117 protein-coding genes (1 of these 117 cut by a window edge) are annotated in these 111922 nt (G+C 69.0%); 61 read left to right on the top strand and 56 right to left on the bottom strand.

What is annotated here, in order from left to right; all coding sequences use genetic code 11:
• A protein-coding gene (locus BST38_RS07030; RefSeq protein WP_083142552.1) for a cation-translocating P-type ATPase crosses the window boundary here: on the bottom strand, positions 1 to 2435 show its 5' portion. It extends 442 nt beyond the left edge of the window; the window shows 2435 of its 2877 coding nt (coding positions 1-2435); the start codon lies at positions 2433 to 2435; its stop codon lies off the left edge, out of view.
• A 76-nt stretch (positions 2436 to 2511) separates the two neighbouring features.
• Here BST38_RS07030 and BST38_RS07025 point away from each other — a divergent pair, with 76 nt between their 5' ends.
• Together BST38_RS07025 and BST38_RS07020 are read left to right on the top strand one after the other, a co-directional pair.
• Positions 2512 to 2865, top strand: a complete 354-nt coding sequence (locus BST38_RS07025; RefSeq protein WP_083142551.1) for a YidH family protein — start codon at positions 2512 to 2514, stop codon at positions 2863 to 2865.
• Position 2866: 1 nt separating this feature from the next.
• Positions 2867 to 3208: a DUF202 domain-containing protein gene (locus tag BST38_RS07020; protein ID WP_083142550.1), complete on the top strand. Its 342-nt coding sequence runs from the start codon at positions 2867 to 2869 to the stop codon at positions 3206 to 3208.
• Here the strand turns inward: BST38_RS07020 and BST38_RS07015 are convergent.
• From BST38_RS07015 to BST38_RS06995, 5 genes are all read right to left on the bottom strand, one after another.
• Positions 3201 to 4559 (bottom strand): MBL fold metallo-hydrolase, encoded by a 1359-nt coding sequence (locus BST38_RS07015; protein WP_083142549.1) that lies wholly within the window; start codon positions 4557 to 4559, stop codon positions 3201 to 3203. The two genes, BST38_RS07020 and BST38_RS07015, sit on opposite strands and share 8 nt — an antisense overlap.
• Positions 4556 to 4951 carry a DUF302 domain-containing protein gene (locus BST38_RS07010; RefSeq protein WP_083142548.1) on the bottom strand — a complete coding sequence of 132 codons (396 nt, stop codon included), beginning with the start codon at positions 4949 to 4951 and terminating at the stop codon, positions 4556 to 4558. The genes BST38_RS07015 and BST38_RS07010 overlap by 4 nt, the downstream gene beginning before the upstream one ends.
• A gap of 43 nt (positions 4952 to 4994) precedes the next feature.
• Positions 4995 to 5264 (bottom strand): metal-sensitive transcriptional regulator, encoded by a 270-nt coding sequence (locus BST38_RS07005; protein WP_083142547.1) that lies wholly within the window; start codon positions 5262 to 5264, stop codon positions 4995 to 4997.
• Between the two features lie 62 nt (positions 5265 to 5326).
• Positions 5327 to 6199, bottom strand: coding sequence for a sulfite exporter TauE/SafE family protein (locus tag BST38_RS07000; RefSeq protein WP_083142546.1), 873 nt, complete (start codon positions 6197 to 6199; stop codon positions 5327 to 5329).
• Positions 6196 to 6765, bottom strand: coding sequence for a rhodanese-like domain-containing protein (locus tag BST38_RS06995; protein ID WP_181791971.1), 570 nt, complete (start codon positions 6763 to 6765; stop codon positions 6196 to 6198). Before BST38_RS06995 ends, BST38_RS07000 begins: the two co-directional genes overlap by 4 nt.
• 197 nt (positions 6766 to 6962) lie before the next feature.
• On the opposite strand from BST38_RS06995, the gene BST38_RS06990 reads away from it, so the two are divergent.
• From BST38_RS06990 to BST38_RS06970, 5 genes are read left to right on the top strand one after another with little or no spacing between them, the layout of a single operon-like run.
• Positions 6963 to 8342 (top strand): MBL fold metallo-hydrolase, encoded by a 1380-nt coding sequence (locus BST38_RS06990; protein ID WP_083142544.1) that lies wholly within the window; start codon positions 6963 to 6965, stop codon positions 8340 to 8342.
• A gap of 23 nt (positions 8343 to 8365) precedes the next feature.
• Positions 8366 to 9562: an NAD(P)/FAD-dependent oxidoreductase gene (locus BST38_RS06985; RefSeq protein WP_083142543.1), complete on the top strand. Its 1197-nt coding sequence runs from the start codon at positions 8366 to 8368 to the stop codon at positions 9560 to 9562.
• 1 nt (position 9563) lies between these two features.
• A complete protein-coding gene (trxA, locus tag BST38_RS06980) occupies positions 9564 to 9929 on the top strand; it encodes a thioredoxin (protein WP_083142542.1) in 366 nt (121 codons plus the stop codon).
• Positions 9930 to 9955: 26 nt separating this feature from the next.
• The gene (locus BST38_RS06975) at positions 9956 to 10459 is read left to right on the top strand and encodes a DUF309 domain-containing protein (RefSeq protein ID WP_083142541.1); all 504 of its coding nucleotides are present in this window, start codon (positions 9956 to 9958) and stop codon (positions 10457 to 10459) included.
• Positions 10460 to 10488: 29 nt separating this feature from the next.
• Positions 10489 to 12090 carry an FMN-binding glutamate synthase family protein gene (locus BST38_RS06970; RefSeq protein ID WP_083142540.1) on the top strand — a complete coding sequence of 534 codons (1602 nt, stop codon included), beginning with the start codon at positions 10489 to 10491 and terminating at the stop codon, positions 12088 to 12090.
• A 3-nt stretch (positions 12091 to 12093) separates the two neighbouring features.
• Here the strand turns inward: BST38_RS06970 and BST38_RS06965 are convergent, their stop codons facing one another.
• Positions 12094 to 12711, bottom strand: a complete 618-nt coding sequence (locus BST38_RS06965; RefSeq protein WP_083142539.1) for a TetR/AcrR family transcriptional regulator — start codon at positions 12709 to 12711, stop codon at positions 12094 to 12096.
• 126 nt (positions 12712 to 12837) lie between these two features.
• On the opposite strand from BST38_RS06965, the gene BST38_RS06960 reads away from it, so the two are divergent.
• From BST38_RS06960 to BST38_RS06950, 3 genes are read left to right on the top strand one after another with little or no spacing between them, the layout of a single operon-like run.
• Positions 12838 to 14109: a cytochrome P450 gene (locus tag BST38_RS06960; protein ID WP_083142758.1), complete on the top strand. Its 1272-nt coding sequence runs from the start codon at positions 12838 to 12840 to the stop codon at positions 14107 to 14109.
• Complete coding sequence (locus tag BST38_RS06955; protein WP_083142538.1) at positions 14109 to 14324, top strand: ferredoxin; 216 nt, start codon at positions 14109 to 14111, stop codon at positions 14322 to 14324. The genes BST38_RS06960 and BST38_RS06955 overlap by 1 nt, the downstream gene beginning before the upstream one ends.
• Entirely contained in the window at positions 14314 to 15168 is an 855-nt protein-coding gene (locus BST38_RS06950; RefSeq protein ID WP_083142537.1) for an SDR family NAD(P)-dependent oxidoreductase, read from the top strand. The genes BST38_RS06955 and BST38_RS06950 overlap by 11 nt, the downstream gene beginning before the upstream one ends.
• A 3-nt stretch (positions 15169 to 15171) precedes the next feature.
• Here the strand turns inward: BST38_RS06950 and BST38_RS06945 are convergent, their stop codons facing one another.
• Positions 15172 to 15861: a TetR/AcrR family transcriptional regulator gene (locus BST38_RS06945; RefSeq protein ID WP_083142536.1), complete on the bottom strand. Its 690-nt coding sequence runs from the start codon at positions 15859 to 15861 to the stop codon at positions 15172 to 15174.
• Positions 15862 to 16005: 144 nt separating this feature from the next.
• On the opposite strand from BST38_RS06945, the gene BST38_RS06940 reads away from it, so the two are divergent.
• Complete coding sequence (locus BST38_RS06940) at positions 16006 to 16431, top strand: MmpS family transport accessory protein (RefSeq protein ID WP_083142535.1); 426 nt, start codon at positions 16006 to 16008, stop codon at positions 16429 to 16431.
• Positions 16428 to 19334, top strand: a complete 2907-nt coding sequence (locus BST38_RS06935; RefSeq protein WP_083142534.1) for an MMPL/RND family transporter — start codon at positions 16428 to 16430, stop codon at positions 19332 to 19334. Before BST38_RS06940 ends, BST38_RS06935 begins: the two co-directional genes overlap by 4 nt.
• On the opposite strand, the gene BST38_RS06930 is transcribed toward BST38_RS06935, so the two are convergent.
• The 4 genes from BST38_RS06930 to BST38_RS06915 form a co-directional block, all read right to left on the bottom strand.
• Positions 19331 to 20779, bottom strand: a complete 1449-nt coding sequence (locus BST38_RS06930; protein ID WP_083142533.1) for a CotH kinase family protein — start codon at positions 20777 to 20779, stop codon at positions 19331 to 19333. The two genes, BST38_RS06935 and BST38_RS06930, sit on opposite strands and share 4 nt — an antisense overlap.
• Positions 20779 to 21456, bottom strand: coding sequence for a DUF4956 domain-containing protein (locus BST38_RS06925; RefSeq protein WP_083142532.1), 678 nt, complete (start codon positions 21454 to 21456; stop codon positions 20779 to 20781). The genes BST38_RS06930 and BST38_RS06925 overlap by 1 nt, the downstream gene beginning before the upstream one ends.
• A gap of 49 nt (positions 21457 to 21505) precedes the next feature.
• On the bottom strand, positions 21506 to 22381 hold the full coding sequence (locus tag BST38_RS06920) for a polyphosphate polymerase domain-containing protein (protein WP_083142531.1): 876 nt from the start codon (positions 22379 to 22381) through the stop codon (positions 21506 to 21508).
• Between the two features lie 147 nt (positions 22382 to 22528).
• Positions 22529 to 24376: an FAD-binding oxidoreductase gene (locus BST38_RS06915; protein ID WP_083142757.1), complete on the bottom strand. Its 1848-nt coding sequence runs from the start codon at positions 24374 to 24376 to the stop codon at positions 22529 to 22531.
• Between the two features lie 163 nt (positions 24377 to 24539).
• Here BST38_RS06915 and BST38_RS06910 point away from each other — a divergent pair, with 163 nt between their 5' ends.
• Together BST38_RS06910 and BST38_RS06905 are read left to right on the top strand one after the other, a co-directional pair.
• Positions 24540 to 24740, top strand: a complete 201-nt coding sequence (locus BST38_RS06910) for a zinc-ribbon domain-containing protein (RefSeq protein WP_083142756.1) — start codon at positions 24540 to 24542, stop codon at positions 24738 to 24740.
• Positions 24741 to 24787: 47 nt separating this feature from the next.
• Complete coding sequence (locus BST38_RS06905; RefSeq protein ID WP_083142530.1) at positions 24788 to 25438, top strand: biliverdin-producing heme oxygenase; 651 nt, start codon at positions 24788 to 24790, stop codon at positions 25436 to 25438.
• Here the strand turns inward: BST38_RS06905 and BST38_RS06900 are convergent.
• Together BST38_RS06900 and BST38_RS06895 are read right to left on the bottom strand one after the other, a co-directional pair.
• Positions 25426 to 26064: a trimeric intracellular cation channel family protein gene (locus BST38_RS06900; protein WP_083142529.1), complete on the bottom strand. Its 639-nt coding sequence runs from the start codon at positions 26062 to 26064 to the stop codon at positions 25426 to 25428. The genes BST38_RS06905 and BST38_RS06900 overlap by 13 nt on opposite strands.
• Positions 26065 to 26076: 12 nt before the next feature.
• Positions 26077 to 26871 (bottom strand): TspO-related membrane protein, encoded by a 795-nt coding sequence (locus BST38_RS06895; protein ID WP_083142755.1) that lies wholly within the window; start codon positions 26869 to 26871, stop codon positions 26077 to 26079.
• A 107-nt stretch (positions 26872 to 26978) separates the two neighbouring features.
• On the opposite strand from BST38_RS06895, the gene BST38_RS06890 reads away from it, so the two are divergent.
• The gene (locus BST38_RS06890; RefSeq protein ID WP_083142754.1) at positions 26979 to 28166 is read left to right on the top strand and encodes a cytochrome P450; all 1188 of its coding nucleotides are present in this window, start codon (positions 26979 to 26981) and stop codon (positions 28164 to 28166) included.
• 12 nt (positions 28167 to 28178) lie between these two features.
• Here the strand turns inward: BST38_RS06890 and BST38_RS06885 are convergent, their stop codons facing one another.
• Entirely contained in the window at positions 28179 to 29213 is a 1035-nt protein-coding gene (locus BST38_RS06885) for a fused (3R)-hydroxyacyl-ACP dehydratase subunits HadA/HadB (RefSeq protein ID WP_083142528.1), read from the bottom strand.
• A 56-nt stretch (positions 29214 to 29269) separates the two neighbouring features.
• On the opposite strand from BST38_RS06885, the gene BST38_RS06880 reads away from it, so the two are divergent.
• Positions 29270 to 30922: an ABC-F family ATP-binding cassette domain-containing protein gene (locus tag BST38_RS06880; protein WP_083142527.1), complete on the top strand. Its 1653-nt coding sequence runs from the start codon at positions 29270 to 29272 to the stop codon at positions 30920 to 30922.
• On the opposite strand, the gene malQ is transcribed toward BST38_RS06880, so the two are convergent.
• From malQ to BST38_RS06865, 3 genes are all read right to left on the bottom strand, one after another.
• Positions 30903 to 32888: a 4-alpha-glucanotransferase gene (gene malQ, locus BST38_RS06875; protein WP_165761563.1), complete on the bottom strand. Its 1986-nt coding sequence runs from the start codon at positions 32886 to 32888 to the stop codon at positions 30903 to 30905. The genes BST38_RS06880 and malQ overlap by 20 nt on opposite strands.
• A 28-nt stretch (positions 32889 to 32916) precedes the next feature.
• Entirely contained in the window at positions 32917 to 33348 is a 432-nt protein-coding gene (locus BST38_RS06870; RefSeq protein WP_083142526.1) for a nitroreductase family deazaflavin-dependent oxidoreductase, read from the bottom strand.
• Between the two features lie 61 nt (positions 33349 to 33409).
• Positions 33410 to 33832 (bottom strand): hypothetical protein, encoded by a 423-nt coding sequence (locus BST38_RS06865; protein ID WP_237160689.1) that lies wholly within the window; start codon positions 33830 to 33832, stop codon positions 33410 to 33412.
• A 286-nt stretch (positions 33833 to 34118) separates the two neighbouring features.
• Between BST38_RS06865 and BST38_RS06860 the strand changes: the two genes are divergently transcribed.
• The 8 genes from BST38_RS06860 to BST38_RS06825 are packed head-to-tail and all read left to right on the top strand — an operon-like array spanning position 34119 to position 45916.
• The gene (locus BST38_RS06860) at positions 34119 to 36713 is read left to right on the top strand and encodes a two-component system response regulator (protein WP_083142524.1); all 2595 of its coding nucleotides are present in this window, start codon (positions 34119 to 34121) and stop codon (positions 36711 to 36713) included.
• 1 nt (position 36714) lies between these two features.
• Positions 36715 to 40230: a response regulator gene (locus BST38_RS06855; protein WP_083142523.1), complete on the top strand. Its 3516-nt coding sequence runs from the start codon at positions 36715 to 36717 to the stop codon at positions 40228 to 40230.
• A 5-nt stretch (positions 40231 to 40235) separates the two neighbouring features.
• Complete coding sequence (locus BST38_RS06850; RefSeq protein ID WP_237160688.1) at positions 40236 to 41093, top strand: CheR family methyltransferase; 858 nt, start codon at positions 40236 to 40238, stop codon at positions 41091 to 41093.
• Entirely contained in the window at positions 41080 to 41718 is a 639-nt protein-coding gene (locus BST38_RS06845; RefSeq protein WP_083142522.1) for a chemotaxis protein CheB, read from the top strand. Before BST38_RS06850 ends, BST38_RS06845 begins: the two co-directional genes overlap by 14 nt.
• Before the next feature lie 14 nt (positions 41719 to 41732).
• Positions 41733 to 42725 carry a glycoside hydrolase family 6 protein gene (locus BST38_RS06840; RefSeq protein ID WP_083142751.1) on the top strand — a complete coding sequence of 331 codons (993 nt, stop codon included), beginning with the start codon at positions 41733 to 41735 and terminating at the stop codon, positions 42723 to 42725.
• 26 nt (positions 42726 to 42751) lie between these two features.
• On the top strand, positions 42752 to 44257 hold the full coding sequence (locus BST38_RS06835) for a phospholipase D-like domain-containing protein (RefSeq protein WP_083142521.1): 1506 nt from the start codon (positions 42752 to 42754) through the stop codon (positions 44255 to 44257).
• A complete protein-coding gene (locus BST38_RS06830) occupies positions 44254 to 45051 on the top strand; it encodes a cyclase family protein (RefSeq protein ID WP_083142520.1) in 798 nt (265 codons plus the stop codon). Before BST38_RS06835 ends, BST38_RS06830 begins: the two co-directional genes overlap by 4 nt.
• A 10-nt stretch (positions 45052 to 45061) precedes the next feature.
• On the top strand, positions 45062 to 45916 hold the full coding sequence (locus BST38_RS06825; RefSeq protein ID WP_083142519.1) for a class I SAM-dependent methyltransferase: 855 nt from the start codon (positions 45062 to 45064) through the stop codon (positions 45914 to 45916).
• Between the two features lie 4 nt (positions 45917 to 45920).
• On the opposite strand, the gene BST38_RS06820 is transcribed toward BST38_RS06825, so the two are convergent.
• On the bottom strand, positions 45921 to 46364 hold the full coding sequence (locus tag BST38_RS06820) for a pyridoxamine 5'-phosphate oxidase family protein (RefSeq protein ID WP_083142518.1): 444 nt from the start codon (positions 46362 to 46364) through the stop codon (positions 45921 to 45923).
• Positions 46365 to 46406: 42 nt separating this feature from the next.
• On the bottom strand, positions 46407 to 47336 hold the full coding sequence (locus tag BST38_RS06815; RefSeq protein ID WP_083142517.1) for a LysR family transcriptional regulator: 930 nt from the start codon (positions 47334 to 47336) through the stop codon (positions 46407 to 46409).
• Positions 47337 to 47434: 98 nt separating this feature from the next.
• Here BST38_RS06815 and BST38_RS29195 point away from each other — a divergent pair, with 98 nt between their 5' ends.
• Together BST38_RS29195 and BST38_RS06810 are read left to right on the top strand one after the other, a co-directional pair.
• Positions 47435 to 47686 (top strand): CBU_0592 family membrane protein, encoded by a 252-nt coding sequence (locus BST38_RS29195; protein WP_420872514.1) that lies wholly within the window; start codon positions 47435 to 47437, stop codon positions 47684 to 47686.
• A gap of 4 nt (positions 47687 to 47690) precedes the next feature.
• Entirely contained in the window at positions 47691 to 48599 is a 909-nt protein-coding gene (locus tag BST38_RS06810; protein ID WP_083142516.1) for an amidohydrolase family protein, read from the top strand.
• Between the two features lie 16 nt (positions 48600 to 48615).
• Here BST38_RS06810 and BST38_RS06805 read toward each other — a convergent pair whose 3' ends face one another.
• Genes BST38_RS06805 through BST38_RS06795 form a run of 3 tightly spaced genes read right to left on the bottom strand, consistent with a single transcriptional unit; the run spans position 48616 to position 51165 of the window.
• Complete coding sequence (locus tag BST38_RS06805; protein WP_083142515.1) at positions 48616 to 49425, bottom strand: ABC transporter permease; 810 nt, start codon at positions 49423 to 49425, stop codon at positions 48616 to 48618.
• A gap of 4 nt (positions 49426 to 49429) precedes the next feature.
• The gene (locus tag BST38_RS06800; protein ID WP_083142514.1) at positions 49430 to 50443 is read right to left on the bottom strand and encodes an aliphatic sulfonate ABC transporter substrate-binding protein; all 1014 of its coding nucleotides are present in this window, start codon (positions 50441 to 50443) and stop codon (positions 49430 to 49432) included.
• Complete coding sequence (locus tag BST38_RS06795) at positions 50440 to 51165, bottom strand: ABC transporter ATP-binding protein (protein ID WP_237160702.1); 726 nt, start codon at positions 51163 to 51165, stop codon at positions 50440 to 50442. Before BST38_RS06795 ends, BST38_RS06800 begins: the two co-directional genes overlap by 4 nt.
• 600 nt (positions 51166 to 51765) lie before the next feature.
• Here BST38_RS06795 and BST38_RS06790 point away from each other — a divergent pair.
• The 4 genes from BST38_RS06790 (at position 51766) to BST38_RS06775 (ending at position 55949) form a co-directional block, all read left to right on the top strand.
• Positions 51766 to 53127, top strand: coding sequence for a uracil-xanthine permease family protein (locus BST38_RS06790; protein WP_083142513.1), 1362 nt, complete (start codon positions 51766 to 51768; stop codon positions 53125 to 53127).
• Between the two features lie 16 nt (positions 53128 to 53143).
• Entirely contained in the window at positions 53144 to 54076 is a 933-nt protein-coding gene (locus BST38_RS06785) for a nitrilase-related carbon-nitrogen hydrolase (protein ID WP_083142512.1), read from the top strand.
• Positions 54073 to 54768 carry a cysteine hydrolase family protein gene (locus BST38_RS06780; RefSeq protein ID WP_083142511.1) on the top strand — a complete coding sequence of 232 codons (696 nt, stop codon included), beginning with the start codon at positions 54073 to 54075 and terminating at the stop codon, positions 54766 to 54768. Before BST38_RS06785 ends, BST38_RS06780 begins: the two co-directional genes overlap by 4 nt.
• Before the next feature lie 158 nt (positions 54769 to 54926).
• Positions 54927 to 55949, top strand: a complete 1023-nt coding sequence (locus BST38_RS06775) for a GlxA family transcriptional regulator (protein WP_083142510.1) — start codon at positions 54927 to 54929, stop codon at positions 55947 to 55949.
• Here BST38_RS06775 and BST38_RS06770 read toward each other — a convergent pair.
• On the bottom strand, positions 55899 to 56870 hold the full coding sequence (locus BST38_RS06770) for a GlxA family transcriptional regulator (protein ID WP_083142749.1): 972 nt from the start codon (positions 56868 to 56870) through the stop codon (positions 55899 to 55901). The two genes, BST38_RS06775 and BST38_RS06770, sit on opposite strands and share 51 nt — an antisense overlap.
• A gap of 238 nt (positions 56871 to 57108) precedes the next feature.
• Between BST38_RS06770 and BST38_RS06765 the strand changes: the two genes are divergently transcribed.
• The 5 genes from BST38_RS06765 to BST38_RS06745 are packed head-to-tail and all read left to right on the top strand — an operon-like array spanning position 57109 to position 59990.
• The gene (locus tag BST38_RS06765; protein WP_083142509.1) at positions 57109 to 57633 is read left to right on the top strand and encodes a DUF1097 domain-containing protein; all 525 of its coding nucleotides are present in this window, start codon (positions 57109 to 57111) and stop codon (positions 57631 to 57633) included.
• Positions 57630 to 58367, top strand: coding sequence for a nitrile hydratase subunit beta (nthB, locus tag BST38_RS06760; protein WP_083142508.1), 738 nt, complete (start codon positions 57630 to 57632; stop codon positions 58365 to 58367). The genes BST38_RS06765 and nthB overlap by 4 nt, the downstream gene beginning before the upstream one ends.
• Positions 58364 to 58984, top strand: coding sequence for a nitrile hydratase subunit alpha (gene nthA / locus BST38_RS06755; RefSeq protein WP_083142507.1), 621 nt, complete (start codon positions 58364 to 58366; stop codon positions 58982 to 58984). The genes nthB and nthA overlap by 4 nt, the downstream gene beginning before the upstream one ends.
• The gene (locus tag BST38_RS06750; RefSeq protein ID WP_083142506.1) at positions 58981 to 59289 is read left to right on the top strand and encodes a nitrile hydratase accessory protein; all 309 of its coding nucleotides are present in this window, start codon (positions 58981 to 58983) and stop codon (positions 59287 to 59289) included. The genes nthA and BST38_RS06750 overlap by 4 nt, the downstream gene beginning before the upstream one ends.
• 23 nt (positions 59290 to 59312) lie before the next feature.
• Positions 59313 to 59990 (top strand): energy-coupling factor ABC transporter permease, encoded by a 678-nt coding sequence (locus BST38_RS06745; RefSeq protein ID WP_083142505.1) that lies wholly within the window; start codon positions 59313 to 59315, stop codon positions 59988 to 59990.
• On the opposite strand, the gene BST38_RS06740 is transcribed toward BST38_RS06745, so the two are convergent.
• On the bottom strand, positions 59936 to 60442 hold the full coding sequence (locus BST38_RS06740; RefSeq protein WP_083142504.1) for a hypothetical protein: 507 nt from the start codon (positions 60440 to 60442) through the stop codon (positions 59936 to 59938). The genes BST38_RS06745 and BST38_RS06740 overlap by 55 nt on opposite strands.
• A gap of 147 nt (positions 60443 to 60589) precedes the next feature.
• On the bottom strand, positions 60590 to 61423 hold the full coding sequence (locus BST38_RS06735; RefSeq protein ID WP_083142503.1) for a formate/nitrite transporter family protein: 834 nt from the start codon (positions 61421 to 61423) through the stop codon (positions 60590 to 60592).
• 46 nt (positions 61424 to 61469) lie between these two features.
• Here BST38_RS06735 and BST38_RS06730 point away from each other — a divergent pair, with 46 nt between their 5' ends.
• Positions 61470 to 62939, top strand: coding sequence for an amidase (locus tag BST38_RS06730; RefSeq protein WP_083142502.1), 1470 nt, complete (start codon positions 61470 to 61472; stop codon positions 62937 to 62939).
• A 14-nt stretch (positions 62940 to 62953) separates the two neighbouring features.
• Complete coding sequence (locus BST38_RS06725; RefSeq protein WP_083142748.1) at positions 62954 to 63784, top strand: LLM class F420-dependent oxidoreductase; 831 nt, start codon at positions 62954 to 62956, stop codon at positions 63782 to 63784.
• 9 nt (positions 63785 to 63793) lie between these two features.
• Here the strand turns inward: BST38_RS06725 and BST38_RS06720 are convergent, their stop codons facing one another.
• The 4 genes from BST38_RS06720 to BST38_RS06710 all read right to left on the bottom strand — a co-directional run bounded on the left by BST38_RS06720 (position 63794) and on the right by BST38_RS06710 (position 68173).
• The gene (locus BST38_RS06720; protein WP_083142501.1) at positions 63794 to 64438 is read right to left on the bottom strand and encodes a vWA domain-containing protein; all 645 of its coding nucleotides are present in this window, start codon (positions 64436 to 64438) and stop codon (positions 63794 to 63796) included.
• 170 nt (positions 64439 to 64608) lie between these two features.
• Positions 64609 to 64749 (bottom strand): hypothetical protein, encoded by a 141-nt coding sequence (locus BST38_RS29335; RefSeq protein ID WP_165761562.1) that lies wholly within the window; start codon positions 64747 to 64749, stop codon positions 64609 to 64611.
• Positions 64750 to 64886: 137 nt separating this feature from the next.
• The gene (locus BST38_RS06715; protein WP_083142500.1) at positions 64887 to 65585 is read right to left on the bottom strand and encodes an SHOCT domain-containing protein; all 699 of its coding nucleotides are present in this window, start codon (positions 65583 to 65585) and stop codon (positions 64887 to 64889) included.
• Positions 65586 to 65626: 41 nt separating this feature from the next.
• A complete protein-coding gene (locus BST38_RS06710; protein WP_083142499.1) occupies positions 65627 to 68173 on the bottom strand; it encodes a DEAD/DEAH box helicase in 2547 nt (848 codons plus the stop codon).
• Positions 68174 to 68227: 54 nt separating this feature from the next.
• On the opposite strand from BST38_RS06710, the gene BST38_RS06705 reads away from it, so the two are divergent.
• Positions 68228 to 69073, top strand: a complete 846-nt coding sequence (locus tag BST38_RS06705; protein WP_083142498.1) for a 1-acyl-sn-glycerol-3-phosphate acyltransferase — start codon at positions 68228 to 68230, stop codon at positions 69071 to 69073.
• Entirely contained in the window at positions 69070 to 69504 is a 435-nt protein-coding gene (locus tag BST38_RS06700) for an SRPBCC family protein (RefSeq protein ID WP_083142497.1), read from the top strand. Before BST38_RS06705 ends, BST38_RS06700 begins: the two co-directional genes overlap by 4 nt.
• A 24-nt stretch (positions 69505 to 69528) precedes the next feature.
• Here BST38_RS06700 and BST38_RS06695 read toward each other — a convergent pair whose 3' ends face one another.
• Both BST38_RS06695 and BST38_RS06690 read right to left on the bottom strand, forming a co-directional pair.
• Positions 69529 to 70368 (bottom strand): acyl-CoA thioesterase, encoded by an 840-nt coding sequence (locus BST38_RS06695; protein ID WP_083142496.1) that lies wholly within the window; start codon positions 70366 to 70368, stop codon positions 69529 to 69531.
• 61 nt (positions 70369 to 70429) lie between these two features.
• Complete coding sequence (locus BST38_RS06690; RefSeq protein WP_083142495.1) at positions 70430 to 71617, bottom strand: metallophosphoesterase; 1188 nt, start codon at positions 71615 to 71617, stop codon at positions 70430 to 70432.
• A gap of 69 nt (positions 71618 to 71686) precedes the next feature.
• Between BST38_RS06690 and BST38_RS06685 the strand changes: the two genes are divergently transcribed.
• From BST38_RS06685 to BST38_RS06670, 4 genes are read left to right on the top strand one after another with little or no spacing between them, the layout of a single operon-like run.
• Complete coding sequence (locus BST38_RS06685; RefSeq protein WP_083142494.1) at positions 71687 to 72523, top strand: SDR family oxidoreductase; 837 nt, start codon at positions 71687 to 71689, stop codon at positions 72521 to 72523.
• Entirely contained in the window at positions 72520 to 73368 is an 849-nt protein-coding gene (locus BST38_RS06680) for an EamA family transporter (protein ID WP_237160687.1), read from the top strand. The genes BST38_RS06685 and BST38_RS06680 overlap by 4 nt, the downstream gene beginning before the upstream one ends.
• Positions 73369 to 73372: 4 nt before the next feature.
• On the top strand, positions 73373 to 74668 hold the full coding sequence (locus BST38_RS06675) for a hydroxyacid-oxoacid transhydrogenase (protein WP_083142492.1): 1296 nt from the start codon (positions 73373 to 73375) through the stop codon (positions 74666 to 74668).
• 13 nt (positions 74669 to 74681) lie between these two features.
• Entirely contained in the window at positions 74682 to 75098 is a 417-nt protein-coding gene (locus tag BST38_RS06670) for an acyl-CoA thioesterase (RefSeq protein WP_110781669.1), read from the top strand.
• Positions 75099 to 75216: 118 nt separating this feature from the next.
• Here BST38_RS06670 and BST38_RS06665 read toward each other — a convergent pair whose 3' ends face one another.
• From BST38_RS06665 to BST38_RS06645, 5 genes are all read right to left on the bottom strand, one after another.
• On the bottom strand, positions 75217 to 75894 hold the full coding sequence (locus tag BST38_RS06665; protein ID WP_083142491.1) for an alpha/beta hydrolase family protein: 678 nt from the start codon (positions 75892 to 75894) through the stop codon (positions 75217 to 75219).
• Entirely contained in the window at positions 75891 to 76901 is a 1011-nt protein-coding gene (locus BST38_RS06660) for an NAD-dependent epimerase/dehydratase family protein (protein WP_083142490.1), read from the bottom strand. The genes BST38_RS06665 and BST38_RS06660 overlap by 4 nt, the downstream gene beginning before the upstream one ends.
• 67 nt (positions 76902 to 76968) lie before the next feature.
• Positions 76969 to 77316 (bottom strand): STAS domain-containing protein, encoded by a 348-nt coding sequence (locus BST38_RS06655; RefSeq protein ID WP_083142489.1) that lies wholly within the window; start codon positions 77314 to 77316, stop codon positions 76969 to 76971.
• Entirely contained in the window at positions 77313 to 78389 is a 1077-nt protein-coding gene (locus BST38_RS06650; RefSeq protein WP_083142488.1) for a cobalamin B12-binding domain-containing protein, read from the bottom strand. Before BST38_RS06650 ends, BST38_RS06655 begins: the two co-directional genes overlap by 4 nt.
• A complete protein-coding gene (locus BST38_RS06645; protein WP_083142487.1) occupies positions 78386 to 79975 on the bottom strand; it encodes a PP2C family protein-serine/threonine phosphatase in 1590 nt (529 codons plus the stop codon). The genes BST38_RS06650 and BST38_RS06645 overlap by 4 nt, the downstream gene beginning before the upstream one ends.
• 203 nt (positions 79976 to 80178) lie before the next feature.
• On the opposite strand from BST38_RS06645, the gene BST38_RS29755 reads away from it, so the two are divergent.
• Positions 80179 to 80307, top strand: coding sequence for a hypothetical protein (locus BST38_RS29755; RefSeq protein WP_272818841.1), 129 nt, complete (start codon positions 80179 to 80181; stop codon positions 80305 to 80307).
• 11 nt (positions 80308 to 80318) lie between these two features.
• Here BST38_RS29755 and BST38_RS06640 read toward each other — a convergent pair whose 3' ends face one another.
• Positions 80319 to 81047, bottom strand: coding sequence for a cutinase family protein (locus tag BST38_RS06640; RefSeq protein WP_083142486.1), 729 nt, complete (start codon positions 81045 to 81047; stop codon positions 80319 to 80321).
• Positions 81048 to 81185: 138 nt separating this feature from the next.
• Here BST38_RS06640 and BST38_RS06635 point away from each other — a divergent pair, with 138 nt between their 5' ends.
• Positions 81186 to 82493: an aspartate aminotransferase family protein gene (locus tag BST38_RS06635; protein WP_083142746.1), complete on the top strand. Its 1308-nt coding sequence runs from the start codon at positions 81186 to 81188 to the stop codon at positions 82491 to 82493.
• Between the two features lie 163 nt (positions 82494 to 82656).
• A complete protein-coding gene (locus BST38_RS06630; protein WP_110781666.1) occupies positions 82657 to 83820 on the top strand; it encodes a glycoside hydrolase 5 family protein in 1164 nt (387 codons plus the stop codon).
• Here BST38_RS06630 and BST38_RS06625 read toward each other — a convergent pair.
• The 3 genes from BST38_RS06625 to BST38_RS06615 all read right to left on the bottom strand — a co-directional run bounded on the left by BST38_RS06625 (position 83817) and on the right by BST38_RS06615 (position 86217).
• Complete coding sequence (locus BST38_RS06625; protein ID WP_237160701.1) at positions 83817 to 85016, bottom strand: MFS transporter; 1200 nt, start codon at positions 85014 to 85016, stop codon at positions 83817 to 83819. The genes BST38_RS06630 and BST38_RS06625 overlap by 4 nt on opposite strands.
• Before the next feature lie 127 nt (positions 85017 to 85143).
• Complete coding sequence (locus BST38_RS06620; RefSeq protein ID WP_083142483.1) at positions 85144 to 85596, bottom strand: hypothetical protein; 453 nt, start codon at positions 85594 to 85596, stop codon at positions 85144 to 85146.
• A gap of 48 nt (positions 85597 to 85644) precedes the next feature.
• Positions 85645 to 86217 (bottom strand): type 1 glutamine amidotransferase domain-containing protein, encoded by a 573-nt coding sequence (locus BST38_RS06615; RefSeq protein ID WP_083142482.1) that lies wholly within the window; start codon positions 86215 to 86217, stop codon positions 85645 to 85647.
• 52 nt (positions 86218 to 86269) lie between these two features.
• On the opposite strand from BST38_RS06615, the gene BST38_RS06610 reads away from it, so the two are divergent.
• Positions 86270 to 86551 (top strand): hypothetical protein, encoded by a 282-nt coding sequence (locus tag BST38_RS06610; protein WP_083142481.1) that lies wholly within the window; start codon positions 86270 to 86272, stop codon positions 86549 to 86551.
• A gap of 112 nt (positions 86552 to 86663) precedes the next feature.
• Complete coding sequence (locus BST38_RS06605) at positions 86664 to 87371, top strand: cutinase family protein (RefSeq protein ID WP_083142480.1); 708 nt, start codon at positions 86664 to 86666, stop codon at positions 87369 to 87371.
• Between the two features lie 9 nt (positions 87372 to 87380).
• On the opposite strand, the gene BST38_RS06600 is transcribed toward BST38_RS06605, so the two are convergent.
• Complete coding sequence (locus BST38_RS06600) at positions 87381 to 87635, bottom strand: metallothionein (RefSeq protein WP_083142479.1); 255 nt, start codon at positions 87633 to 87635, stop codon at positions 87381 to 87383.
• 70 nt (positions 87636 to 87705) lie between these two features.
• Here BST38_RS06600 and BST38_RS06595 point away from each other — a divergent pair, with 70 nt between their 5' ends.
• Positions 87706 to 88398, top strand: a complete 693-nt coding sequence (locus tag BST38_RS06595; RefSeq protein WP_083142478.1) for a HemK2/MTQ2 family protein methyltransferase — start codon at positions 87706 to 87708, stop codon at positions 88396 to 88398.
• A gap of 47 nt (positions 88399 to 88445) precedes the next feature.
• Complete coding sequence (locus BST38_RS06590; RefSeq protein ID WP_420872560.1) at positions 88446 to 88661, top strand: CDGSH iron-sulfur domain-containing protein; 216 nt, start codon at positions 88446 to 88448, stop codon at positions 88659 to 88661.
• Here BST38_RS06590 and BST38_RS06585 read toward each other — a convergent pair.
• The gene (locus BST38_RS06585; protein ID WP_083142476.1) at positions 88638 to 89648 is read right to left on the bottom strand and encodes an iron-containing redox enzyme family protein; all 1011 of its coding nucleotides are present in this window, start codon (positions 89646 to 89648) and stop codon (positions 88638 to 88640) included. The genes BST38_RS06590 and BST38_RS06585 overlap by 24 nt on opposite strands.
• A 228-nt stretch (positions 89649 to 89876) precedes the next feature.
• Here BST38_RS06585 and BST38_RS06580 point away from each other — a divergent pair, with 228 nt between their 5' ends.
• The 3 genes from BST38_RS06580 to BST38_RS06570 all read left to right on the top strand — a co-directional run bounded on the left by BST38_RS06580 (position 89877) and on the right by BST38_RS06570 (position 92156).
• Positions 89877 to 90872, top strand: a complete 996-nt coding sequence (locus BST38_RS06580) for a hypothetical protein (RefSeq protein ID WP_083142475.1) — start codon at positions 89877 to 89879, stop codon at positions 90870 to 90872.
• A gap of 106 nt (positions 90873 to 90978) precedes the next feature.
• Entirely contained in the window at positions 90979 to 91695 is a 717-nt protein-coding gene (locus BST38_RS06575; protein ID WP_083142745.1) for an NUDIX hydrolase, read from the top strand.
• 89 nt (positions 91696 to 91784) lie between these two features.
• Positions 91785 to 92156 (top strand): hypothetical protein, encoded by a 372-nt coding sequence (locus BST38_RS06570; RefSeq protein WP_181791969.1) that lies wholly within the window; start codon positions 91785 to 91787, stop codon positions 92154 to 92156.
• A 2-nt stretch (positions 92157 to 92158) separates the two neighbouring features.
• Here BST38_RS06570 and BST38_RS06565 read toward each other — a convergent pair whose 3' ends face one another.
• From BST38_RS06565 to BST38_RS06545, 5 genes are all read right to left on the bottom strand, one after another.
• Positions 92159 to 93079: a phosphotransferase gene (locus BST38_RS06565; protein WP_083142473.1), complete on the bottom strand. Its 921-nt coding sequence runs from the start codon at positions 93077 to 93079 to the stop codon at positions 92159 to 92161.
• Between the two features lie 27 nt (positions 93080 to 93106).
• Positions 93107 to 94459: an NtaA/DmoA family FMN-dependent monooxygenase gene (locus BST38_RS06560; protein ID WP_083142472.1), complete on the bottom strand. Its 1353-nt coding sequence runs from the start codon at positions 94457 to 94459 to the stop codon at positions 93107 to 93109.
• Positions 94456 to 95553: an LLM class flavin-dependent oxidoreductase gene (locus BST38_RS06555; RefSeq protein WP_110781663.1), complete on the bottom strand. Its 1098-nt coding sequence runs from the start codon at positions 95551 to 95553 to the stop codon at positions 94456 to 94458. The genes BST38_RS06560 and BST38_RS06555 overlap by 4 nt, the downstream gene beginning before the upstream one ends.
• A 96-nt stretch (positions 95554 to 95649) precedes the next feature.
• Positions 95650 to 96825, bottom strand: a complete 1176-nt coding sequence (locus BST38_RS06550) for a mechanosensitive ion channel family protein (protein WP_083142744.1) — start codon at positions 96823 to 96825, stop codon at positions 95650 to 95652.
• 66 nt (positions 96826 to 96891) lie between these two features.
• Positions 96892 to 97491, bottom strand: a complete 600-nt coding sequence (locus BST38_RS06545; RefSeq protein WP_083142470.1) for a TetR/AcrR family transcriptional regulator — start codon at positions 97489 to 97491, stop codon at positions 96892 to 96894.
• 65 nt (positions 97492 to 97556) lie between these two features.
• Here BST38_RS06545 and BST38_RS06540 point away from each other — a divergent pair, with 65 nt between their 5' ends.
• Together BST38_RS06540 and BST38_RS06535 are read left to right on the top strand one after the other, a co-directional pair.
• Positions 97557 to 98465, top strand: coding sequence for an NmrA family NAD(P)-binding protein (locus BST38_RS06540; RefSeq protein ID WP_237160686.1), 909 nt, complete (start codon positions 97557 to 97559; stop codon positions 98463 to 98465).
• Positions 98462 to 98899 (top strand): DUF302 domain-containing protein, encoded by a 438-nt coding sequence (locus BST38_RS06535; RefSeq protein WP_237160685.1) that lies wholly within the window; start codon positions 98462 to 98464, stop codon positions 98897 to 98899. Before BST38_RS06540 ends, BST38_RS06535 begins: the two co-directional genes overlap by 4 nt.
• Here BST38_RS06535 and BST38_RS06530 read toward each other — a convergent pair.
• A complete protein-coding gene (locus BST38_RS06530) occupies positions 98896 to 99543 on the bottom strand; it encodes an MOSC domain-containing protein (protein WP_083142468.1) in 648 nt (215 codons plus the stop codon). The two genes, BST38_RS06535 and BST38_RS06530, sit on opposite strands and share 4 nt — an antisense overlap.
• Before the next feature lie 109 nt (positions 99544 to 99652).
• On the opposite strand from BST38_RS06530, the gene oxc reads away from it, so the two are divergent.
• Together oxc and BST38_RS06520 are read left to right on the top strand one after the other, a co-directional pair.
• Positions 99653 to 101353: an oxalyl-CoA decarboxylase gene (gene oxc, locus BST38_RS06525; protein WP_083142467.1), complete on the top strand. Its 1701-nt coding sequence runs from the start codon at positions 99653 to 99655 to the stop codon at positions 101351 to 101353.
• Entirely contained in the window at positions 101350 to 102738 is a 1389-nt protein-coding gene (locus BST38_RS06520; RefSeq protein ID WP_083142466.1) for an AMP-binding protein, read from the top strand. The genes oxc and BST38_RS06520 overlap by 4 nt, the downstream gene beginning before the upstream one ends.
• Here BST38_RS06520 and BST38_RS06515 read toward each other — a convergent pair.
• Both BST38_RS06515 and BST38_RS06510 read right to left on the bottom strand, forming a co-directional pair.
• The gene (locus BST38_RS06515) at positions 102681 to 103196 is read right to left on the bottom strand and encodes a DUF4333 domain-containing protein (RefSeq protein ID WP_083142465.1); all 516 of its coding nucleotides are present in this window, start codon (positions 103194 to 103196) and stop codon (positions 102681 to 102683) included. The two genes, BST38_RS06520 and BST38_RS06515, sit on opposite strands and share 58 nt — an antisense overlap.
• A gap of 34 nt (positions 103197 to 103230) precedes the next feature.
• Complete coding sequence (locus BST38_RS06510) at positions 103231 to 103620, bottom strand: DUF2237 family protein (protein ID WP_083142464.1); 390 nt, start codon at positions 103618 to 103620, stop codon at positions 103231 to 103233.
• Positions 103621 to 103649: 29 nt separating this feature from the next.
• Between BST38_RS06510 and BST38_RS06505 the strand changes: the two genes are divergently transcribed.
• A complete protein-coding gene (locus tag BST38_RS06505; RefSeq protein ID WP_083142463.1) occupies positions 103650 to 104201 on the top strand; it encodes a DUF1697 domain-containing protein in 552 nt (183 codons plus the stop codon).
• A 1-nt stretch (position 104202) separates the two neighbouring features.
• On the opposite strand, the gene BST38_RS06500 is transcribed toward BST38_RS06505, so the two are convergent.
• Positions 104203 to 105225: a CobW family GTP-binding protein gene (locus BST38_RS06500; protein WP_083142462.1), complete on the bottom strand. Its 1023-nt coding sequence runs from the start codon at positions 105223 to 105225 to the stop codon at positions 104203 to 104205.
• Between the two features lie 110 nt (positions 105226 to 105335).
• Here BST38_RS06500 and BST38_RS06495 point away from each other — a divergent pair, with 110 nt between their 5' ends.
• Positions 105336 to 106970, top strand: a complete 1635-nt coding sequence (locus BST38_RS06495; protein ID WP_083142461.1) for a GGDEF domain-containing protein — start codon at positions 105336 to 105338, stop codon at positions 106968 to 106970.
• On the opposite strand, the gene BST38_RS06490 is transcribed toward BST38_RS06495, so the two are convergent.
• Together BST38_RS06490 and BST38_RS06485 are read right to left on the bottom strand one after the other, a co-directional pair.
• Positions 106936 to 107703, bottom strand: a complete 768-nt coding sequence (locus BST38_RS06490) for an SDR family NAD(P)-dependent oxidoreductase (protein ID WP_083142460.1) — start codon at positions 107701 to 107703, stop codon at positions 106936 to 106938. The genes BST38_RS06495 and BST38_RS06490 overlap by 35 nt on opposite strands.
• Positions 107704 to 107796: 93 nt before the next feature.
• Positions 107797 to 108240 (bottom strand): hypothetical protein, encoded by a 444-nt coding sequence (locus BST38_RS06485; protein ID WP_083142459.1) that lies wholly within the window; start codon positions 108238 to 108240, stop codon positions 107797 to 107799.
• Positions 108241 to 108364: 124 nt separating this feature from the next.
• Here BST38_RS06485 and BST38_RS06480 point away from each other — a divergent pair, with 124 nt between their 5' ends.
• A complete protein-coding gene (locus BST38_RS06480) occupies positions 108365 to 108994 on the top strand; it encodes a hypothetical protein (protein WP_083142458.1) in 630 nt (209 codons plus the stop codon).
• Between the two features lie 2 nt (positions 108995 to 108996).
• Here BST38_RS06480 and BST38_RS06475 read toward each other — a convergent pair whose 3' ends face one another.
• Both BST38_RS06475 and BST38_RS06470 read right to left on the bottom strand, forming a co-directional pair.
• Positions 108997 to 110385, bottom strand: a complete 1389-nt coding sequence (locus BST38_RS06475) for an aspartate aminotransferase family protein (RefSeq protein WP_083142457.1) — start codon at positions 110383 to 110385, stop codon at positions 108997 to 108999.
• A gap of 67 nt (positions 110386 to 110452) precedes the next feature.
• Positions 110453 to 110755, bottom strand: coding sequence for a hypothetical protein (locus BST38_RS06470; protein WP_083142456.1), 303 nt, complete (start codon positions 110753 to 110755; stop codon positions 110453 to 110455).
• A 151-nt stretch (positions 110756 to 110906) separates the two neighbouring features.
• On the opposite strand from BST38_RS06470, the gene BST38_RS06465 reads away from it, so the two are divergent.
• Positions 110907 to 111922 (top strand): DUF222 domain-containing protein (locus BST38_RS06465; RefSeq protein ID WP_133057210.1); only part of this gene is annotated, 1016 nt, incomplete at its 3' end.

Raw genomic sequence — 111922 nt, 5'->3', positions numbered from 1 at the left:
CGCGGCGGGCGCGACATCACATCGTCGATCTCGGGGTCGACACCCATCGCCAGCGCCGGGCCGGAATCGGTGATGAGGTTGATCCACAGGATCTGGGTGGCCAGCAGCGGAACGACGATCGCCTCTCCCGAACCGGCGGCGAGCCCGATGAAGCCGGCGAACAGTACGCCGAAGAAGACGGTGAAGACCTCACCCATGTTCGAGGACAACAGGTAGCGCAGGAACTTCTTGATGTCGTCGAAGATGGCGCGACCCTGCCGGACCGCGGTGACGATGGTGGCGAAGTTGTCGTCGGCCAGGATCATCTTCGCGGCTTCCTTGGTCACCTGCGTCCCGGTGATCCCCATCGCGACGCCGATGTCGGCGGCCTTGAGCGCAGGGGCGTCGTTGACCCCGTCGCCGGTCATCGCCACCACCTCGCCGCGCGCCTGCAGCGCGTCGACGATCTGCAGCTTGTTGCGTGGTGCCACCCGGGCGTAGACCGACGTCGTGGCCACCACCGCTTCGAGCCGATCCGGCGAGAGCGCGTCCAGTTCGGTGCCCGTGACCGCGGTGGCCCCCGGGCCGACGATGCCGAGATCCTCGGCGATGCGCGCAGCGGTGACAGGGTGGTCGCCGGTGATCATGATGACCCGCACGCCCGCCCGGCGGGCTTCGGCGACGGCGACGGCGACCTCGGGCCGCGGCGGGTCGATGATCCCGACGACGCCCAGGTAGACCAGATCCCGTTCGTCGGCAGGGTCGAAATCGGTGGCGTCGAAATCGGTGGCGTCGAAGTCGGTAGCGGGGCGGTCGACCCAGCGATAGGCGACACCGAGAGTGCGGAACGCCTGCCCGGAGAGTTCCTCGACGTCGGCCATCGCCGCCGCACGACGGTCGGTGTCCAGGGGTTGCACCCGGTCTCCGATCTGGACGGCGACGCAGCGCTGCAACAGCACGTCCGGTGCCCCCTTGGACACCACCGCGATGCCCTCCTCGTGGGCAACGAGCGCCGACATCATCTTTCGTTCCGACGTGAACGGGATCTCGGCCCGCCGCGCGAACTGCTGCGTGCGGTCGACGGTGCCGCTCAGTTTGCGGGCGGCCACCAGGAAGGCCGCCTCGGTCGGGTCACCCTGAATCTGCCAGTCGCCGTCGCGGCAGCTCAGCTGAGCATCGTTGGCCAGCGCCCCGGCGGTGAGCACCATGCGGACTTCGCGGGTCAGCGCAGGATCGGTCAGCGGCCGGCCCCCGGCCAGCGCGTCGCCCTCGGGCCGGTAACCGACCCCGGTCAGCTCGACCTCGCCGGAGGAGGTCCGTATGCGCTGGATCGTCATCTCGTTCTTGGTCAGAGTGCCGGTCTTGTCGGACGCGATGACGCTCGCCGAGCCCAGCGTCTCCACCGAGTGCAGCTTCTTCACCACAGCGTGGCGCCGCGCGAGCTGCTGCACGCCGATGGCCAGCACGACCGACAGGATCGCGGGCAGCCCCTCCGGCACGGCCGCCACCGCCAGCGACACCCCCAGCAACAGCACGGTGACCAGATCGCGCACCGACGAGATCTCGTTGACCAGCGAGGTGACGGCCATGACCACCACGGCGATCACGATGACCGCAATGCCCAGCATCTCGCTGACGCCCGCGATCTCCTTCTGCAGCGGACTCGGATCCTCGCGCGTCTCGTCGAGCATCTCCGCGATGGAGCCGACTTCGGTGGCCATCCCGGTAGCCGTGACCACCGCCCGGCCGACACCCTGGACCACCGACGTGCCCCGGTAGACCATGTTGGTGCGATCGCCGAGCGGCACCTCTGCGGTCAGCGCCGCGGCGTTCTTGGTCACCGGTTCGCTCTCCCCGGTCAGGGACGCCTCCGACAGGCGAAGCGCTGCCGCCGACAGCAGCCGGGCGTCGGCGCCGACCGCGTCTCCTTCGTTGAGCACCAGGATGTCGCCGCGGACCAGCTCCGCAGACGGCACCGAGCCGAGTTCCCCGTCCCGAAGCACCGTCGAGGTGGCATCGGTCATCGATTGCAACGCGCTGACCGCGGCCTCGGCGCGGCGCTCCTGCGCGAACCCGAGGATGCCGTTGAGGATCACGATGGCGGAGATGACCAGTGCGTCGACCGGGACACCGTCGGCCCCCTCGGCGACCCACGCCGCCGTCGAGATCGCCACCGCGACCAGCAGCAGATAGATCAGCGGATCCTGGAACTGGCGCAGAATCTTGCGCCACAGCGGCTCGGGGGCCTTGGCCCGCAACTCGTTTCGGCCGTCGCGCTGCAGCCGGGCCGCGGCGTCGGCCGACGTGAGACCTGTCGCTGGGTCGACCGCGAGGCTGCGGGCGACATCGGCGCCGTCCTGCACCGAAGGGGGTACGGCGCCGGCGGACACGTCCACCCGACCGATGATGCTCCCCTGCGGGCGCCTACGCCACGGGATGACGAAATACCCGGACATCTGGGGCGGGCGCCCCTTCGGTCGGCCGGCCCCGACGTAGGCTGACTGCGATGGGCGCTCGAAGGGACGGCGGTCGATGAGCTCGGACGAACAGGACCCGGACTACCGCTTCACCCTGGCCAACGAGCGAACCTTCCTGGCCTGGATCCGCACGGCGCTGGCGTTGATCGCCGGCGGGATCGCCGTCGTGCAGTTCGTGCCGTCGTTCGGGATCCCCGGCGTGCGGCACGGCCTGAGCGTCGCGCTGACCGCCGGGGGTGGAGTGCTCGCCGCCGTCGCCGTCCGGCGCTGGCAGCGTGTGCAGACGGCGATGCGCCGCGGTGCGGAGCTGCCGCCGACCCGCATCCCGCTGCTGCTCGGCGGTGGCATCTTCGTCGTGACCGTGATCGTGCTGGTGATCCTGGTGATCTGGCCACCGGCAGGGCAGTGACATGGTGGTGCCCGAGCCCGCCAAACCCGGGCTGCCCGTCGAACGCACCGTGTTGTCCTGGGAGAGAAGCTCATTGGGCTTCCTCGCCGGCGGTGCGTTGCTCCTGCTGCGCCAGCATGGGCCGCTGGGGCCGGTGCGGGTCGGGCTGGCCGTCGGCGCCGCGGTGCTGGCCCTGTTGGTGCTCGCCCTCGGCTACCGGCGGTCGCGGGCGGTCCGGGCCGGCCGGGACGCCGACGGGCGGCCGGTCGTGACGGAGCCGCACCTCGAGGTGATGCTCATCGGCAGTGCCACAGTGCTTTTCGGGGCGGCGATCGCCGTCACCGTGCTGGTGGCGTTCAGGTGACGAGGCCGAGCTTCTCGGCCTGGTCGAACGAGTCGTCGACGAGCACGACCGTGCGGTCGCCGCGGTCGAGCATCGATGCGGCGATCGACGAGCGGTATCCCGATGCACAGTGCACCCAGACCTCGCCGTCGGGAACCTCGTCGACGCGCCGGCTCAACTCGTGCAGCGGAATGTTGACCGCGCCGGCGATGTGACCGTCGGCGAACTCGCCGCTTTGGCGGACGTCGAGGACGGCCGGCGGCTGCGTGTCCAATACTTCGGCCAGTGCGGTGAAATCGGCGACGCGGTAGGACCGCAACGGCGCACCCGCCGCGAGTTCGTGGATGTTCCCCGCCGCGGAACCGGTCAGGTTGTCGACCCCGATGCGGGCGAGTTCCCGGCGGGCGTCGGCGATCTGGTCGGCATCGTCACCGATGAGGGTCAGCGGCGACCCCCACGAGTACAACCATCCCAGGTAGGTGACGAAGTTGTCCGACAACTCGAAACCGAGTGTGCCGCCGACATGTCCGGCGGCGAACGCGGTACGGGCGCGCAGGTCGACCACCCATTCGCCGGCGTCGATACGTCGCCGGAGTTCGCCGGGATCCACCGGTTCGGGTATCGACAGGTCGATCGGCGCCGGGCCCGCGGTGTTGATGACACCCATGTGCGCGTAGTACGCGGGGTAGTCGCCCAGCCCGGCGATCAGCTCGTCGACGTAGCTCTGCTCGTCCTTGGTCAGCGCCGGATTGGTCTGCCGCTGCTCGGCGATGGTGGACGAGTCCCCGCTGGCCGGGGTGGCCGAGCAGAAGCTGCCGAAACCGTGTGTGGGGTAGACCTCGGTGTCCTCGGGCAACTCGGCGGCCAGCCGGTGCACCGAGTGGAACTGCGCATGGCTGAGCTCCTCGGTGTATTCGTCGCCGAGGAGATCGGTGCGCCCGGTGGTCCCGTGCAACATCGATCCGCCGGTCAAAACCCCGACCACCGAATCGCCGGAGTCGCGCAGCACGTAACTGACGTGGTGATGGGTGTGCCCGGGGGTGTGCATCACCTGCAAGCGCACCGGGCCGGCGTCGACGGTGTCGCCGTCGCTGACCGCGCGGTGGTCGTATCCCAGGTCGTCCCCGGCGGGCACGACGTATTCGGCGCCGATGACCCGGGACAGCTCGAGACCGCCTGTCACGTAGTCGTTGTGGATGTGGGTCTCCAGCACATGGCTGATCCGCACCCCGCGCTGACGCGCCAGCTCCAGCACCCGATCGATGTCGCGCTGCGGGTCGACCACGACGGCGACGCCGTCGGCGCTGACCAGGTAGCTGCGGTCGCCCAGACCGGAGGTCTCGATGATGGAGACGTCGACGGCTGTGCTCACAGTGCCGCGATCGCAGCGCGCAACTTCGCGGCGGCTTCGTCGGCGACTTCCCGCAGACCCGGTTGGTCGGAGACCTGAACCATGATCTGCGGGTCCATCGCGTCGACGATCACCGTGTTCCCGTCGCCGGCGGGATCGGCGCGCACCGCCACGTTGCACGGCAGCAACAGCCCGATCTGGCGGTCAGCGGTGACGGCACGGTGCGCCAGCGGCGGGTTGCACGCGCCGAGGATCAGGTAGTCCTCCATGTCCTCACCGAGTTTCGCCTTCAGCGTGGCCTTCATGTCGATCTCGGTGAGCACACCGAAACCCTTGTCGGCCAACGCCTTCCGGGTGCGTTCCACCGCATCCTGGAATGTGGTGTGCAGCGTGGTGGTCAATGCGTAACCCATGGTGTCCTCCGTTTCGTCGGCGTCGACGCCGGTGGCCCGTCGCTCAGGCGAGCGCCAGGAACAGCTTCTCCAACTCGGCTTCGGTCATCGGCTCCTGGCCGTCCGCGGCGTCTCCGGTCAGGCATTCCCGCAAACCGGTGGCGACAATCTTGAAGCCGGCCCGGTCCAGGGCCCGCGACACCGCGGCCAGCTGGGTGACCACGTCCTTGCAGTCCCGGCCCTGCTCGATCATCGAGATCACTCCCGACAGCTGGCCCTGTGCCCTGCGCAGCCTGTTGAGCACCGCGACGATTGCGTCTTCGTCACCGACCATGGCGCATCTCCTTTCGACAGATGGTGAAGCGATGGTACCGGCGGGGGTATTCCGCGGGGTGCTCATGCCGCTGCCCTGCGGGACGCACCACCGGCGAGACGGCGCAGCGGGCAGTGTGCGTAGCGGGCACATGCCAGGGTCACCAGCGCCGCGGCGGCGGTCACCGCGGCGGCGGCCACACCGACGACCACGTGGATCTCCTGCGCCAGGATCACCGAGGACATCGCCAGCACGAACCAGCCGAACGCCTTACGCAGTGCGTCCGGATTGACCTTCGCGGTCAGCCGGGCACCGATCAGCGCGCCGATGACGGCCGCGGCCGTCACGGCGAGCGCGACGGTCCAGTTGATCTGGACGCTGGACAGATAACCGCCCAGGCCGGCGAAGGACTTCATCGCGATGACGATCAGCGAGGTACCGACCGCGACGGGCATCGGCAATCCGCCGAGCAGTGCCAGAGCGGGCACGACCAGGAAGCCGCCGCCGGCGCCGACCAGGCCGGTGACCAGGCCGACCACCAGCCCCTCCGCGAGGATCTTGGGTACCGGAAGGCGATGCCCCTCCCGGGGCGCCTCGACGGCGCGGCGTCCGCGCAGCATCGCGACCGCGGTCGCGATCATCATCACGGCGAAGCCGATCAGCAGCACGGTCCCGGGGATGAAGCGGGCAAGCAGTCCGCCGGCGTAGGCCCCGGCCATGCCCGCGGCGCCGAAGATCAGGCCGGTGCGCCACTGCACGCGTCCGGCGCGGGCATGCGAGACCGCGCCGACGGCGCTCGTCACCCCGACGACCAGCAGCGAGGTGGCGATGGCCTGCTTGGCGTCCATGCCGCCGACGTAGGCCAGCAGCGGGACTGTCAGGATCGACCCGCCGCCGCCGAGCAGGCCGAGGGCGATGCCGACGAAGACGGCCAGGCCGACGGTGAGGGCGATCACCGTTCCACCAACTGGGCAACGACGTTCTGCGCGTCACACGCGTTGCCGCGGTTGTAGGGCAGCTTGCCCAGCATGGTGCCCATGGCGCAGGTGTTGGACACCGCGGCGAAGGTCAGTCCGCCGCCGATGGCGCCGGCGAGCCACTTGAGCTTGGGCACGGCGATGCTGCCGAGGATGCTGGTCAGCACGATCGAACCGGCTACCAGGCGGACCTGACGCTCGAGGTCCCAGCGCTGCGTCCCGCGGTTGACGGCGAAGCCCTTGGCCTCCCAGGCCGTGATGCCGCCGTCGAGGATGTGCACGTTGCACAGACCGGCCTCGCGCAGCGTGGCCTCGGCCTGGCCGGCGCGCTGGCCGGACTTGCAGACCAGGACGACCTGCTGGTCGAGGTGCTTGATGATCTCGTCGCGGTGCTCGCGAAGGAGGTCCAGGGGCACGTTGTAGGAGCCGGCGATGTGCGCGGTCTCGAACTCGCCGGGCGTTCGGACGTCGATCACCCGCAGGGGGGCGTCGGCGGTCAGCAGTTGGTCGAGGTCGTGGCAGTTGACAGTGGTGGGCGCGCTCATATCGCAGTCCTTTCGGGTGGGAGGCGGTTGTCGGATCGATACCGCCGGGGGTATGTTGGCTTTCATGTTACACATACCCCCGGGGGTACATGCAAGCCGGAATAGTTATACCCCCTAGGGTACTTGACATACCCCGAGGGGTATAGGCACCCTGGGGTCAGGAATTCGACCCGACCACCCGAGACGAAAGGTCTGTCATGAAGTTCACCCAGTACTACCTGGATTGCCTGTCGCACGCGTCCTATCTGATCGCCGACGAAAAGACCCGTCGCGCAGTCGTTGTCGACCCGCAGCGCGACATCGCCGAGTACCTGGCCGATGCCGAGCAGAACGGCTACACCATCGAGCTGGTCATCGAGACGCACTTCCACGCCGACTTCCTGTCCGGCCACCTGGAGCTGGCTGAGGCGACCGGCGCCAAGATCGTCTACTCCTCGGTCGCCGAGACCGAGTTCGAGTCGATGGGCGTCGCCGACGGTGAGCGCTACTCGCTGGGTGAGGTGACGCTGGAGTTCCGCCACACCCCCGGCCACACCCCGGAGTCGATGAGCATCGTGGTCTACGAGCACGCCGGCGACGAGGTGCCCTACGGCGTCCTGACCGGTGACGCGCTGTTCATCGGCGACGTCGGCCGGCCGGACCTGCTGGCCTCGATCGGTTTCACCCGCGAGGAGCTGGCCGAGAAGCTGTACGACTCGCTGCACAACAAGCTGATGACGCTGCCCGATGCGACCCGGGTGTTCCCGGCCCACGGCGCCGGCTCGGCGTGCGGCAAGAACCTGTCCACCGAGCTGTCGTCGACCATCGGCGACCAGAAGGAGACCAACTACGCGCTGCGCGCCCCGGACAAGGCCACCTTCATGGCGCTGGTCACCGAGGGACAGCCGCCCGCACCGGCCTACTTCGTCTACAACGCGGTGCTCAACCGCAAGGAGCGCGAGCTGCTGGCCGAAGCCGAGATGCCGGCCGCGCTGAGCTACGCGCAGCTGCGTGACGCCATGGAGGCCGGCGCGATCCTGGTCGACGGCCGTGGCCCCGAGGAGTTCGCGCTGGGTCACCTGCGCGGCGCCGTCAACATCGGGCTGGAGGGCCGCTACGCCGAGTTCGCCGGCTCGGTGGTGCCCACCGACGTCGACATCGTGCTGTTCACCGAGCCCGGAGCCGAGCTCGAAGCCAAGACGAGGCTGGCCCGCATCGGCTTCGACCGGGTCGTCGGCTACCTGGAGAACCCGTTCGAGGTGATGTTCGACCACTCCGGCGACGTCGAGGTGGCCTCCCGGCTGACGGCGCAGGCGTTCGACGAGCGCGCGGCCGCGCTGCCCGACCTGCAGGTCGTCGACGTGCGCAATCCCGGCGAGGTCGCCGCGGGCATGGTCCCGGGCGCGGTGTCGATCCCGGTGGGGCAGTTGCCGTCCCGGCTGGACGAACTCGACCCGGCCAAGCCGACCGTCGTGTACTGCGCGGGTGGCTACCGGTCCTCGGTGGCGGCAAGCCTGTTGCGGCGCAACGGGTTCATCGACGTCAGTGACATCCTGGGTGGTTACGGCGCCTGGGAATCCGCCCACCAGAACGCCTGAGCGCGAAGAGGAAACCGACTGATATGACAACGAAGCACAAGATCGTCATCGTCGGCGGTGGCACCGCCGGCATCTCGGTGGCCGCGCGCCTGCTGCGCAAGGGGCATTCCGACGTCGCGGTCATCGAACCGTCGGACGTGCACTTCTACCAACCGCTGTGGACCCTGGTCGGCGGTGGCCAGGCGAAAGCCTCGACCACCGCCCGCCCGGAGGCCTCGGTCATGCCCAAGGGCGCGACCTGGATCAAGAAGGCCGCGGCGTCGGTCGATCCGGACAGCAACACGGTCACCTGCACCGACGGGACGGACTACGGGTACGACGCTCTCGTGGTCTGCCCCGGGATCCAGCTGGACTGGGACCGCACCGAAGGGCTCTCCGAGGCGCTCGGCAAGGACGGGGTGTCGTCGAACTACCGGTTCGATCTGGCGCCGAAGACCTGGCAGTTCATCCGTGGGTTACGTTCGGGCACAGCGGTCTTCGGCATGCCGTCGGGTCCGATCAAGTGTGCCGGTGCGCCGCAGAAGATCGCCTACCTGGCTGCGGACTACTGGCGCTCCCAGGGTGTGCTCGACGACATCGACGTGCATCTGGTGGTTCCGACACCGAGGTTGTTCGGAATCCCGGCGATCGCCGACAGTCTCGACGCGATCGCGGCGGACTACGGCATCACCGTGCACACGAACTCCGAGGTGACCTCTGTCGACGCCGCGGCACACAAGGTGGGTGTCACCTCCGGCGCCGAGGGAGTGGCGGAGTCCATGCTGGCCTACGACGTGCTTCACATGGCGCCGCGGCAGTCGGCGCCCGACTGGATCAAGAGGAGTCCGCTGTCGACCGGCGACGCAGGAGGATACGTCGAGATCGACAAGCACACGATGCAGCATGTGCGGTATCCCAACGTGTTCAGCCTCGGCGACGCCGGGTCCTCGCCGAACTCCAAGACCGGTGCCGCGATCCGCAAGCAGGCACCCGTCGTGGTCGAGAACATCGAGGCACACCTGGCCGGCCGGCCCCTGACCGCCTCCTACGACGGCTACGGTTCGTGCCCGATCGTCACGTCCTCACACGACATGCTGCTCGCGGAGTTCGACTACGACCTCACCATCACGCCGTCGTTCCCGCTGCTCGATCCGGTCAAGCCGCACCGTGCCTACTGGTATCTCAAGAAGCACGGGCTGCCGTTCATGTACTGGAACCTGATGCTGAAAGGACTTGCCTGACATGCCCACAATGAATCTGTCCACCGCGGACTTCGAATCCACCATCACCGGCAACGAGATCGTGCTGATCGACTTCTGGGCGTCCTGGTGTGGTCCGTGCCGCGCCTTCGGACCGGTCTACGACCGCTCCTCGCAAGCACATCCGGACGTGGTGCACGCCAAGGTCGACACCGAGCGGGAACGTGATCTGGCTGCCGCGCTCGAGATCACGTCGATTCCGACGGTGATGGCCTTCCGCGACGGTGTGCTCGTCTACCGGCAGGCCGGTGCGATGCATCCGGCCGCTCTGGAGGACCTGATCGGCCGCATCAAAGCCCTCGACATGGAGGACGTGCGGCGGCAGGTCGCTGCCCGGAAGGCGGGATAGCACCGCCGAGCGGGCACCATGGACCCATGGTTGAACGTGCCCGCGACGAGACCGGCCGACCCCGAAACTCGCGTCCCCGCGACGCGCTGGGTCGGCCGCTGCCGCCGGGCAGCGCCGGGGTGCCCCGCATCCCGGACGACCTCGCGCTGAGTCCGACCGAGTTCCTGGAATACGCACAGGAACTGCTGGATGCCGAGCGGGCGTTCCACGCCCACGAGGTGCTCGAGGCCGCCTGGAAGGGCCGGCCCGCGCAGGAGCGCCCGCTCTGGCAGGGCCTGGCCCAACTCGCCGTCGGCATCACCCACATCCAGCGCGGCAACCCCGCCGGAGCGTCAGTACTGCTTCGCCGGGGTGCCGAGCGACTGCGCGAGGCCGGGGATCCGGTGCCGTATCGGGTGGACACCGCCGGACTGATCGCCTGGGCGACCGGTCTGGCCGACTCACTCGGTGCCCCCGGCGGGATCTCCGCCGACCGGTTGCGCCCGGCCCTGACCCGGCGCGGGCACGGTGAAAGTGATTGGCCCGCTTGATACCGCGCACAGTGTGGCAGTGTGGCGGTATGAAGAAGCGGACGTTCGCCGCGCTGGCTCCGGCCGCGGCGGTGGCCGGCATCGCGCTGCAGGACCTGTTGCAGAAAGAGCACGCGCTGCGCCGGAACTTCCCGGTCCTCGCGCGGGCGAGATACCTGCTGGAGGCCATCGGTCCGGAGCTGCGCCAGTACATCATCACCAGCAACGACGCCGAGCGGCCGTTCAGCCGCGATCAGCGCCGCTGGGTGTACACGTCGGCGAAGAAGGAGAACAACTACTTCGCGTTCGGCACCGACAACGACATCGAGAACAACAGCTACCCGATCATCAAGCACGCGACGTTCTCCGACGTCGCCGCCGCGTCGCCGATCCACGGCGGCGATCTGGAGGTGCCGGGCGCCAAGATCCTCGGCGGCCCGCGCGGCCGCAGGCACGCGTTCCGGCCCGCGTCGGTGGTCAACGTGTCGGCGATGTCGTTCGGCTCGCTGAGCCCGCAGGCGATCGAGGCCATCAACAAGGGCGCCAAGATCGCGAACTTCTGGCACAACACCGGCGAGGGCGGGCTGTCCGATCACCATCGCTGCGGGGGTGATCTGGTGTTCCAGATCGGCACCGGCTACTTCGGCTGCCGCGACGAGCACGGCCGATTCGACCTGGACCGGCTCGTCGATGTCGTCGGCTCGGCCCCGGTGCGCGCGATCGAGATCAAGTTGAGCCAGGGTGCCAAACCCGGTCTGGGCGGCCATCTCCCGGGTGCGAAGGTGAACGCCGAGATCGCCCGAATCCGCGGAGTGCAGCAGGGCAAGGACGTGGTCAGTCCGTCGCGGCACACCGCGTTCCGTGACGTCGACGAGATGCTCGACATCGTCGAGAAAATCGCGGACGCCACCGGGCTGCCGGTCGGGATCAAGTCCGCGGTAGGAGAGATGGGCTTCTGGGAGACGCTGGCCGACCGGATGGCCGACGGGCAGCGCGGCGTCGACTTCGTCACGATCGACGGCGGCGAGGGTGGCACCGGTGCCGCCCCGCTGGTGTTCGAAGACAACGTGTCGTTCCCGTTCCGGACCGGCTTTGCGCAGGTGTACGGGTTGTTCGCCCAGCGTGAGCTGACCGACCGGATCACGTGGATCGGGGCGGGCAAACTCGGTCTGCCCGCCAACGCGATCGTCGCGTTCGCGCTCGGGGTCGACCTGATCAACGTCGCCCGCGAGGCGATGCTGGCCATCGGGTGCATCCAGGCGCAGAAATGCCACACCGACCACTGCCCGACCGGCGTCGCCACCCAGAATCCCTGGCTGGCACGAGGTCTGGATCCCGAACAGAAGTCGCACCGGATGGCCAACTACGTCCTGACGCTGCGGCGCGACCTGGTGAAGGTCTCGGAGGCGGCCGGCGTGCGCCACCCGGCGCTGCTGGGGCCCGAGCACGTGGAGATCCTCGACGGCGATCGAGGGCACCGGCCGCTGGCCGAGGTCTACGGCTACCAGCCGGGCTGGGGTATCCCCGGCGCGCACATCGTCGCCGACATCAACGAATGCATGCGCTGCTACGACAACATGCCGGGCACCTTCGAGGTGGTCGAGCACGCACCGGTGAAAGTCGCGACGGAGCCGAATCAGGCGACGGAGTAGCGCTCAGCCACCACCGTGCGGGGCGCGCAGTCCGAGCGTGCGCCGGCCGGCGGCGATCAGCTCATCGCGCAGCGCCGCCTCGTCGAAGTCGCCCCCGCCGTCGCTATTGCCGTCGTCGTTGTAGTCGCCTTTGTAGTCCACGCCCGCCGCCGATGCGATGCCCGACATCACGACCGCGGCCTTGACCTGGCCGCCCAGGCCCGGCTCCACATCGGCGAACAGTCGCAGCTGGCGGGCCACGATATCGGCCCACTCCTGGCGGGTGCGCAGCAGCGCGACGACGCCGGGATCACCGGTGAGCAGCGCGACGACCTCCCGGTGCGACGCTGCCAACGTCGCGTACCCGACGAGCAGGTGATCGGCGCGGGCGCGGGCGCCGCGGCGGGACTCCGCTGCCTCGACCAGTGCTTCCACCTCGGCGATGAGCGGTTCCATCACCGCGCTCAACAGCTCGTCGCGGGTCCGGAAGTGGTGATAGATGGCGGATTTCGTCAGGCCGAGCTCGTCGGAGATCATCTGCAGCGACGTCCCGGCGACGCTGTGGCGCTGGAACAGCTCGATGGCGACGTCGATCAGGCGTTGCCGGGTGGGTCCACCCGGCTGCGGCGAGGTCCTGCTCACACGGACATCCTCTCTGTCGACTCGCTGACATTGCCCACTTTAGCTGACCAGTCGTACAGGAAACTGCTGTACGTTTGGTCAGTAAGTGACTGTACGACTGGTCAGCCAGCAGGCTAAGGAGTGCGCGTGACGACCCTGGAAGCCCTCGACTTCTTCCACGGCGAGGAGATGATCGCGGACCCGTACCCGGTGCTGCGCCGGATGCGGGAGATCAGCCCCGTGCTGCGCGAACCTGTCCACGACGTCCTGGTGGTCACCGGTTACGACGAGGTGCTGACCGTCGTGGGGGATCCGGAGACGTTCTCGTCGTGCACCTCGACGACGGGATTCATGGCCGGTTTCCCGGTCCCGCTGGAGGGCCGCGACGACGCGGAGGTCCGCGCGCTGATCGAGGCGCACCGCGACTCGCTGCCGTTCAGCGACCAGCTTCCGTCGTTCGACCCGCCCAAGCACACCGCGCACAGGTCTTTGCTGTCGCGTCTGATCACGCCGAAGCGCCTGAAGGAGAACGAGGAGTTCATGTGGCGCCTGGCCGATCGGGTCCTCGACCCGTATCTGGCCGGTGGCGGTGGGGAATTCATCCGCGCCGTGGCCACGCCGTTCGCGCTGCTGGTGATCGCCGATCTGCTCGGTGTGCCCGAGGACGACCATGCCGAGCTCGCCGCGGAACTGACCGGTGACGTCGCGCTGGGCAGCGCCGATGGCCAGACCGCCATGGCGCACTCCCCGCTGGAGTATCTCTACGCGCGGTTCGCCGAGTACATCGCGCAGCGCCGTGAGGCGCCGCGCGGCGACGTGATGACCGAGATGGCGCTCGCCACGTTCCCGGACGGTTCCACACCGGAGGTCATCGATGTCGTCCGCGTCGCGGCGAATCTGTTCTCCGCGGGACAGGAGACGACCGTGCGGCTGCTGTCATCGGGACTGAAGCTGCTGGCCGAGAACTCCGGACTGCAGGAGCGGATGCGCCGCACCCCGGGCGACATCCCGAACTTCGTCGAAGAGACACTGCGGTTCGAAAGCCCTATCAAGGGCGACTTCCGGCTCGCGCGGGCGACCACCACCGTCGGCGGAGTCGACGTGCCCGCAGGCGCCACCCTGATGGTCCACTTCGGCGCCGCCAACCGCGATCCCCGGATCTTCGAGAACCCCGACACCTTCGATCCCGACAGGGCCAATGCCCGGCGCCACATCGGATTCGGGCGTGGCGTGCACAGCTGCATCGGCGCGCCGCTGGCCCGTGCCGAGGGCCGGGTCCTGATCCAGCGACTGCTCGAGCGCACCACCGAGATCGCGATCGACGACGCGGCGCACGGGCCCCGCCAGGAACGGCGCTTCGACTACGTGCCCACCTACATCCTGCGCGGGCTCACCGAACTGCACGTGGCGGTGCGCTGATGAGAGTCACGCTCGACGACGACATCTGCCGTGGCCACGGAGTATGCGCCGCGATCTGCCCGACGGTGTTCACCATCGCCGACGGCGGCTACGCCGAGGTGACGATCGCCGACGTACCAGCCGATCTGGCGACATCGGTCCGGGATGCGGCCGACAACTGCCCCGAACATGCCATCCACATCACCGACGTTTCCGAGGAGAACCATGTCCACTGACTTCGACCGCAAGGACCGCAGGGCGTTCGACCTGACCGGCAAGGTCGTCGTCGTGGTCGGCGCCGGCCAGAGTCCCGGGCCGGGTATGGGCAACGGGCGCGCCATCTCCCTGCTCGCGGCCCGTCACGGCGCCGAAGTGGTTGCGGTGGACCTGAATCCGGCGGCGGTGAAGGAGACCGTCGAGATGATTCTCGCCGAGGGCGGCCGCGCCTACGCCGTCGAAGCCGACGTCGCCGACAAGGACGACTGCCGACGGATCTTCGACACCGCGATGCAGACCAGCGGCCGCGTCGACGGCATGGTCTACAGCGTCGCGACCAATCCGCCGTTCGACTTCGAGACCAACTCGATGACCGTGGAGAACTTCAACCGCGGTATCAACGTCAATATGCTGGGCTGCTACCACTGCAATCTCTTTGCCGCGCAGTGCATGGAACGCAACGACGGCGACACCGCCGGCAGCATCGTCAATATCTCGTCGATCGCCAGCGTCAAGAACGAACTGGGCCTCAACATCGGCATCATGCCTTACGCGCTGGGCAAGTGCGGGGTCAACCAGATCACCGAACTGACCGCGGTGCAGTTCGCCGAGGCCGGCATCCGGGCCAACACGCTGATGCTCGGGCCCATCAACTCCGTGCTGGCCAACCGGGATTCGCAGTCGCTGTTCGGGATGGACGCCGAGGAGGCGGCCGAAAAGCACAAGGACGTGGTCAAGCTCAAGATGGGCCGCGGCACCGTGTGGGAATCGGCTTATGCCGCACTGTATCTGCTCTCCGACGAGTCCCGGTTCATGACCGGACAGCAGATCCGCCTCGACGGTGGCGCCACCCTGGTGCGCTGACCCTTACGGAGCGGGCCGGGCCCTGCCGTCGCCGGGCCCGGCGGGTTCCCAGGTGTCCATCGCGCGTTCCAGTCCGTCGCTGTCGAGGGCTTCCACCGGCAACCGGTCCTGGTCGTCGCGGCGGCGGATGCCGTCGAGCAGCAGTGCGACGTAGCGGCGCCACAGCGTGGGGTCCACATTCCTGGTGAACTCACTGACGGTTCCGGACAGCAGCCCGAACAGCGGCATATCGGTGGGGGACAGGTCGCGGCGCACGTGACCGTCGGCCTGCGCGCGTTCGACGAGCTGCCCGAGCAGAGGCTTCAACCGGTCCCGCGCCGCGCACACCCGCTCGCCGCCATAGGCCTTGCTGAACGCGATCTCACGCATCCCGCGGTCGGTCGCCGTCAGCTCGCACATCCGCTCCATGAACCACGAGAACCCCTCCCACGAATCCGGGAAGCGCAGCGCCTCTTCGGCGTAGTCGGCGAGTTGGTGCATGGCGTCGTCGAACAGCGCCTCGAGCAGGTCCTCCTTGCTGGCGAACCTGCGGTAGATGGTGCCGACGCCCACGCCTGCGTGGTGGGCGATGTCGTTGAGGTGGGGTTCGAGACCGCGGGTCGCGAACAGGTCGCGGGCCGCGGCCAGGATGCGCTGCCGGTTGCGCTCGGCGTCCTTGCGCAACGGGCGCTCGATCGCGGCCGGGGATTCCACGTGGCCAAGTCTAGCCAAGCGATTCAGCAAGCGGATCAACTCTATCCATTCGGATTGAATCTATCCACTTAATTCGTTAGGTTGTCGGACGAGAATTTTTCGGCCGCGCCCGGAGGCCGTTCCCGACGCCGAAAGGCCACGTTCATGACCAAGGTGTTGCGGCGGTTCTGGCTGCCCGTCGTGATTGTCTGCGCGATCGCCGCGGGGGCCTTCACGGTCAGCAACCTGCGCCTGGTGTTCGGCTCCAACCCGGTGGTCGTCACCCCGGTCGGGGCGGGGATCGCCGAGGACACCGACCCGAAGGTCGTGGTCTACGAGGTGTTCGGTACCGGCGGCACCGCCGTCATCAACTACCTGGACCTCGACGGCAAACCGCAGCGCGCGGTCGACACCGGCCTGCCCTGGTCGATCACGCTGACCACCACGGCGGCCGCGGCCAACGTCAACATGCTCGCGCAGGGCGACGGCGACAGCATCACCTGCCGGATCACGGTCGACGGCGAGGTCAAGGACGAAAGGACCGCAACCGGTATGAATGCCGAGACCTACTGCCTGGTGAAGTCCGCATGAGCGCCACCGTCGACGAGGACCGCGACGAGGACCGCGACGCGGCGCCCACCAACCCGATCCCGAAGCCGCGGCACCGCGCCGAGGAGCGCCGACCGCTGGTGCCGCGGTTCCTGCGGGCCTTTGCGATCCCGATCATCCTGGCCTGGGTCGCCATCATCGCCGTGCTCAACACCGTGGTGCCGCAGCTCGACGAGGTCGGCAAGATGCGCGCGGTCTCGATGAGCCCCGCCGACGCCCCGTCGAAGATCGCGACCAAACGCGTCGGCGAGGTGTTCGGCGAGTACACCACGTCGAGTTCGGTGATGATAGTGCTGGAGGGCGACGAGCCGCTGGGCACCGAGGCGCACGCGTTCTACGACGACATGGTCGCCCGGCTGGCGGCCGACACCGAGCACGTCGAGCATGTCCAGGACTTCTGGGGTGACTCGCTGACCACCACCGGCGCGCAGAGCGTCGACAACAAGGCCGCCTACGTGCAGGTCTACATCGCCGGCGAGCAGGGCGAGGCGCTGGCCAACGAGTCCGTGCAAAGAGTGCGCGAAATAGCCTCGGACGCAGACGCTCCCGACGGTCTGCACGTATACGTGACGGGCCCGTCGGCGCTGAGCGCCGATCAGACCGCCGTCGGCGACGCCAGCATGAAGATGATCGAGGCGGTCACCTTCGCCGTGATCATCATCATGCTGCTGATCGTCTACCGGTCGGTGGTGACGACGGGCATCGTGATGGTGCTGGTGGTCGCCGGGCTGCTGTCCTCGCGCGGCATCGTCGCCGTGCTGGGATACCACCACGTCTTCGGCCTGACCACGTTCGCGATCAACATGCTGGTCACCCTCGCCATCGCCGCGGCGACCGACTACGCGATCTTCCTGATCGGCCGCTACCACGAGGCCCGACGTAAGGGTAAGGACCGCGAAAGCGCCTACTACGACATGTTTCACGGCACCGCGCATGTGGTGTTGGCGTCAGGCCTGACCATCGCCGGCGCCGCGTGCTGCCTGTACTTCACCCGGTTGCCGTACTTCCAGACCATGGGACTGCCGCTGGCCGTCGGCATGGTGATGGTGATCGCGTCGGCGCTGACACTCGGCCCGGCGCTGATCTCGGTGTGCACCCGGTTCGGCAACGTGCTGGAGCCGAAACAGACGGGCCAGTCCCGGCTGTGGCACAAGGTCGGTACCACCACCGTGCGCTGGCCGGGCGCGATCCTGGTGTGCGCCATCGTCGCCGCGCTGGTCGGCCTGCTGGCGCTGCCCGGCTACCACACCACCTACAACGACCGGATCTACCTGCCCGACAGTGTCCCGGCGAACGTCGGATACGCGGCATCGGACCGGCATTTCACGCAGGCCAAGATGAATCCGGACCTGCTGCTGATCGAGACCGACCACGACCTGCGCAACCCGGCCGACTTCCTGGTGATCGACAAGATCGCCAAAGCCCTTGTCCGCGTGCACGGTATCGCCCAGGTGCAGACCATCACCCGCCCGGACGGCAAGCCGATCGAGCACTCGACGATCCCGTACACGATCGGCCAGAGCGGCACGCTGCAGATCATGAGCAACGACTACACCCAGAACAATCTGGAGAACATGCTCGCCCAGGCCGACGATCTGCAGGTCAGCATCGACGCGATGACCGAGATGATGAGCATTCAGCAGGATCTGGCCGCGGTGTCGGCGTCGATGGCCGACAAGATGGCCAATACGTCCGACGACATGTCCGAGGTGCGTGATCATCTGGCGGACTTCGACGACATGATGCGTCCGATCCGCAACTACCTGTACTGGGAACCGCACTGCTTCAACATCCCGATCTGCTGGTCGCTGCGGTCGGTGTTCGACGCGCTCGACGGCCTGAACACCATGTCCGACGACTTCCAGGAACTGGTACCGGAAATGCGCCGGATGGCCGAGCTGATGCCGAAGATGGTCGCGGTGATGCCGGCCCAGATCGACTCGATGAAGCACCAGAAGCAGATCCTGTTGAACCAGTACGCGTCTCAGAAAGCGCAGCAGGACCTCGCGATGTCGCTGCAGGAGGACATGACCGCGATGGGCGATGCGTTCGACGCGGCGCTCAACGACGACTCGTTCTACCTGCCGCCGGAGGCGTTCACCAACGCCGACTTCCTCGACGGCATGGACAACTTCATCTCCCCGGACGGCAAGGCGGTCCGTTTCACGATCACCCATCAGGGCGATCCGCTGACCCCCGAGGGCATTTCGCGGATCGAGCCGCTCAAGGTCGCCGCCGCCGACGCGATCAAGGGCACCCCGTGGGAGGGCTCGGCGATCTATCTGGGCGGCAGCGCGGCGACCTACGCCGACCTGCAGCAGGGTGCGGACTACGACCTGCTGATCGTCGCGGTCGCCGCGCTGATCCTGATCTTCATCATCATGATGGTGCTCACCCGGGCCGTCGCCGCGGCCGCCGTGATCGTCGGCACCGTGGTGCTGAGCCTGGCCGCGTCGTTCGGTCTGTCGGTTCTGTTGTGGCAGCACATCGTCGGCATCCCGCTGCACTGGATGGTGCTGCCGATGTCGGTGATCGTGTTGCTCGCCGTCGGCGCGGACTACAACCTGCTGCTGGTCTCCCGGATGAAGGAGGAGGTGCACGCCGGCATCAACACCGGAATCCTGCGTTCGATGGTCGGGACCGGTTCGGTGGTGACCGCCGCGGGTCTGGTGTTCGCGTTCACGATGATGTCGATGGCGGTGAGCAAGCTGGTCATCATCGGTCAGGTGGGCACCACGATCGGCCTCGGTCTGCTGTTCGACACGCTGGTGGTGCGCTCGCTGATGACCCCGTCGATCGCGTCGCTGCTGGGCCGCTGGTTCTGGTGGCCGCAGCGGGTCCGGCCGCGCCCGGTGCCCAGCCCGTGGCCGCAGCGGATCGGCTAGCCAGCGCGGAGTTCGTCGAGCGCGGCGGTGCGCTGGTCGATCCAGGTGTGCATCGAGGCGACCTTTTCCGCGAGGTCGGCTGTGCTGAGCCCGTCGGTGACCGGCACGGTGGCGGCGATCTCGTCGAGCAGCGCGTGCGCGCGCCCATCGGCGTACATCTGGTCGTAGAGCTGCCAATACGCGTCGTGATAGAGCGCGGTGAACCTCTGCGACGCCAGGAAGCGATCCCGGAGCGGGTTGCCGATCTTGGGGCCCTTGCTGCCGAACATGCCGGTCGGCGGTGCGGGCATCCCCGACGGGGGCGGGGGCAGCCGCACGGCGTCGTCGGGCCCGATGGTGGCCTCGCCGGTCATCGCGAGGTTCAGATCCCACGAGATCACGGACAGTTTCCGGGTTTTCAGGTCATACCAGAGGTAGTAGTTCTGGCCGGGGCCCGCCATGTCGTCGGCGTTGACCAACAGATTCTGGGTGGCGACGTAGCGTGCGAACGAGTCGACGTCCACCCAGTCGGCCAGGTGTGCGTCGAACTCCTCGGTGTCGGCGCGGTCGAGCCACTGCAGGAAGTTGATCACCGGCGCCAGAGTGCCGTTGTCGGAAGAGTTGAGCTGCTTGAACTTCTCGGCGTATACGGACTGGTCGGTGCCGGCGAACTCCAGGGCCGAACTGGCGTCGGCCTTGTACAGATAGCCGTCCGAGTCGAACAGGCTCTGCGCGTATCCCTCGTCGGGATGCTCGAGAAGAAGCCGTGTGGTGGTCTGCCCGTTGATCGTGTACGTCGCATATCCGTACCGCTGGGTGGGCTGGCCCGTGGCCGCCGTCAGCGACAGCGCCAGAGCTTCGTTGAGCACCGGGGTGCCCGGCCGCACCGACAGTTCCGTCATGCCCTGATAGCCGCGCCCGTCGGCGTTCTCGTCGAAACTGATCAACAACGGCAGGCTGGTGGGGTCGTCGGCGTCGGCTGCGCCGACCCCGCCCATGAACTGACTGAACGACGCAGCGCCGGGCCCGGGCGCATCGGGCTTGCCGGGCGGAAAGCCACCGCGCAGCGCCATCAGGGTGGAGTTGCCCTTCAGCCGCACCGCCGCGTCGGGGATGGCCGTACCGTCGATGACGAGGTCGGCGTTCACCCACTTCTTGGCGCCGTCCTTCTCGTACGCCGAGATCATGTCCGCGTACTCGGCGGGTGAGATGTCGATCGAGACCGTATGCGCGACAGTCGTGTCGAACAGGTCGACGGTGCCGGCGATGTCCTCGGTGATCGCCGAGGTCACCACCGAGATGTCGCCGGTGATGTACGGCCGGATCATGGTCTGACCGAACGCTGCCGACAAACCCACCGCGACGGCGGCCAGCACCGTGAGCAGCTTCCAGTGCTGGCGCAACCGGATCGGAACACGGTGTGCCAGACGCCGTTTCGGCGGCGGCGCTGCGGCCGGGGTGGCCATCAGATGTCGGTCTGGTCGTACCCGGTCAGCACCGTGACCCGCTGTCCGGAGTTCACCGCGCTGAGGGCCGAGATCAGCTCGCCGGCCTTGCGGCCCTTCTTGAGCCGCGCGGTGTAGTACAGCTCGGTCAGTGCCCCGGATCGGGCGGATTCGGTGGACACCAGCTCGAACTCGCTGCAGTGCGCGATCAGGACGTCCTCGACACGGGCGGTGTACTCCGGCTCCGGCGGCACCTGCACCTTGACCACCTGGCGCTGCACGTCGAGCTTGAACCAGTTGAAGCGGTACATGATCACCAGCACCAGGCAGATCACCACGGTCGCGGCGACGGCCAGCACGTAGAAACGGGTGCCGGTCGTCATCCCGATCGCCATGGCCAGGAAGATGAAACCGACGTCACGCGTCTCCTTGATGGCGTTGCGGAACCGGATCACCGACAGGGCGCCGACCAGGGCGAACGCACGCGCGATATTCGAGCCGACCACGAGCATGATCACCGAGATCACCATGCAGACCATCACGAGGGTCTGCACGTAGGACTGGCTGTAGGAGACGTTCTTGTGGGTGTATCGGTAGACCCAGCCGATAATCGCCGCCAGCACGAATGACAGTGCCAGCGAGGCGATCACGTCGAACACGGTGAAGGTGCCGCTGAGGTCTTGCAGATTGATGGTCATTCTCGATCTTTCGCAGGTATCGCGTGAGCGGGGTGAATCAGGAGGGAACTCAGGGGAGAACGGCGACGGGCTCGTGGTCGGCGAGTTCGGGGGCGCCGTAGCGGGAACGCGGCGCGAGGCCGAACGCCTGAACCGACTGGCAGTACTTGGAGATCCGGACCACCGACATATCGCTGCGCGCCGTGAGATCGGTGACCCAGTACGGCACCCGCTCGTTGGCCTTGATCTCCACGATCGCCAGGTGCGGCGGGATGATGAACCGATTCTGGGCGCCGGACGCGAATCCGAAGTCGCGGTCACGGCCGTGCACCTTGTGGTCGATCGTCACGCGCAGGCCAAGGTCGGCATCCCGGCCGACGAACGCCTCCCGCAGGTAGCCGGTGGTGACGATCGGGCGCAGATCCAGATTGCCGACCAGCGTGGTGACCTCCTCGACGAACGGGCGCTCTGCCGGTGCGTGGGCAACCGGCTCTCGGTGGTCGAGCCACCGGCGAGCGGCGCCGTACGGCATGGCCAACCGGCGTTTCTGCGTGACCCGGTTCACGCGCTGCTTGATCTCGACCTGAACCGCCGTGGCGTCGGTGCACTCGGACGCGTTGCCGTACAGACGCATCCGCAGCTTGCGGCGGAAGCGTAGGCCCTCGATCTTCTCCCAGTAGAAACGCAGATCGGGGGTGTCGTAGTACAGCGACGTCACCGGATAACCGCCGTGCGGCGAATACGGATCCGAGTCCATGTGGCCCGCGAGCTCGTCGCGCAGCGCCGGTACCTTCGCCTCGTCGAGCAGGTATTTGATCTCGTAGCGGTTGAACGCGTGGAGGCGGCTCGCGGTCTGCTGGTACCCCGTGGGCTGGGTGGGAATGTCTTCGGGTTCGTCGTACGCGGTATCCGCGGGGCTGCGCCGGAACCTGTCGAAAACGCCCATGTGGAGACCCGTCCCCCTTTCGTCACCGCCGCTGATCGTTACCCAAGCTAAGCACTTGAAGCTATGCGCCGGCTGTGAGAGGTATGTGCATGTGACAGGTGTCCCATCGAGGACAAGCTATGGCGGAGGACGCATTTCGCATCACCGTCAAGGTGTGACGGTGATCTTGAAGATGAGTGTGGTCAGCGGGCCGTAGGCGCCGTGGGCGCCGATGTAGAGGCGTTTGGTGTCGTAGCCGGCGACGTCCTTCATGGTTTCGGCGCCGAAGCGGGCGGGGGTGGCGGTCCCGGTGACGGTGACCTCGGCGCCCAGCAGGGCATGGCGGATCCCGGCCCGCTCGTCACCGGCGGCGGTGGCGACGACTTCGCCGATGGTGCGGTGCTGTCCGGTGGTGGGGACCGCGGCACAGGTGACGCCGTGGTCGGCCAGGTGCTGGTTGAGGTCGGCGACGGTGGCGTCGGCACCCACGACCAGGCTGAGGTTGCCGAGGTTGACCGCGATGTCGGTGCGGGTGCCGGTGGTCAGCGCGGCATCGGGATCGGGGTGCGGCCCGCCGGTGAGCGCGGCCTGCACGGCGGCGCCGAACACGCTGGTGTCGGGCTCCTCCGGAGACGGCTCGGGCAGCATCACTCCGGGGTTGAGGATCCCGGCCGGGTCGAACGCCGCTTTGATGGCCCGTTGCGCGGCGATCTCGACCGGGGTGAAGCGCTGGGTCATGAACGCGATCTTCTCGGTGCCGACACCGTGTTCGCCGGTGATGGTGCCGCCCAGGGCCAGGGCGGCGGCGATGATCTCGTTGTTGGCCGCCTCCAGAGACGAGGCGGCCAGCGGGTTGGCTTTGTCGTAGAACGTCGTCGGGTGCAGATCCCCGTCGCCGGCATGCCCGCACACCGCGATGAACAACAACCCGTCGGCGTGCCGGGCCGCGGTGGCCTGGATGGCTTCCTGCATCTCGGGAATCCGGTCCCGCGGGACGGTGACGTCACCGATGAAGAAGCCCTTCCCGCTTTGCACCACCGAATCCGGGGCGTGCAGCCGGCCGTACCAGAGCGCCGCGCGGTCCTGCTCGTCCTCGGCGATGCGGACCTCGGTGGCGCGGGCGCGCAGCACCCGTTCCACGATGGCCTGGTCGCGGGCGACCTCCTCGGCGGTGCCGTCGACGTCGATCAGCACGATCGAGTCCGCGTCCAGCGGATAGCCGGTGTCGTAGAACTGTTGCAGGCCGGCGATTCCGGCCCGGTCGAGCCACTCCACGGCGGCGGGCACCACCCCGGTGGCGATGATCTCGGCGATGGTGTCGGCCGCGCAGCGGGCCGTCCCGAACGCGCCCATCAGGCTGTGCGTGACCTGTGCGATCGGGCGCAGCGCGACGGTGGCCGCGGTGATCACGCCGAGCGTGCCCTCCGAGCCGATCAGCACGCCCAGCAGGTCCGGGCCGTCGTCGTCGGCGCGCAATGTGACGGTGTCGCCGTTGGGCAGGGCCACGTCGACGGACAGGATGTGGTTGTAGGTCACGCCGTACTTCAGTGCGTGCGGGCCGCCGGCGTTCTCGATGATGTTGCCGCCCACGGTGGCCAGATGCGCGGAGACCGGATCCGGGGAGAAACACAAGCCGTACGGCGCCAACGCGTCCTGCAACACCGAGTTCACCACCCCGGGCTCGACACGGGCGCGTCGGTGCTCGGGATCGATGTCGAGAATCCGATTCAGCCCCGACAGATCCAGCAGCACCCGGCTGGCCGACGGCATCATCCCCCCCGAGCAGTTCGACGCCCCACCACGCGGCACCACCGCCACCCCGAACTGCGACGCCAACGCCAGAATCGGGGCCACATCGCCACCGGAGTGCGGACGCACCATCAGCTCCGCGACCCCACCCACACCCCAGAAATCATGGCCTCGGTCGGTGAGAACCGCAGTGTCGGTGACGATCTCGGCGTGCTCGGCGACCGCTGCCGCGAACCGCTCGGTGACGGGGGCGATGTGGGAAGTCATGTCGACCACTCCTTCGGGGATGGCGAGGTATCGTGCGGGATATCTGTTGTGAAGTACCTTCGCGTCCCCGGCGGTCGATGTCTGCGGTGCTGCCCACCAACACGGGGGACCGCTACCTGGCGAACGGCATGGGTGCCAGCCGGAACTCTCTAGTGTGGAAGAGGTGTTGCTCTTCTTCGGTTACGGCACCAAGCAGAAGTACCTCGGCGCGGGCCAGGTCAGGACCTGCCCCCGGTGTCACAACACCACGCAGTGGAACCGGATGCGGGAGTTCAAACAGCTGAGCGTGTTCTTCGTTCCGGTCGCACGGTGGGGCCGCCGGCAGTTCGAGGTGTGCGGGATCTGCGGCACCGCCGTCGCCTAGGAGCGCTCGGGCTGACGCCATTGAGCACCGTTGGCTAGGCTTGCGCCATGCGACCCAGTACCGCCGAAGCTCTGCGGCCGCTGTCCGTCGCGATCCGGGAAGGCTCCGCGGCCGAGCACGAAGCCGCCGAGCAATCGCCGTTCGTGACCGAGTTGCTCGCCGGCCGCGTCGATGCGCGCGGCTACACCGCATACCTGCTTCGGCTGCGGGTGATCTACCAGGCTCTCGAAGACGCGATCCGGACGCATCGTGACGATCCGCTGGTCGCCGCGGTCTACGATCCGCGACTGGAGCGCGTGCCGGCTATCGACGCGGACCTGCGCCACTGGGCGCCCGGCACCGACCACCATGTCGATTCACCTGCCGCGCAACGCTATCGGGAGCGGATCGGCGAATCATGTTGGGGCGGTGCGCTGGTCGCCCACCACTACACCCGCTACCTCGGGGACCTGTCCGGCGGCCAGGCGATGGGCCGGATCCTGGATCGCGAGTTCGAGCTCGCGGGTGCGGGTCTGGCGTTCTACCGTTTCCCGGTGCGCGTCAAGCCGTACAAGGACGATTACCGCGACCGGCTTGACCGGATCGGTCTGAACGCCGGTGAGACCGAACGCGTGGTGGCCGAGGTGAAGACGGCCTTCGCGCTGAATCAGGCGGTATTCGACGAACTGGCCGCGGCGCTGCCGGATTACCGGCGCTGATCCCTGCTGCCCGGAGGTTCGGGGGCGTTGAGGTTGAAGTGCACGCCGACCATCCGGATCACGAAGCAGGCCGATGCGGCCACCAGTGCGGCGGACAGACCGTAGATGCCGATCCCCATCGCCGCGACGGTCAGCGTCGCAGCCACCAGCGCGGGTATCGCATAGAGCTCACTGCGCAGGACGGTCGGAACCTGCCCGATCATCAGGTCGCGGATGGTGCCGCCGCCGACCGCGGTGATCACGCCGAGCAGCACCGCAGGCCCGACCCCGAGGCCGTACTCGACCGCCTTACCCGCGCCCATCACCGCGAACACGCTGAGCCCGACCGCGTCGAGCACCGTGATCGGCATCTCCAGGCGGTGCAGCTTGCGGCTCAACGCGAACGCGATCAACCCGCCGCCGAGAGCGAGTGCGAAGTAGTACCAGAGCTGAAACGTCGCAGGCGGGACCGCACCGATCAGGACGTCGCGGATCACGCCGCCGCCGAGTGCCGTCATCATGCCGAGGGTGACCACCCCGACCACGTCCAACCGGGTGGCGCGCACGGCCGTCAGAGCGCCGTTCAGCCCGAACACGAACGTGCCGATCAGATCGAGCGCGAGCAGCAGCGGAGGTTGGGCACTCACCCGTCGTGCCTATCACGTCTGTGCTGCGGGCCGGGACCGTGCGGCCAGAACCGCCGTCACGGCGAGTGCGGCGGCCCCGCCGAGCGACGCGACCAGGACCGGGGTGGTGTCGTGCAGCCGGACCGCGATGCCGATCAGCGCCCAGATGAGCACCAGCAGATAGGCGATGTCGCCGTGCCGCAGCCCCATCGTCACGCCCAGACCGGCGGCCACGAGCACCATGATCACACCCCAGGCCGGTTCACTCAGGCCGAAGCCCGACCAGCCCGCGTCGTCGAGGGTGATCGTCGCGTTGGCGATGGTGGCCACCGAGATCCAGCCCAGATACACCCGGAACGGGATGTGCACCGACCACCGTTCCAGCGCCGAGGTCGCCGGCCGGGCGGCCTGGATCCGGTAGATGACGATCAGCGCACCCAGCAGCACGGCCATCAGGACCATGCTCAGCGGGAAGAGGTTGTGGTGCCAGGCCAGCAGCCACGTGCAGTTCGCCGCCGCGGTGAGCAGATACCAGGGTGCGATCGCGCGGGCGGCGCCGCTGTCGGCCCGGCGCCGGGCCAGGGCCAGGCCCACGTACACGGTGTAGGCGAACAGCCCGAGGTAGATGACGCTCCAGATCGAGAACACATATCCGGCCGGGACGAAGAACACCTCGAAGCGCCGGGTCACCTCGCCGGTGGTCTGCCCGTTGATCGGCAGGCCGTTGGCCAGATAGTTGACCACCAGCGTGGCCGCGGTGGCGAGGCTGACGGCAGCCGACAGCAGGAACGTTGACGTCGGACGGCTCTCGACGGTGGGTTCGGCCATGACCTGCTGCATGCCCGCTCTGGGCGCGCGTGAACCGCGCCAGCCGATTGCTATACGAATGTACAGCGGCTCGGCTATGCTGCCGACACCGAGCCGGAGGTGTGAAGGTGAGCGAGCTGTACTACGACCCCTGGGACGTCGAGATCGACCTCGACCCGTACCCGACGTACCGGCGCCTGCGCGACGAAGCCCCGGTGTATTTCAATGAGCGGCACAACTTCTGGGGCATCAGCCGCTACCCCGATGTCGACGCGGCGCTCAAGGACACCGCGCGGCTGAGCTCGGCCAAGGGCGACATCCTTGAGGTGGTGCTGACCGATCCGGTGATCCCGCCCGGCGTCTTCATCAACGAGGACCCACCGGTGCACACCATTCACCGGGCCATCGTCGCGCGGGCCTTCACACCGAAGCGGATGCGCGCGATCGAGGACAAGGTGCGGGCCTTCTGCGTGGCCTGCCTGGATCCGCTGGTCGGCGCGGACCGGTTCGACTTCGTGCGGGACCTCGGCGCCGAACTGCCGATGAAGACCATCGGGATGTTGGCCGGCATCCCGGACTCGGAACAGCCCGCGGTACGCGCGCATGCCAACGAGGTACTGCGCAACGAAGCGGGCAAGCCGATGGAGATCGACAAGGACCGCTACTTCACCGGCGAGATGTTCGGCGAGTACATCGCCTGGCGCGAGAAGAACCCGTCCGACGACCTCATCACCGAACTGCTCGCGGTCGAATTCGAGGACGAGACCGGAACCACCCGCAAGCTGACCAAACAGGAGCTGACCATCTTCCTGGCGGTGGTCGCCGGCGCAGGCGTGGAGACCACCGGACGGTTGTTCGGCTGGATGGGCAAGGTGCTGGCCGAACACCCCGACCAGCGCGCCGAACTCGTCACCGACCGGTCGCTGATCCCCGGTGCGATCGAGGAACTGCTGCGCTTCGAGCCGCCCGGTCCGCACGTCGCACGCTACGTCGCGACCGACGACGTGACGTTTCAGGACCGCGTCATCCCGGCCGGCAGCGCGCTGCTGATGATGCTGGCCTCAGCGAACCGGGACGAACGGCACTTCGACAACCCGGACGAGTTCGACATCCGGCGCAAGCCCGGCGGTCACCTGACCTTCGGGCGCGGCGCGCACTTCTGCGTCGGCGCACCGCTGGCCCGGTTGGAGGGCCGCATCGCGCTGGACGAGGTGCTGACCCGATTCCCGAAGTGGGACATCGACATCGCCGGCGCGCTGCGGTCGCGGACCGCGACCGTCCGCGGCTGGGACGCGATGCCCGCCGTGCTGGGCTGACGCCGGCCGAGGTCAGCGGAAGCGCATGTTCACGGTGGCGAGGCCGAAGATCTTCCTGCCCGCCGACTTCGCGCCCACCAGCAGGACGCCACTGCGCGTCTCGGGATCGAGTGACTTCACCTTGCCGGTGTACTCGATGTCGGCACCCTCTTTGGCCGACACGATCGCCGGCTGGGACAGCCGGATGGTGTAGCGGGTCACCGCACCCGGGTCGCCCGACCATGAGGAGACGAATCCGGCGCCGAGCCCCATCGTCAGCATCCCGTGCGCGATCACGTCCGGCAGCCCGGCCAGTTTCGCGATCTCCTCGTCCCAGTGGATCGGGTTCGCGTCGCCGGCGACGCCCGCGTAGTTGACCAGGTCGCCACGCGACAGCCGGGTGTGATGGGTGGGTAGCGGGTCGCCGACCGCGACGTCCTCGAACGACGCCGTCCCCGGGGTGCGGGTCAGCCCGCCGTCGGAGATGCGGATCTCACCCTCGGGGCGCTCTTCCTTGCTGTAGAGCGCGTCGGAGCCGCCGATGTCGAGGATGTTCATGTCGTGCATCATCGCGTTCTGCACTGCGACCTTGACCCCGGCGTCGATGTCCTCGGCGGTCACGCCGACCACAGTGGTGTGCAGGGTGTGCACCCGCTCACCCGAGGAGATGTCGGTGAACGTGTTGGTCACGGTGATGAAGTCACGCCCCGCCGTGCGGCGCACCGAGGTGAGCTCGACGTCGATCACCAGCTCGTCACCGGCCACGATCGGCCGGTGCTGCTCGAAGACCTCCTCGGTCTGCAGGTACGTGTCGTAGCCGACGACGATCTCCTCGAACATCCGCCGGTTGCACTGCATGCCGGGAGCGGAAGTGAAGGTCAGAGGCGCGATCACATCGCTGTAGCCGAGCGCCTCGGCCGCGGCGACATCCCAGTGCGCGGGGTGGTAGTCCTGCACCGCGCGGGCGTATTCCCGCAGCTTCTCGCGGCCGACGAGGTAGGTGCCGGCCATCTGGTAGTAGTGGCCGACGCGGGCCTCGAGCGGCGACGATTCTGCTGGTGCGGTCACCGAAGCACACTAACGCGCGCGCCGGAGGCCGGACACCACGGTGCGACGATGGGGGCATGACAGCAACGCTCGTCGCGAAGGACGTCGCAGGCGGGTACGCCCACCGCACCCTGTTCGCCGGTGTCGACCTGACGGTCGCCCCCGGCGATGTCGTCGGTGTCGTCGGGGCGAACGGCGCAGGCAAGAGCACCCTGCTGCGCATTCTCGCCGGCGACCTCGAGCCGCTTGAGGGCACGGTCAGTGTGGCCCCGGCCGACGCGTTCGTCGGGTGGTTGCCGCAGGAACACGAGCGGGTGCCCGGCGAGACGGTCGCCGCGTACATCGCGCGGCGCAGCGGATGCGCGGCGGCCACCCGGGCGATGGACGCCGCCGCGGCCGCGCTCGCCGAATCCGAACAGGGCGCGGACGACTATTCGGTGGCCCTCGATCACTGGCTGGCCACCGGCGCGGCCGATCTGGACGAGCGGATGCCTGCGGTCCTGGCCGACCTCGGGCTCGACACGGACACGGTGCGGCCGGACTCGACGATGATGACCGCCTTGTCCGGCGGGCAGGCCGCACGGGTCGGGCTGGCCGCGCTGATGCTCTCGCGCTTCGACCTGGTGCTTCTCGACGAGCCCACCAACGACCTCGACCTCGACGGGCTGGACCGGCTCGAGCGCCTCATCGGCGAGCTGCGCAGCGGGGTGGTGCTGGTCAGCCACGATCGAGAGTTCCTGGCGCGCACCGTGACCCGGGTGCTGGAACTGGACCTGGCCCAGCACACCACGACGGTCTACGGCGGCGGGTACGAAAGCTACCTCGAAGAGCGCGCCGTCAACCGCAGGCACCGGCGCGAGCAGTACGAGGAATTCGCCGAGAAGAAGGCCGATCTGGTGAATCGGGCGCGGGTTCAGCGCGAGTGGTCCAGCCACGGGGTGCGCAACGCGATCCGCAAGGCGCCCGACAACGACAAGATCCGCCGCCGCGCCGCGACCGAGTCCAGTGAGAAGCAGGCGCAGAAGGTGCGCCAGATGGAGAGCCGGATCGCGCGGTTGGAGGAAGTCGAGGAGCCGCGCAAGGAATGGCAGCTGCAGTTCACCATCGGCGCCGCGCCGAGGTCGAGCTCGGTGGTCGCGACGCTGGACAACGCGGTGGTACGGCAGCGCGGCTTCGTTCTCGGCCCGGTCACGCTGCAGGTCGATGCCGGTGAGCGGATCGGCATCACCGGACCCAACGGCGCGGGGAAGTCGACGCTGCTGCGGCTGCTGCTGGGCAGGCAGGCGCCCGATGACGGACGGGCGAGTCTGGGTGCCAGCGTCGAGATCGGCGAGATCGACCAGGCCCGAGCGGAATTCGCCGGGCCGCAGCGGCTCGTCGACGCATTCGAACAGCGGGTTCCGTCCTGGAGCACCGCCGAGGTGCGCACCCTGCTGGCCAAGTTCGGGCTCGGCTCCGACCACGTCGAACGCGCCGTCGACGACCTCTCACCCGGAGAACGCACCCGCGCCGGGATGGCGCTGCTTCAGGCGCGCGGCACCAACGTGCTGGTCCTCGACGAGCCCACCAACCATCTCGATCTGCCGGCCATCGAGCAACTCGAGCAGGCGCTGGAAAGCTACGACGGCGCCCTGCTGCTGGTGTCCCACGACCGGCGGATGCTGCAGAACGTCCGGCTGGACCGCCGCTGGCGGGTGGACGGCGGCCGGGTCAGCGAAACAACGCCGTGATCTCGGCGACCCGCGGGTCGGCCTTGAGCTCTTCGAGGCTCGACGGCAGCGGGAGCCGCCAGTTCGGGTATTCGTCCACCGTGCCGGGAAGATTCGGCTGCCGCGGCTCGGCGAGGACGTCATAGGGCGAGATCAACTTGAGCCGGCTCGCGGTGGTGGCCAGCAGCCGGTGCATCGCGGTGATGACCGCGGCGTCGTCCACCGGGGTGCCGTCGTCGGGCAGCAGACCCTCGGACCGCAACAGCTGCAGCCACTCACCGTGCTCCTTGTCGGCGTTGGCCTGCTCGGCGGGCACATCGTCGAGCAGGCCGAGATCGGCGCGGACCAGGACGTGCTCACTGCGCAGAAACCCTGCCGCCGTGGGCAGATCGTGGGTCGACAGGCTCGCCGCGGCCCGCTCCGGCCAGCGCCGGGGGGTGAGCAACGGTTCGCCGGGGTCGTCCAGATCGCGAGTGAACCAGGCCACCGCGCACCCGAGCATCTCGTTGTCGGCCAGCGCCCGGGTGACTTCCGGTTCGACGGTGCCCAGATCCTCGCCGACCACGGTCGCACCGGCCCGGTGTGCCTCCAAAGCCAGTACGGCGAGCATGGTTTCGGCGTCGTAGTGCACGTAGGCGCCGCGGTCCGGTCCGTCGCCGGGCGGGATCCACCACAGCCGCCACAGCCCGGCGACGTGGTCGATGCGCAGCCCGTCGGCGTGCGCCAGCACGGCCTGCAGCATGTCCCGGAGTGCGGCGTATCCGGTGGCGGCCAACCGGTCCGGGCGCCATGGCGGCAACCCCCAGTCCTGACCGCGCGGGGTGAAGTTGTCCGGCGGCGCTCCGACGCTCACCCCGGCGGCGAGCACATCGGCCAGTGCCCAGGCGTCCGCGCCGTCGGCGTCGACCCCGACGGCGAGGTCGTGCAGTACGCCCAGCGGCATTCCCGCGTCGCGCGCCGCGGTGCGCACCGCGGCGAGCTGGCCGGCGCACTGCGTCTGCACCCATGCGTGAAATGCCATGCGCGGCGCCAATTCCCGGCGTGCCTGAGCGACCGCGGGACCGCCGACATCACGCAGGGCCTCGGGCCAGCGCGACCATCGGCCCCCGTGCCGTTCGGCGAGCGCACAGTAGGTGGCCCAATCGCGCAGCGCCGCGGGCGCGCCGGGGTCGCCCAACGGGTCGGGTCTGCCCTCGGAGCGCCAGAGCAGCTCCAGCGCAGCCCGTTTGGCCGCCCAGACCAGATCGTGGTCGATCCGTGGGGTGCTCGCCGAGACCCGCAGCGCGTCCACCTCGGCGCGGACGTCGGGGTCGGTGCGACGGTAGGCGTCGATGTCCTCGATGCGCAGGGCCAGCGGGTTGGCGAACCGCCGGCTGGACGGGGTGTAGGGCGACGGCTGCACAGGGTGCGTCGGTCCGGGTGCGTGCAGCGGATTGAGCAGTACCGCTCCCGCGCCGTGCTCGGTGGCGGTCCATTCGACGAACTCCCGCAGGTCGCGCAGGTCGCCGATGCCCCATGAGTCCGACGAGCGCAGGGCGTAGAGCTGCAGCATCCATCCCCACGTCGTGGGGGCGGCGGGCACCGTCGGCGGCGCGGCGACGAGGGTGACCTCCTGCCCGTCGCGGGTGTGCATCCGGTACCAGCCCGGGGCCAGTTCGGCGGGAAGTTCGTCGCGCACCTCGGTGCGGCTGCCGTCCTCGCCGACCAGCAGCGCGGCGCCGGGCAGCGGCTGCGGGCGGCCGGTCACCCGCCGCGCGACGGTCGGCGGAAGGACCCCGGCCCGGTCCCGCTCGGCCAGCCGGGCCAGTTCGGCGCGGCGGTGGGCCGCGGTGGCGGCCTCGACCTCCAGCAGTCCGAGCACCTTGATCACCACGTCGGCGTCGACGTCGACGGGTTCGCGGCGTTCGTTGCGGTACGAGGTGGCCACCCCGTGGGCGGCCGCCAGCGCGCGGAGGTCCTCGGGGACCGGTTTCGGAGTCGGGGTCACCGCGCGGCTATACCCGCGCGGAGACTCGTCAACCCGCGGGCTCGACGATGAAGACGGGGATCTGGCGCGACGTCTTGGTCTGGTACTCGGCGTAGGGCGGATACGCCGCGACGGCGAGGTCCCACCAGTGCGCACGCTCGTCGCCCTCGAGCTCGCGGGCGGTGCCCTCGAAGACCTGGGTGCCGTCCTGAACCGTCACCGACGGGTTGGCCTTCACGTTGTGATACCAGCTCGGGTGCTTCGGGTCGCCGCCCTTGGAGGCCACCATCGCGTAGCTGCCGTTCTCCTCGACCCGCATCAACGGCACGTAGCGCTTCTTGCCGGACTTCGCGCCGAGGGTCGTGAACAGCACGACCGGCCGGTCGAGGATCTCGACCCCGTCGGTGGTGCCCTGCTCAAGGATTCGCTGGGTCTGCTCGCGTACCCAGTCGGTGGGGCTCAGCTCTGCGTTCTCACTCATCTCGTCTCCAACTCTGTGTGCCGGTCGCGGTATTCCACTGCAGTGCCCGCTGTACTGAAATTCAACCGCGGCTGATGTTCAACCGCGCCAGCAGCGGGTCGAGCACGGTCAGCTCGGTTCGGCTGACCCACGACGGGTTGGCCTGCTGCGGCGAGCGGAAGACCTCCATCGCCCGCACTCCGTCCACGGCGGACAACTCCGACGCCGTCAGCGGCTCGGTGAACAGCGGTAGGTGCACCGGGACCGACAGCCGGCCATCGCCGGCCGACGGGGGACCCGTGATCCGCCCGGCGCCCCAGAATCCGCGCTGCGGATGCGCCGAGACCCACAACAGCACGCGCTGGCCCGGGCGGATCAGCTGCGAGCGGTAATTGTCCGCGATGCACCATCGCGAATTGGCCGTCCCGGCGGTCAGCATCGGGTCGACGGCCGTGACGCGGGCGTTGCACTTGATCACCCACGCGCCGAGCGTTTCGGGGGTCACCGCGCGTACGGGAGTCACCGGCGGCGCATTCCCCGGTGCGGGCCCACAGAAACAGGGCCCACAAAAACAGCGGCCACTGAAAAAACAGCCTCTGAAAACACCGGCGTTTTCGAATCGTGGCGAACTATCCTCAGTTGCCCGCCCAATTCCGGGAATGCGCTCTATGCTTCGTGAGTCGGATACCGCCACGGCGTTTTGCGGCGCAGAACAGGCACGAGTGGGATTCTCGTAGGGGACGGCGGGTTTGCAAGTCGAGGTGCGTGCCCCAGGAGGGGCGCCGGGACAGATGACGACCCCTGCGCCGACCGGCGAGGAATCCACGACCGGTGACCGGCAGACGGTGCTGGTCGTCGATGACGACACCCGGCTCCGTGAACTTCTGTGCATTGTCCTCACGCCGCTGGACTGCGACATCGCGCAGGCGGGATCCGGCGAAGAGGCGCTCACGATGCTGCTGGAACGCCAGGTCGCCGTGATCGTGCTCGACATCAACATGCCGGGGATGGGCGGTTTCGAGACCGCCCAGCTGATTCGGGACGTCGAGGAGATGGCCTCGACGCCGATCATCTTCCTGACCGGCCAGGCCGAGGCCGGCGACCTGCACCGGGGCTACGATCTGGGCGCGGTCGACTTCCTGGTCAAGCCGGTGTCCCGGCAGGTGTTCTACGCCAAGGTGAAGGCGTTGCTCGAGCTCGACCGGTCGTTCGCCCGGCTACGCAGCGAGGCCGCCCGACTGCACGAGCAGCAGCTGCAGACGGCCCGCGCCGCCGAGGTCCGGCAGCGCGACGAACTGGCCATCACCCGGCGCCGGGAGCGGCTGACCAACATCTTCGCGGAGGCCAGCATCGATCTGGCGTCGCTCGAGCGCACGATCGTCACCGAACTCAGCCAGATGTTCGACGCCGAATGCGTGCTTCGGCTTCCGACACCGGACCACGGATGGCACGAGTCGTTGTCGCACAACGAATCTCCCGGGGCGGCGGAACTGCTGCGCGCGTTGATGGCCGGATCCGACGCGGCCCGGATCCGGGAGGCGACCGCGTATCAGGCGGTGATGATCGAGGAATTGACCGCACGCAGCCAGCGATTCGGGGTGGTCTGTGTCGGCAGGGCTGACGGGCCGGCCTTCACCGAGACCGAATCCGTGTTGTTCCGCGGCGCTTCCGCCGCCGCGGCGCTGGCGATCTCCAACGCGACGCTGTACCGGGTGCAGGCCGAATACGCCGCGGTCATGCAGGCCACCGGCGACGCGATCCTGGCCGTCGACGTCGCCGGTGTGATCCGCAGCTGCAACAAGGCCGCCGTCGCGCTGTTCACCGCGGGCGGCGACAGCACAGCCGGCGCTGACAACGACGAGTTGCTCGGCATGTCCATCTGCGATCTCGCCGTCCCCGCCGAGCGGCAACGCATGCAGGAGCACCTCGATGACGCGTTGACGACCCGGCAGGCGGTCACGCTGGAGATGACGCTGGCCGCCCATGACGGGCGCCACGTCGAGGTGATGATCACGATGTCGCCGATCGGCGACTCCGTCGATCTGCTGGTGGCCGTCGTGGTCCACGACCTGACGGAGATCAAACACGCCCAGACCGAGATCCGGCACCTGGCCAGCCACGACCCGCTCACCGACCTGGCGAACCGCCGTCAACTCAACGATCGCCTGGCCGCGCTCGCGCGCCAGCGCAGCGCCACCGCGGATCTGGTGGCGCTGCTGTATCTGGACGTCAACCACTTCAAGGCGGTCAACGACACCTATGGCCACGACACCGGTGACGAGCTGCTGCTGGAGGTGGCGGCCCGGCTGCGTTCGGCGGTCAGCGAGGACACCCTGGTGTGCCGCATCGGCGGCGACGAGTTCGTCGTGGTCTTCGAGGAGGTGCGGTCGGCGGCGGCGGCCGCCGCCGCCGGGGACCGGATCCTCGAGCTCGTGCAGTCCCAACCGGTGCACTGCGGCAACGCGGTGCTGCGCCCGTCGATCAGCATGGGCATCGCATGTCTGGGGGCCACCGCACACACTCCCGAGGAGCTGCTGACCCAGGCCGACATGGCGATGTTCGAAGCCAAGAAGAGCCGGTCCCGGGTGTGCGTGCTCTACACCGACGCGATCGGCTCCCGCCAGCAGGGCAAGGTCAACCTGCGCGCGGAGGTGATCGACGCGATCGCCCGGTCGGATCTGCGCATGGTCTACCAGCCGATCGTCAACGCCGCGACCGGTGCGCTGTTCGGGGTCGAGGCGCTGGTCCGCTGGCGGCTGGCGGGCGACGAGATTCCGGCAACCGAGATCGTCTCGCTGGCAGAGGATTCCGGCCAGGCGGCACCGCTGGGCCGCTGGGTGCTGGCCCGCAGCTTCGCGGACTACGCGGCGCTCGGCAGGGACGACCTGAAGCTGCACGTCAACGTATCCCCGGACCAGGTGCTCGACAGCACCTTCCTCGACCATCTGATCACCGTGCACCGCAGCCACGCGATCGCACCGCAGCGGGTCTGCCTGGAACTGACGGAACGGGCGTTCAACCGGGACCCGGCGCCCGCACACCTCGCGCTGCGCGGGGCCCGTGATTACGGATTCAGTCTGGCGATGGACGATTTCGGCGTCGAGCACGCCAGCATGACCAACCTGATGCACGTCCCGGTCGACTGGCTCAAGATCGACCGGTCGTTCATCGCCGAGGTCCACCACGACGAACTGGCGCAGCGGCTGGTGCGCAGCCAGATCGCGGTCGCGCAGTGCATGCAGGTCGACGTCATCGCCGAGGGTGTGGAGCAACAGCAGCAGGCCGACTGGCTGCGGGACGCGGGATGCGTTCTGCAGCAGGGCTTCCTGTACTCACCGCCCATCGAGGTGGCCGAGCTGGGCGACTATCTGACGAGACTGGGGTGACATGAGGCTCGCGACCCGACTGGCGATCCTGTGCGGCGCGGCGCTGGTGGCGATCATCACCGCCAACACGCTGTACACGGTTCAGACCAACCGTATCTCTGCGCTGTACGAACAGCGCCAGCTCGCGCGAGAGGCGCAGGTCACCGCGCTCGACGCCGACCGGGACCTGCAGAGCCTGCTCGCCGCGTACAGCCAGCTGCTGGCGACCACCGATACCGGGCAGCGCACCCGGCTGCAGGCCCAGCTGGACGGACTGGACAGCTCCATCGACACCGATCTGCGCTCGGCCGCGCAGACCACCAACGACGACGGCATCCGCAGGCAATACCAGCAGGCGGTGACCAGCTGGGAGACGTTCCGGCGCAACTACCGGGACGAGCTGGACAACATCGGCAACGCCGGTGACGCGGCGGTGTCGGCCATCGGCATCGACGCCCAGACAGCGGAGCTGGCAAGCCAACTCGACCAGATCGAACAGGAGACCGCCCGCACCGTCGACGAGGTCAACCAGCGTGCGTCGGCGTCGATCAGCGCTTCGCGGGCGTTCCTGTGGACGTTCGTCAGCGTGATCGTCGTCGCGCTCGGGGTGATGATGGTGTTGACCAGCCGCAACATCCACCGCACGGTCACCGCGTCGGCGTCGGCGAACGAGAAGGCCCGCCGCTCCAAGGAGATTCAGGCCGAGCTGATGACCGAGGTGCAGAGCGTCGACGACCTCGCCGCTGCCAGCGGGATCATCCTGACCGGAAGCGCAAAGGCCGTCGACGCCAAGCACGCCGCGCTGTATCTGCAGCAGCCCGACGAGCCGGGACGCTTCGCGCTCACGGCGTCGTATGCGTTCCAGCGCCGTAAGGGCCTGCCCAACTCGTACGGGTTCGGCGAGGGTCTGGTCGGGCAGTGCGCGCTGGAGGGCAGCAGGATCGAGGTGACCGGCGCCCCGGCGGACTACGTCGAGGTCGTGTCCGGGCTGGGCAAGACCGAGCCGATGTCGCTGATCCTGGTGCCGATCAAATTCGAGCACGAGGTGCTCGGCGTCATCGAGCTCGCGGGCCTGCGGCTGTTCTCCGCAGACGACGTCGAGCTGTTGGAGAGCATCGCGCTGGGCGCGGGCGTCGCACTCAGCGCGATCGAGTCGGCGCAGAAAACCCGTGACCTGCTGCGCATCTCGCAAGCCCAGACCGAGGAGTTGCAGACCCAGGAAGAGGAGCTGCGCGCCGCCAACGAACAGCTCACGCAGCGCGAGGATCTGCTGTCGGCGCAGAACGCCGAGCTGGAGGAGACCACCGAGGAGCTGCGCACCCAGAAAGAGGAACTGCGCGCGAGCTCGGAACGCCTTGAGGCACAGGCGCGGGCGCTGGAGGAGAAGAACGAGGAGCTGCAGCACCTCAGCGCTTCGCTGGAGGCCAAGGCCGAGGAACTGGCCGTGTCCTCGCGGTACAAATCGGAATTTCTCGCCAACATGTCTCACGAACTGCGCACCCCGCTGAACAGCATCCTGATCCTGGCCGGTCTGCTGACCGAGTCCGACGAACCGCTCAACCCCAGGCAGCACGAGTTCGCCGAGACGATCCAGCAGTCCGGCAAGGACCTGCTCAACCTGATCGACGAGGTTCTCGACCTGGCCAAGGTCGAATCCGGGTCGCTGCGCGTGGAGACGGAGCCGATCGAGGTCGCCGGACTGGTCACGTTCCTGGAGCGCACGTTCCGGCACATGGCCGAGGACAAGAACATCGAGTTCGGGGTTGTCGTCGACCCGGCCGCGCCACCGCGCCTCACCAGTGACTACACCCGGGTCAAGCAGATCGCGAAGAACCTGGTCGCCAACGCGATCAAGTTCACCGACGAGGGCTCGGTCACCGTGCGGATCTCCGGTGCCGACGACACCGATGGCCGCCCCGGCGAACGGTATCTTTCGCTGGCGGTCGTCGACACCGGGATCGGTATCGACGAGAAGGACCACCACCTGATCTTCGAGTCCTTCCAGCAGGCGGGCCGGGGCTCGGCGAAACAGTACGGCGGCACCGGGCTCGGTCTGGCGATCAGCCGTGAGCTGGCCCGTCACCTGGGCGGTGACATCGCACTGCGCAGCACGCTGGGGCAGGGCTCGACGTTCACCTGCTACCTGCCCGTCGAGGCCCCCGCCGCACGGGCATCGGAACGGCGCACGACGATGCCCCGCGGATCGCGGCCGGCCGCCGCAGCGGCCCGGCCCGCCGTCGAGACCGACGGCCAGACCGACATCGACACCGACCTCACCGACCGGTTCGGCACCGTCGACGTCTCCGATGTGCAGTGGCCGCAGGGCGGCAAGCCCGTGCTGCTGATCGTCGAGGACGACCCCACCTTCGCCCGGATGCTCGCCGAACTCGCGGCCGAGGCCGGGTTCGCGTCCGTGGTGACCTCGAGCGGGCGAAAAGCGTTGGCGCTGGCCAAAGAACACCAGCCGGCGGCGATCACACTCGACATCGGGCTCCCTGACATGGCCGGGTGGGTGGTGCTCGACGTGCTCAAACACGACCTGGCCACCCGGCACATCCCGGTCAACGTGGTGTCCGGTACCGACGACGACGGCCGCGGCCGCCGGATGGGCGCGATCCACACGCTGAACAAACCCGCCGAGATCGCCGATCTGCGTTCGATGTTCACCTCGACCGCGGATTTCCTGAAGCCGGGCCCGCGGAACGTGTTGGTCGCCGAGGACGACGCCAATCAGCGTCAGGTGGTCAAGCACATGATCGAGAGCGACGACATCGCGATCACTTGCGTTGGCACCGGCGAGCAGGTGCTGGCCGAACTGTCCGGCCCCACCCACTATGACTGTGTGGTCCTGGATCTCGGGCTCCCCGACATCGACGGGATCGACCTGATCGAACGGATCAAGGACCAGCTGGAGGCCAAACACCTGCCGGTGATCGTGCACACCGGACGCGAGTTGACGCCCGCAGAGACCGAACGGTTGGAGGATCTGGCCGCGGCGATCGTGCTGAAGAACGCGCGCTCCCCGGAGCGGCTGTTGGACGAGACGGCGTTGTTCCTGCACCGCGTCGCAGACGACATGCCCAATTCGGCGCGCGAGATCCTGGCCAATCCGCGCCGCATCGACGAGTCACTGGAGGGCAACACCGTGCTGCTCGTGGACGACGACGTGCGGAACGTGTTCTCGCTCGGCAGTGCGCTGAAGCGCTACGGGATCACGGTGCTGCCCGCCCGCAACGGGCAGGCCGGCATCGACACCCTCGACGCGCATCCGGAGGTCGGGCTGGTGCTGATGGACATCATGATGCCGGTGATGGACGGTTACGAGGCGATGCGCCGCATCCGCGCCGACCAGCGCTGGCGCAATCTGCCGATCGTCGCGCTGACCGCCAAGGCGATGAAGGGCGATCGCCAGAAGTGCCTGGAGGCAGGCGCTTCCGACTATGTCACCAAGCCGGTCGACATGGACCAGCTGACGTCTGTGCTGCGGGTCTGGCTGGCCAGCCGGCCGCGCGGTCAACGCAAGGCGACGGAATCCTGACCCTGATGGCCGCGCAGATGCCGGAGCCGGCGCGATCCCGTGACCTGGAGGCCATCGAGGCCGACGCGTTCTTCTTCACGGTCTTCGAGCATCTCGGCTACGACTTCCGGCACTACAGCGACGCGTCGCGCAATCGGCGGCTCGCAGCCTTCGTCGGCAGGCACAAGTTCGCCAGCATCTCCGAAGCGCAGGGCAGGGTGCTGCGCGATCCGGTGCTGCTGGCCGATCTGTTGTCCACGATGACGGTGAACGTCACCGAGATGTTCCGGGATCCGTTGGTGTTCGCCAAGATTCGCAGTGAGATCCTGCCCAGGCTGGCCACCTATCCGAGGATCAGGGTCTGGATCGCGGGTTGCGCGACGGGGGAGGAGGCCTACTCGGTGGCAATCTTGCTCGACGAGGCCGGGCTGCTCGAGCGAACCACGATCTACGCCACCGACATCGACAACGAATCGCTGCGGGCGGCGACCTCGGCGATCTACCCGGCCGACGCGATGGTGCGCGCCACCCGCAACTACCAGGCCAGCGGCGGGCAGCGGCCGTTCTCGCAGTGGTACATCGCGAAGTACGACCGGTGCATCCTGAGTCCCGACCTGCGCTCGCGGATCGAGTTCTTCTCGCACAATCTCGCGACCGACAGCGCGTTCGGCGAGTTCAACCTGATCATGTGCCGCAACGTGTTCATCTACTTCGAGCAGATGCTCCAGCATCGGGTCGAGGAGATCTTCAGCGAAAGCCTGGCACCGTTCGGCAATCTCGCGATCGGTCCGCGCGAGAGCCTCACCGAGGCCGGGAAGAGGCTGTTCGCCCCCGTGGACCGCAGGCTGGGGCTGTTCGTGAAGAGTCAGCATGGCCGCGGTTGAGGTGATCGTCCTGGGCGGCAGCGCCGGCGGGATGAAGGCGGTACGCCAGATACTCAGCGCGCTCACCGGCCTGCGCACCTGCGTGCTCTGCGTGGTGCTGCACCGCCCGGCCGAGTACTCGCCGCTGGCCGAGGTGCTGCAGACCTATACGCCGCTGCCGGTGCGCGAACCGCCCGACAGCCCGTGGGACTGCCCCGGCGGGGCGGTCACCGTCGCGCCCGCCGGGTACCACCTTCTGCTGGGCCGCGGCCGCGTGCCGTCGACCGACGGGCAGGAGGCCATCGCGCCGTACACGACCGCGCCCGGGGTGCGTGCCCATCTGACCCTGGACGGCCCGGTCGCGTACTCGCGCCCGTCCCTGGACGTGACGTTCACCAGTGCCGCCGAGTTCGGTGCCTCCGTGATCGCGGTGCTGTTGTCGTGCGCCAACGAAGACGGCGCCGCCGGCTGCGCGGCGGTGCAGGCCGCGGGCGGGCGGGTGGTGCTGCAGGCTCCCGGGACGTGCGAGGCGCCGATCGCGGTCAACGCGGCGGCGCGCCGGATCGAACCGGACCACGTCGCCGATCCGGCCGGCATCGGCAGCTGGCTCGGGCAGCAACTGGCGCTGGGTGCGAAGCCGCACTAAGTTACCGATTCGTGATGTTCTCCGCTGCCCGGGCAGCCGCACGCTGGATCACCCCGTTCCTGGCCGCCGCGGCGGTCGCCGGTGCCGGCGCCGTCGCAGCGCCGCTGGAGGGCACGCCCGCATCGTCGGTGCGGCTGGTCAGCGACGCCAACCCGCTGGTCGGTCTGCCGTTCTACGTCAACCCCCAGTCGAAGGGGATGCGCGCGCTGGCGAGCAACCCCGATCCGCTGCTGGCCGAGGTCGTCAACACCCCGACCGCGTACTGGATGGATCACATCTCGACCCCGGCGGTCGACGCGAAGTACATCCAGACAGCACAGGCCGCGGGCACTTTGCCGGTGCTGGCGCTCTACGGCATCCCGAACCGCGACTGCGGCAGCTACGCCGCGGGCGGCTTCGGCTCGGCCGGCGCCTACCGGGCCTGGATCGACGGCGTGGCCGGCGCGATCGGCGGCGGACCGGCCGCGGTGATCCTGGAACCGGACGCGCTCGCGATGATCGACTGCCTGTCCCCGGCGCAGCAGCAGGAACGGCTGGAGCTGATCGGATACGCCGTCGACACGCTGACCCGCAACCCGGCCACCGCGGTGTACGTCGACGCCGGGCATTCGCGCTGGGTGCCCGCCGATCTGATGGCCAGCCGGCTCAACCAGGTCGGCATCGCGAAGGCGCGTGGCTTCAGCCTCAACACCGCGAACTTCTTCACCACCGAGGAGTCGATGGGTTACGGCGGCGCGATCTCCGGGATGACCGGCGGCAAGCCCTACGTCATCGACACCTCCCGCAACGGCGTCGGAGCCGTCGAGGGCGACGACCTGTACTGGTGCAATCCGAGCGGCCGGGCGCTGGGCGCCCGCCCCACCACGAACACCGGCAACCCGCAGGTCGACGCGTTCCTGTGGGTGAAGCGGCCCGGCGAGTCCGACGGAGCGTGCCGCGGAGCGCCGAGCGCGGGCACCTTCATCGCGCAGAACGCGATCGATCTGGCCCGCAACGCGGGTTGGTGAGACCGGTAGCCGGGTAGCAGACAGCGGTGTCGGACGAACCGCTTCTGGTGCCCGGTCGGACCTGCTGGCAGGTCGCGACCGCGCAGCGGTTCGCGCCGATCATCGACGGCGCCGACTATCTGGCGCACGTCAAGGCCGCGATGCTGCGCGCCGAACGGCGGATCATGCTGATCGGCTGGGACTTCGACTACCGCACCGCGTTCGAGCCGACCGGCGCCACGATGTCCGGTCCGGACCACCTCGGCCCGTTCCTGCAGTGGCTGCTGCTGGCCCGCCGGGACCTGAAGGTGTACCTGCTCAAGTCGAATCTGAACCTGCTGCCCGCGCTCGACGGATTCTGGTTCGGCGTCACCCCGGTCGCGCTGCTCAACCAGATCACCTCCCGCCGAATCCATTTCGCGGTCGACGGGGTGCGCCCGACCGGTGCGGTGCACCACCAGAAGATCGTGGTCATCGACGACTCGGTGGCGTTCTGCGGCGGGATCGACCTGACCATCGGGCGCTGGGACACCCGCGAGCACGCGCCTGAGGAACCCGGCAGACACACCTCGGGGGAGCCGTACGGCCCACGCCACGAGGTCGCCGCGGTGATGGACGGCGACGCCGCACGGGTGCTCGGCGAGCAGGCTCGCCTCCGGTGGCGCGATGCGACAGGGCAGAAGCTGCCGCCGGTGACCGCACAGGAGTCCGCGTGGCCGCACCGGCTGGCGCCGGCGCTGCACGACGTCGAGGTCGGGGTCGCCCGCACGATGCCCGCGCTGCCGGACCGTGACGAGGTGCGCGAGGTCGAGGCGCTGGACCTGGCCGCGATCGCGGCGGCGCGCTCGGTGATCTACCTGGAGAACCAGTACCTCGCGTCGCGGGGGCTGGTGGAGGCACTCGCCGACCGGTTACGGGAGCCCGACGGGCCGCAGGTCGTGATCGTGCTGCCGCGATCCTCGGAGAGCCGGCTGGAGCGCGAATCGATGGACAGCGCCCGCGAGCGCCTGCTGCGGGTGCTGTGGGACGCCGACGGACACGACAGGCTCGGCGTGTACTGGCCCGCCGTCGCGGGCGGGATCTCGGTGTACGTGCACGCCAAGGTCATGGTCATCGACGACCGGCTGCTGCGGATCGGCTCGTCGAACCTGAACAACCGCTCGCTGGGCTTCGACAGCGAGTGCGACGTCGCGCTGGAGTCGACGGCCGACGGGCGCGACGACGTGCGCCGGCTGATCCTCGCCACCCGCGACGGCCTGGTCGCCGAGCACCTCGGGGTCGCCCGGGAGGTGTTCGAACAGGAACTGGAGAAACAGGATTCGTTCGTCGCCGCCGTCGACGCACTGCGCGGCGCGGGCCGGTCACTGCGCACGTTCACCGAATTCATGGTGGAGGCCGACGTCAGCCCGTTCGCGGAGAACGAGCTGATGGACCCCGACCACGTGCCGCCGTCGCTGGCCGAGAGCGCGTGGAAGCTGGTCACCGGCGTCACAGGGCGGGTTTTGGGAAAGTGGATACCGGCGGCGGTGACACACGGTATTCGTGCAGGGTGAGCAACCGCACGCTGATCGACATCTCCGTACCCCTGCGCGACGGGATCGCGTCCGACCCGCCCGGACTGCGCCCGGAGATCGAATACCTGACCCACCGTGACACCGTCGCCGACGTGCTGTCGTTCTTCCCCGGTGCCACCGAGGACGACCTGCCCGACGGGGAGGGCTGGGCGATCGAACGGGTGTCGATGACCACCCACTGCGGCACCCACCTCGACGCGCCGTACCACTTCGCGTCCACCATGAACATGGCCACGATGAAGAACGGCGAGCGCGCCATCACCATCGACGAGGTCCCGCTGGAATGGTGCTTCCAGCCGGGCGTGAAACTCGACTTCCGGCATTTCGGCGACGGCTACGTCGTCACCCCGGACGACATCGACGCCGAACTCGACCGCATCGGCCACACGCTGTCCCCACTGGAGATCGTCGTCGTGAACACCAGCGCCGGAACCCGGTACGGTCACGACGATTACGTGCAGCGCGGGTGCGGCATCGGCCGGGACGCGACGCTGCACATGCTCGAACAGGGGGTTCGGCTCACCGGCACCGACGCGTGGAGCTGGGACGCACCGTTCTCCTACACCGCGCGGCGCTACGCCGAATCCCATGACGCGTCGATCATCTGGGAAGGGCACCGGGCCGGACGCGACATCGGCTACTGCCACCTGGAGAAGCTGCACAACCTGGAGCAGTTGCCCGCCACCGGATTCCAGGTGTCGTGCTTCCCGGTCAAGGTGCACGAGGCGTCGGCGGGCTGGACGCGCGCGGTCGCGATCCTCGACACCCCCTAGGTGCGCAGGGATGGTCACAGGGGCGAGCGGCGACGTGGTGTCGAACGTGTCGGACACCGCCCGGTGGGTGGCGGTGTATCGGGCGCTCGAGTCGGAGCGGCCGGACGCGGTGTTCCGCGATCCGCACGCGGGCCGGCTGGCCGGTGAGCGGGGTCGCCAGATCGTGGCGACGGTGCCGCGGATGATGCGGTCCAGGTGGTGGATGGTGGCCCGCACGAAGACGATCGACGACCTCGTGCTGGACGCGATCGCCGACGGCTGCGACCGGGTGCTCAACCTGGCCGCGGGCCTCGACACCCGGCCGTACCGGCTGGACCTGCCCGCCGACTTCGCGTGGGTGGAGGCGGATCTGCCGGGACTGATCACCGAGAAGCAGCAGTTGCTCGCCGGGGAGACGCCCCGGTGCCGGGTGACGCGATTCCCGGTCGATCTGTCCGATCCCGGCGCCCGGGACCGGTTCCTCACCGACGCGCTGGCCGGGGCGGCGAAGGCGCTGGTGCTGACCGAGGGTCTGCTGATGTACCTCGACCGATCCGACGTCGACGACCTCGCGCGGGCGCTGGAGCGGCCCGAAGTGGCCTGGTGGATGCTGGACCTCGCCGGGCCCGGCCTGAAGAAGTGGATGAACGAGAAGTCCGGCGGGCTGCTCAAGAACGCGCCGTTCAAGTTCGCGCCCGAGCAGGGCGTCGGCTACTTCGAGGAGCGCGGTTGGCGCGCACTCGACATCGAGTCGGTGGTCGTCGTCGCGGCACGGCTGCGCCGGCTGCCGTGGTTCATGCGACTGGTCGCGCGGCTGCCCCAGCCGGATCCCCGGCGCCCACCGCGGGACCGGCCCTGGAGCGCCGTCGTGCGGCTGACCCGGTGAGGGCTCACATCCGGTAACGGGCGACCTTCTCCGGGCGCAGGACGACACGCACCCAGGTCTCGGCGAGCAGATCGTCGAGATCGCGTACCCGCACCGGATCGCCGAGATCCCAATAGCGTTGCGCGAGCCGCGTCACCAGTTCGGCGGCACCGTCGGTGTGCACGGTCGTGGACCCGGACACCGACACCCACCGCTCGCGCTCGCCGACCGGGGCGGCGACGACCAGCGATGCGCGCGGATGCTGTCGCAGCCGCCGCACCCGCACCGAGTCGGGCAGGGTGAACGACTCGACCGTCCGGTCGGCGGTGACCTCGTACCAGATCGGCCGCGGCTGGGGCGGTGCCGGTGCGGCGGCCGGGGAGAAGAACCCGTACAGCGGGCGGCGTAGCAGGTCGAGGTCGTCCTGGGTCAGCGGATTATCGGTCAGGGGATCGGCGTCAGCGCTCATGGGTAGCGCAACCACGGGCGCCGTGCGCGTCTTCCCGGCGGGTCAGGCGGGTACGGCCGACTCGTCGGCGGTCGCCGCCGCGACCGCCTCGTGGAGCAGCACGGTGACCGCCGAGACCAGGTTGTTGGCCTGCTTGCCGCGCGAATAGCTGCGCAGCACGATGCGACGGGTGCCGAGGCCGGGCACGTCGAGGGTCTCGACGCCGTCCTGCTGGGCACCCTGCAGCGCAAGCATCGGGATCAGCGCCATCCCCTCGCCGGCGGCGACCAGGGCCAGCGCGGTCTGCGTCGCGAAGTAGCGGTGCACGGTCGGCTGGTTCATGCCGCTGGCCCGGCGCAGCCGCGCCACCGCGCGCGCACTCGCGCCGGAGAAACCCATCCCGAGCCACGGCAACGTCAGCCGGCCCAGCTCGGCGACATCGGAGGCCAGCGTGCCCGCCGGGACTACCAGCTTCCACGGCTCGTCGAGCAGCGGCACCTCGACCATCCCCGACGGCAACCGTTTCGGGGAATCCTCGGCGTCGAGTTCGACGATGCCGGCGTCCAGGTCGCCGTCCTTGAGTGCGCGCATCATCGGGTCCGGCTCCAATTCGGACACCTGGAAGTGCACCCCGGGCAGCTGGCGCTTCCACTGGGCCAGCGCGGGCGCGACCACCACGGACAGGAAACTCTGGAAACCGCCGAGGCGCATGGTGCCGTGGATCTCGGCGTCCCCGCGTTCCAGCCGCACCTGCACCGAAGCGAGCGTCTGCTCGATCTGCAGCGCCGCCTCCGCCAGCGCCTGCCCCTCCGGGGTCAGCGCCGAACCGTGCGTGGTGCGCGTCATCAACACCCGGTCGGTCTCCCGCTCCAGCCGCGCGATCTGCTGCGACACCGCCGACGGGGTCATTTGCAGCTCGTCCGCGGCGGCCAGCACCCCGCCCGCCCGCGCCACGGCGAGCAGATAACGGAGCCGTCGCGGGTCGATATCCATTCACAAAGACTAAACTGCCAGTGCATTCTTATTCAATTGTGTTTAACCCATCCCATCCCGATACTCGTACCGGCTACGAGACACGGAGGCGGAACGAGATGATTGCGGCAATCCTGGGGTGGGTGGGGACAGTGGGGACACTGCTTGCCTATCTGATGGTGAGTCGTGGTCGGCTACAAGCGAATTCACGACGCTACGCGGCGCTGAACATCCTCGGCGGGGTGCTCGGCGGTAGCGCGAGCGCGCTGTACGGGGCGTGGCCGAGCGCGGTGTCGAACTTCATCTGGGCCGCGGTGGGGCTGATGACCGTGGTGAGCCGCGTCACCGGGAAGACCGCGCAGCTACATTGACGGGATGTGTGACGACCGCACTTCGGTGACGCCCCAGCACGAACCGGAGAAGCTGCACAGCGTGCGCGACGAGCTGGGTCTGCCGTCGCTCGTCGACGTGCACACCCACTTCATGCCCAAACGGGTGATGGACAAGGTGTGGGCGTACTTCGACTCGGCGGGCCCGCTCACCGGCAGGCCGTGGCCGATCACGTACCGCCTCGACGAACAGACCCGGGTCGCGGGGCTGCGGGAGTTCGGGGTCAGTGCGTTCACCTCGCTGGTGTATCCGCACAAACCGGACATGGCGGCGTGGCTGAACGAGTGGGCCGCCGAGTTCGCACGCGCGACACCGGACTGTCTGCACACCGCGACGTTCTACCCCGAACCCGGCGCCGCCGACTACGTGCGGCGCGCGATCGACGCCGGCGCCCGGGTGTTCAAGGCCCACATCCAGGTCGGTGACTACTCACCGGCCGACCCGCTGCTCGGCGAGGTCTGGGACATCCTCGAACACCACCGGATCCCGACGGTGATCCACGCCGGATCCGGGCCCGCCCCAGGACGTTTCACCGGGCCCGGGCCGGTGGCCGAGATCCTGCGGAGCCGTCCGGCGCTGCCGTTGATCGTCGCGCACATGGGGATGCCCGAGTACCGCGACTTCCTAGAGCTGGCCCACCGCTATGACGGTGTGCACCTGGACACGACGATGGCCTTCACCGACTTCAGCGAACAGATGCACCCGTTCCCGGCCTCCGCGCACGCCGATCTGCTCGCGCTCGGGGACAAAGTGCTGTTCGGCAGTGACTATCCGAACATCCCGTACCCGTACCACCACGCGGTGGACGCTGTACTGCGGCTCGGCCTGGGCGACCAGTGGTGCCGGAAGGTGCTGCACGACAACGCCACCCGGCTCTTCGCATTGTCAGGCTGAGCTCAGGCCCACGTGATCAGGCCCATTTGCGGATCGCCCACCTCTCGAACAGGCTCAGGATCGAGTCGGTCAGCTTACCCAGCAGTGCCAGCGAGATGATCGCGAGGAAGATGCGGTCGATGCGGCCGTTCTGACCCGAATCCAGCAGCAGGAAGCCCAGCCCCATCGAGCTCGCGATGAGTTCGGCGGCGACCAGGAACAGCCACGACTGCGCCAGCGCGAGCCGCAGCGCCGACACCGTCGACGGCACCACAGCGGGAAGCTGCACGGTCGCAAACAGTTTCACACCCCGCAGTCCGAACGCACGGCCCGCCTCCAGCAGGTGGGCGTCGACGTGGCGCAGCGCGCTGCCGACGATGGTGTAGACGGGGAAGAACGCCCCGATCGCGATCAGGATGATCTTGGACTCCTCGCCGATGCCGAACCACAGGATCAGCAGCGGCACCCACGCCAGCGACGGCACCGCACGGATCCCGCCGAACGTCGGCGCGAGCAGTACGTTGGCCAGCCGCGACAACCCGACGATCGCGCCGAGCGCCAGGCCGATCGCGGCGCCGAACGCGAAACCGACCAGGACCCGCTGCGTCGAGATCGCGATGTAGGGCCCGTAGAGGCCGCGCTCGGCGAGGTCGACCGCGGCCAGCCACACCATCGTCGGCGACGGCAGCACCGACACCGGCATCAGGCCGGCGGACGAAACCCAGTGCCACACCGCGAGAATGGCGGCAGGCAGCAGCGCACCACCGGCTGCCCGCACCCAGCGGCGGTTCAGCCGGCCGCCGCTGCGGGTGCCCTGCGGAGCCGCTGCGACGGCCGTGTCGGTCACGACCTCATCCGAGGCGGGTCGCGTCGGCCTGCTTGGCGAAGCTGTCGTTGACGAGCGAGGCCAGCGCGTCGTCGACCTGCTGCTGGTTCGGCACGTCCCCGAGGTCGACGAAGATCGGCCCGATCTTCTCCAGCACCGCGAGCTGGGTGGCGCCCGGGACCTGATCGACATCGAGGTTGCTGCGCTCCCGGATCACCTTCTCGGCGACCGCGGGTTCCAGGCCTGCGGCGTCGGCGAGGATCTTCGCCGTCTCATCGGGGTTGTCCGCGGCCCAATCGGCCGCCGCGGCATAGGCGTCGACGACGAGCTGGGCGATCTCGGGCTTGTCCTGCAGGAAGTCCTCGCGGGCGTTGAGGAAGCCGAAGCTGTTGAAGTCGATGTTGCGGTAGAACAGCGTCGCCCCGGTCTGCTCGGCGCCGGCCATGATCGGGTCGAGGCCGGCCCATGCGTCCACCGAACCGTTTTGCAGTGCGGCCCAGCCGTCGGCGTGCTGGAGGTTCTGCACCGTGACGTCCTCGACGCTCAACCCGTTGGCCTCCAGTGCCTGCAGCAGGAAGAAGTACGGGTCGGTGCCCTTGGTGGCCGCCACGGTCTTGCCGCGCAGCTGTTCGACGCTGGTGATGTCGCTGCCCGCGGGGGCGACCAGGGCCGCCCATTCGGGCTGGGAGTAGATCCCGATGACTTGGATCGGGGAGCCGTTCGCGCGGGCGAGCAGCGCCGCCGACCCGGCGGTGGAGCCGACGTCGATCGCGCCGGCACGCAGCGCCTCGTTGGCCTTGTTCGACCCGGCCGACTGGACCCAGTTGACCTGCAGGCCTTGGTCTTCCAGCCAACGCTGGTTCTTGATGATCAGGCTCAGCGGGTTGTAGGTGGCGAAATCGATGTTCAGGGTCTGGCCCGCGAGATCGCCGTCGGCGGTCTCGCTGCTCTGGGAGGCCTGGTTCTCGCCCGAGACGCACCCGGTGAGCAGTAATGCCAGTGCCGCGACCAGCGCCGTGGTGTACGCCTTGAGTCTCATACTCTGCTTTCCTGATAGGTGGTGCGATGGGCTTCGACGCCGAGGCCGTCGAGGAGTTGTACGCGCAGTTCGGCGAGTTCGGCCGAACCGCGGTCGCGCGGGCGGTCCCCAGGCACGGTCAGCGTCTGGCGGATCGAGGCGCCGGGCACGCCGTCTTCGGTGCCGAGCAGGATGACCCGGTCGGCGAGCTGCAGCGCCTCGTCGACGTCGTGGGTGACCAGCAGCACCGTGGTCGGGGCGGCGGCGTGGACGTCGAGCAGCAGATCCTGCATCTTGAGCCGGGTCAGCGCATCGAGCGCGCCGAAGGGCTCGTCGAGCAGCAGCACGCCGGGGTTGCGGGCCAGGGCGCGCGCCAGCGACGCGCGCTGGGCCATACCGCCGGAGATCTCCCGCGGGCGGTGGCCGGCGAACTCGGTGAGCCCGACGAGATCCAGTAGCGTCGCGACGGTTTCGCGTCCCCGCGCGGCGGGTGTCTTCGGGGGCAGCCCCAGGGCGACGTTCTGGGCGATCGTGCGCCATGGCAGCAGGCGTGGTTCCTGGAAGCCGACGGCGCAGCGCGGGTCGTACTCACGCGCCGGTGTCCCGTCGATCCCGACGGTTCCCACGGTGGGGGAGTCGAGGCCGGCGACGATCCGCAACAGGGTGGACTTGCCGCACCCGCTCGTCCCGAGGATCGCGAGGATCTCCCGGGGCGCGACCTCAAGTGAGATGTCGCGCAGCACCGCCCGCGCACCGCCGCCCGCACCGAACGCGCGGCCGAGGCCGTGGAACGACACCGCGAAGGCATGATCGGCGACGCGTTCGGGCGTGGCCAGGGAGTTCGCGGGCATTCGGGGGATGATGGCGGCCGCGCGCGGGGCCGTCACGAGTTTTCGCCACCGCGGTTTGAAAGCTTGCCGACCGCCGCTGCTGTCCTCTAAGAGGCGCTGCCCTCGGGTTCGGACGGGAGGGCTTCGGCGCCCGGGGTGGCAGGCGTGGTCAAGACTTCTTCGGTCTCGCTGTCGGTGTCCTTGCCCGGCTCGGGGGTTGTCATCGTAGGCCTTTCGGTTCGGGACCGTCGTGGTGCACCGTGACACCAGAACGAGGATGTGTAACGGCGCGTGACACTTCTTCCCCGTGCCGCGGCCCCCGAAACGCGCCATGGTGGCGACGCGCTTCGGCCCCGGACCGAAATTTAAATCTCATCGAACACGGTCCCGGTGCTTCGGATCCGGCCGGCTTGCGTAAAGAGCTGGTTAATTGCGGTATATCGACCTGGGGGAGTGTGTTTCGGGCGCTTCGCCACCATTGACAGACTTCAGTCAGAACATAATGATTGCGGTGTGTCTGAATCCACCGCCGATCGAGAGGCGGTGCTGGACGTCGGTATCCAGGACCGTCTGCCGCTGCCCAAGACGGGCCTGTTCGGATTGCAGCATCTTCTCGCGCTGACCGGCATCTGGATCTTCCCGGTGCTTATCGGCGCGACGCTGGAACTCAGCCAAGAGGACGTCAGCCATATCGTCCAGGCCTGCTTCCTGCTGACCGGGCTGGTCACCATCCTGCAGTCCAGCCGCATCGTGCGGCTGCCGATCGTGCAGGGCCCCACCGCGGCGTTCTTCGTCGCGATCCTCGCCGCGGCGGCGACCTACGACCTCGGCACGGCGTTCGGATCCATGGTGGTGGCGGGCCTGATCTTCATGGTGTTGTCGATCCCGATCGGCAACCTCGGGCTGTTCGGCCACATCCGCAGGTTCGCCGCCGACCCGATCGTGTTCGGCACCCTGTTCGTGATCATCGGTGCGCAGCTGGCCAACATCGGTCTGCCCGGCTGGTTCGGCACCGCGGGCACCGACTCCTACGGATGGTCCAGCTTCTGGGTCGGCGTCGTGGTGGTCGTGGTGATCCTCGGCTGCATGATCTTCGGCGGCTCAACCCTGTTCAAGCGCGCCGCGATCCTGGTGGGCATCGCGGTCGGCTCCGTCGTCGCGCTGCTGGCCGGGATCTGGTCGCCGCCGTCGCTCGGCGAGGCCTCGGTGATCGGCGTCCCGACGATCTTCCCGTTCGGGTTCGGCGTCGCGTGGCCGGTCGTGATCCTGATGCTGCTGGCGTTCTTCCAGGCCGGTGCCGAGGCGATGGGGATGTACACCCTGGTCTCCGGCTGGGGCGGGGAGAAGCTGAGCGTCAACCGCATCAACCGCGGTCTGTTCACCGAGTTCCTAGGGTCCACCGTGGGGGCGGCGTTCGGCGGGATCGGCACCACGTCCTATCCGGAGAACGTCGGCATCATCCGGATCACCCGCATCGGCAGCCGGTTCGTCACGATGGCCGCGGGCATCTTCGCGTTCGCGCTGGCGTTCCTGCCGCAGATCAGCATGTTCATCGCCGGGCTGTCCGGGGTGGTGCTGTCCGCCGCGTCGACGATCCTGTTCGGCATCATCGCGATCAGCGGCATCCAGATGCTGCAGAAGGTGCGCTGGGACGACCTGAACATCGCCGTCGCCGCAACGTCGTTCATCGTCTCGCTGGGCACGCAATGGATTCCGGAGGACATCCTGGCCGCGCTGCCGCCCCAGATCGCCGGCTTGATCAACACCCCGATGATGCTCGGCGTCATCATGCTGATCACGCTGAACATCCTGGTCAACTTCATCATCAGGCCACGGCTCGAGAGCCGGGTCGCCGTGGCAGCGGACGCGGCGTGATGAGATCGGCGGCCTGATGAGATTGGCTGCCGTCCAGGACCATCCGGTGTTCCTGGACCGCGACGCCAGCGTCGCGAAGGCCGTCGAGCTGATCGGTCGCGCCGCCGCCGACGGCGCCGACGTGATCGGTTTCCCGGAGGGGTTCGTCCCGGGCCATCCCGGCTGGGGCGAGCTGCACGCGTTCGACGACCGCTTCCTCGAGCTCAACGCCCGGCTGTTCGGCAACGCGATCGAGGTGCCGTCGACCGGGGTCGACGCGCTGCGCGCCGCCTGCCGCGACGGCGGTATCGCGGCCGTGATCGGGGTGTGCGAACGGATTCCGGGAACCACCGGCACGCTGTTCAACACCCAACTTCACATCACCGAACACGGCGAGCTGGCCGCACGGCACCAGAAGCACGTGCCGACCATCGGTGAACGCCTGGTGCACGCCCCGGGACAGACCGGCAGCGTCAACAGTGCCGCGGCACAGGGCATCACGATCAGCGGGCTGATCTGCGGTGAGAACTCCAACCCGCTCGCCCAGTACGCCGCGGCGCGCGCCTACCCGACGGTGCACGTCGCGTCGTGGCCGCAGCATTTCAGCCCGTCGCTCGCGATGGGGCCCGTCGTCGACCTGGTGCCGAGGTCACTGGGGTACTCGCTGAAGTGCTATGTGATCAGCGCGGTGACCACGGTGTCGCAGGAGATGATCGACGCGTACGGGTACGGCGGTGCGGGCGACTATCTGCGCGGCGCGGACATCGGGGCACGGGCGGCGATCCTCGGTCCCGCCGGGCAGGTCCTTGCCCGCGCCGAAAGCGATGCGCCGCAACTGGTCTACGCCGACGTCGATCCTGACGGCGTCATCGGCCCCAAGTTCGTCCACGACGTCGCCGGCCACTACAACCGGCCCGAGTTGTTCGCGCATCTGTTCGCGCAGCACCCCATCGAAAGCGAGGCACCATGAGCAGCCATCTGGTCTACGGGCGTGAGCACGAACTCGACCCGGCGGGCGACTTCGCGGCCTGGCTGGATCCCCGGCGCACCGCCGTCGTCTCGATCGACATGCACCAGGGTCACCTGTCCGAGGACCCCGCGTGCCCGTGCCCGGCCCCGCGCGGACGCGAGATCGTCGGCGCGGTCGACGCGTTCCACCGCGCGGCCCGCGCGCACGGGGTGCCCGTCATCCACGTCCGCTCCGAAGTGCGCGCGTCGGGTGCCGACGATGTCAAGGGCACCAGCAGCAGTGCGTGGCGTGTCACCTTCCCCCACCATGTCGGACCCATCCCCGGCGCCGACGGGCACGCGTTGGCCGGCAGCAGGTGGACAGAATTCGTCACCGAGGTCGCCCCGGCCGACGAGGTGGTGACCGGTAAGAAGCGACTGTCGGCGTTCTATCCGACCGACCTCGATTTCCTGCTGCGGCAGATGGGGACGACCGCGGTCGTGCTCGACGGCATCATGGCCGACTGCTGTGTGCTCAACACGGCGTTCGACGCATCGAACCTCGGCTACCGGGTCACGGTGCTGCAAGACCTGGTGCGCGGGACAGACGAGGCGCTGGAGTCGGCCGCGCTGGCGATGATGTCGTTACACCTCGGGCTGGTCACGACGTCGGAGTCGCTGCTCGCGTGCTGGGACGGCGCCGTCGGCGGATGACGCCGCCAGTGACGTGACCGACGTGTCGCAGGCAATGTGGTGGTAACAGACCGCCGTTACATTGACCGACACAATCGGCACGCCGGGGAGGGTCCCCGACGGGCGGAAACGGACACGTGGCAGACGAATTCAGACATGGCACGCCCACGGGCGGCGGGGTGGACGGCGGCGCCGGCACCAAGACCATCGTCTTCGCGCTCTACGACAAAGTCACCCTGCAGGATGTCGCGGCACCGCTGGAAATCTTCGCCCGCGCCAACGACTTCGGTGCGCGGTACACGGTGCTGACGGCCTCGCCCACCGGCCGACCGGTCGGGACCACGGCGTTCGCGACCCTGAACGTCGATATCGCCTTGGCCGACGTACCGCACACCTTCGACACGTTGGTGGTACCAGGAGGTGTCCCGGCGGACTTCACATTCACCCCGGGCCTGCACGACATCCCGGAGGAACCGACGCCGGACTCGGTCGCGGACGCCATGGACATGGTGCGTCGGCTCGCACCGAGGGCGCGCAGGATCGCCTCCGTGTGTACCGGCTCCTTCGTGCTCGCCGCGCTCGGCCTCCTCGACGGGCGACGGGCGACGACCCACTGGGCGCACTGCCAGACGCTGGCGCGCGATTACCCGACGGTGATCGTCGATCCGGACTCCCTCTTCGTCCAAGACGGGCCCTTCATCACCGGCGCGGGCATCACCGCGGGCATCGATCTCGCGCTCGCGATGGTCGAGAGTGACTTCGGCCCGGCGGTGGCCCGCCGGGTGGCGCGGTGGATGGTCGTGTTCCTGCAACGGCCCGGCGGTCAGGCCCAGTTCAGCGTCTGGGCCGAATCGGCGCTGCCGGTGACCGGCGGATTGCGTGAGGTGGTGGATTCGGTCATCTCGGATCCCGCCGGAGACCATTCGCTCGCATCGATGGCAGCCCGCGCCGCCGTCAGCGAGCGGCACCTCGTGCGAGTGTTCCGGGATCAGGTCGGCATGACGCCGGCGCGCTTCGTCGAGCACGCGCGCCTGGAGGCCGCCAAAGTCCTGCTTGCGACCGGTGACCACAGTCAGGAATCCGTCGCCCGGCGCAGCGGTTTCGGCACGCCGGACACGATGCGGCGCACATTCCGCCGCAACCTCGGCATCTCACCCGGCGTGTACCGAAGTCGCTTCCGTACCACGGGTGTCGACGCGTGACCGGCTGACCAGGTGGTCACGCACCCGGGCTCCCGCGTGCAGTCCACTGCGACGTGCCGCGGCATGAAACGATTCGCCGGCCATGACCAGTCCGACGGCGTTCTCCAGCCGGACATCGTGCACATACTTTCGTAGCGTCACGCCCACCTGAGACTTGAACAGTCTTGCGAGGTGGCGTGTGCTGAGCCCGAGTTGCCCTGCCACCGTGTCGAGTTCGTAATTCCCCGCGGGGTCGACGGCGATGGTCACCAGTAGCCGTTCGATCCCGGGGTGCTTGGGCCGCGGTGTTCGGGCGGCGACGGAGATCTGGGGATGCCCTTCCAATCGCCTTCCCAGCACCACCATTTCTTTCGAGATCTCCTGTGCGACAGCGCTACCGTAGTCGTCGCCGACCAGCGCGAGGGCGAGGTCGATGCCCGCGGATGCACCCGCGGACGTCCATACGGCACCGTCGCGCACATACACCGAGTCCAGATCGACGATGGTCGCGGGGTGGCGGGTGGCGAAGGTGTCCAGATGTCGCCAGTGCGTCGTCGCGCGCCGGCCGTCGAGCACGCCGGCGGCGGCCAGGGCGAAGGACCCCGTGCAGACCGCTGCGACCCGGCGCGACGTTCTCACCTGCGAACGGATGACTCTCGATAGATGCTGGGGTATCCCACCTGTGACGAGGCCGGCGCCGCCCGGCACGAGCAGGGTGTCCACCGTCGCCAGCGTCGAGGCCGGGGCGGCATGCAACGTAACCCCGGATGCGCACCGGACCGTCGGCGACTCGGTCGTGGAGTACAGCCCGACCGAGTACGCGCAGCCCATCTCCCGGGCGATGTCGAAGACCTCGAGGGGGCCGGCCACGTCGAAAGCCCGAACGTCATCGAACACCAGCATCGCGATGTGGCGCGGGTGAGCGTGGGCGGCCGAACTCATGGCCACAGCGTGACCCTTGGTTACGTCGCGTGTGCGGCGATGTCCGGAATTGCATCCGACGTGTCTGTGTCGGTCGGTCCTGGACCGACCGATGTCCCGTTTGGGCGCAAGTTTGTCCATCGTGAAGGACGTCCGAAAGCCCGGGGTTACATCACCGAAACACCACGAACCCAACGTTGTTCACGGGTCTGATGCCACGGGCCCGGTCCTGTTGGTCGAAACGAGAGTGGGGGGCGGTATGGATTCGCGGTCTGCGCTCACCCTGAGCATCGGTGTGCTCGGTGGGGTTGCGGTGGCGTTCACGGCCACATTGGTCACTGTCCCGATCTGGGTGGTGTTCCTGGCGTGGGCGTCGTTCTTCTTCGTCGGTGGCGGTCCGTCCGGCTGGGTTCGCTCCGTGTGCTCGAACCTGGTCGGTGTCGCGATCGCCAGCGCGAGCCTGTACGCGTCGCACGTGCTCGGCGGAAGCTTGACCGCGACCGCGATCGCGGTCGGTGTCGGCAGTGCGGTGATGGTTCAGGCCTCGTGGGTCGGGCTTCTGTCCACCACGCCTGCTGTCGTGGTCGGGTTCGCCTCCACGGTCTCGACCGTCGCCGGGACGGGCCAGCTGGTCACAGCGACGAGCATCTCCCATCCGGGGCTGGTGGCAGCGTGCGCCTGCGTGCTCGGCGCGACGTTCGGCATCGCCTCCGAGTACCTGGCCACCTTGATGACGCGACCGGCACCCGCCGGCCGTCCCGATCCGGAAGGCGTGACGGCGTGAAACTGCAGCATTACCTCGGCGGGCTTGAGGGCCTGCCGGAACCACTGAATCTCGAGAAGAAGGTCTTCGTCGAAGACTGGGAGAAACGAATTTTCGGCATCCACGTGGCGATGATGGGCCTGAGCAACCACCTCGGCGCAGCCCTGCCGCAGTACCCGGTCGAGCAGGTCCCGACGACCTTTCGGGACGAGTGGACATGGGCGTCGCTGCGCACCGGCGCCGAGGGCATGAACCCTTTCGACTATTTCAAGTTTCGCTATTACGAGAAGTGGCTCGGCGGGATCAGCCAGTTCTTCATCGACAACGGTTATGTCTCCGAGGAGGAGATCAGCGCGCTCATCGAGGCGCCTGAATCGGCGGTCGTCGAAGGTGGTGACCCCGCGATCGACGATCAGGTGATCGACTACCTTCGGCGGGGAGACAGCCCGCGCCGCGACGTCGCGCATCCGAAGTTCGCGGTGGGCGAGAGGGTGGCGATCGCCAACACGCCGGCCGGCGCGCACACCCGCCTGCCCGGTTATCTCCGCGCCAAAGTCGGTACGGTGCAACGCATCTTCGAGGGCGACTACGGATACTTCGTCCACACCGGTGACGGCATCGGCGACCCGATGCCGATCTACATCGTCGAGTTCACCCCGGAGGAGCTGTGGGGCCCCAGGGCAGAACCGGGCGCCAATGCCCTCTACGCCGAGCTTTTCGAGGCGTATCTCCAACCCATCGAGGAGGTCAAGTGACAGAGCAGTTCGCCTATCCGTCCGAGCGTGAGAAACTCAGTGCGGACAGGGTTTCCGCGCTCGAACGGCTCCTGATCGAAAAGGGCGTCATCACAAGCCAAACCGTCGACAAGGTGCTGTCCTATTTCGAATCCGAGATGACCCCGCTCAACGGCAAGAAGATCGTGGTCAAAGCGTGGACGGATCCCGACTTCGCGGCGCGGGTCGTCGTCGACACCCCGGCAGCCATCGCGGAACTGGAGTTGCCGGAGGGGATGGCCGGCGCGGAGGGGGAGCATCTGCAGGCCGTCGCCAACACTCCCGGCGTGCACAATTTGGTGATCTGCACGCTGTGCTCGTGTTTCCCGTGGCCGGTCCTCGGACTACCGCCGTACTGGTACAAGGATCCCGTGTTCCGCGCGCGGGCGGCGCGGGAGCCCCGTACGGTCCTCGCCGAAGTCGGCGTCGAGCTCGCCGAGGACACCGAGATCAAGGTCTGGGATTCCAGCGGCCATTCACGATGGTTCGTCATCCCGGAACGGCCCGCCGGCACCGAGGAACTGACCGATGACGAGTTGATGGACCTGGTCACCACGGAGTCGATGATGGGTGTCGCGCTGGCAGGACGTGCGTCGTGAAACTACACAGCACCTGTACCACTGACCAGGCGGCACCGTCGTTCGATCACGACTGGCAGCGCAGGGCATTCGGGCTCGCGCTGGCGCTCTCGGAGTTCGGTCACTACCCGTGGAGTGAGTTCCAGCAGAGTCTCATCGACACGATCGGCGCCTGGGAAGCCACCCCGGAAACCGACCGGGCCGAATGGGAGTACTACGACCACTGGGTTGCCGCACTGGAGACCGTGGTCGCGCAGCGCCAGATTCTGATCAATCCGGTGGTCACCGATGACGGTGACCACGCCGTCCACGACGACCATCACTGACCCAGCAAGAGAACGGAATTGGAATGCACATCGAGCCAGGGATAGTCGACGGCGCGAAGATCGCGCTGAGTTACGCCAGTGCGACGGGCGCCGGCGTCTACGCGGTGAGCGCGGCGTGGAAGCACGTCAAGCAGCGCGGTGGCGCGTCACTGATTCTCGGAAGTGCCGCCACGACGGTGTTGACCCTCGTGTTCTTCGAACTGTTCCCGCACTTTCCGGTCGGGGTCTCCGAAGTCCACCTCATTCTCGGGTCGACGCTGTTCCTGATCTTCGGAGCCGCGCCGGCGGCCTTCGGTCTGGCGGCGGGCCTGCTGATCCAGGGCCTGCTGTTCGCTCCGTTCGACCTGCCGCAATTCGGGATGAACGTCACGACACTCGTCGTGCCGCTGTTGGCACTGCAGTACGTCGCCGGAAGGACCATCGCCCCGCAAACCCGCTATGTCGACCTGAAATACCGCCAGGCGCTGACCCTATCGGCGACCTACCAGGCTGGCATCGTGTCCTGGGTGGCGTTCTGGGCGGTCTACGGCCAGGGCGTCACTGCCGAGACATTGGCCAGCGTGGCGACTTTCGGTGCCGCCTATCTGCTGGTGATCGTGGTGGAGCCGGTGGCCGATCTGGCCGTGCTCGCGGCGGCGAAGGCCGCTCAGCGGTTCAAAGACGGGGCGTGGCTGGAACCACGCCTGTTCAACCCGGCCTGAGGCCGGGCGCAGGTGACGCCCGCCGGCACAGCGGCCGCGGGGGCGATCTCGCGGGTGCGCCGGCGTTCGTCGCCGGCGATGCGGCGCGACAGCACGCGGTCGTCGCGCTTGGACAGCGTGGCGGCCTTCTCGGACAGCAGGGCGAGTTGCTGCCAGCTCAGGCCGTCGAGGTCGCCATCGGAATCGTGGGTGGCCACCACCACGCAGCCGCGCAGCAGCGGGACCGACTTGGCGGTGAAATCAGTGGTGGCCAAAAGTACTTCGGTGGCCAGCCGGTTGACGCGGCGCTGGCAACCCTGGGTGGCCGGGCTGAACCAGAAGTCGAACTGCCGGTCGGTGCTGCTGAGGGAGTACAGGCCCTGGTCCTGGATCAGACGGTTGATGTCGGCCTCGGTATAGGCACGGGTCTCATATACGGCGCCGCTGGGGCTGAAGTACAAAACAGTGTTCATTCGTATGTTCCATTCGACTCTTTCTCGGGATCTTGGTCGGCGCCGGCGTCCCAGCGCTGTGACAAGAGTTACCCGTGTGGCAAATGGGACAAACCTTGATATCGATATGGAAACGTCGGGTTTGGGCCCGATGCCGAGAAGCCGGCCCTAGCGGTCCTTGCCGGACGGCGACTCCGCCTCCCGGCGCTCCTCCTTGAGCCGGTCCTTGCTGCGGATCAGCCGCAGCAACGTCACCAACGCCAGCCCACCGACGATGTTGAGCACCACGGTGTAGCCGAACCAGGACAGCCAGGCGAGATACCCGAACGGGGCGTCACCTGCGGTCAGCGCGCCGAAGATGAGCAGCGAGTCGAGGATCGAGTGGAACATCTGCAGCCCTGCGAGCAGGAATGCGCCGGCGACCGCCGCGGCGATCTTGCCCGGTACCGAATCGGTGCCGTGCTGCATCCGCGTCATCAGCGTGATCACCATGCCGCCCAGCAGTGCCAGCGCCACCGTCTCGGCGTTCAACGGCGCGTGCACGAAGTGTTCGGCCGATGTCGTGGTCTGTTCGCGCAGTTTCGGATACGCGGTCATCACCAGCCACATGATCAGCCAGCCGCCCGCCAGGTTCGCCGCGAGCGTGCCGGTCCACAGCTTCAGCAGCTGCGCGGCGTTGGCGCGTTTGGCCGCGACCGTGGTGACCGGGATCAGGAAGCCCTCGGTGAACAGCTCGCTGCGGCCGAGCAGCAGCGCGAGGAAGCCGATCGAGAACGCGATCCCGGCGAGCAACTGGTTACCGGTGGCGTGCAGCACCGACAGATACGCGAGCACCCCCATCGCGACCTCGGTCCCGCCGAAGAAGCCGGTCACCAGCACCTCGCGCCAGGTGCGGTGCAGGCGCTGGGTGCCCTCGTCGATCATCCGGTTGAACGCGTTCTCCAACGCGTCCTCGATGGGGCTGTCGGTATCGCCGAGTTCACGCTGGCTGGTCGAGCTCATGGCGGCGCGAGTACCCACGACTTGGCCGGACGATACCGTCGGGCGCATGGATGTCGACGAGTACCGGGCACAGGATGCGACGGGGCTGGCGAAGCTGGTCGCCGACGGCGAGGTCACCGCCGCCGAACTGCTGGCGCTGGCGCGGGAGCGCGCCGCCGAGGTGAACCCGAAGATCAACGCCATCGTGCGGGACGTGCCGGTGCCCGACGGCGAGAACCGCACGGGCCCCTTCGCCGGGGTGCCGTTCCTGATCAAGGATCTGTCCCAGGACTACGCAGGGCTGCCGACGTCGGGCGGCTCTCGGTCGATGCGGTACCTGCCGGTCGCCGAACACGGCGCGATCGTTGCGCGCTGGCTCGACGCGGGTCTGGTGATCTTCGGCAAGACCAACACCCCGGAGTTCGGGGCGAAGGGCATCACCGAACCCGAGGTCTGGGGCCCCGCGCGCAACCCGTGGGACCTGACCCGGTCCCCGGGCGGCTCCTCTGGTGGTTCGGCGGCCGCGGTGGCGGCGGGCATCGTGCCGTGCGCAGGTGCCAACGACGGCGGCGGCTCCATCAGGATCCCGGCCGCCTGCTGCGGGCTGGTCGGACTGAAGCCGAGCCGCGGGCTGACCCCGAGCGGCCCGGTGTACGGCGAATCGATGCACGGCGCCGCGGTGCAGGGCGTGGTGTCGCGAACCGTCCGTGACACCGCCGGCATGCTCGACGTGATGAGCGGCGGGGAACCGTATGGCCCGTACACCCCGGCGCTGCCCGAGACACCGTTCGCGTCGAGCTTCGCGACCGCCCCCCGTCCGCTGCGCATCGGCGTGCGGGTGCCGTCCGCGATCACCCCGCAGCCGCATCGTGAGGCGTACGCCGCGGTCGAGGCGACCACCCGCCTGCTGACCGACCTGGGACACGAGGTCGTCGAACTGTCGGAAGCCCCGTACGACGACGCCGCGCTGGCCCGCGATTTCCTGCTGACCTGGTTCGTGACGCTGGCTTGGGAGGTCGCCGAGGCCAAGCGGCTCACCGGGGCCGGCGACGAGATGTTCGAGCGGGACACGCTGATCATGGCCGCGCTGGGCCGGGCCACCAGCAGCGTCGACTACCTCGACGCGGTCGCGCGCCGCCACGACCACACCCGCAGGCTCACGACGTTCTTCGAGTCGCACGACCTGCTGTTGACCCCGACGCTGGCGACGCCGCCACCGAAGATCGGCGACTTCGATCTGCCCGTCGCGCTGCAGCGCGCCGCCGACGTGCTGCTCAAGACGCGCACGGCCGCCCTGCTGCGGTTCACCAAGATCGTCGACGACATGGTGGACGAGAACCTCGGCTGGGTGCCCTACACCCAGCTGGCGAACATCACCGGCCGCCCGGCGATCTCGCTGCCGCTGCACTGGACGGCCGAGGGGGTGCCGCTGGGTGTGCAGTTCGTCGCGCCGCTGGCCGGCGAGACGCTGCTGCTGCAGCTCGGCGCACAATTGGAGCAGGCGGCGCCGTGGGCGCACCGCACGCCGCAGGTGTGAGACAGGAGCACGGCATGAGGTTCGGGATCTCCACGTTCGTCAACGACGACACCATCGACCCGGTGTCGCTGGCGCGTGCGGTCGAGGAGCGCGGCTTCACGGCGCTGGCCGTCGCCGAGCACACGCACATCCCGGCCAGCCGGGAGTCGCCGTATCCGCTGGGCGGCGAGCTGCCGAAGATCTACTACCGGACCCTGGACCCGTTCGTGACGCTGGCCGCCGCGGCGGCGGTCACGTCGACGATCGAACTGATCACCGGTATCGCGCTGCTGATCCAGCGGGACCCGATCATCACCGCCAAGGAGGCCGCCAGCATCGACGTGATCTCCGGCGGCCGTTTCACCTTCGGCGTCGGCGCCGGGTGGAACATCGAGGAGCTGCGCCAGCACGGCACCGATCCGAAGACGCGCGGCGCGCTGCTGGACGAGCGCATCGAGGCGATCAAGGCGTTGTGGACCGAGGAACCGGCCGAATACCACGGCAAGTACGTGGATTTCGCTCCGTCGTATCAGCGGCCGAAGCCGGTGCAGAAGCCGCATCCGCCGATCCTGATCGGCGGCGACTCTGATGCGACGGTGAAGCGGATCATCCGGCACGAAGCCGGCTGGATCTCGAATCCACTTCCGATCGACCATCTTTCGCGCCGCATCGACCAGATCCGGGCGAGCGCGACGTACGAGGTGCCGCTGGCACAGTTCGGCACACCGGCGAACCCGGACTACTGGCAGGCCGCAGAGGAGATCGGTTTCGGGCAGCTGAACCTGCTGCTGCCGACCAAGCCGCTGGACGTATCGCTGCGCCTGCTCGACGAGTACGCCGAGCAGGTGCGGCGATACGGCGGTTGAGCGGGCCGGTCAGGTCGTCTGCGGATCGCCCATCGCGGCGCGGCGTTCGACGGTGCTGAACCCCCGGTGCTGCCCGGAGCGCGCCGACGTCATCCAGCCGCTGGCCGCGGAGATGGTGGCGATGGTGCTGATGTCGTTGCTGTCGTCATAGGTGATCGAGTCCTCGGCCGACACCCCGATCATCGATCCGATCTCGATCGCGTCGATGTTGGACCCGAGAAACACGAACCGCCAATTCCACTGTGTGCGTTGCTGTTCGATGAGTTCCCTGACGGAGTACCAGCCCCACTCCCTGCTGGAGTTCTCCATCCCGTCGGTCATGATCATGCAGATGACCTGCCCGGGACGGTCGTCGTCCGGTAGCGCCGAAAGGCGCTGTCCGACTTCGGTGATGAACCGTCCGACGCTGTCGAGCAGAGCGGTCATCCCGCGGGGCACCAACTCGAAATCGGGGACGGACTGGATCGGTGTCGGCGGATAGACCAATTCGTAGGCGGTGTCGAACTGGGCCAGTGTCACCTCGCAACGACCGGGTTGCAGTCGTTGCTCGTTGATGAGTTCACGCCACCCGTCCTCGGTCGCGGTCTTCGACGTCTCCATGGACCCGGAGCGGTCGAGCAGTGCGGCGATCAGGGTCTTGTCGGAATCGGTCACAGGATGCCTCCAGCGCAAGAGATGAGCTACGGCCCGGCTTCAAGGCGGGGAGGCATGTGCAGGACGCTCGTTTCGCCACCGGCATCAACAGACGCGGTGCCTGCAGATGATCGGGTATGCGCGAATGCGCTACCGATCACATTCTACGCCGCGACCAGCGGCGCGACGGGTCAGCGCTCGGCGGATTCGTACCGCTGCGCGACGGCGACGAGTTCGTCGCGGATGGTGGAGTTCGGCATCTTGGCGATCCGTGCGTACAGGCGGCGCCGATCGCGAGAGATCTGACGGGCGGCACGGTACTGCGCGAACATTTTGCGGAACTCCTCTGTGTTGGATTGAGGTCCGGCGCGAATCGGGGATCGCCCATCGGCCGGACGTTGTCCATGCTCCGTGTTACAGCCAGGTTAATCAAGCCGCTGACGTGTGATTTTGCGGACAGAGACCGCCGTCACACGGTCACAGTCGGGGCCAGCAGTTCGGCTTTCTTGGCGGCGAATTCGGCGTCGGTGAGGATGCCGCGCTCGTGCAGTCCGGCCAGCTTCTCGATCGCGGCGATGATCGCCGCGGAGTCGTCCGGGGTCGAGGTGTCGCCGGGGGGCGGAGCGTCCGTCGCGGGCTCGGGGTCGACCTCGCGCAGCGCCGAGATGCCGAACGTGCCCAGCTGACTGGTGAAGGTCAGCGTCGCCGCGGGCCCACCCTGCTGTTGCTGGACACCGCCGATCCGGTGCTCGCCGGTGTCGAAAACCTTTGTCACCCCGCCGCTCTGCACGGCCAACCGGCGCGTGGCCGGGAACACCGCGTACTTGGTGTCGTTCTGCCCGCCGGTCGAGCTGGGGGTGCCGAGGTCGGCCGGCCACCACTGCCGCGGGGCGACGGCCTCACCGGTGACGGGCAGCCCGGCGAGCTCGGTGCACAGCGCGTCGACGCGGGCCTTCAGCGCGTGGTCGAACATGTCGCCGACCATCGTCATGCCGCCACGCATCCACTGCCCCGACCCCCCGAGTTCCGGGATCGAGAACTGCGCCATGGTGCCGCCGCCGTTGCGCACCGCGACCCACATCGCCAGCACCGAATCACGGGAAAGCCCGTGGCGGCGGGCGATGTCGTCGATCGCGTGCTCCAGGTCCGGGGGTACCGCGGCAGTCATGCGTCGGTAGTACCCCGCGCGGTTTCAGTCCATGCGGCGTTTCAGTCCAAGCGGCCCGCCGACAGCAGGCGCAGCACCGGGACGCCCTCCTCGTCGGACGCGTCCAGGTCGACCTCGACCTCGAATCCCCAGTCGTGGTCCCCGGCAGGGTCGTCGAGGATCTGCCGCACGCGCCACGTTCGGGCCTGCCGGTCGATGATCAGCAGCGCGGGACCACGGGCGTCCGCTCCGGTGCCGACGTCGTCGTGCTCGTCGAAGTAGTCGTCGCCGATTTCGCGCCACTGCTGCACCGACAGTCCGGCGCGGCCGTCGAGCGCGGCGAGTTCTTCCCATCGCTCGCGGGCGAACAACTCGACCCGGCGGAACAGCGCATTGCGCACCATCGCGGTGAACGCCCGCTCGTTGCCGGTCAGCGGTCGCGGCCGGGCCGGTACGGCGACCGGCTGATCGTGCGGTTGGTCCGGGCTGGTCAGCTGCTCCCACTCGTCGAGCAGGCTCGAATCGACCTGGCGGACAAGCTCACCCAGCCATTCGACGATGTCGGTGAGCTCGTCGGTACGGGCGGCGGCGGGGACGCCGGAGCGCAGCGCCTTGAACGCGTCGGACAGATACCGCAGCACGGCGCCCTCGACGCGGGTCAGGCCGTACTCGCTGACGTACTCGCGGAACGTCATACCCCGCTCCCACATCTCGCGCACCACCGACTTCGGCGACAGCTTGCCGTCCGCGGCCCACGGGTTGCTCTGCAGATACACCGCGTACGCGTGTCCCAGCAGCTCCTCCAGCGGCTTCGGGTAGGTGATGTCGTCGAGAAGTTCGATGCGCTCGTCGTACTCGACGCCGTCGGCCTTCATCTGCGCGACGGCCTCTCCGCGGGCTCGCTTGAGCTGTGCGGCCAGGATCTGGCGCGGATCCTCCAGCGTCGCCTCGATCACCGAGACCACGTCCAGCGCATAGCTTTCCGCACCGGCGTCGAGCAGGTCGATCGCGGCCAGCGCGAACGTCGACAGCGGCTGGTTCAGCGCGAAGTCGGGTGGCAGATCGACGGTCAGCCGATACCGCCGTCCGTCGGGTTCCGGCTCAGGAAGCCGCTCGACCACGCCCGCCTGCAGCAGCGAGCGCGCGATACCGACCGCCTCGCGGATCAGCTTCAGCTGGCGCTTGCGTGGTTCGTGGTTGTCGGTCAGCAGCCGCCGCATCGCGGCGAACGGGTCCCCGGGACGGTCGACCACGTCCAGGATCATCGCCGTGGTCACCCGCATGTGACTCGTCAGAGGTTCCGGCGCGGCGTCGACGAGCTTGGTCATGGTCGCCTCACTCCACGGCACCATCCCCTCGGGCGCCTTGCGGCGCACCAGCTTCCGGCGCTTCTTCGGATCGTCGGCCACCTTGGCTAACTGTTTGAGGTTCTCCACCTCGTGGTCGGGTGCCTGCACCACGACGGTGCCCGCGGTGTCGAACCCGGCGCGCCCGGCCCGGCCGGCGATCTGGTGGAACTCGCGGGCGTTGAGCAGCCGGGTGCGCACACCGTCGTACTTCGACAGCGCGGAGAACACCACGGTGCGGATCGGCACGTTGATCCCGACACCGAGGGTGTCGGTGCCGCAGATGACTTTCAGCAGGCCGGCCTGGGCGAGTTGCTCGACCAGCCGCCGGTACTTCGGCAGCATGCCGGCGTGGTGCACGCCGATGCCGTGGCGCACCAGCCGCGACAGCGTCGCGCCGAACGCCGAGGAAAACCGGAACGCGCCGATGTGGTCGGCGATCGCGGCCTTCTCCTCCTTGGAGCTGACATTGACGCTCATCAGCGCCTGCGCCCGCTCCAGCGCCGAGGCCTGGGTGAAGTGCACGACGTAGATCGGTGACTGCTTGGTGTCGACGAGTTCCTGGATGGTCTCGTGCATCGGGGTGGTCGCGTAGGAGAAGTACAGCGGCACCGGGCGTTCGGCGTTGGCGACCAGCGCGGTGGGCCGGCCGGTGCGCCGGGTCAGGTCCTCGCGCAGGAACGTGACGTCGCCGAGCGTCGCCGACATCAACAGGAACTGGGCTTTCGGCAGCTCCAGCAGCGGCACCTGCCAGGCCCACCCGCGGTCGGGGTCGCCGTAGAAGTGGAACTCGTCCATCACACACAGCCCGATATCGGCGTCGGCGCCCTCTCGCAGCGCGACGTTGGCCAGGATCTCGGCGGTGCACGCGATGATCGGGGCGTCGGCGTTGACCGCCGCATCCCCGGTGAGCATCCCGACGTTGGCCGCGCCGAACACCTCGCACAGCGCGAAGAACTTCTCGCTGACCAGCGCCTTGATCGGCGCGGTGTAGAAGCTGACGCCGCCCGCGGCCAGCTGGGCGTAGATCGCACCGGTCGCGACCAGCGACTTCCCCGACCCGGTCGGCGTCGCGAGGATCACGTTGGAGCCGCTGACCAGCTCGATCAGCGCCTCCTCCTGCGCCGGGTACAGCGTGGTGCCGTTGCCTTCCGCCCAGGCCGCGAACCGGGTGAACAGTTCGTCGGCGTCGCCGCGGACGGTGAAGAGCTCCGACAGGTCACCGGGGTCGTCCAGCAGAGGAGTGGGCAGGGGAGTGGGCATCGCCAGACAGCCTGCCAGGTTTGCGCGGCCGCGCCGCAGTCAATACCGCCCAGCATGGCGGGGTTGGGCGATGTCCTCGAATGGGTCAAGCATGAGGTTTCGGCGCGCGTACCGACCGCCGACCTCGATCAGCGCGACGCCGACTACATCCGTGAGCAACTGCCCGGGCTGTGGTTGCTCGCGTCGCTGTACTTCCGCGCCGACGTGCGCGGGCTCGACCGGATCCCGGCCGACGGCCCGGTGCTGCTGGTCGGCAACCACAGCGGCGGCAACCTGCCGCCCGACACGTTCGTGTTCACGCTCGCGTTCTGTTCGTACTTCGGTGTCGAGCGTCCGTTCTTCCAGCTGGCCCACAACCTGGTGGTGTCGATGCCGGGCCTGGGGTCGCTGCGCAAGTTCGGCACCGTCGCGGCCAACCACGACAACGCGACGCTGGCGCTGAAGTCCGGTGGTGCGCTGCTGGTCTACCCCGGCGGCGACTACGAGGTGTTCCGGCCGTCGTGGAAGCGGCACGAGGTCGACTTCGGTGGCCGCCAGGGGTACGTGAAGCTGGCCCGTGAGGCGGGCGTGCCGATCGTGCCGATCGCATCGGTCGGTGGGCAGGAGGCGGCGCTGTTCCTCGACCGCGGCCAGTGGCTGGCGAAACTGCTGCGCGTCGACAAGATCGCCCGGCTCAAGAGCGTGCCGATTCTGCTCGCGCCGCCGTGGGGGATCGCGGTCAGCGACATGATCCCGCGCGTACCGCTGCCGACGAAGATCGTCATCGAGGTGCAGGAACCGATCGCCGCGGACGACATCGCGAGCAGCGACGACGACGACGTCAACGACAGGGTGCTGGCCAGCCTGCAGTCCGCGGTCGACCGGCTGGCCGCCGAACGACGGCTCCCGGTGATCGGATGAGGCTCTCGCGCAGCGTCGTCATCGACGCCGAACCGCACGTGGTGTGGAAGCACATCAGCGATCCCGGCTGCTATCCGGAGTTCATGGCCAGCCTGGAGCGCTGGGAAACCGTGACCGAGGGCCCCGTCGGCGTCGGCTCGCGCTACACCGTGCACTGGAAGGTCGGCTCGGTGCCGATCGGCGGGGTGATCGAGGTCGTCGAGTTCGACGAGAACCGCGACCTGGCCTGGATCGGCATCACCGGCGTCACGCTGCGCGGCCGGTTCCGCATGCGCGAAGCGGGCGAGGGCCGCACCAAGGTCACGTTCCGGTTGTCCTACGAGGCGCCCGGCGGGCTGCTCGGTCTGATCGCCGACCGCGTCGCGTCGGGACAGGTGTCCCGGTTGATGGGCCAGACCGTCAAGCGGCTGAAGGTGCTCGTCGAGAGCTGACTCGCGTAACGCGCGCCCCGGCGCTCAGTGCCGGGGCGGCGGGAAGTACATCTCCTGACGCACCGAGCACACCAGCTCGCCGCTGCGGTTGAACATCGTGCCGCGCGCCAGCGCGAGGGTGTCGGCGCTGCTCGGCGACGACATGTCGTAGAGCATCCAGTCGGACAGATCCGCCGCGGCGTGGAACCACATCGAGTGGTCGCGCTGCGCGGCCATCGCGGGCCCGCTGCGGGCGGCGTAGGCGGGTTCGGTCAGCGTCACCGCCGACAGGTACGCGACCAGCGATGCGGTCAGCACCGGATCGTCGGGCACCTCGCCGTCGGGGCGCCACCAGATGCGGGCCGGGGCCGGTGGCCCGGTCTCGGCGACGACGACGCGCCGCTCGAACCAGCGCAGGCTCGCCCACATGCCCTCGGCCGCGTCGGCTTCCGCGAAGTGCGGCGGGACATGCGGCAACGACTCCGGGGCGGGGACGTCGGGACACGGCGGCTGATACGTCACGCCGGCAGCGGTCTCGGTGGGCAGCTTGAACGACGACATCGCCTCCAGCAGGATCTCGTCGCCCTGGCGTGCGGTGACCCGGCGCGCCGTGAACGTGCGGCCCTCCTGCAGCGTCACCACCTCGAACGTGACCGGATCCCGGGAGTCCCCGGGGCGCAGGAAGTACGTGTGCACGCTGTGCGGCGCCCGGCCGGGGGAGGTCAGGCTCGCGGCGAGCAGGGCCTGCGCCGAGATGTGCCCGCCGAGGATGTGGTTGGCGGGCGCGGGCAGCTGCTTGCCGACGAACGTCGCCGCGTCGAGGCGATCGGGGTCGACGCGCTCAAGCTGCATGGAGGCGAGCACGTCGCCCAGCGAAGAAGACACGCGGGTATCTTGCCCGGCGGCTTGTCGGACTCCTCAACGCGGCTCGTTCCTCGCCGCTTGATCAGGACCCGCTGCGCAGCGTCAGCAACGTGATCTCGCTCGGCGCGAACACCCGGAACGGCGGGCCCCAGAATCCGGTGCCGCGGCTGGTGTACAGCTGCGTGCGCTCACCGTGCCGGCTCAACCCCTGGACCACCGGCTGCTCCAGGCGCACCAGGAAGTTGAACGGCCAGATCTGCCCGCCGTGGGTGTGGCCGGACAGCTGCAGATCCACCCCGGCGCGCACCGCGTGCGCGACCTGCTTGGGCTGGTGTGCCAGCAGCAGCACCGGCAGACCGGGATCGGCGCCGGCCAGGGCGGTGTCCAGGTCCGCGCCGTGCCCGCGCACCCCGGACCCGGCCGCGGTCTCGTCGTCGATGCCGGCGACCACGAGACGGTCCCCGCCGCGCTCGACCGTGATGTGCCGGTTGTGCAGCGCATCCCAGCCGATCCGGTCCATGTAGTCCAGCCAGCCCTGCGCCTCGCTGAAGTACTCGTGGTTGCCGGTGACGTACACGCGCGCCTTCGCGGCCCGTACCGACGCCAGCGGTGCCGCCTGGGCGTCACGGATGTCGGTGGTGCCGTCGGCGATGTCGCCGACGTGGCAGACGATGTCGGCGTCGAGCCCGTTGACGCGCTCGACGACCGCAGCCGACCAGCGGCTGCGGTCGATCGGGCCGTAATGGGTGTCGGTGATGACCGCGACGCGCAGCCCGTCCAGCCCGCGGCCCAGGCGCGGAAGCATGACGTCGAGGCGCCGGATGCGCGGCACCCGCATCGCCTCGAAATGCCCCCACGCCAGCATCGCGACCCCGACGACGAGCGTGGTCACGGCGACGATGCGGGACCGCGCCGGGTCCGCGACACCCGCCGCCCACAGCGCCACGCCGAGAAGCTGGCCGAACACCGACCACACGAACAGCACCCACGCGACGCCGAGCAGCACGTCCCCGGCCACCGCCGCCCAGTCGCGCTGCCGGCCGTGGCCGAGCAGCATCGACGCGGGCAGCGCGACGAACCCGGCGGCGAACAGCACGGTGCCGGCGACGACCACACCCGCCGGCCACGCCGAGCCGCCCATCACGAGCGTCCACCACGGCACCCCGAACAGCAGCGCCATCACCGTGAGCACGATCAGCGTGCGCAACCACCGGCGCCGGCGCCGGGGCGCGGCCTGCTGCTCGACCACCTGAGCCGGGTTATCGGTCATCTCTCGAAAGTACCGACGGGATTCCCCAACCCCGGCCCGCAGTGTTGAATGACCCCGGGAGGTTTACAGATGACGGCAGTTTCGTTAATCACCGGTGGCGCGGGCGGAATGGGCGTGGCCAGTGCGAAGGTAGTCGGACGCGACCGCGCCGTGGTGCTGGCCGACGTCCGGAAGGAGCGGCTCGACGCCGCGGCCGCCGAACTCGCCGAGCACGGGATCTCCGCGACCGCCGTGCACTGCGACGTCACCGACCGGGACGCGGTCGGCCGGCTGTTCGAGGCCGTCACGCAGGTGGGCCCGCTGCACTCGGTGATCCACACCGCCGGGGTCAGCCCGAGCATGGGGGACGCCGAGTACGTGATGCGCACCAACGCTATCGGCACGCTGAACGTCGACGAGGAGTTCTTCGCCCACGCGGGCGAGGGTGCGGCGATCGTCAACGTCGCGTCGATGGCCGCCCACCTGATGCCCGCGGAGATGATCCCCAGCGCGGCGTTCCCGCTCGCGTTGTCCGACATCGACGCGTTCATGGCGGCGACCCTGCAGGCCTGCGACATCGCCGGACCGGAGGCCCGCTCGGGTCTCGCATACGCGATCAGCAAGAGCTTCGTGCGGTGGTTCAGCAGTGCCCAGGCCGAACGGTTCAACGGCAAAGGCCTGCGGATCGTGTCGGTGTCCCCGGGGTCGGTAGACACCGAGATGGGCCGGCTCGAGGAACAGGCCGGTGCGGGCGCGCTGGTCGCCGACGCCGCGGTGCCCCGGTGGGGTAAACCTGAGGAGATGGCCGAACTACTCGCGTTCTGTGTCTCCGACAAGGCCGGCTACCTCACCGGCACCGACATCCTCAACGACGGCGGCGTGGTCGCGTCGATGACCGAGCGGGCCCGGGTCGCACAATCCGTTTGACCCCGTACGTCGCCGGGTTCTTCGTCGTCGGCGCGATCTCGCAGTACCTGGGAGCCGCGGTCGGGGTGTTCCTGTTCGACACCACCGACCCCGCGACGGTCGCCTGGCTGCGGGCCGCGGGTGCCGGCGCCGTCCTGCTGGCCTGGCGGCGGCCGTGGCGGCGGACCTGGACGCCGCGAATGATGTTCGCGGCGGCCGCTTTCGGGCTCGTGACGCTGGCGATGAACGTTGCGTTCTACGAGGCGATCGCCCGCATCCCGCTCGGCACCGCCGTGGCGATCGAGTTCGCCGGCCCCGTCGCGGTCGCCGCCGCCGGGTCGCGGCGGGCCCGCGACATGCTCGCCGTCGTGCTGGTCGCGGCGGGGGTGTACCTGGTCGCCGGGGTGTCGACCGACGTCGACCTGGTCGGTGCGGGGTTCGCGGCGATCGCCGCGGCACTGTGGGCGGGCTACATCCTGCTCGGCAAGCGGGTCGCCGACGCCGGAGCCGGGGTCGACTCACTGGCGGTCGGGATGGCGCTGGCGGCGACGGTATCGGCGCCGGTGCTGCTCGGGATCCAAGTATCCGCTGCCCCTGAGGTTTTCGCCGATCCGCGCACCTGGGTGCTCGGAATCGGGGTCGGGGTGCTCTCCAGCGCGATCCCGTACGCGCTCGACCAGCATGTGCTGACCCGCATCGGGCGGGAACGCTTCGCGCTGCTGCTCGCGCTGCTACCCGCCACCGCGGCCGTGATCGGTGCCGTGGTGCTGGCCCAGCGCCCGACCGTCAGCGAGGTGGCGGGCATCGCGTGCGTGATGGCCGCGCTCGCGGTCACCGCGAGAGCCGCCGGCGAGCCGATAGGATGACCGGGTGAGCTGCTGCCACACCGACGGAACCGAGGGTGCGTTCACCGTCGACGCGTCCCGGATCACCTTCGGCCGCGGCTGCCTCGCCGAGCTCGGTGACCGCGCCTCGGCGCTCGGCATCACCAGGGTCGCACTGTTCTCCGACCCGACCATCGCCGGGCTCGAGGTCTTCGACACCGCGGCGCGCTCGCTGCGCGACGCCGGGATCGACGTGGTGGCCTACACCGACGTGCGCGTCGAGCCGACCGACGAATCCTTCAAGCAGGCAGCGGCTTTCGCGTCCGAGACCGCCCCCGACGGCTACATCTCGGTCGGCGGCGGCTCGGTCATCGACACCGCCAAGGCCGCGAATCTCTACGCCACCCATCCCGCCGACTTCCTCGACTACGTCAACGCGCCGGTCGGGGCCGGCACCCCGGTGCCCGGACCGCTGCGGCCGCACATCGCATGCCCGACGACGTCGGGCACCGGCAGCGAGGTGACCGGCATCGCGATCTTCGACCTGCTGTCGATGGCGGCCAAGACCGGTATCGCGTCACCGGCGCTACGCCCCACCGAGGCGCTGGTCGATCCCGACTGCACCGACACCCTGCCGCCGAATGTGGTGGCGTGCAGCGGTCTTGACGTACTCTCGCACGCGCTGGAGTCCTACACGGCGCGCCCGTATCTACGCCGCCCGCCGCCGCCGCGGCCGACCCAGCGGCCGATGAGCCAGGGCGCGAACCCGTGGAGCGACCTGGGCTGCGGCGAGGCGCTGCGCCTGCTCGGCAGGTACCTGAGGCGAGCAGTCGACGACGCGTCCGACAGGGAGGCCCGAGAGCAGGTGATGTGGGCCGCGACGCTGGCGGGTATCGCGTTCGGCAACGCCGGGGTGCACCTGCCGCACGCGATGGCGTATGCGGTGGCCGGGCAGGTCCGTGACTTCCGGCCCGCGAGCTATCCCGACGCCGAACCGATGGTGCCACACGGGATGTCGGTGATCCTCAACGCCCCTGCGGCATTCCGCCGCACCGCGCACACCGACCCGGGCCGCCACCTGTTCGCCGCCGAACAACTCGGCGCCGACGTGCGTGGCGCGGGACCCGACGACGCCGGCGTGGTGCTCGCCGAGCACCTGATCGCGATCATGCGCCGCGTCGGCATGCCCAACGGGCTGGAGGGCGTCGGCTACACCGGCGCCGACAGCCCGGCGCTGGCCGACGGTGCCTGGCCGCAGCAGCGGCTGCTGGCCAACGCGCCCATCGAGATCGACAGGGAAGTGCTGGCCGGCACCTTCGACGAATCGATGCGGTACTGGTGAGAGCGCTGCGCCGGTGAAGGACACCGACTACGGGTACTTCGTGCCGATCACCACCCGGTGGATGGACAACGACGTGTACGGCCACGTCAACAACGTCACGTACTACAGCTACTTCGACACCGCCGCGAACCATTTCTTGATCCACGAGGGCGGCCTCGACATCCACGACGCACCCGTGATCGGGCTGGTGGTGGAGTCGAAGTGTTCCTACCTGGCGCCGGTCGCCTACCCGGAAGACCTGCGGGCCGGCCTGCGGGTGGACAAGCTCTCCACCCGATCGGTGACCTACGGGGTCGGGATCTTCGGCGCCGGCGACGAGGCGGTCGCGCACGGCTATTTCGTGCACGTGTTCGTCGATCGGGCCACCCGCCGGGCCGTCCCGATCCCGGACCGGATCCGGGCGGCGCTGGAGCGGCTACACCGGGTGTGAGATCGCCGCGGCGAGGGGGCCGCACGGGGCGCACAGGCTGGAGTCGAACGTCGGGTAACCGCATGCCGGGCAACTGGTCACCAGGCGTGCGTCGGGCGTGGCAGGCATGCGACTCCTCTCAAGATGTTCGGGCGGCTGAAGCGATGTGGTCGGCCACCTCGGTCGTGACGGAGCGAGTGGCCTCGTTATCGGCGGGGGCGTAGCGATCGTTGGCCGAATCGTACCTCGCACCAGCGATATTCCCGTGATCGGCGGCCAGCTCGACCAGCCGCACCGGCCAGGCGTGGGCCTGCAGCCGAGCGGCGAACGCGCGGCTGACCGACGGATCCACCACGTCGTCGGCGCTGCCGTGCAGCAGCGTGAACGGCGGCCGCCGCCCGGCACCGGCCAGCGCGTCACCGACATCGAGCCCAAAGATGGGGTCGCGCACCATGAATGCGCCGGCCAGGCACACGGTGAAGGCCAGCTCCAGGCCGATGTCGGCGGCCCGCGCCGTCAGCCCGGCCGCCGCGACCCCGCCCAGCGACCACCCGATCAGCCCGAGCCCGGCGTCGGCCCGCGACCAGCCGCGCGCGAAGTCCACGGATGCCAGCAGGTCTGCCCGCCCGTTATCGGCGCTATGTGAATCCCAGTCCGGGACAACCACACTCAGCCCCCGGTCGGCGAGCAACCCGGCCAGGGTGCGTACCGTCGCCCGGGCATCGGTCTGTGTCCCATGCCATAGCAGCACCGTGCGGTCGATCGGGTCACCGTAGAGGTCCACCGGCCGGCCCGGTGCGTACTCCCGTGTCCTCACCCGCCGGGCCTGACGGCGGAGGCCAGTGCGGAAAGCGTCTCCTCGGCGGTGTGTTTCGGGCGCCACCCGAGCAGTTTCCTGGCCCGGCCGGTGTCCATCACCACCGATGTGCGTCCCGCGTGCAGCCACTCCAGGCTGGACGGGACGAACGGCAACCGGGCCAGCACCTCCGACGTCGCGGTGGCGGCGGCGTGCGGCACCCTCACCGGTCTCGCGCCGAGCGCCTCGCCGACCGCCGACATCGACAGCACGCCGTCACCGGCGATGTTGTAGGCCCCCGCAGGGGCGTCGGTCGTGGTCACCGCGAGCACGATCGCGTTCGCGACGTCGTCGTGGTGCACCAGCTGCAGCGGCGTGCCCGGGTCCGGGAACGGCGGCTTCAGCAACGGCAGCGCCTGGCTGACCCGGCGCACCGGCATCGGTAGTTGGTTCCACGGCATCGCGTCGGCCAGGGCGGTCGCGTGGGGTCCGGCGACGATGCACGGCCGCAGCACGTAGACCTCCAACCCGCTGCCGTCGGTGATCTCGTGCAGCGCGGCCTCGCACGCGGCCTTCTGTTCGGAGTAGTAGTGCTCGGCCGACCCGCGCACCGGCACGTCCTCGGTGATCGGCACCGGGTTGTCGGAGTGGTAGCCGTAGGCGGCCACCGACGAGGTGTAGACCAGGCGGCGGGTCCGGGGAGACGCCGTACCCCCGCGCCCCACGGCGGCTTCGAACACGTTGCGGGTGCCCTCCAGGTTGACGCGCGCGCTCTCCTCCCGCGAGCCCATGATGATGAACGCGAGATGCACCAGCACGTCGGCGTCGGCGACGAGGTCCGCGACGGCATCCCGGTCGAGGATGTCGCCCTGGCGGTACACGGTTTTCGTCCAGCCCTGCGCTGCGGGGTCGAACGGGCGTCGGGCCATCCCGACGATCTCTGCGACGTCGGGCGACGCCTCCAGCGCCGTGATCGTCGAGATCCCGATCTCCCCCGTCGGCCCGGTGACCGCGACGCGCAGCGACATGGCGTTCGGATAGCCCGCAGGGCGGCGGGCAAAACCGGTCGGGTGTCGGATCAGCCCTGGTGTCGGATCAGCCGATGTCGGACTCGTCGTCGGCGGTGAGCGCCGCGGCGGTGAAGAAGTCCAGCAGACCGGTGATGGTGAGCACCCGTTCCAGCTGCGCCGGTCGCTCGTCGAGGTGCAGGCGAAGCCCGGCCGCCGACGTACGCCGGTGGATCATCACCAGCCCGGACAGGCCTGCCGAATCGCAGAACGCCAACTCGGTGAAGTCCAGATGCAGATCCTGCAGTCCGGAGCGTTCGGTCAGCAGCTCGCCGACGGTGTCGACGAGCAGGGAGGTGGTGCCGTAGTCGAGGTCGCCCGAGACACGGATGCGGGTGGAATGGGCTGTGTTGTGAACAGCGAGTGTGAGTTTCATGCAGGCATTGGGGGGTTGGCGGATACGGACTGGGGGAGCGCGGCGTGGGCCGCGCCGAGAAGACGTCGGGCGCGGGGGAAGTCGCGCAATTGGCCGGACAGCGAGTCCAGGGCCGGGCTCAGGGAGTCCGCGGGCACCCCGCGGGCGATCAGGATCTCGGCGGTCCAGCCGATGAACTGGATGAACAGCTCGTCGTCATCGACGTACAGCGCGGTCGCCAGGAATTCGACGATGTGGGCGATGTCCTCGACGGTGCGATCACGCTGCGCGTCGGTGTACCCGCGCATCGCCGGGTACCGGTCCTCGAGGTCGGTGACGGTCGTCTTGATCAGCGTCGCGCTGTCACCGCGCACCATCGTGTACTCCCCGTCGGCGAGGTGCGGCAGATCGTCGATGGGTTGGTGGGTGGTCGCGGCCGAGGCGGGGCGGACGCCACGGCTGAGGATCTCGGCGGCGGTGCGCGCATCCGCACCCCACGCGTCGGCGCCCAGTTGTCGCGCGAAACGGCCGTCCACACCGAACGCGGCGCCGCCGGCGAGCACCGGCACGCCGGCGGCCTGGCACGCGGTGATCGCGGCGTGCGCGGTGGGAAGCCGGGTCGGGATCGAGCAGGACAGCGCGACCGCGACCGGGCCGTGCTGGTGGACGTGGGCGATCAGATGCGGCGTCGGGACCTGGGCGCCGAGGAAGTCGACCTGCCAGCCCCGCAGCCGCAGCACCTCGCCGAGCAGCCGGGCGGGCAGGGCGTGCCATTCCCCGTCGACGCACGCGACGGTGACCCGGCCCGCGGACGGGTCGCGCCTGCACCGCGGGTGGTGGGCCAGTGCGGCGATGACGCGGTCGTTGATCGCCGTCGCCGCGTGCTCCTGCGCGACGGTGATCCGGTTGGCCGCCCACTCGGTGCCGACCCGGCGCTGCACCTCGGCGATGACCGAGAGCAGCACGTCCTCCGGGTCGACCCCGGCGTCGAGCGCCGCGAACACCACCGCCGACGCCGTGTATTCGTCGGCGTCGAGCACCGCGTGCCACAACCGGTCACGCAGCACCCGGTAGTCGGGGCGATCGGCGCTCACGCGGTGAACCTCCCCGCGGTGTGCCCGTCGACCGCGCTCAGATGGTTGCGCCGCGGCGCGGTGATGGCGACCACCGCGATGTCGTCGTGGCAGCGGTCGTCGACCCATCCGGAGGTCAGCATCATGATCCGCTCCACGACCGCCTCCGCGGGCAGGCCGGCGCATTGCGCCAGTGCCGCCGACAGCCGGCTCTCGCCGAACATGTCCCCACCGAACGGACCGCCGCGCGCCTCGGTGACACCGTCGGTGAACAGCAGGCATGTCTCGCCCGGCGCCAGCGACGCCTCGACGGTCAGGGCCCTGATGTCGGGCATCACGCCGACCAGCGTGCCGCGGGTCTCGACTTCCTCGACGCGCCCGTCGTCGCGCACGATCAGCGGTGCCAGGTGTCCGGCGCTGGTCAGCCGCAACCGCACGAGGCCGTCTCGGCGGCTGACCGACGCCAGCACGAGCGTCGCGAACCGGGTGTGCTCGACGGACAGCAGCGCGCTGTTGAGCAGCCGGAGTACACCGCCGTGGTCGTGGGCCAGGGGCGCCAGCGCCTGCAGGGTGTTGCGGATCTTGCCGGTGAGCACCGCGGCTTCCAGGCCCTTGCCGCACACGTCGCCGAGCACCACCAGTGTCTCGCCGTCGGGGGTGGCCGCCGGGTGCACGTCGTAGAAGTCGCCGCCGACGGTCTCGTGGTCCTCGGACGCGCGGTATCCGCCGGCGAGCTCGATCCCGTCGAGGCGGTGCAGCTGCGGTGGGAGCAGTTCCCGCATCAGCGTGCGGGTGATCGCGGACTGTTCGGCGTAGAGCCGTGCTGCCGACAGCGCGGCACCGGCACGCGCGGCGAACAGCCGGGCGAACACCTCCTCGCCGTCGTCGAACGCGGTGTGGGACGTGTGCCGCAGCAGCACCAGCGCACCCGCGGGGACTCCGTGGCCGGGCAGCGGGGTGATCACGACAGATCCGACAGTGCCGGAGAAGTCTTGCGGGACAAGCCAATCGGGTAGCTGGGCGGGGTCGATCCAGCGGGACGGCACGGGCGGGAAGCCGCGCAGGGCCTCGCTGAGACCCGCCACCTCGGCCGGGTCGGCGTCGAGGACCCGGTGTCGGGTACCGCCGTCGCGCGTACCGCTGACCACCGGGATGCGCCCCGCGGTGCGCGGGGCCACCAGGACGGCACCGTCGGCGAGGTGGCGCGCCGCCATCTGCACCGTCGCCTCCATGCACCGGTCGATGTTGAGCGACGCCATCAGCACCGCGGACGCCTCGTCCAGGAATGCGGCGCGTTCGCGTTCCACGGTCAGCGAGCGCAGTGCCGCGCCGCCTGCGTCCTCGATCAGCCACCAGGCCTTGTCGCCGCCGGGCAGTTCGGTGGTGTGCGCGGTGCGCTCACCCGCCTCGGACAGCCACGGCGTCACCGAATCCTCGACCACGCTGCCGGGTCCGACCTCCGGCAGCACCGACCGGGCCGACGCGCTGAGCGTGCGGACTCTTCCGGTGCGATCGGCGATCAGCACCGGATGGGGCACCGGGCCCCAGACGGTGTCGATCCCGGTGGTGACGTCGAGGCGGGTGATCTCGCTTACCTGATCACTCATCACTGCCTCCTCGCAGCCGGACGTCACGCTGTCGTGCGGCGTCCAGCCGTTTCCCCGACTGTATGCAGGAAGCACGACATATGTCGACCACACGGGTTTTCGCATCCGTCAATCGACGGTTCACCTGTGCGTTGGGGGATACCCGAAGTTGTTGTGAAGGCAACATGCATAGCGGACCGGCGTCAGTGGGTAACTCCCCAGACATGCACTTCGACGACCGACACGCGCTGCCCGATCCCGACGAGAACGCCTCCGGAAACGACGTGCCTCCCGCCGGTCCCGCGTACTCGACGCCGCCGCCCGACGGCATCCCGGACGCCGACGACGAGTGACGCGCCGCTGATCAGGGCGTTCCGGCCGACAGGTCGACCGGCGCCCCCGGCTTCGGGGCGGGCAACCTACCCACCACGTAGTCGGCGGCCCGGTCGGTCATCCCGTTGACCAGATAGGCACCGTGCGCGGCGTTGTCCCCACCGGTCGGCGAGCACACCGGATCCTCGGTGACGCACAGGTCGACGGTCTTCGGCGCGTAGCGCGGGCCCACCGTGATCGGCGGTGCGCCGGTATAGATCATCTGCAGAAAACCGCTGGACGGCTTGCCGAACAGCGCGACCGCAGCGACGTGGTCGGCGACCTCCGGCGGCATCGGGCCGGTCAGACCGGGCGGCGGGGTGTAGCCCTCAGGGATGCCGTCCTCGGTCAGATAGGCCGCGACCGCGGCGCCCTGCGAGTATCCGCCGAGCACGATCTCGGTGTCGGGGCAGGTGCCGGCCATGGTCGTCACATGATTGCCCGCGTCGATGACGCCCTGTGCCGCAGTCGCAAAGTCAAGGGACGCGGGATAATTCACCGGGTAGACATCGACGCTGCGGCCGCCGGCACGTGCCCGCACCGCATCGACGAACGCCTGACCCGTGGCCCCGACACCGGGCGGCTCGAATGTGCCGCGGGCGAAGACCACCTGGACGTCAGGGCACGGAGCGGCGTATGCGGGGGCGGCGACGACCGGTGCGCCCGCCGCCGTCACCAGGACCGAGGCCGAACCGGCCAGCCATCGTCCAATTCTGTTCATGGGAACCGCCTGTTTTCTCGACGAGTTATTCCGTGGCAGGCGCCGTTGCAACCCCGAAAGGACGGCGCGGGTGTACCCGTGACGGCGTGATCCGAAACCGTTCCCGGGCGCGCCGTAAGGTGTCACCGCGTGACAGTGTTGCAGAACGATCCGTTCTGGCAAGCCGCCGATCGCCATCTGGTGCGATACGGCGCCACGTTCGTGCCGCGGATCATCGAACGAGCAGTCGGCAGCTATGTGTACGACAGCGACGGGTCGGCGATCCTGGATTTCACCTCCGGGCAGATGAGTGCGGTCCTCGGCCACGCGCACCCGGACATCGTCGCGACGGTGTCGACGGCGATGACCTCCCTGGACCACCTCTACAGCGGAATGCTGAGCCGTCCGGTCGTCACGCTCGCCACGAAGCTGGCGGCGACCCTGCCGCCGTCGCTGAGCCGAATGTTGTTGCTCACCACCGGCGCCGAATCCAACGAGGCCGCGATCAAGATGGCCAAGCTCTACACCGGGCGGTACGAGATCGTCTCGTTCGACCGGTCCTGGCACGGGATGACGACCGGCGCGTCGTCGGTCACGTTCAGCGCCGGACGGCGCGGATACGGCCCGGCGATGCCGGGCAGCCTGACATTGCCGACCCCGAACGCGTACCGCTCGCCGTTCCGGAGGCCCGACGGATCCCACGACTGGGAGTCCGAGCTGGAGTACGGGTTCGCGATGGTCGACGCGCAGTCCTCGGGAAGTCTGGCCGCGTGTTTGGTCGAGCCGATCCTGTCCTCGGGCGGGATCATCGAACTGCCTGACGGGTACCTGCGCCGGCTCAAGGAACTGTGCGTTCAGCGCGGGATGCTGTTGATCCTCGACGAGGCCCAGACCGGGATCGGCCGGACCGGCACGATGTACGCGTTCGAACGCGACGGCGTGGCGCCGGATCTGCTGACGTTGTCCAAGACGCTGGGGGCGGGGTTGCCCGTGGCCGCGGTGCTCACCAGCGACGAGATCGAAAGCGTCTGCCACGACCGGGGTTTCCTGTTCTTCACCACCCACGTGTCGGACCCGCTGGCCGCGTCGGTGGCGTGCACCGTGCTCGACGTCGTCGCCCGTGACGGGCTCGTCGAGCGGGCCGCCGAGCTGGGCGCACAGCTGCGCGACCGGTTGGCGGATATGGCAACGCGTCATCGGCAGATCGGTGACGTGCGCGGGCGGGGTCTGCTGCAGGGCATCGAACTGGTTGCCGACAAACAGAGCAAGGAACCCGCCGATGCGCTGGGCGCCGAGGTCACCGCGGCCTGCCTGCAGCGCGGACTGCACATGAACATCGTGCAGTTGCCGGGGATGGGCGGAATCTTCCGGATCGCGCCGCCGCTGACCATCTCGGAGGACGAACTGCACGCCGGGCTCGACATCCTCGACGACGCACTCGGGGCAGTTCTTCGCTCACCGGCTTGACAGTCAAATCGTTTCTGCCCCAGGATCACTCGCTCAGCGAGTCGGTAACGCCGGAGCGTGCCGCGCCGATACACTGGCGGCGCCCACCGCGTACGGGTTTCTTTCGGGGATCGGTATTGCCGGCCGGACGGGGCGACCGATCTTCAGACCGAAGGATTGCACGTTGTCACCCACTGCTCGCGTCGATCGCCGCGCCGTGCTCAAGGCCCCGGTGGTCCTTGCGGGGGCGATGGCAGCCGGGCTCGCGCTGACCCCGACACCGCGGGCCTCGGCCGAACTGGCCCGGTGGTCGCCCGACCGCGCCCACCGCTGGCACCGCGCCCAGGGCTGGCTGGTCGGGGCGAACTTCATTCCGGCGAACGCGATCAACCAGCTGGAGATGTTCCAGCCTGGAACGTTCGACCCGCGCCGCATCGACAGCGAGCTGCGGATGGCAAAACACATCGGGTTCAACACCGTTCGCGTGTTCCTGCACGATCTGCTGTGGGTGCAGGACCGGGCCGGATTTCAGCGCCGGCTGGCCCGCTTCGTCGACATCGCCGCCCACCACGGGATCAAGCCGCTGTTCGTGCTGTTCGACTCCTGCTGGGACCCGCACCCGCGGCTCGGCAAGCAGCGCGACCCGGTGCCGGGCGTGCACAACTCGGGCTGGGTGCAGAGCCCGGGCGCCGAGCACCTCGGTGATCCGCGGTACCGCCGGGTGATGCGCGACTACGTCGTCGGCGTCCTCAGTCAGTTCCGCCACGACAAACGCGTGCTGGGCTGGGACCTGTGGAACGAGCCGGACAATCCGTCCGACGTGTACAAGGCCGTCGAACGCAAGGACAAGATCGAGCGCGTCGCCGAACTGCTGCCGCAGGTGTTCGGCTGGGCCCGGTCGGTCGACCCGGTCCAGCCGCTGACCAGCGGTGTCTGGGACGGTGTCTGGGGAGATCCCGCGCGGCGCAACGAGATCAACCGGATCCAGCTCGACCTGTCCGACGTGATCTCGTTCCACAGCTACGCCGACCCGAAGGGGTTCGAGGACCGGCTCGCGGAGTTGACCCCGATGAACCGGCCGATGCTGTGCACCGAGTACATGGCGCGCACGCTCGGCAGCACCGTCGAGACCATCCTGCCGATCATGAAGGGCCGCAACATCGGCGCCTACACCTGGGGATTCGTCGCCGGGAAGACGCAGACGTTCCTGCCGTGGGATTCGTGGGAGCGGCCGGTGATGGATCCGCCGCTGTGGTTCCACGATCTGTTCAACGGCGACGGCACACCGTACCGGGCCGGCGAGATCAACGTGATCCGGGAGCTGACCGGCCGCAACCGTCCGAGCTAGCCCACTGCGGCCGGGGTGTCGGCGAGCTTCGAGGGCCGGCACAGCAGCGTCACGATCAGCGCGAGCCCGGCAGCCACGCCGAACGCCACATAGACGTTGACCAGGTCGGCGGTGCCGCCGAGCACCGCCGCGGCGATCGGGCGCGAGCCGAGGAAACCGACCAGCCACAGCGCCATGATGCGTCCGCGCAGCTCTTCGGGCGCGCGTTCCTGAACCACGGTGGACAGCCCGGTCATCGCGCAGCCGAATCCCAGACCGGCCAGGAGGAAGCCGGTGTAGGCCAGCCACGGTTGCAGCCCGAACGCCAGGACCGTGCTGCCCGCGGTCAGCGCGGCCATGCCGATCGACGACACGTACGCCGACGCGATCCGGCCGCGCAGCACCGCCAGCGAACCCATTCCGATCGCGGCGCCGACCCCGAACACCGCTGACAGGGATCCGACCATCGCGGCGTCGCCGCCGAGGGCGTCGGCGATCGACGGGGCCAGGGTGATCGACGGATCCGAGACGATGCCGACGGTGGTCACCGCGGCGAGCGCCAGCAGCAGCGGCCGGTCGGCCAGCACGTAGCGGATCGCCGCACGCACCCGGTAGTCGGTTCCGGGCTGGCGGGGCGGCGGACTCGGGAACGTCACGAGGATCAGAAACAGCGCGAACACGAAGTGCAGCACCGCGCTGACGGTGAACGCCGATGCCGGTCCGAGGTGGGCGGCGAGGTATGCGCCCGCCGCCGGGCCGATGATGCGCCCGACCGTCATCGGCAGGCTGTTCAGCGCCATCGCGGTCGCGAGCTCGCCGGGACGGATCAGGTTCGGCACGATCGACTGCATCGCCGGGCCGCCGACGACGAAGCCGATCCCGACCAAGGTGGTCCCGAGCAGGATCGGGACGGCGACCGCCATGCCCTGCAGCGTCGGCACGGCGTACATCCAGACCGCGATCGAGCCGGAACCGATCACGCAGAACACCCGGCCGAGCAGGATCTGCCGTGCCGGATTGCCGGTGTCGGCCCACTTGCCACTCGTCGGGGCCAGGATCAGCTGCGGCGCGAACTGCACCACGCCGACCAGTCCGACCATCAGCGCCGAACGGGTCGCCTCGTACATGACGACCGCGGCCACCAGGCCGTGCGTCCACACCGCGACGACGGCGAACATCTTGCCCCAGAACAGCGCGCCGAAGACGCGGTCGAACATGAGTCCGAGCGCGCCGCGCGACGGCAGCGGGGCGGTCGTCCCGGAGACCCCTACCGGGTCGAGCGGTTCGGAGCGGGACAACGGCACCAAAAATACATAGCACATCAATGCTGTTGCCCGGAAACCGTCAGCGGTGCGGCAACCTCGAGCGTGCCGGCGTCATCGGCGGTGCCGGTTCCCGGTCCTCGACCGGGGTCGCGCCGTTGAGCAGCCGAAGCGAGGCGAGCCCGGCCCCGACCAGGATCAGGGCCGGGACCGCGAAGACAGCGACGGTCAGGACCAGACCCGTCCCCGACCCGGCGAGGGCACTGGTCACCGCGAGCAGGGCCAGCACCCACGTCACGACAGTGACCACCAGTGTCAGCAGACCCGCGACCACGCCGGCGCGCACGGCACCGTAGAACGGCGCCCCGGTCGCGCCCAGCACGACGAACACGGGCAGAGCGAACAGTGCCAAACCCGCGACCAGCCCGCCGTCGGAGCCCAGCAGGCGGGCCGCCGGCATCACCAGGGCGATCGCGACCACGGCCGCGCCCAGCACACCGGCGACGGCGATTGCGCGTGCGTTGCGATATTGCATGCCCGTCGGGTGCCCGGACCCGCAGGTGCGAAACCCGCCCGGGGCGGGTCAGGTGTGCGCGGGGGTGGCCGCGAAGCGGTCGGTGATGGCCTGGCAGAACGCGTCGAGATCCTCCGGTGAGCGACTCGTGATCAGGTTGCCGTCGATGCACACCTGCTGGTCGACGACGGTCGCGCCGGCGTTGCGCAGATCGGTGCGCAGGCTCGGATAGGACGTCAGCGTCCGGCCCGCGACGACATCGGCCTCGACCAGCGCCCACGGGCCGTGACAGATCGCGGCGACCGGTTTGCCCGAGCGGACGAAGTCGCGCACGAACGCGACCGCGGCCTCGTCGAGGCGAAGTTTGTCGCCGTTGACCGTGCCGCCCGGCAGCACGAGCGCGTCGAATTCGTCGATCTCGGCGTCACCGACGAGCCGGTCCACCGGGAACGAGCCCGCGGGTTCGAGGTCGTGGTTGCGGGCGTCGATCTCGCCGTCGGTGATCGACAGCAGCTCGGTGTGCCCGCCGGCACCGCGGATCGTGTCCCGCGGCCGCTCGAGTTCGACCTTCTCGACGCCGTCGGCTGCGAGAAAGGCGATGCGGCGTCCTTCCAACTCACGTCCCTCTGAAGCGTTGGGCATGGGGCCTCCTTCGTCCGACGACCCGGTTACCCGCTCGGCTACCGTCGAACCCATGAGTGCTCAGTCCGACAGCGACCGTCTCGGCAACGTCGCACCAGGAGACCTGATCGAATTGACCCTGCCCGGAGCGTCCGGTGACGAGACCCGCCAGTTCAAGGTGGTGCACAAGGAGGCGCGGGACGGGACCGTCGTCGCGACGCTGGAGGGCGACCACGGCGAGACCCGCGACATCGAACTGCCCGCCGACACCGTCGTGGTACGCACCCTGGAGTCGAAATGGGAGTCCCCGCAGAGTCCTACCGAGCACGAGAGCCCTACCGAGAATCAGGGATGACGCCCGCGCCGCGCTGACGACTCCCTGCTCCGTTGGGCCCGCCGTTTGGCCGCCGCACGCAGGTGGTACTGAGCGGGTGGCGCGCGGATGCGCCGCAGGAAGGGGACTGTCCATGAAGCTCAAGCGGATCGCCGGGCTCGCCGGCGCTGCGGTGGTCGGTGCGACGACCGCGGTCACGGCTGCCGGTGCCGTTCCGACGGCCGTCGCGCAGCCGCCGTGCCCGGATGTCGAGGTCGTCTTCGCGCGCGGCACCAGCGAGGCGCCCGGCGTCGGAGGCGTCGGTCAGGCGTTCGTCGACGCGGTGCGCGCGCAGGCCGCACCACGCACCGTCGATGCGTACGCGGTGAACTATCCGGCGGGCAGCAACTTCGCCGAACGCGAGGCATTCGCGGCCACGGTGATCGACGGGGTCCGCGATGCGGGCAATCGCGTGCTGACCATGTCACGGGACTGCCCCGACACCCGCATCGTGCTCGGCGGTTTCTCGCAGGGCGCGGTGGTGTCCGGGTTCGCGACCTCCGACACCGTCCCGAGCTCGGTGCCTGCGGCGATCGCCCCGACGCCGCTGCCGGACGACGTGGCCGACCATGTCGCGGCCGTCGTGCTGTTCGGTACCCCGTCGGATGCCTTCCTGGCCGGGCTCGGCGCCCCGGCGATCACCATCGGGCCGCGGTATGCGGACAAGACGCTGAGACTGTGCGCCCAGGGCGACAGCATCTGCGACGGGGCGCCCGCCGGGGGCCCGAACATCGCCCACGCGTTCTACCCGGTGAACGGGATGGTCACCGAGGGGGCGTCGTACGCGGTGGCCCGGATCTAGGTTTCCGCCTCAGCCGCCGGCCGGGACGGGGTAGCGGTCGTTGACGTCGGCGTTGGAGTCCTTTCGTGCGCAGTGCGCACAGCAGAAGATTCCTTCGTCGGTCTCGATGCCGTGCCCGAGGATGCGGCAACCGCAGTGCAGACACTCGGGGGCGAGTTGAGACGCGGCGCATTCGACGCTGTCGAACGTCGCCGTGCGCCCGTCGTGGAACGTGACGGTGAAGGCTTTGTCGTAGTCGTTTCCGCAGGTGTCGCAAATACTCATGCGCGTCCCATTCCCCAGGGTCGCCGGGGCAAACGCGTTTGGATGGTGACGAAGTGGGCATCAAGCATCCGTGACGAGCGCATATACCACAATCGACGCCCTTGAAGCTCCTGCCGAGGTCTATCCCCCGCAAGAGGATTCATCACTGCTCATCGACGCGATGGTCACCGCGGGCGTCGTCCCGGGTGCGCGGGTCGCTGATTTGTGCACCGGCAGTGGCGTTGTCGCGATCGCGGCGGCCAGCGCGGGCGCCGCGTCGGTGACGGCCTTCGACATCTGCCCCAAAGCTGTCTCGCGGACCCGGCAGGAGGCGCTGGCCGCCGGTGTCGAGATCGACGTCCACCGTGGATCATGGGCTCGAGCAATCGAATTCGGCCCGTTTGACGTCGTCCTTGCCAATCCGCCGTATGTGCCGGAGGCGCCGGTGGACGATTCCGGCCTGATCTCGCCGGCCGCGGGCCCGTCCCGGGCCTGGGATGCCGGCCCTGACGGCCGCATGGTGCTCGACCCGCTGTGCGCGGCCGCGCCGCTGCTGCTGGAGGAGGGCGGCACCTTGCTGATCGTGCATTCGGAATGCTCCGGGGTCACCCGAACGCTGAGTGCGCTTCGCGCACAGGGTATGCGGGCCGAGGTGGCGGCTCAGCAGCTGATCCCGTTCGGCCCGGTGATGACGGCTCGGGCGCCGTGGCTCAAGCGGGCAGGCCTGCTCGGCCGCCACGCCACCCAGGAACGCATCGTCGTGGTTCGCGCGGACGCGCCGTGAGTGATCAGGATTTCCGCCAGGTCCGGGTCGTGCCCGGCGGCCCGGTCATGGTGGAAGGCCCTGTGTGCATTGAGCTTCCGGACGGAAGCAAGGTCGAATCCGACCGCTTCATGGTCGCGATCTGCGCATGTAGGCGATCCAAGACCTATCCGCTGTGCGATACGAGCCACCGCCGCAGGCAGCGTGCCGGCGGCGGTGGCGCGGAATCGAATTCGGAGTCAGCCTCAGGAGACGTCGAATCAGTCGATCTCTCGTCGCAGTGACGATTCTCCCGCGCGCCAGCTCCTCATGAGGTGATCGGCAAGCCGGTTCTCCACGAGGTCGAACGCGCGGATCCCGAACACCACGTCGGCGTCCAGGTCCGGTTCCCGGCTCACCAGGTCGCCGACCACATCGGTGCGCACCACCTGCTCGTGCACGGCATCGGCCTCGACGTGCTCGGCGTAGAACGCGCGGCACTCGATCGGGGCGCCCATGCGCTCCAGCGCCTGCACCATCCGCCGGGACCCGGGAGGTGACGTCACCTCCGTGGCGGCGAAATGCCCGACGGCACAACCCCGCAACCGGCGGTGCAGACCGAACATCGACATCAGGTTCACGACGGCCAGTGCCTCAGCGGACACATGATTGAGGTAGCTGAGGTACGTGGCGTCCAGGCCGGCGGCCTCCATCAGGTCGGCGAACAACTGCTGGTGCAGCCGGGTACCCTTGCCCGCGCCGAACTCGTCGAACTCGACGGCGACGAACGACGCCTTGGCCTGGCCGGTCAGCCGCGGGATGGCCCACGCATGCGGATCGCCCTCCTTGAGGTGGTACAGCGAGCGGTGCGTGAAGTACTCGCGCATCTGCTCCCAGGTGCCCTCGTCGCGCAGGTAGTAGGACGGGCCGTCACCGTTGACCGGTTCGACGCAGAGCTTCTCCAACTCCTCCAGCGCACTCACCTCGCCGATCTCGCCCACCTGCCTGCGCACATCGGACAGGAACAGATCCTCGAGCTGGCTGCGCAGATAGATCAGACCCGGATTCCATTCCCATCCGGAATCCACCCCGCGGAATCCCCGGTAGTGCAGCTCGTAGCAGACGTAAAGCGCGAGGTGAAGGTCGATCCCGGCGGGATCCGCGTCGGCCAGCGACGTCTCGACCTTGGCGAGATACCGCAGCGGGGCCCGCTCGGCGAGCAGGTCGACGACCGACATCGAGATCGGGCCACGAGGTTCCGGCAGGGTGGGGGGTTCAACGAGGGTGGGCATCACGAGCCCGTACGTACCCGGGCGCGGGGCCGATAAACCGTCGAGCGGCGGCCGCCCCAGGTACCCACTGACCCTCTGACGTACACCAACGAGCCGGGTATCTCACAACATTGCGCAGCGGTCATGTCTGCGCCGGGCTCCGGGTACCCGACGGGGGAGCGCTCAGAACCGACGCGCCGAGAACACCGAGAACGTTGAAGTCACACAACCGAGGGGTGAACCAGACCTATGGCTACTACGCCGATTACGAAGGCCGCTTCCAACGAGGCCACGACCGCGACGCTGATCGCACAGCTGCGCACCGTCCTTGACCTGACGCACACCGAGATCCAGGTCGCCGAGACCCGGGTGGCGCAGGCCCGCACCGACGCCGTGCGCCGCGAGCTGACCGAGAACGCCGAGAACGCCCGGACCCGTGCCGCGGCCATCGAGAAGGCCATCCGCGACCTGGGCGGCTTCCCCGACGTGATCGGGCCCTTCCTGGGCCGCGCCGCGGCAGCGGTCAAGGCGCTCACCGAGCAGGCCGAGCCGTTCGACGAGGCGCTTCTGGGCGACCTGGCCCTGGAGGGTCAGCTGCTCGACCGCTCGCGCTACGTCAAAGCGCTGGCCGTCTCGGCCGGACACAAGGACGTCGAGGAACTGGCCTCACGGCTGATCACCGCGCACACCGCGACGGTGGAGTGGCTGACCACCGTGCTGGCCGAGGACGCCCTCGGCGGCCCGGCGGCGCTGCGCCGCACGCCCGTGCAGGCCGCCGCCGGTCTGGCCGTGAAGCTGGCCAACCTGCCGTTCACGTGGTCCACGCGCGGCGCCGAGCGCATCGCCGAAGCGGTCCGCTCCGTCCGCCCGACCGTCGCCGGTCTGGTCGACCGCGGCGCGCGCACCGGTGACATCGCCGGTAAGGCGCTCTCCGGCGCGCGTGACGGCGCCCTCGAAGCCGCCGAGCGGGTCACCCGCGAGCAGGGTGCCGATGATGCCGCGGATGCGATCCATGCCGCCCGCGGGGCCAGCGGATTGCTCGACGCCGGCGAGCTGCCGATCGCGGACTACGACGAGCTGACCGTCACCGATGCGGCGAACGCGGTCAAGGAGCTCACCGAGCCGTCCGACATCCGCGTGATCATCGCCTACGAGGAGGCGCACAAGAACCGTCAGCGCGTCGTCTCGGCCGCGCAGGCGCGCGTGGCCGCCATCGCGCAGGAGGTCGTCGGCATCAGCCGCTGACATATCGACAGGACGGGCCGGCACGGATTCCCTGTGCCGGCCCGTTTTCGTCTGCACTCGGGGTCTGCGCTCGGGGTCTGCACGCTGCACGTCTTACGCTCCAGTGGTGACCATCAGCTACGACGACGGGCTACGCGACGTGATCGCCGAGCGCCTCACCCGCCACGACCGCCGCACGGTGACGGATCCGTCGAAGCGGCACGCGGCCGTGGCGGTGGTGCTCGTCGATTCCCTGGTCGGGGAGGACCGGGTGGACCCGGCCCCGGTGGACGACTGGATCGCCGGCCGGCCGATGCCCGGGGATCTCGACGGCCGGATGGTCGACGTCTCCGGTGGGGCAGCGTTCTTCCTGTGCCGTAGGGCTTCTCGATTGTCGTCGCACTCGGCGCAGTGGGCGCTGCCCGGTGGCCGGCTCGATCCGGGGGAGTCGGTGGTCGATGCCGCGCTGCGTGAGCTCGACGAGGAGGTCGGTGTGCGGCTGCCGGATACGGCGGTGCTCGGCCTGCTCGACGACTACCCGACGCGGTCGGGGTACGTGATCACGCCGGTGGTGGTCTGGGGCGGGGGACGGCTCGACCCGCGACCGTCCCCCGACGAGGTGGTCGCGGTCTATCGGGTTGGTCTGCACCAGCTTCTGCGCGAGGACTCACCGCGCTTCATCACCATCCCCGAGAGCCCGCGCCCGGTGGTGCAGATCCCGTTGGGCAATGACCTCATCCACGCGCCGACCGGCGCGGTCCTGTTACAGCTGAGGTGGCTGTGCCTTGAGGGGCGCGATGATCCGGTCGACCGCCTCGAACAGCCGGTATTCGCCTGGAAGTAGCCGGCGCTCGTTTGCTGACGCGACCGTTCGGGTAGCCCACGGGCATGATGCGCCATCGGTTGGCACGACACCTGACGACGGTGTCGATGATGGCAGCCGCAGGCGCCGCCGGATGGCTGGTCACCACCGAGATCCTCGAACCGCCGCAACAGCCTCCGCAGCAGTTCCAAGCCGCCGCCGCCTCCGTGCCGCAGCAGCCGCAGCAGCCGCAGCAGATCCAGCGCGCCGGGCAGGTGACGTCATCGTCACCGCAGTCGGTCACGATGGTCGGTGCCGACGGTCAGAGCACCACGTTCCGGATCACCCCGGAGACCGCTCAGATCGGTCTTCCCGGTGTCATGCCGCGCAATGTGGTGGTCCATGGAGTGATTCGGGACGGGGTCGCGGTCGCCACCGCGATCGCCGATCGGGAAGCCATCGGCCCCGACGGGCCACCGATGGATTACGGCCTGCCGGTGTAAGTTCAGCCGAATTCCGCTGTGGCGCGCCAGTCGTCGAGCGCCTCGGCCAGCGGCGCGGCCAGAATGGGTAGCTGGGGGATCAGCGTGAAGCACCCCACGAATTGCAGGCGCCTCGCTGACTCCATCGCCCGCAACACCTCGGGGTCGGTCCGTCGAACGCCCCGCTCGTGCGCGGCCCTATCGTATGCGGTGACGGCGTCTTCACCGAGCATCGCCAGATCCCATTCCACCGGCCCGCAGGTGATGTCCTCGAAATCCGAGAACAGGATTCCTGCGCGTGTGCGGATCACGTTGTGCGACGGCGCATCTCCCTGAACCGGCTGCACCGGAACGCCGGGGAACGCGCGGTGGAACGATTCGCGGTCGGCCAGCACCGCCCGCAGCCGGTCGAATTCCCCGCGGGCGCGCTCGATGTCGGAGGCGGTCAGTCCGTGCTGCGGGCGCAGCCCGGCGATCATCTCCGGCAGCCCGTCGTTGAACGGGGACAGGAACGGCAGTTCGGCCGGATAGCCCCGCAACGCGGCATGCAGAGCGACGCTGTAGGACAGGTCGACACCGCGGTAGGGCTCGTGGTCCTCGGCGACGTCGGCGAGCTCCCAGAACGTCATCGCGAAGCCGTCCCGGCGGACCGGGCGCCGCGGCACCCGCACGGACGGCGGGACCACCGGCACACCTTGTGTGTCCAGCCAGGCGGCGACGTCGAGTTCCCTTTGCTGCCTTGCATTCTGGCGATCGGGCAGTGGGTTCGCCGTCGTCACCACCGGGATCCGCGCGACCACCGGCTCGGGCCGCAGGTGCACTACCACGGAGAACACGTCGTGCAGCACGGTCGGCTGCTCGATCCCCAACCCGAGCTCGCGGCCGGCCGCCACCGCGGCGTCGGTGGCGCGGCGGGTGCGCTCGGCGAGCTCTTCGGGCGTCACCCGGCCATCCTAGAGATCAGGCCCCGATCACCTCGAACCATTTTCTGCGAGGCCCAGGTGTTCGCGCAGCGTGGAGCCGGTGTAGTCGGCGCGGAACACGCCGCGTTCCTGCAGCAGCGGCACCACCGTGTCGACGAACGGGTCCAGACCGGCCGGCGTGACGTGCGGGACCAGGATGAATCCATCGCTGGCGTCGGCCTGGACGAGATCGTTGATCTGTTCGGCGACCGTCGAGGCCGACCCGATGAAGTTCTGCCGTCCGGTGACCTCGATGATGAGCTCACGCGTCGTCAGGTTCTCGGCTTCGGCTCGGGCCCGCCACTCGTTGGCCGTCGCGACCGGATCCCGGTACATCCGCACGCTGGCGCGTCCGCGGGCGATGGTGTTCTCGCCGACGACCGGGTCGACCGACGGCAGCGGCCCGTCGGGATCGTGATCGGACAGGTCCCGGTTCCACAGCTGTTCGAGGAACTTGATCGCGGTCTGCGGTGACACCTGCGCCAGCCGCACCTCGTGGGCGATCTCGGCCGCTTCGGCGTCGGTGTCGCCGAGGACGAAGGTGGCCGCGGGCAGGATGAGCAGGTCGTCGCGGTGCCGGCCGAACGCGGGCAACCTGTCTTTCACGTCCGCGTAGAACTGCCGGCCGGCCTCCAGTGTGCTGTGCCGGGAGAAGATCGCATCGGCGGCGGCCGCGGCGAAGTCGCGTCCGCGGTCGGAGTCGCCGGCCTGGAAGATCACCGGCCTACCCTGCGGGCTGCGGGGCACGTTGAAGCGTCCGCTGATGTCGAAATGCTGGTCGGTGTAGGTGAACTCGCCGGCGCGCGGGTCTGCCAGGAAGCGTCCGCCGTCCTTGTCGGCGACGATCGCGTGCTCCTGCCACGAGTCGAACAGTGTGTGGGCCGCGGCCAGGAAGCTCTCGGCGCGGGTGTAGCGCTCGGACTCCGCCAGAAACCCTCCGCGGCGAAAGTTCTCCCCGGTGAACGCATCCCAGGACGTCACGACGTTCCACGCGGCCCGGCCCTCGGACAGATGGTCCAGGGACGCGAATTGGCGGGCGACCTCATAGGGTTCGTTGAAGGTCGAGTTGATCGTGCCGGTCAGCCCCAACCGGTCGGTGACGGCGGCCAGCGCGGCCAGCACGGTGAACGTGTCGGGTCTGCCGACGACATCGAGGTCGTAGATCTGGCCGTTCTGCTCGCGCAGCCGCAGGCCCTCGGCCAGGAACATGAAGTCGAACTTCCCGCGTTCGGCGGTCTGCGCGAAGTGCACGAACGACGCGAAGTCGATGTGGCTGCCCGACGCCGGATCGCTCCATACGGTGGTGTTGTTGACGCCCGGGAAGTGCGCGGCGAGGTGGATCTGCTTGAGCGGCCTGGTCATCGCGCGTCCTCTCCGGTGATGGCGTACCGGTTCACGGGCCGGGGCAGGCCGAGGATGTTCCGCAGCGTGCCCGTCCGCTGGCTGGCCGGTCCGCGGCGGCCCAGCTCACCGGTCAGCTGCGCCGAGATCTGCGTCAGGTCGTGGGGGAGGGCGCCGGGATGCAGCCGGACCCCGGTGGCGCCGGCCCGCTGCCAGTCTTCCAACCGGTCGGCGAGCTGGGCCGCGGTGCCGGTGAAAACCTCTGTCGGGAAGCCGACTTCGGATCCGTGCAGGTCGTCAAGTCGGCGGCGGCGGGCGACCGCACGCTCGGCGGAGTCGTCGAGGAAGACCACCAGGTCGACGAACGTCAGAGCACTCCCCAGCGGGGTGGTGCCTGCCGCTGCGGTGCCTGCCGGGATGAAGGCGATGTCGGCCCCTGCAACGAAGTCGCCGCTGTCGTCACCGGTGTACGTCGCCGCAACAGGCGGCAGGCCCTGCGGCGGTCGTGGCGTGATCGACGGACCCTTGACCGAGAACCAGCGCCCCTCGAAGTCGATGTAGTGCAGCTTGTTTCGATCGACGAACCGACCGGTGGCCGCATCGCGGATCTCGGCGTCGTCCTCCCAGCTGTCCCACAACCGCCGGAGCACCTCGACATAGTCGGCGGCCTCGTCGTACAGCTCGCGGCGCGACTCGGGTACCTCGCGCCTGCCGAAGTGCCGTGCCGCGTCAGCGCCCGCGGTCACCTCGACGTGGATCCCGGCCCGTCCGGCGCTGACGTAGTCGAGTGTCGCGACCGCCTTGGACAGGTGGAACGGTTCGGTGTGGGTCGCGACAGCGGTCGGCACCAGGCCGACGCGGCGCGTCAGCGGTGCGACCCGGGCGGCGGTCAGTACCGCGTCGAGCCGGCCCCGCACCCCGTCGGGTTGAAGCACGAGTTCGTCGTCGAAGGTGACGAGGTCGATTCCACCGCGGTCGGCCTCGGTGACCAGGTCGACCCAGTACCGGGGTGTCAGCAGTTCGGTGGGCCGGGCGTCGGGTTCACGCCACGCGGCCGGATGCCGGCCGGCGGCGGACAGCGCGACGGCGAGGAGCAGCGGGTCTGGCCCTGTCATGGCTCTCACTTCCGGGGTCAACGGCGGACCTCGCCGAAAGCATTCCCCGGGCCGCCCCACCGGCCAAGGGTTGTGCTCAGGGACAGCCGAACTGGACTAGCTGAAGACCCGTCCGCGGCGCTCGGCGGTCGCGCTACCGCTGAACAGGCCGGAGTCCGCCTGCGGCTTACCGCGAGCCGCGGCTTCCCCCTGCATCTCCCTGTCGGCGGAACTCTCGTGCTCGATGCGCCGGCGCGGCAGCGCGCCGGGGTTGGTGCGTTGCAGCCAGGACACCATGCCCTCACGGATGTCGCAGCGCAGGTCGAACAACTGTCCCGCGTCCTTGGCGCTGACCAGCATGCGCACCCGCACCAGCCCGTCGACGGCGTCGGTGACCTGCAGGACGCCCGCACGGCCGTCCCACTTCGGGTTGGCCCGCAGCAGGCGATCCATCTCGGCACGCATCGCGTCGAACGGCACGGTGAAATCGACGTCGAGTTCGGCGGTGCCGAGCAGCTCGGTCGCGTTGCGCGTCCAGTTCTGGAACGGGGTGCTGGTGAAGTACGTGCACGGCAGCACCAACCGGCGTTCGTCCCACAGCCGGACCACAACGTAGGTCAGCGTGATCTCCTCGATGCGGCCCCACTCGTCTTCGAGCACGACGACGTCGCCTACGCGGATCGCGTCAGAGAACGCGATCTGGATGCCGGCAAACACCGAGCCGAGGGAGGTCTGGGCCGCCAGGCCCGCGACGACGGTCAGCACACCGGCGGACGCGAACAGCGTCTTGCCGATGTCGCTGAACGACGGGAACGTCATCAACGCTGCCGCGCCGCCGAGCAGTACGACGATCGCGACCGCGATACGGCGCAGCGTCAGCACCTGCGTCTTGATCTTGCGGCGGTGCCGGTCGGCGTCGGTCAGCCCTTCGTCGCCGCCGGCGAACCGGGTGATCACCTGGCGTTCGGCGACGCGGACCAGGCGGGCGAGCATCCAGGTGAAGGACGCGATCAGCGCGATCACCAGGGCATGATCCACCCAGCCGCGCCAACTGGCGCCGATGTCGACGGTGCGGCGCACCGCCGTCGACGCGGCGATCAGCACGAGGGTCGCCCGTAGTGGCATCCGGGTCAACATGGCGGTGTCGTGCATCAGCAGGCTGCGCCTGCCGAGGCGTTGCAGCAGCCAGGTCACGGCGAGACCGACGGCATAGGCGATGGCGACGGCGCCCGCGATCCAGGCGGCGTCCGTGGCGAAATGTGTGGCGGATTCGAGGCTGGTGGCGTCCTCCATGCTGGGTTGCGTTCCCGGCTCACCGGCCTCGGACACCTCCCGGACGCCGATTCGCTCAGATGGGACTCAGCTCACACCGGAGCGGGCGAGCAGGACCTCCGCCGCGGACCGGGCGTGCGCCAGAGGTGCGGGATCGTCGAGCGAGGTCGCCAGCGCGGTGCCGCCCTCGAACAGCACGAGCAGTTGCTGGGCCAACTCCGTTGGGTGTTCGGCGCCGGCCTCGGCCGCGACGGCGGCCAACCGCTGCGCGAAGCGGTGTTTGTGGGCGCGCACGATCTCGTCGACGCCGGCGAGTTCACCGGCGGATTCCACCGCCGCGTTGTGGAACGGACAGCCCCGGAATCGGGGTGCCGCCATCGCGTCGAAGGGCACCGCGTCGAAGATCGCCAGCAACCGGTCCCCGGGGCTGGTGTCCTCCGCGTCGAGGCGCCGTTCCAGCGGTGTGCCGCCGCGTTCGTCGATTCCGCGAAGGTAGTCCTCGATGAGGGCTGTCTTACTCGGAAAGTGTTGATAGAAGGTCCGTTTCGACACCTCGGCGGACTGGGACAGCTTCTCCACCCCGGTGGCGTGGATGCCCTCCCGGTAGAACAGGTCGGTGGCCGCGCGCAGGATCCGGTCGCGGGCGCCACGTCCGCCGCGCCTGGGTTTGACCTCGGAGTTCGGCACCGCGTCAGCATACAACTACACCGATCGGTTTACTTTCGGTTCGATCGGCGGTACCGTCGCCGATCGTGACCGTCCTCGTCTTCGGCGCCACCGGCCGACATGGAAGCACCGGGCAGTACCTCGTTCGACGCCTGCTGGAGGAGGGCAGACCCGTGCGGGCGCTGGTCCGGGGCCGTGACGAACGGGCGCAGCGCCTCGTCGAGATGGGGGCCGAGATCGCCGTCGGCGACCTCACCGACCGGCGCACCCTGGTGCCGGCCCTGTCCGGAATCGACACCGTCTACTTCACGTATCCGATCGCCGCGGGCGTCGTGCCCGCCGCGGCGCACTACGCATCGGCGGTCCTGGAGGCCGGCACGTCCCCGAGGACCGTGGTGATGTCGATGGGGCCGGCCCATCACGCCCATCCGAGCCTGCTCGGGCAGGCCCAGTGGCTCGCCGAGCAGGTCCTGGAGTGGGCGGGCCTGGACCTGCTGATCCTGCGGGTCAGCGCGTTGTTTCACGAGAACGTCCCGGTGTTGCACGCCGGCACGGTCCGCAGGGACGGCACGATCCGGAACTCGTTCGGCCCGGGACCGGTGCCGTGGATCAGCGGCCGGGACGCCGCCGAGATCGCGGTCGCGGCGATCCTGCATCCCGAGCGCTTCACCGGGCCGGTCGTCTACCCGGGCGGCACCGAGATGCTCAGCCACGACCAGATCGCCGGTCTGCTCACCGAACTCCTGGGACGTCCGGTCGTCTACCAACCGGTCAGCGCCGAACAGTGGCGCCGGGAACTGGAGGACGCCGCCGCCGCGCGTCCCGGCGAAGTGGTGAACACGGCCATGGCGCAACACATCTCGTCGGTCGGCCAGGTGGTCGCCGGTGGCGGTCCCGCGATGGCCGCCGATGCGGCGACCATCGCCGGATGGATCGGCAGACAACCTGTAGGACTGCGAGAGTTCCTGTGGGACAACGCCGCGAGCTTCCGGTGAGCACCGTCGAGCACACCACTCGCCGGCTGGTGATCACGGCGCCGGGCAGCTACCACGACGTCATCGCGCGGTACGAGACGCTGGTGCCCGAGGTCGACTATGCGGGCGTGACGGCGGACGACGGGTTCCGGCGCTACTACCGCGGCGACGTCGACGCGGTGATGGCCGCGACCGGCGTGCCGTGGCGCGCCACGCAGTACCTGATGGGGAACCACGCGATCGCCGCCCGGATGTACCGGCACGACCCCGCCGTGATGCTGCACGCCCCACTGCGGACACTGATCTACGTCGGCGCCGACAGCACCACGACGTTCACGGTGGACCAGCCCAGCTCGCTGTTCGACAGCTACGGTCGCCCCGAGATCTCCGCGGTGGGGCGCTATCTCGACGACCTGCTGGACGCGTTGATCGGGCAGCTCACCGGAGAGTCCTAACTGCGCTTGGCGACCTGGGCCTTGATCTTGTCGGGCAGCGCGGTGGCGGGCGCAAGCGTGGGGTACAGCGCGGACTCGCCCATCAGCGCACGGAACACCATGCTGATCGTGACGTCGTGCTCCGGCCGCGAGATCACCTCGATGCGGTCGCCGGCGCGCATCGTCCCCGGTTCGATCACCCGGAAGTACGCGCCGGGATGGCCCATCGCGGTGAACGTCTTGATCCAGCCCGGGATCCCGAGCCATTTCACGAACGTCTGGCACGGCGTGCGCGGACTGGTCACCTCGAGCACCAGGCCGTCCTCGCCGACCGCCCACCGCTCGCCGATGAGCAGATTCGTCAGATCCACCCCGGCCGTCGTGATGTTCTCGCCGAACATGCCGTTGGTCAGCTCGCGGTCCAGCTCGGCCTCCCAGCGGTCGAGATCCTCACGGGAGTACGCGTACACCGCCTGGTCGTCGCCCCCGTGGTGCTTGCTGTCGCAGACCGAATCGCCGACGACACCGCTGCCCAGACCGCCCTTGCGGGGGCCGGGGGCGCGCACCTCCAGCGGGTCGGTGCTGGGCCGCTTGTCGATCCCGGAGCGGCGCCGTCCCAGATCGACCGGGGTGAGCGCCGTGTTGACCGTCAGTACCGATGCCATACCCGAAGCTAACCGCATCGCCGGCGAGCTTCTTCCTACCAGCTAGCAGGTAGCCGGATTGGCGGCCAGCGCCGGAGACATCGGGCACGCCCGGGGCCAGGCTGAAGTGATGACCGACGGTGCACATCTCGTCGTCGACGCGCTGAGGCTCAACGGCGTGTCGGCGATCTACGGCGTGGTCGGGATCCCGATCACCGATGTGGCTCGGCTGGCCCAGGCGAGCGGCATCCGCTTCCTCGGCTTCCGGCACGAGAGCGCGGCCGGGCACGCCGCGGCGGCCGCCGGATTCCTGACCGGCAGGCCCGGGGTGTGCATGACGGTGTCGGGCCCGGGATTTCTCAACGGGCTGGTGGCGCTGGCCAACGCGACCACCAACTGCTTCCCGATGATCCAGATCGCCGGCTCCGGTGACCGCGCGGTGGTGGACCTGGGCCGCGGCGACTACGAGGAACTGGACCAGTACGCGGTCGCCCGGTCCCTGGCGAAAGCGGCGTACCGGGTCGACCGTCCCGCCGACATCGGTCTGGCGGTTGCCCGGGCGATCCGCACTGCGACGTCGGGCCGCCCCGGCGGCGTCTATCTCGACATCCCCGCCGCCGTGCTCGCCGAGGTCGTCGACGACGAGATCGGCGCGGCGTCGCTGCGGTGCGTCGTGGATCCGGCGCCGCGCCAGCTTCCCGCGCCCGACGCCGTCGAGCGTGCCGTCACGCTGCTCGCCGGCGCGCGGCGCCCGCTGATCGTGCTGGGCAAGGGCGCCGCCTACGCCCGCGCGGACGACGCGATCCGGCGCTTCGTCGAGACCACCGGGATCCCGTACCTGCCGATGTCGATGGCCAAGGGGCTGCTGCCCGACGACCATCCCCAGTCGGTGGCCGCGGCCCGATCGCTGGCGATGCGGCAGGCCGACGTGGTGATGCTCGTCGGCGCGCGGCTGAACTGGCTGCTCGGCCACGGCGAGGCGCCGCAATGGAATCCGGACGCGCAGTTCATCCAGGTCGAGATCGACCCGTCGGAGCTGGACAGCAACCAGCCCATCGCGGCCCCGCTGCTCGGGGACGTCGGATCCGTGATGGACGCGCTCAACCGCCACCCGGCCACGCCGGGGATCGCCGCACCGCCCCCGTGGCGCGGCCTGCTGCACGCGAAAGTCGTTGAGAACAAAGTGAAGATGGCCGCGCGGCTGGTCGCCGACACCGGGACCGGGCCGATGGGCTTTTACCCGGCACTGCGCGCGGTACGCGACGTGTTGTCACACCACCGCTTGTCACACCACCGCGAGGTCTACCTCGTCAACGAGGGCGCGAACACCCTCGACCTGACCCGCAACGTCGTCGACATGTACGTCCCACGGCACCGACTCGACTCCGGCACCTGGGGGGTGATGGGCGTCGGCCTCGGCTACGCGATCGCCGCGGCCGTCGAGACCGGGGCGCCGGTGGTGGCGATCGAAGGGGACAGCGCCTTCGGCTTCTCCGGGATGGAGATGGAGACCATCTGCCGGTACCGGCTTCCGGTCACCGTCGTGGTGTTCAACAACGGCGGCATCTACCGCGGCGACGACGCCAACCCGGTGACCGACGATCCTGCGCCGACCCGGCTGCTGCAATCGACCCGATATCACCGGCTCGCCGAATCCTTCGGCGCCGACGGCTATTTCGTCACGACACCGAACGAGCTCGAGGCCGCGCTGCAGACCGCGATCACGTCGGGCAGGCCCGCGTTGCTCGACTGCCTGATCGACCCGGCCGACGGGACCGAGAGCGGACATCTGACCAACCTGAACCCGACCGTCGTGAAGGAGCCGGCATGACCGTCGACCTGAGCGTTCATCCGCCCCGATCCACCGCGCTGATCGTCGGCGCCGCAAGGGAAACGATCACCTACGGACAACTCGACGCCGCGGTGTCCGGGGCCGCCCGGGCCTACACCGACCGCGGGTTCCGCCGCGGCGACGTCGTCGCGGTGACCGCCGCCAACGCCGCCGAGTTCGTCGTCGACCTGCTCGGTGCGGTCCACGCCGGTCTGATCGTCGCGCCGATGGACCCCGCGCTGCCGCAGGCCGGCACCCGGCAGCGGCTCGACCTGCTCGGCAGCCTGCGGCACGGCGGACCCGGCGGTCTCACCGACGACGACGTGATGGTCATGTTCACCTCGGGCACCACCGGAATCCCGAAGATGGTGCCGTGGACCCGGCAGGCGATCACCGCATCGACGGCCACGATCGCCCGCACCTACGGACTCAGCGCGGCCGATTCGACGGTCGCGGCGATGCCGCTGTTCCACGGCCACGGCCTGATCGCGACGCTGCTGACCAGCCTGACCGTCGGCGGCACAGTGCTGCTGCCCGCCGCGGGCCGGTTCAGCGCGCACACCTTCCGCGACGACCTGGCCGCCGCGGCCGCCACCTGGTACTCCGCCGTCCCGACGATTCATCGGATCGCGTTGAGCACCAGAGATATTCGACCGGGTGACACCGCCAGGGCCACCGCCGCGCTGCGTTTCGTGCGCAGCTGCAGCGCACCGCTGGCACCCGAGACCGCGGCCGGTCTGGAGTCCGCGTTCGGGGTGCCGGTGCTTCCCGCGTACGGCATGACCGAGGCAACCCACCACGTCAGCGGCTGCACGCTCGCCGATTCCGCCGACGTGCGCCGCCGGAGCGTCGGCACGCCCGCCGCGGCGACGGCCAGAATCGTCGACGGCGAGGTCTGGGTCACCGGCCCGGCCATCGCCCGCGGCTACCTCGGCGACCCGGCGCTCAGCAGCGGCACCTTCGTCGACGGGTGGTTACGCACAGGCGATCTCGGCGTCATCGACGCCAGTGGGAACCTGTCCGTCACCGGCCGGATCAAGAACATCATCAACTGCGGCGGCGAGAAGATCTCGCCGGAACGGGTGGAACAGATACTCGCCGGATGCCCCGGCGTCGCGCAGGCAGCCGTCTTCCCGCTGCCTGACCCTGTGTACGGCGAGCGGGTCGGCGCCGCCGTCGTCGCGACACCGGGCATCCGGCTGACCACCGGTGAGCTCATCGCGGGCTGCCGCGGGCGGCTCGCGAAGTACGAAGTGCCCGAGCACGTCTCGATCGTCGACGCGTTACCGCTGACCGCCAAGGGCGACATCGACCGCGCCGCGCTGGCTCACTCCTCGAGCAACTCCCAGCTGTCACTTTCGCCGACCGGCGCGGCAGTGACCTGAAGTGTGCGGGTCTCACCCTCGGGATCGGCGGCCACACAGTCGAACGTCGCGCCCACCTCGACGGCCTTCAACCCGTCGCCACAGTCCACCGTGACCTCGAAGCCCATCTTGTTGGAGACCTCGTCGGCCAGCGTCTGCGCGGCCGACGGCAGATCGTAGAGCGTGTCCTTGGTCTCGAAGTCGACGTTGTAGTCGTCGTCCTTGATGGTCGCCGCGACACGCACCGTCTGGCCACCGACGTCGGCGGTGCACTCCAGCGTGTCGCCCTTCTTCGGGCTCGGTGACCGCTCGGGGCACTCCAGGCTGGAGACCTGCTGGCCGATCGAGGAGTAGCTGCTGTCGAGTTCCTTGGTGATCTCGTCCTCGAGCTTCTGGTAGTCGAGGCCCCCGCCGATCGAGAACGAGCATGCGGTCATCGTCAGCGCGGCGCCGCAGGAGATCCACAGGGTTTTCACCATGAATCAGGATCGTAAAGAGGCGCGGGGTCCGCGTCTACTGGAGATCTGCCAGGTCATCGGGGACATCGACGGCGTATCGGCGAAGGATCTCCAAGGGCACGGTGTCGAGGGTGCGCTCGTGGGTCGACGCGAGCACGACCGGGCAGGCGTGTCCGTCCTGATGTGCGCGCAGCCAGTTCCGTGCGGTGACGCACCACCGGTCGCCCGGCACCAGGCCGGGAAACCGGTAGGCCGGCATCGGGGTGGACAGGTCGTTGCCGATGGAGCGCTGATGCGCCAGGAACTCCGCGGTGACGACGCCGCAGATGGTGTGCCTGCCCAGGTCCTCGTCGCCGGTGCTGCAACATCCGTCACGGTAGAAACCGGTCAAAGGTTCGGTGCCGCAAGGCTCCAACGGTCCGCCCAGGACGTTTCGCTCCTCCATCAGCCCAGTATCGCGTAGCGTCGCCCGGCATGGGGTCGACACGGTATGCGGCTTTCCTGCGCGGGATCAACGTCGGCGGCCGCAACATGATCTCGATGGCCGATCTGCGTGCGGTGTTCACCGATGCCGGGTTCGCCGGCGTCACCACCTACATCCAGTCCGGGAACGTCGCGTTCGAGTTCGGCGGGTCGCGAAAGACCTTGGAACCCGCCATCGAAGAGCTGCTGGCCGACCGGCTGGAGAGCCTCCCGGTGGTGGTCGTGCGCTCCCACCGCGAGATGCGCGCGATCGTCGGCGACGCCCCCTCGGAGTTCGTCGCGCGCGCCGACGACCACCACCGCGACGTGGTCTTCCTCAAGGCGCCGCTGACCGCCGAGGAGGCGATGGAGGTGGTCCAGCTGCGCGACGGTGTCGACGAGGCGTGGCCGGGGCCCGGCGTCGTGTACTTCACCCGGCTCAGCGCCGAACGGACCAAGAGCAAGATGAACCGGATCGTCGGAACCCCGCAGTACCGGCTGATGACGATCCGGAACTGGGCGACGACGACGAAGATGGCGGAGATCCTGGACGGGTCGAACTGACTCAGATACTGAGCTTGCGGTACCGCTGGAGACGCCGGATTCCCTGGGCGGCAGTGGTTCCGGTGACCGGCGCCAGCGCGTCCCGCAGGCGGTCCCGCACCGCGGCGGTGTCCAGGCCCATCCCGATGGCGACCAGACTGTTGGCCTCGGCGCGGGCCGGGGCGTCGGCGACGTGCACGGTCGGGCCGACCACGTTGACGGTGTAGCGGCGCGTGGTGGAGCGGTAGCGCACCGCGATCGTGCCCTTCATCCGGTAGGCCCCGGGCGGCGGGTCGTCGAGCACGTCGAGCACCGCCGCAGGGTCGACGCAGCCGTCGCTGCGCACGGTCACCGAGTCCGCGTGGACGTGGTCGTGGTCGTGCTCGTGTGGGTCCGCGTCGAAGAACAGCTCACGAAGCGACAGTTGCCCGCTCTCCGGTTCGGCCGCCGCGATGTCGTAGAGCAGGGCCGGATCGATCCGTCCGGCCGTCGCGCCGACGACGTGGGCGTGCGGGTTCACCTCGTGCACCCGGCTCTCGATCCGGCGGAGCGCCTCGGCACGGCCGGCGGCGGGGACCTGATCGAGCTTGTTCACCACCACGAGCGTCGCGGCGCCGTAACGGGCGGGCGGGGCCGCGTCCCGGTCGACGGTGTCGAAGTGGGTGGCGGCGTCGAGCACGTCGACGACACCCCCGGGTCGGACTCCGTCGACCCCGCTGAACCGGATGATGCGTGACACCGCGACCGGGTCGGCGAGCCCGCTCGATTCGACGATGATCGCGTCGAGCCGCAACTTCGGGTCGGCCAGGCGCTCCAGCGCGACGTCCAACCCGCCCTCGTCGGGCAGACAGCAGATGCAGCCGCCGGCGATCGACGCCGGCTCGTCGACCTGCCCGGTCACCAGTCCGGCGTCCACATTGAGTTCGCCGAAGTCGTTGATGACCACGCCGATCCTGGCATTGGGGCTGCGGAGCACATGGTTGAGCAACGTGGTTTTGCCCGCGCCGAGATAGCCGGTCAGCGCGATGACGGGTATCGGCTGCACAGCAGGGCAGGTTACCGGGACGGGATGTGCACATACCGCCCGGCGTGCCTGTCCGGTCGGTAATATGGCGCTTCGCGCCACATTCGTCTGGCGTATGGGGGGCAAGGCGCGTGCAGGGTGCTACAGCGGGGGACTTCGACCACGCTCCAGAGCGCGACGCTGCCACCGAGATCCCCGTCCTGCACGCTCTGCTGCGCATCTCGGATGCGGTGCTGCGGGCGCACTACTTCGACGAGGTGCTCGAGGTCATCGCCGAGCAGGCCCGCGCGGCGCTGGACGCCACCACGTTGTCGATCTGCCGGCTGGAGCGGGACCTGGCCGCGTTGCGGATCCTGCACAATTCCGGTGCGCTCGCCGCCGACGAGCAGCGCTGGCCGCAGGACGACCTGTACGAGATCACGCCCGATTCGAGCATCAACACCAAGCTCGCGAAGGGCGTCTCCTACGTGAACGCGGTCGAGGACGATGCCTGCCCGGAGGAGTCGCGGCAATTGCTGACCCATCTCGGCAAGGAGAGCGAGCTGGCGGTACCCGTCATGGTCGGGGAGTCGATGTGGGGGACGTTGTGGGCCACCGGCACCAACGGGCGCCGTTTCGGTGACAGCGACATTCTGCTGCTGCAGGCGATCGCCGCGCAGACCGCGCTGGCGATCGGCCGCTCCGAGCTACTGACCACGGTGTGGCGCTATGCGTTCGAGGACCCGCTGACCGGCATCGCGAACAGGCGGGCACTGGACCGGCATCTCGATCAGATCGACTGGGCCACAGCATATCCGGTGGCTCTGGTGTGTGACCTGGACGGCTTCAAGCGGATCAACGACCGGGACGGGCATCCGGCGGGGGACCAGATCCTGCGCAGCGTCGCGTCGGGACTGAGCCGATTGACGAGCTCCATCGACGGCGCGGTCGCTGCGCGGCTGGGTGGCGACGAGTTCTGTGTGCTGCTACCGGACGCCACCCTGGCGGCGGCGCAGGTGTTCGCGATGGACGCCACCAAGGCCATCCGCGCGACACTCGACAGTGACGTGACGATGTCGTGGGGTGCCGCCGCGGTGGGCCGCGACATCCGCAGCGGTGACCAGCTGATCGCGGCCGCGGACGCCGCGCTGCGGGAGGCCAAGCGCCAGGGCCCGGCGCGGTTCAGCACCGGGGTGACCACCTCGGTGGTGCAGGGCGGCATCGACAGCCGCGACCGCAATGCGATCAAACCGCCTGGCGCCGAGGATCTTCCGGGAATCATGGTGCGAATCCTGGACCACCAAGATGACTTGACGATCCTGGCGGCGCTGGAGATCCTTGCGCTGCAGGTGCAGCAGGTCATCGGTACCGCGGCCTGGTCGATCTCCGAATGCGGCGAGAATCACGATTCGCTGCGGTCGGTGCGCAGCGTCGACGCCGTCTTGCGGCCGGATTCGGGGCTGTCGGTGCTGACCGAACTCGGCCCGCCGGTCTACTCGCTGAAGGACTATCCGGCCACGGCGCGCGCGGTACGGGAGGGCACATGGTTTGTCGCCGCAGCCGGGCTGGAGGGATCGGACCCCGCGGAGACCGCGCTGCTCGGCCGGCTCGGATACAAGGCGGTGCTCGGCGTCGGCGTCCCGGCGGGACAGACCTGCTACCTGATCGAGTTCTTCTCCCATGACGGGTACCAGCAGCTCTTCGATATCGCAGCGATGGCCCAGGTGCTCGCGGCCTACTGTGTTTCTCGGCTCAGCGGAAGCCGGCCGCGCCACCGTCGAGCATGAGGGTCTGAGCGGTCACGAACTTCGCCTCGTCACCCAACAGGAAGGCCACCGCGGGCCCGATGTCGGAGGTGACATCGCCCAAGCGTCCCAACGGAACCGAGCGCACGGTGCGCTCGTAGGTCTTCGGATCCCACTCGCGCCACACGGTGATGCTCTCGGTCTCGGCGTACGGGCACACCACGTTGACCCGGATGCCGATCTTGCCCCATTCCAGTGCGGCGACCTTCGACATCCCGCGAATCGCCTCCTTGGCGGCGCCGTAGGCCCCGAACTTCGGCAGACCGCTTGTGCCCGAACCCGATCCGAGGTTGACGATGCTGCCACCGCCGTTGGCGGCGAAGACTGGGTAGACCGCCTGCATCAGCTCGAACGTCGCGCGTGGGCCGACGTCGAAGACGAGGTCGTAGTCCTCCCTGGTGATCTCCTGGAACGGCTTCGGCTCGTTGGTCGCGATCGCGTTGTTCACCAGCCCGTGCACCGAGCCGAACGTGTCGACGGCGGTACGGACAATCCTTTCGGCGCAGCCGTTGTCGCGTAAGTCCGCGGTCAGTGTCGCGACCGGATGTCCGGCGTCGCGCAGCACATGGGCGGTCTGGTCCAGCAGGGCTTCGTCGCGGTCGACGAGCAGCACCGACGCACCGCGCAGCGCGACGGCGGTGGCGATGCCCTTGCCGACTCCCCGCGCACCGCCGGTGATGATGACCGTCCGACCGTCCAGCAGCTGTGTGTCCATGCCGGCAACCGTATCCGGGCACGCCGAAAGGCCGGACCGCATGGTCCGGCCTCTCGAGCGGTAGAGGGGTCAGGGGGTCAGATGGTCACGCGGTCAGCCGACCGGGATGGTGGCGCAGCCGACGTTCGGGATACAGCCCGACACGCCGTCAGGTCCGGCAGCGCCGCTGACGCCACCCGGATTGGTGCTGCCCGCAACGCCGCCCGGTCCGGCGGTGCCCGCCGGGCCGCCCGGAATGGCACCGGTCGCGCCGTCGGGTCCTGCGGCACCGCTGACGCCACCGGGGTTGGTGCTGCCGCTGACGCCACCGGGGCCGGCCTCGCCGGCGGGGCCGCCGGGGATCACGCCCGCAGCGCCGCCCGGTCCGGCAACGCCACCCGGGCCACCGGGGACCGCACCGGCCGCGCCGCCGGGGCCGACGGTTCCGATGTCGGCGCACGGCGTGCCGTCAGCGTTGAAGCACGGCGGCGGAGCCGGCTGCGCGAAGGTCAGGGGCGCGGTTGCGATGGCAGTCGCCGCGGCGCCCGCGAAGAGCATAGGTCCGAAAATTCCTAGAGCAGATGTCTTGTATCGCATGACAGAGAGGTTGCCGCGTGGCGCGCCGTTGAAACCACTTGAGTTATGAAGGTTTTCTAAATGAGCGCTGAGGCATGCTGTCGGTGTGGGACTGGTCATACGGCTCGTGGAACTGTTGCTCATCCTGCTGCCGCTGGCCGGTGCGGGCTACGCGACGTACCGCGCGATCAAGGCCGCGAGATCGAAAACCCCGCCGCAGTTGCCGACGCAGCAAACAGACACCACCCAGCGGCGCATCGTCGGCCGCGCGGTCGAGGAACACGACAGAACAGATACCCGCTGGCTCGAATATGAACTCGACGTCGCGAAACTGCTGGATTTCCCGCTGATGACGGATATGCGGGATGCTCTGACGCAGCGGTTCCACCGCGCGAAGCTGCGCGCCGACTTCCTGCGCCCGGCCGACGTCGCCGAGCTGGTTCACGACCGCGATGCGGCCCGCGAATACATGGATGCGGTGCAGGAATACGCCGCGGCGTTCGACATCGCCGAGACCGAGGCGATCCGGCGGCGCCGCACCGATTTCTCGGCGGGCGAACAGGAGCGGATCGCCCGGGCGCAACGGCTGCTGCTGGTGGCATCCGACGACGCGGCGACCCGGCAGGAGCGCGAGCGGGCCTACGGACTCGCACGGCGCGAGCTCGACGGGCTGATCGTGCTGCCCGAACGAGCCCGCGCCGAGTTGGAGCGAGGTATCAGCGGAGAGCTGGGCTGACCCTATTGCCGCGCGGCCGCGTCGGCGACGTCGAGGGCCCGGTCCAGGATGGCCAGACCGTCGCGGGCCTGCTCCGCGGTGATGGTGCACGGCGGCACCACGTGGATGCGGTTGTAGTTCGCGAACGGCAGCAGGCCCAGCTTCTTGCATTCCGCGATCACGGAATTCATTGCGGCGCTGGAGCTTCCGTAGGGTGCCAGCGGCTCGCGGGTCTGCTGGTCGGAGACCAGTTCGACGGCCCAGAACACGCCGGCCCCGCGAACCTCGCCGACGCTGCGGTGCTTGGCGGCGAGCTCGGCCAGGCCGGGCCCGATGACCTCGGCGCCGATCTTCGCGGCGTTCTCGACGATGCCCTCCTCGGCCATCGTGTTGATGGTCGCGACCGCGGCGGCGCAGGCCAGCGGGTGGCCGGAGTAGGTCAGCCCGCCCGGGTAGGCGCGGTGGGCGAAGGTCTCCGCGATCGCGGGGCTGATCGCCACGCCGCCGAGCGGGACGTAGCCGGAGTTGACCCCCTTGGCGAACGTCAGCAGGTCGGGAACCACGTCGAAGTGGTTGATGGAGAACCACTTTCCGCTACGGCCGAAGCCCGCCATCACCTCGTCGGCGATGAACACGATGCCGTACTCGTCGCAGATCTCACGCACGCCGGCGATGTACCCCGGCGGCGGCACCATGATGCCGGCCGTGCCGGGGATCGACTCCAGGATGATGGCCGCGATCGTGCTCGGCCCTTCCATCTTGATGGTGTCGTGCAGGTGCTTGAGAGCACGCTCGGATTCCTCGGCCTCGGTGGTGGCGTGGAACTGCGAGCGGTACAGGAACGGGCCGAAGAAGTGCACGACGCCGGCGTTGCCGTGGTCGTTGGGCCAGCGGCGCGGGTCGCCGGTCAGATTGATCGCGGTCTCGGTGCCGCCGTGATACGAGCGGTACCGGGACAGCACCTTGTAACGGCCGGTGTGCAGTCGCGCCATCCGCACGGCGTGTTCGACGGCGTCGGCGCCGGCGTTGGTGAAGAAGATCCGGTTCAGGTCGCCCGGGGTGCGCTCGGCGATCAGCCGGGCGGCCTCGGAGCGGGCGTCGTTGGCATGCTGCGGCGCGACCGTGCAGAGCTTGGCGGCCTGATCGGCGATTGCGGCGACCACCTTCGGGTGCTGATGACCGATGTTCGTGTTGACCAGCATCGACGAAAAGTCGAGCAGCTTGTTGCCGTTGCCGTCCCAGACGTAGCAGCCCTCCGATGCGGTGATCGTCATCGGCGTGATCTCGGCCTGTGCTGACCACGAATGGAATACGTGGGCCCGATCGAGCTCGTAGGTACGAGCGGCCTCCGCGCGGGCCGCCTCGACGGTCAGGCCGTTGGGAAGGAGTTCTTCAAGCGTTTCGTTCAACACGCTTAAACCGTAGATCCCCGACGTCAGAAGCGGAAATGACGCCGGGGAACTCACAGATTCGCGCGAATCAGCGGACGTTGACGTAGTAGACGTGGCCGGTGATGGTGTTCTGGTACAGCCGGTCGTTGAAGTTGTCCTGGACGGTGCCGCGGATCGCGGGGCCGCGGTTCACCCCGACGACGTTGGCGTCCTTGAGGGGCGTGGCGGACAGCTTGTGGACGATGACCCGGTTGCCCTGAGATTCGAGCTGGGCGATGGTCGCCTGGGCGTCTCCGGTGCCGGACGGGGCGGCCAGTGCGGGGGTGGCCAGGCCCAGGAATCCAGCGGACAGCGCGGCGGCGGCGGTGGTGGCGATGGTCAGCTTCTTCATGATCGTTCTTCTTCCCTGCGGTGGTGCTTCCTGGTGTTCTGACCGGTTAAACCCGCAGTTCAGCAGGTTCATTTCAGTTGGCAGAGATTGATCGGCCGGTGGCACGAATAGGTGCGTCGGCATGTCAGGGGTACGGGGTACCATCGAACGCATGTTCGATGGTTGGTCTGATGGGCGGGTCGTGTCGGGGGTGGCTGATTCGTATCGTCAGGTCGCGGTGGGGATGGCGGCGGCGTCGGCGGGGATTGCGGAGTTGTTGCAGCGGCGCACCGTCGAGGAGGTCGACCGTGAGGCTGATGTGCGGTCGTTGATCACGGCGTTCGAGCGCACGGTGGTCGAGGTGGGGGCGGCGTTGCGGTTGCCGTCGGCGCGGGCGCGGGAGTTGGTTCATCAGGCGGATGTGTTGCATACCCGGCTGCCGGCGGTGGCGGCGTTGTTGGCTGCCGGGGAGGTCGACTATCCGACGGTGCTGGTGGTGGTCGAGCGCACCGATCTGGTGGCCGAGCAGCACATGGCGCGTCTGGATGCGGCGTTGGCGGAGCGGATCCGCGGGTGGGCACGGTGGTCGCGCAGGTTGGTCCGTGATGCCGTCGACGGGTTGGTCGCCGAGGTTGATGCCGCGGCGATCAAGCGGCGCCGCCAGGCTGCCTTCGATGAGCGTCGGGTCACGGTGGCTGCGGGGTTGGACGGGATGGCCGCGGTGCGGGCGCGGATGTCGGCGGCGCAGGGCGCGGCGATGGATGCCCGGTGGAGCATGCTGGCCAAAGCGGTGTGTCCGGCAGATCCGCGCAGTCTGACTCAGCGTCGTGCTGATGTGTTCGATGCGCTCAATACCGGCCGTGGTTTTGGTTGTGGGTGTGGGGATCCGGGCTGCCCCCAGGCGATCGTGATCCCACCCGCTGAGGCTCACCACGACCGGCCGGCCACCACCGAACCCGCCGAGCCGGCCGGGGCCGAGCCGATTCCCGCGCCGGCACCGCCGATCCCCGCGCCGACATCGCCGATCCCCGCGCCGGCACCGCCGGGGCCGGGGCCGGTGTCGGTGTTGGGGCGGCAGGTGGTGCTGAACGTGGTCGCCGCCGCTGACACCGTCGCCGGGCACAGTGATGCTCCGGGGTATTTGGCCGGGTACGGGATCATCGACGCGCAGTTGGTGCGCGAGCTCGC

Source organism: Mycolicibacterium parafortuitum, assembly GCF_002086815.1.
Taxonomy (GTDB): domain Bacteria; phylum Actinomycetota; class Actinomycetes; order Mycobacteriales; family Mycobacteriaceae; genus Mycobacterium; species Mycobacterium parafortuitum.
The sequence above is the reverse complement of the archived record's forward strand: the minus strand, read 5'-3'. Positions and strand labels throughout refer to the sequence as shown.

Excerpts from the sequence above, each read along its gene's own strand:
- BST38_RS06730 (WP_083142502.1), top strand. The coding sequence starts at position 61,470 with ATGGATGTCGACGAGTACCGGGCACAGGATGCGACGGGGCTGGCGAAG.
- BST38_RS07020 (WP_083142550.1), top strand. The coding sequence starts at position 2,867 with ATGGTGGTGCCCGAGCCCGCCAAACCCGGGCTGCCCGTCGAACGCACC.
- BST38_RS06985 (WP_083142543.1), top strand. The coding sequence starts at position 8,366 with ATGACAACGAAGCACAAGATCGTCATCGTCGGCGGTGGCACCGCCGGC.
- BST38_RS06590 (WP_420872560.1), top strand. The coding sequence starts at position 88,446 with ATGGTGGAAGGCCCTGTGTGCATTGAGCTTCCGGACGGAAGCAAGGTC.
- BST38_RS06800 (WP_083142514.1), bottom strand. The coding sequence starts at position 50,443 with ATGAGACTCAAGGCGTACACCACGGCGCTGGTCGCGGCACTGGCATTA.
- BST38_RS06855 (WP_083142523.1), top strand. The coding sequence starts at position 36,715 with ATGAGGCTCGCGACCCGACTGGCGATCCTGTGCGGCGCGGCGCTGGTG.
- BST38_RS06515 (WP_083142465.1), bottom strand. The coding sequence starts at position 103,196 with ATGGTGAAAACCCTGTGGATCTCCTGCGGCGCCGCGCTGACGATGACC.
- BST38_RS06820 (WP_083142518.1), bottom strand. The coding sequence starts at position 46,364 with ATGAGCGCTGACGCCGATCCCCTGACCGATAATCCGCTGACCCAGGAC.
- BST38_RS06660 (WP_083142490.1), bottom strand. The coding sequence starts at position 76,901 with ATGTCGCTGCGCGTCGCGGTCACCGGGCCGACGGGGGAGATCGGGATC.
- BST38_RS07010 (WP_083142548.1), bottom strand. The coding sequence starts at position 4,951 with ATGGGTTACGCATTGACCACCACGCTGCACACCACATTCCAGGATGCG.
- BST38_RS06610 (WP_083142481.1), top strand. The coding sequence starts at position 86,270 with ATGAGTGCTCAGTCCGACAGCGACCGTCTCGGCAACGTCGCACCAGGA.
- BST38_RS06705 (WP_083142498.1), top strand. The coding sequence starts at position 68,228 with ATGGCGGGGTTGGGCGATGTCCTCGAATGGGTCAAGCATGAGGTTTCG.
- BST38_RS06955 (WP_083142538.1), top strand. The coding sequence starts at position 14,109 with ATGAGAGTCACGCTCGACGACGACATCTGCCGTGGCCACGGAGTATGC.
- BST38_RS06640 (WP_083142486.1), bottom strand. The coding sequence starts at position 81,047 with ATGAACAGAATTGGACGATGGCTGGCCGGTTCGGCCTCGGTCCTGGTG.
- BST38_RS06995 (WP_181791971.1), bottom strand. The coding sequence starts at position 6,765 with ATGAGCGCGCCCACCACTGTCAACTGCCACGACCTCGACCAACTGCTG.
- BST38_RS06860 (WP_083142524.1), top strand. The coding sequence starts at position 34,119 with ATGACGACCCCTGCGCCGACCGGCGAGGAATCCACGACCGGTGACCGG.
- BST38_RS06770 (WP_083142749.1), bottom strand. The coding sequence starts at position 56,870 with ATGAGTTCGGCCGCCCACGCTCACCCGCGCCACATCGCGATGCTGGTG.
- trxA (WP_083142542.1), top strand. The coding sequence starts at position 9,564 with ATGCCCACAATGAATCTGTCCACCGCGGACTTCGAATCCACCATCACC.
- BST38_RS06715 (WP_083142500.1), bottom strand. The coding sequence starts at position 65,585 with ATGACTGCCGCGGTACCCCCGGACCTGGAGCACGCGATCGACGACATC.
- BST38_RS06625 (WP_237160701.1), bottom strand. The coding sequence starts at position 85,016 with ATGTTCGACCGCGTCTTCGGCGCGCTGTTCTGGGGCAAGATGTTCGCC.
- BST38_RS29195 (WP_420872514.1), top strand. The coding sequence starts at position 47,435 with ATGATTGCGGCAATCCTGGGGTGGGTGGGGACAGTGGGGACACTGCTT.
- BST38_RS06850 (WP_237160688.1), top strand. The coding sequence starts at position 40,236 with ATGGCCGCGCAGATGCCGGAGCCGGCGCGATCCCGTGACCTGGAGGCC.
- BST38_RS06685 (WP_083142494.1), top strand. The coding sequence starts at position 71,687 with ATGACGGCAGTTTCGTTAATCACCGGTGGCGCGGGCGGAATGGGCGTG.
- BST38_RS06970 (WP_083142540.1), top strand. The coding sequence starts at position 10,489 with ATGAAGAAGCGGACGTTCGCCGCGCTGGCTCCGGCCGCGGCGGTGGCC.
- BST38_RS06570 (WP_181791969.1), top strand. The coding sequence starts at position 91,785 with ATGGCAGCCGCAGGCGCCGCCGGATGGCTGGTCACCACCGAGATCCTC.
- BST38_RS06710 (WP_083142499.1), bottom strand. The coding sequence starts at position 68,173 with ATGCCCACTCCCCTGCCCACTCCTCTGCTGGACGACCCCGGTGACCTG.
- BST38_RS06510 (WP_083142464.1), bottom strand. The coding sequence starts at position 103,620 with ATGGAGGAGCGAAACGTCCTGGGCGGACCGTTGGAGCCTTGCGGCACC.
- BST38_RS06745 (WP_083142505.1), top strand. The coding sequence starts at position 59,313 with ATGCACATCGAGCCAGGGATAGTCGACGGCGCGAAGATCGCGCTGAGT.
- BST38_RS06825 (WP_083142519.1), top strand. The coding sequence starts at position 45,062 with ATGGTCACAGGGGCGAGCGGCGACGTGGTGTCGAACGTGTCGGACACC.
- BST38_RS06555 (WP_110781663.1), bottom strand. The coding sequence starts at position 95,553 with ATGACAGGGCCAGACCCGCTGCTCCTCGCCGTCGCGCTGTCCGCCGCC.
- BST38_RS06815 (WP_083142517.1), bottom strand. The coding sequence starts at position 47,336 with ATGGATATCGACCCGCGACGGCTCCGTTATCTGCTCGCCGTGGCGCGG.
- BST38_RS06905 (WP_083142530.1), top strand. The coding sequence starts at position 24,788 with ATGCGACCCAGTACCGCCGAAGCTCTGCGGCCGCTGTCCGTCGCGATC.
- BST38_RS06785 (WP_083142512.1), top strand. The coding sequence starts at position 53,144 with ATGAGATTGGCTGCCGTCCAGGACCATCCGGTGTTCCTGGACCGCGAC.
- BST38_RS06950 (WP_083142537.1), top strand. The coding sequence starts at position 14,314 with ATGTCCACTGACTTCGACCGCAAGGACCGCAGGGCGTTCGACCTGACC.
- BST38_RS06550 (WP_083142744.1), bottom strand. The coding sequence starts at position 96,825 with ATGGAGGACGCCACCAGCCTCGAATCCGCCACACATTTCGCCACGGAC.
- BST38_RS06620 (WP_083142483.1), bottom strand. The coding sequence starts at position 85,596 with ATGCAATATCGCAACGCACGCGCAATCGCCGTCGCCGGTGTGCTGGGC.
- BST38_RS06645 (WP_083142487.1), bottom strand. The coding sequence starts at position 79,975 with ATGAGTGATCAGGTAAGCGAGATCACCCGCCTCGACGTCACCACCGGG.
- BST38_RS06585 (WP_083142476.1), bottom strand. The coding sequence starts at position 89,648 with ATGCCCACCCTCGTTGAACCCCCCACCCTGCCGGAACCTCGTGGCCCG.
- BST38_RS06895 (WP_083142755.1), bottom strand. The coding sequence starts at position 26,871 with ATGGCCGAACCCACCGTCGAGAGCCGTCCGACGTCAACGTTCCTGCTG.
- BST38_RS06490 (WP_083142460.1), bottom strand. The coding sequence starts at position 107,703 with ATGGACACACAGCTGCTGGACGGTCGGACGGTCATCATCACCGGCGGT.
- BST38_RS06845 (WP_083142522.1), top strand. The coding sequence starts at position 41,080 with ATGGCCGCGGTTGAGGTGATCGTCCTGGGCGGCAGCGCCGGCGGGATG.
- BST38_RS06940 (WP_083142535.1), top strand. The coding sequence starts at position 16,006 with ATGACCAAGGTGTTGCGGCGGTTCTGGCTGCCCGTCGTGATTGTCTGC.
- BST38_RS06880 (WP_083142527.1), top strand. The coding sequence starts at position 29,270 with ATGACAGCAACGCTCGTCGCGAAGGACGTCGCAGGCGGGTACGCCCAC.
- BST38_RS06935 (WP_083142534.1), top strand. The coding sequence starts at position 16,428 with ATGAGCGCCACCGTCGACGAGGACCGCGACGAGGACCGCGACGCGGCG.
- BST38_RS06505 (WP_083142463.1), top strand. The coding sequence starts at position 103,650 with ATGGGGTCGACACGGTATGCGGCTTTCCTGCGCGGGATCAACGTCGGC.
- BST38_RS29755 (WP_272818841.1), top strand. The coding sequence starts at position 80,179 with ATGCACTTCGACGACCGACACGCGCTGCCCGATCCCGACGAGAACGCC.
- BST38_RS06605 (WP_083142480.1), top strand. The coding sequence starts at position 86,664 with ATGAAGCTCAAGCGGATCGCCGGGCTCGCCGGCGCTGCGGTGGTCGGT.
- oxc (WP_083142467.1), top strand. The coding sequence starts at position 99,653 with ATGACCGACGGTGCACATCTCGTCGTCGACGCGCTGAGGCTCAACGGC.
- BST38_RS06840 (WP_083142751.1), top strand. The coding sequence starts at position 41,733 with ATGTTCTCCGCTGCCCGGGCAGCCGCACGCTGGATCACCCCGTTCCTG.
- BST38_RS06870 (WP_083142526.1), bottom strand. The coding sequence starts at position 33,348 with ATGAGTGAGAACGCAGAGCTGAGCCCCACCGACTGGGTACGCGAGCAG.
- BST38_RS06560 (WP_083142472.1), bottom strand. The coding sequence starts at position 94,459 with ATGACCAGGCCGCTCAAGCAGATCCACCTCGCCGCGCACTTCCCGGGC.
- BST38_RS06520 (WP_083142466.1), top strand. The coding sequence starts at position 101,350 with ATGACCGTCGACCTGAGCGTTCATCCGCCCCGATCCACCGCGCTGATC.
- BST38_RS06530 (WP_083142468.1), bottom strand. The coding sequence starts at position 99,543 with ATGGCATCGGTACTGACGGTCAACACGGCGCTCACCCCGGTCGATCTG.
- BST38_RS06735 (WP_083142503.1), bottom strand. The coding sequence starts at position 61,423 with ATGAGCTCGACCAGCCAGCGTGAACTCGGCGATACCGACAGCCCCATC.
- BST38_RS06765 (WP_083142509.1), top strand. The coding sequence starts at position 57,109 with ATGGATTCGCGGTCTGCGCTCACCCTGAGCATCGGTGTGCTCGGTGGG.
- BST38_RS06915 (WP_083142757.1), bottom strand. The coding sequence starts at position 24,376 with ATGACTTCCCACATCGCCCCCGTCACCGAGCGGTTCGCGGCAGCGGTC.
- BST38_RS06780 (WP_083142511.1), top strand. The coding sequence starts at position 54,073 with ATGAGCAGCCATCTGGTCTACGGGCGTGAGCACGAACTCGACCCGGCG.
- BST38_RS29335 (WP_165761562.1), bottom strand. The coding sequence starts at position 64,749 with ATGTTCGCGCAGTACCGTGCCGCCCGTCAGATCTCTCGCGATCGGCGC.
- BST38_RS06810 (WP_083142516.1), top strand. The coding sequence starts at position 47,691 with ATGTGTGACGACCGCACTTCGGTGACGCCCCAGCACGAACCGGAGAAG.
- BST38_RS06990 (WP_083142544.1), top strand. The coding sequence starts at position 6,963 with ATGAAGTTCACCCAGTACTACCTGGATTGCCTGTCGCACGCGTCCTAT.
- BST38_RS06725 (WP_083142748.1), top strand. The coding sequence starts at position 62,954 with ATGAGGTTCGGGATCTCCACGTTCGTCAACGACGACACCATCGACCCG.
- BST38_RS06470 (WP_083142456.1), bottom strand. The coding sequence starts at position 110,755 with ATGAAGAAGCTGACCATCGCCACCACCGCCGCCGCCGCGCTGTCCGCT.
- BST38_RS07005 (WP_083142547.1), bottom strand. The coding sequence starts at position 5,264 with ATGGTCGGTGACGAAGACGCAATCGTCGCGGTGCTCAACAGGCTGCGC.
- BST38_RS06975 (WP_083142541.1), top strand. The coding sequence starts at position 9,956 with ATGGTTGAACGTGCCCGCGACGAGACCGGCCGACCCCGAAACTCGCGT.
- BST38_RS06655 (WP_083142489.1), bottom strand. The coding sequence starts at position 77,316 with ATGAAACTCACACTCGCTGTTCACAACACAGCCCATTCCACCCGCATC.
- BST38_RS06485 (WP_083142459.1), bottom strand. The coding sequence starts at position 108,240 with ATGCTCTTCGCGGGCGCCGCGGCGACTGCCATCGCAACCGCGCCCCTG.
- BST38_RS06600 (WP_083142479.1), bottom strand. The coding sequence starts at position 87,635 with ATGAGTATTTGCGACACCTGCGGAAACGACTACGACAAAGCCTTCACC.
- BST38_RS06690 (WP_083142495.1), bottom strand. The coding sequence starts at position 71,617 with ATGACCGATAACCCGGCTCAGGTGGTCGAGCAGCAGGCCGCGCCCCGG.
- BST38_RS06580 (WP_083142475.1), top strand. The coding sequence starts at position 89,877 with ATGGCTACTACGCCGATTACGAAGGCCGCTTCCAACGAGGCCACGACC.
- BST38_RS06740 (WP_083142504.1), bottom strand. The coding sequence starts at position 60,442 with ATGAACACTGTTTTGTACTTCAGCCCCAGCGGCGCCGTATATGAGACC.
- BST38_RS06700 (WP_083142497.1), top strand. The coding sequence starts at position 69,070 with ATGAGGCTCTCGCGCAGCGTCGTCATCGACGCCGAACCGCACGTGGTG.
- BST38_RS06615 (WP_083142482.1), bottom strand. The coding sequence starts at position 86,217 with ATGCCCAACGCTTCAGAGGGACGTGAGTTGGAAGGACGCCGCATCGCC.
- BST38_RS06920 (WP_083142531.1), bottom strand. The coding sequence starts at position 22,381 with ATGGGCGTTTTCGACAGGTTCCGGCGCAGCCCCGCGGATACCGCGTAC.
- BST38_RS07025 (WP_083142551.1), top strand. The coding sequence starts at position 2,512 with ATGAGCTCGGACGAACAGGACCCGGACTACCGCTTCACCCTGGCCAAC.
- BST38_RS06930 (WP_083142533.1), bottom strand. The coding sequence starts at position 20,779 with ATGGCCACCCCGGCCGCAGCGCCGCCGCCGAAACGGCGTCTGGCACAC.
- BST38_RS06925 (WP_083142532.1), bottom strand. The coding sequence starts at position 21,456 with ATGACCATCAATCTGCAAGACCTCAGCGGCACCTTCACCGTGTTCGAC.